Annotated in this window: 92 protein-coding genes and 4 tRNA genes (2 of these 96 running past the window's edge); 44 read left to right on the top strand and 52 right to left on the bottom strand. The window is 62.3% G+C overall.

Going from position 1 to position 115,343, the window contains the following annotated elements; translation table 11 throughout:
- From F3089_RS16030 to F3089_RS04240, 5 genes are all read right to left on the bottom strand, one after another.
- A protein-coding gene (locus tag F3089_RS16030; protein ID WP_225741666.1) for a DUF3987 domain-containing protein crosses the window boundary here: on the bottom strand, nt 1–1,967 show its 5' portion. Its footprint begins 628 nt before the window's first position; the window shows 1,967 of its 2,595 coding nt (coding positions 1–1,967); its start codon is at nt 1,965–1,967; the stop codon falls past the left edge of the window.
- On the bottom strand, nt 1,955–2,149 hold the full coding sequence (locus F3089_RS04255; protein WP_151439595.1) for a MerR family transcriptional regulator: 195 nt from the start codon (nt 2,147–2,149) through the stop codon (nt 1,955–1,957). The genes F3089_RS16030 and F3089_RS04255 overlap by 13 nt, the downstream gene beginning before the upstream one ends.
- Nucleotides 2,146–2,355 carry a helix-turn-helix transcriptional regulator gene (locus F3089_RS04250; RefSeq protein WP_151439594.1) on the bottom strand — a complete coding sequence of 70 codons (210 nt, stop codon included), beginning with the start codon at nt 2,353–2,355 and terminating at the stop codon, nt 2,146–2,148. The genes F3089_RS04255 and F3089_RS04250 overlap by 4 nt, the downstream gene beginning before the upstream one ends.
- A 71-nt stretch (nt 2,356–2,426) precedes the next feature.
- Nucleotides 2,427–2,864: a hypothetical protein gene (locus F3089_RS04245; RefSeq protein ID WP_151439593.1), complete on the bottom strand. Its 438-nt coding sequence runs from the start codon at nt 2,862–2,864 to the stop codon at nt 2,427–2,429.
- Nucleotides 2,861–4,222 (bottom strand): site-specific integrase, encoded by a 1,362-nt coding sequence (locus F3089_RS04240; RefSeq protein ID WP_151439592.1) that lies wholly within the window; start codon nt 4,220–4,222, stop codon nt 2,861–2,863. Before F3089_RS04240 ends, F3089_RS04245 begins: the two co-directional genes overlap by 4 nt.
- A gap of 498 nt (nt 4,223–4,720) precedes the next feature.
- Here F3089_RS04240 and F3089_RS04235 point away from each other — a divergent pair, with 498 nt between their 5' ends.
- Complete coding sequence (locus F3089_RS04235; RefSeq protein WP_151439591.1) at nt 4,721–6,148, top strand: peroxidase family protein; 1,428 nt, start codon at nt 4,721–4,723, stop codon at nt 6,146–6,148.
- Between the two features lie 35 nt (nt 6,149–6,183).
- On the opposite strand, the gene F3089_RS04230 is transcribed toward F3089_RS04235, so the two are convergent.
- Nucleotides 6,184–6,711, bottom strand: a complete 528-nt coding sequence (locus tag F3089_RS04230) for a carboxymuconolactone decarboxylase family protein (RefSeq protein WP_151439590.1) — start codon at nt 6,709–6,711, stop codon at nt 6,184–6,186.
- 105 nt (nt 6,712–6,816) lie between these two features.
- Between F3089_RS04230 and F3089_RS04225 the strand changes: the two genes are divergently transcribed.
- Nucleotides 6,817–8,664, top strand: a complete 1,848-nt coding sequence (locus tag F3089_RS04225; RefSeq protein ID WP_151439589.1) for a putative bifunctional diguanylate cyclase/phosphodiesterase — start codon at nt 6,817–6,819, stop codon at nt 8,662–8,664.
- Here the strand turns inward: F3089_RS04225 and F3089_RS04220 are convergent.
- Nucleotides 8,650–9,426 (bottom strand): CLCA_X family protein, encoded by a 777-nt coding sequence (locus F3089_RS04220; protein WP_151439588.1) that lies wholly within the window; start codon nt 9,424–9,426, stop codon nt 8,650–8,652. The two genes, F3089_RS04225 and F3089_RS04220, sit on opposite strands and share 15 nt — an antisense overlap.
- Nucleotides 9,427–9,720: 294 nt before the next feature.
- Between F3089_RS04220 and F3089_RS04215 the strand changes: the two genes are divergently transcribed.
- The 4 genes from F3089_RS04215 (at nt 9,721) to F3089_RS04200 (ending at nt 22,249) form a co-directional block, all read left to right on the top strand.
- Nucleotides 9,721–11,001 carry a metallophosphoesterase family protein gene (locus F3089_RS04215; protein ID WP_151439587.1) on the top strand — a complete coding sequence of 427 codons (1,281 nt, stop codon included), beginning with the start codon at nt 9,721–9,723 and terminating at the stop codon, nt 10,999–11,001.
- Nucleotides 10,998–14,408, top strand: coding sequence for a hypothetical protein (locus tag F3089_RS04210; RefSeq protein ID WP_151439586.1), 3,411 nt, complete (start codon nt 10,998–11,000; stop codon nt 14,406–14,408). The genes F3089_RS04215 and F3089_RS04210 overlap by 4 nt, the downstream gene beginning before the upstream one ends.
- Before the next feature lie 76 nt (nt 14,409–14,484).
- Nucleotides 14,485–20,040 (top strand): excinuclease ABC subunit UvrA, encoded by a 5,556-nt coding sequence (uvrA, locus tag F3089_RS04205; protein WP_151439585.1) that lies wholly within the window; start codon nt 14,485–14,487, stop codon nt 20,038–20,040.
- Between the two features lie 175 nt (nt 20,041–20,215).
- Nucleotides 20,216–22,249, top strand: a complete 2,034-nt coding sequence (locus F3089_RS04200; protein WP_151439584.1) for a CocE/NonD family hydrolase — start codon at nt 20,216–20,218, stop codon at nt 22,247–22,249.
- 26 nt (nt 22,250–22,275) lie between these two features.
- Here F3089_RS04200 and F3089_RS04195 read toward each other — a convergent pair whose 3' ends face one another.
- Nucleotides 22,276–23,310 (bottom strand): D-alanine--D-alanine ligase family protein, encoded by a 1,035-nt coding sequence (locus F3089_RS04195; protein ID WP_151439583.1) that lies wholly within the window; start codon nt 23,308–23,310, stop codon nt 22,276–22,278.
- Nucleotides 23,311–23,442: 132 nt separating this feature from the next.
- On the opposite strand from F3089_RS04195, the gene F3089_RS04190 reads away from it, so the two are divergent.
- The 5 genes from F3089_RS04190 to F3089_RS04170 all read left to right on the top strand — a co-directional run bounded on the left by F3089_RS04190 (nt 23,443) and on the right by F3089_RS04170 (nt 32,056).
- A complete protein-coding gene (locus tag F3089_RS04190) occupies nt 23,443–24,759 on the top strand; it encodes an ATP-grasp domain-containing protein (RefSeq protein WP_151439582.1) in 1,317 nt (438 codons plus the stop codon).
- Nucleotides 24,760–24,833: 74 nt separating this feature from the next.
- Nucleotides 24,834–26,855 carry a CocE/NonD family hydrolase gene (locus F3089_RS04185; protein WP_151439581.1) on the top strand — a complete coding sequence of 674 codons (2,022 nt, stop codon included), beginning with the start codon at nt 24,834–24,836 and terminating at the stop codon, nt 26,853–26,855.
- Between the two features lie 48 nt (nt 26,856–26,903).
- Nucleotides 26,904–28,217, top strand: a complete 1,314-nt coding sequence (locus F3089_RS04180; RefSeq protein WP_151439580.1) for a M20 family metallopeptidase — start codon at nt 26,904–26,906, stop codon at nt 28,215–28,217.
- 114 nt (nt 28,218–28,331) lie between these two features.
- Nucleotides 28,332–30,353 carry a CocE/NonD family hydrolase gene (locus F3089_RS04175; RefSeq protein ID WP_151439579.1) on the top strand — a complete coding sequence of 674 codons (2,022 nt, stop codon included), beginning with the start codon at nt 28,332–28,334 and terminating at the stop codon, nt 30,351–30,353.
- A 32-nt stretch (nt 30,354–30,385) separates the two neighbouring features.
- Complete coding sequence (locus tag F3089_RS04170) at nt 30,386–32,056, top strand: ectoine synthase (protein WP_151439578.1); 1,671 nt, start codon at nt 30,386–30,388, stop codon at nt 32,054–32,056.
- Nucleotides 32,057–32,099: 43 nt separating this feature from the next.
- Here F3089_RS04170 and F3089_RS04165 read toward each other — a convergent pair whose 3' ends face one another.
- A complete protein-coding gene (locus F3089_RS04165; RefSeq protein WP_151439577.1) occupies nt 32,100–33,170 on the bottom strand; it encodes an MBL fold metallo-hydrolase in 1,071 nt (356 codons plus the stop codon).
- A 20-nt stretch (nt 33,171–33,190) separates the two neighbouring features.
- Nucleotides 33,191–33,553, bottom strand: coding sequence for a thiol-disulfide oxidoreductase DCC family protein (locus F3089_RS04160; RefSeq protein WP_151439576.1), 363 nt, complete (start codon nt 33,551–33,553; stop codon nt 33,191–33,193).
- A gap of 139 nt (nt 33,554–33,692) precedes the next feature.
- Here F3089_RS04160 and F3089_RS04155 point away from each other — a divergent pair, with 139 nt between their 5' ends.
- Nucleotides 33,693–34,508, top strand: a complete 816-nt coding sequence (locus tag F3089_RS04155) for a RibD family protein (RefSeq protein WP_151439575.1) — start codon at nt 33,693–33,695, stop codon at nt 34,506–34,508.
- Here the strand turns inward: F3089_RS04155 and F3089_RS04150 are convergent.
- From F3089_RS04150 to F3089_RS04135, 4 genes are read right to left on the bottom strand one after another with little or no spacing between them, the layout of a single operon-like run.
- The gene (locus tag F3089_RS04150; protein WP_192497269.1) at nt 34,471–35,361 is read right to left on the bottom strand and encodes a lysylphosphatidylglycerol synthase transmembrane domain-containing protein; all 891 of its coding nucleotides are present in this window, start codon (nt 35,359–35,361) and stop codon (nt 34,471–34,473) included. The genes F3089_RS04155 and F3089_RS04150 overlap by 38 nt on opposite strands.
- On the bottom strand, nt 35,358–37,262 hold the full coding sequence (locus tag F3089_RS04145; protein ID WP_151439573.1) for a glycosyltransferase family 4 protein: 1,905 nt from the start codon (nt 37,260–37,262) through the stop codon (nt 35,358–35,360). Before F3089_RS04145 ends, F3089_RS04150 begins: the two co-directional genes overlap by 4 nt.
- A complete protein-coding gene (locus F3089_RS04140; protein ID WP_151439572.1) occupies nt 37,249–37,647 on the bottom strand; it encodes a 6-pyruvoyl trahydropterin synthase family protein in 399 nt (132 codons plus the stop codon). The genes F3089_RS04145 and F3089_RS04140 overlap by 14 nt, the downstream gene beginning before the upstream one ends.
- 13 nt (nt 37,648–37,660) lie before the next feature.
- Nucleotides 37,661–38,662 carry a zinc-dependent alcohol dehydrogenase gene (locus F3089_RS04135; RefSeq protein WP_151439571.1) on the bottom strand — a complete coding sequence of 334 codons (1,002 nt, stop codon included), beginning with the start codon at nt 38,660–38,662 and terminating at the stop codon, nt 37,661–37,663.
- A 68-nt stretch (nt 38,663–38,730) separates the two neighbouring features.
- On the opposite strand from F3089_RS04135, the gene F3089_RS04130 reads away from it, so the two are divergent.
- Together F3089_RS04130 and F3089_RS04125 are read left to right on the top strand one after the other, a co-directional pair.
- On the top strand, nt 38,731–39,477 hold the full coding sequence (locus F3089_RS04130; protein ID WP_151439570.1) for a CDP-alcohol phosphatidyltransferase family protein: 747 nt from the start codon (nt 38,731–38,733) through the stop codon (nt 39,475–39,477).
- On the top strand, nt 39,446–40,072 hold the full coding sequence (locus F3089_RS04125; protein WP_151439569.1) for a YceI family protein: 627 nt from the start codon (nt 39,446–39,448) through the stop codon (nt 40,070–40,072). Before F3089_RS04130 ends, F3089_RS04125 begins: the two co-directional genes overlap by 32 nt.
- Before the next feature lie 29 nt (nt 40,073–40,101).
- Here F3089_RS04125 and F3089_RS04120 read toward each other — a convergent pair whose 3' ends face one another.
- Both F3089_RS04120 and F3089_RS04115 read right to left on the bottom strand, forming a co-directional pair.
- Nucleotides 40,102–40,428 carry a DUF7352 domain-containing protein gene (locus F3089_RS04120; RefSeq protein ID WP_151439568.1) on the bottom strand — a complete coding sequence of 109 codons (327 nt, stop codon included), beginning with the start codon at nt 40,426–40,428 and terminating at the stop codon, nt 40,102–40,104.
- A gap of 97 nt (nt 40,429–40,525) precedes the next feature.
- On the bottom strand, nt 40,526–41,410 hold the full coding sequence (locus F3089_RS04115; RefSeq protein WP_225741665.1) for a LysR family transcriptional regulator: 885 nt from the start codon (nt 41,408–41,410) through the stop codon (nt 40,526–40,528).
- 139 nt (nt 41,411–41,549) lie between these two features.
- Between F3089_RS04115 and F3089_RS04110 the strand changes: the two genes are divergently transcribed.
- Nucleotides 41,550–42,392 (top strand): histone deacetylase family protein, encoded by an 843-nt coding sequence (locus F3089_RS04110; RefSeq protein ID WP_151439566.1) that lies wholly within the window; start codon nt 41,550–41,552, stop codon nt 42,390–42,392.
- Here F3089_RS04110 and F3089_RS04105 read toward each other — a convergent pair.
- A complete protein-coding gene (locus F3089_RS04105; RefSeq protein ID WP_225741664.1) occupies nt 42,380–42,796 on the bottom strand; it encodes a group III truncated hemoglobin in 417 nt (138 codons plus the stop codon). The two genes, F3089_RS04110 and F3089_RS04105, sit on opposite strands and share 13 nt — an antisense overlap.
- 123 nt (nt 42,797–42,919) lie before the next feature.
- Here F3089_RS04105 and F3089_RS04100 point away from each other — a divergent pair, with 123 nt between their 5' ends.
- Together F3089_RS04100 and F3089_RS04095 are read left to right on the top strand one after the other, a co-directional pair.
- Nucleotides 42,920–43,381, top strand: a complete 462-nt coding sequence (locus tag F3089_RS04100; RefSeq protein ID WP_151439565.1) for a YeeE/YedE family protein — start codon at nt 42,920–42,922, stop codon at nt 43,379–43,381.
- A complete protein-coding gene (locus tag F3089_RS04095; protein WP_151439564.1) occupies nt 43,378–43,794 on the top strand; it encodes a DUF6691 family protein in 417 nt (138 codons plus the stop codon). Before F3089_RS04100 ends, F3089_RS04095 begins: the two co-directional genes overlap by 4 nt.
- Before the next feature lie 8 nt (nt 43,795–43,802).
- Here the strand turns inward: F3089_RS04095 and F3089_RS04090 are convergent, their stop codons facing one another.
- Both F3089_RS04090 and F3089_RS04085 read right to left on the bottom strand, forming a co-directional pair.
- Nucleotides 43,803–44,993, bottom strand: a complete 1,191-nt coding sequence (locus tag F3089_RS04090) for an MFS transporter (RefSeq protein ID WP_151439563.1) — start codon at nt 44,991–44,993, stop codon at nt 43,803–43,805.
- Between the two features lie 282 nt (nt 44,994–45,275).
- Nucleotides 45,276–45,365 (bottom strand) — tRNA-Ser (locus tag F3089_RS04085).
- A gap of 155 nt (nt 45,366–45,520) precedes the next feature.
- On the opposite strand from F3089_RS04085, the gene F3089_RS04080 reads away from it, so the two are divergent.
- Together F3089_RS04080 and F3089_RS04075 are read left to right on the top strand one after the other, a co-directional pair.
- The gene (locus F3089_RS04080; protein WP_151439562.1) at nt 45,521–46,651 is read left to right on the top strand and encodes an aminotransferase class V-fold PLP-dependent enzyme; all 1,131 of its coding nucleotides are present in this window, start codon (nt 45,521–45,523) and stop codon (nt 46,649–46,651) included.
- A gap of 9 nt (nt 46,652–46,660) precedes the next feature.
- Nucleotides 46,661–47,413 carry a sulfite exporter TauE/SafE family protein gene (locus F3089_RS04075; RefSeq protein ID WP_095616828.1) on the top strand — a complete coding sequence of 251 codons (753 nt, stop codon included), beginning with the start codon at nt 46,661–46,663 and terminating at the stop codon, nt 47,411–47,413.
- Here F3089_RS04075 and F3089_RS04070 read toward each other — a convergent pair whose 3' ends face one another.
- A complete protein-coding gene (locus tag F3089_RS04070; protein ID WP_151439662.1) occupies nt 47,414–48,826 on the bottom strand; it encodes an alanine/glycine:cation symporter family protein in 1,413 nt (470 codons plus the stop codon).
- Between the two features lie 83 nt (nt 48,827–48,909).
- Here F3089_RS04070 and F3089_RS04065 point away from each other — a divergent pair, with 83 nt between their 5' ends.
- From F3089_RS04065 to pgsA, 5 genes are all read left to right on the top strand, one after another.
- The gene (locus F3089_RS04065; protein WP_151439561.1) at nt 48,910–50,196 is read left to right on the top strand and encodes a lactate 2-monooxygenase; all 1,287 of its coding nucleotides are present in this window, start codon (nt 48,910–48,912) and stop codon (nt 50,194–50,196) included.
- Nucleotides 50,197–50,321: 125 nt separating this feature from the next.
- Nucleotides 50,322–50,903, top strand: coding sequence for a hypothetical protein (locus F3089_RS04060; RefSeq protein ID WP_151439560.1), 582 nt, complete (start codon nt 50,322–50,324; stop codon nt 50,901–50,903).
- A 24-nt stretch (nt 50,904–50,927) separates the two neighbouring features.
- Nucleotides 50,928–51,578: a UvrY/SirA/GacA family response regulator transcription factor gene (gene uvrY, locus F3089_RS04055; protein WP_151439559.1), complete on the top strand. Its 651-nt coding sequence runs from the start codon at nt 50,928–50,930 to the stop codon at nt 51,576–51,578.
- Nucleotides 51,562–53,412: an excinuclease ABC subunit UvrC gene (gene uvrC / locus F3089_RS04050; protein WP_151439558.1), complete on the top strand. Its 1,851-nt coding sequence runs from the start codon at nt 51,562–51,564 to the stop codon at nt 53,410–53,412. Before uvrY ends, uvrC begins: the two co-directional genes overlap by 17 nt.
- A gap of 3 nt (nt 53,413–53,415) precedes the next feature.
- Nucleotides 53,416–53,961, top strand: coding sequence for a CDP-diacylglycerol--glycerol-3-phosphate 3-phosphatidyltransferase (pgsA, locus tag F3089_RS04045; protein ID WP_151439557.1), 546 nt, complete (start codon nt 53,416–53,418; stop codon nt 53,959–53,961).
- Here pgsA and F3089_RS04040 read toward each other — a convergent pair.
- Nucleotides 53,922–55,223 carry a sensor domain-containing diguanylate cyclase gene (locus F3089_RS04040; RefSeq protein WP_151439556.1) on the bottom strand — a complete coding sequence of 434 codons (1,302 nt, stop codon included), beginning with the start codon at nt 55,221–55,223 and terminating at the stop codon, nt 53,922–53,924. The genes pgsA and F3089_RS04040 overlap by 40 nt on opposite strands.
- A gap of 215 nt (nt 55,224–55,438) precedes the next feature.
- Between F3089_RS04040 and recC the strand changes: the two genes are divergently transcribed.
- The 5 genes from recC to F3089_RS04015 all read left to right on the top strand — a co-directional run bounded on the left by recC (nt 55,439) and on the right by F3089_RS04015 (nt 66,543).
- Nucleotides 55,439–58,678, top strand: a complete 3,240-nt coding sequence (recC, locus tag F3089_RS04035) for an exodeoxyribonuclease V subunit gamma (RefSeq protein ID WP_151439555.1) — start codon at nt 55,439–55,441, stop codon at nt 58,676–58,678.
- On the top strand, nt 58,678–62,124 hold the full coding sequence (locus F3089_RS04030) for a UvrD-helicase domain-containing protein (protein ID WP_151439554.1): 3,447 nt from the start codon (nt 58,678–58,680) through the stop codon (nt 62,122–62,124). Before recC ends, F3089_RS04030 begins: the two co-directional genes overlap by 1 nt.
- Nucleotides 62,121–63,947 carry an exodeoxyribonuclease V subunit alpha gene (gene recD, locus F3089_RS04025; RefSeq protein WP_151439553.1) on the top strand — a complete coding sequence of 609 codons (1,827 nt, stop codon included), beginning with the start codon at nt 62,121–62,123 and terminating at the stop codon, nt 63,945–63,947. The genes F3089_RS04030 and recD overlap by 4 nt, the downstream gene beginning before the upstream one ends.
- A gap of 22 nt (nt 63,948–63,969) precedes the next feature.
- Nucleotides 63,970–65,109, top strand: a complete 1,140-nt coding sequence (gene lldD / locus F3089_RS04020) for an FMN-dependent L-lactate dehydrogenase LldD (RefSeq protein WP_151439552.1) — start codon at nt 63,970–63,972, stop codon at nt 65,107–65,109.
- An 81-nt stretch (nt 65,110–65,190) separates the two neighbouring features.
- Complete coding sequence (locus tag F3089_RS04015; protein WP_151439551.1) at nt 65,191–66,543, top strand: TrpB-like pyridoxal phosphate-dependent enzyme; 1,353 nt, start codon at nt 65,191–65,193, stop codon at nt 66,541–66,543.
- A gap of 172 nt (nt 66,544–66,715) precedes the next feature.
- Here F3089_RS04015 and F3089_RS04010 read toward each other — a convergent pair whose 3' ends face one another.
- The 5 genes from F3089_RS04010 to F3089_RS03990 all read right to left on the bottom strand — a co-directional run bounded on the left by F3089_RS04010 (nt 66,716) and on the right by F3089_RS03990 (nt 71,149).
- Nucleotides 66,716–67,189 (bottom strand): Dps family protein, encoded by a 474-nt coding sequence (locus F3089_RS04010; RefSeq protein WP_151439550.1) that lies wholly within the window; start codon nt 67,187–67,189, stop codon nt 66,716–66,718.
- Between the two features lie 105 nt (nt 67,190–67,294).
- Nucleotides 67,295–68,869 carry an HAL/PAL/TAL family ammonia-lyase gene (locus tag F3089_RS04005; protein WP_225741663.1) on the bottom strand — a complete coding sequence of 525 codons (1,575 nt, stop codon included), beginning with the start codon at nt 68,867–68,869 and terminating at the stop codon, nt 67,295–67,297.
- Nucleotides 68,859–70,034 carry an AMP-binding enzyme gene (locus F3089_RS04000; RefSeq protein WP_151439549.1) on the bottom strand — a complete coding sequence of 392 codons (1,176 nt, stop codon included), beginning with the start codon at nt 70,032–70,034 and terminating at the stop codon, nt 68,859–68,861. The genes F3089_RS04005 and F3089_RS04000 overlap by 11 nt, the downstream gene beginning before the upstream one ends.
- Nucleotides 70,034–70,411, bottom strand: a complete 378-nt coding sequence (pyp, locus tag F3089_RS03995) for a photoactive yellow protein (protein WP_151439548.1) — start codon at nt 70,409–70,411, stop codon at nt 70,034–70,036. Before pyp ends, F3089_RS04000 begins: the two co-directional genes overlap by 1 nt.
- 126 nt (nt 70,412–70,537) lie before the next feature.
- Complete coding sequence (locus tag F3089_RS03990) at nt 70,538–71,149, bottom strand: Tll0287-like domain-containing protein (protein ID WP_151439547.1); 612 nt, start codon at nt 71,147–71,149, stop codon at nt 70,538–70,540.
- A gap of 194 nt (nt 71,150–71,343) precedes the next feature.
- Here F3089_RS03990 and F3089_RS03985 point away from each other — a divergent pair, with 194 nt between their 5' ends.
- On the top strand, nt 71,344–72,282 hold the full coding sequence (locus F3089_RS03985; RefSeq protein WP_151439546.1) for a LysR substrate-binding domain-containing protein: 939 nt from the start codon (nt 71,344–71,346) through the stop codon (nt 72,280–72,282).
- Here the strand turns inward: F3089_RS03985 and F3089_RS03980 are convergent.
- The 3 genes from F3089_RS03980 to F3089_RS03970 form a co-directional block, all read right to left on the bottom strand.
- The gene (locus F3089_RS03980) at nt 72,279–73,847 is read right to left on the bottom strand and encodes a BCCT family transporter (RefSeq protein ID WP_151439660.1); all 1,569 of its coding nucleotides are present in this window, start codon (nt 73,845–73,847) and stop codon (nt 72,279–72,281) included. The two genes, F3089_RS03985 and F3089_RS03980, sit on opposite strands and share 4 nt — an antisense overlap.
- Nucleotides 73,848–74,097: 250 nt before the next feature.
- Complete coding sequence (locus F3089_RS03975; RefSeq protein ID WP_151439545.1) at nt 74,098–74,679, bottom strand: HD domain-containing protein; 582 nt, start codon at nt 74,677–74,679, stop codon at nt 74,098–74,100.
- On the bottom strand, nt 74,680–75,810 hold the full coding sequence (locus F3089_RS03970) for a TauD/TfdA family dioxygenase (protein ID WP_151439544.1): 1,131 nt from the start codon (nt 75,808–75,810) through the stop codon (nt 74,680–74,682).
- Nucleotides 75,811–76,065: 255 nt separating this feature from the next.
- Between F3089_RS03970 and F3089_RS03965 the strand changes: the two genes are divergently transcribed.
- Together F3089_RS03965 and F3089_RS03960 are read left to right on the top strand one after the other, a co-directional pair.
- A tRNA-Gly gene (locus F3089_RS03965) sits at nt 76,066–76,141 on the top strand.
- Nucleotides 76,142–76,159: 18 nt separating this feature from the next.
- Nucleotides 76,160–76,233, top strand: a tRNA-Cys gene (locus F3089_RS03960).
- Nucleotides 76,234–76,244: 11 nt separating this feature from the next.
- Here the strand turns inward: F3089_RS03960 and F3089_RS03955 are convergent.
- The gene (locus F3089_RS03955) at nt 76,245–77,663 is read right to left on the bottom strand and encodes an aminotransferase-like domain-containing protein (RefSeq protein WP_151439543.1); all 1,419 of its coding nucleotides are present in this window, start codon (nt 77,661–77,663) and stop codon (nt 76,245–76,247) included.
- 323 nt (nt 77,664–77,986) lie between these two features.
- Between F3089_RS03955 and F3089_RS03950 the strand changes: the two genes are divergently transcribed.
- Both F3089_RS03950 and F3089_RS03945 read left to right on the top strand, forming a co-directional pair.
- Nucleotides 77,987–78,763, top strand: a complete 777-nt coding sequence (locus tag F3089_RS03950) for a class I SAM-dependent methyltransferase (RefSeq protein WP_151439542.1) — start codon at nt 77,987–77,989, stop codon at nt 78,761–78,763.
- 123 nt (nt 78,764–78,886) lie between these two features.
- Nucleotides 78,887–78,971, top strand: a tRNA-Leu gene (locus tag F3089_RS03945).
- Nucleotides 78,972–79,078: 107 nt separating this feature from the next.
- On the opposite strand, the gene F3089_RS03940 is transcribed toward F3089_RS03945, so the two are convergent.
- The 5 genes from F3089_RS03940 to F3089_RS03920 all read right to left on the bottom strand — a co-directional run bounded on the left by F3089_RS03940 (nt 79,079) and on the right by F3089_RS03920 (nt 87,125).
- Nucleotides 79,079–81,754, bottom strand: coding sequence for a tetratricopeptide repeat protein (locus tag F3089_RS03940; protein ID WP_151439541.1), 2,676 nt, complete (start codon nt 81,752–81,754; stop codon nt 79,079–79,081).
- The gene (gene prsR, locus F3089_RS03935; protein ID WP_151439540.1) at nt 81,751–83,139 is read right to left on the bottom strand and encodes a PEP-CTERM-box response regulator transcription factor; all 1,389 of its coding nucleotides are present in this window, start codon (nt 83,137–83,139) and stop codon (nt 81,751–81,753) included. The genes F3089_RS03940 and prsR overlap by 4 nt, the downstream gene beginning before the upstream one ends.
- A 108-nt stretch (nt 83,140–83,247) precedes the next feature.
- Nucleotides 83,248–85,320 (bottom strand): XrtA/PEP-CTERM system histidine kinase PrsK, encoded by a 2,073-nt coding sequence (gene prsK / locus F3089_RS03930; protein ID WP_151439539.1) that lies wholly within the window; start codon nt 85,318–85,320, stop codon nt 83,248–83,250.
- Between the two features lie 36 nt (nt 85,321–85,356).
- A complete protein-coding gene (locus F3089_RS03925; RefSeq protein WP_151439538.1) occupies nt 85,357–86,310 on the bottom strand; it encodes an SDR family oxidoreductase in 954 nt (317 codons plus the stop codon).
- Entirely contained in the window at nt 86,307–87,125 is an 819-nt protein-coding gene (locus F3089_RS03920) for a lysophospholipid acyltransferase family protein (RefSeq protein ID WP_151439537.1), read from the bottom strand. The genes F3089_RS03925 and F3089_RS03920 overlap by 4 nt, the downstream gene beginning before the upstream one ends.
- Before the next feature lie 63 nt (nt 87,126–87,188).
- Here F3089_RS03920 and F3089_RS03915 point away from each other — a divergent pair, with 63 nt between their 5' ends.
- Nucleotides 87,189–87,620 carry a phasin family protein gene (locus F3089_RS03915; protein ID WP_151439536.1) on the top strand — a complete coding sequence of 144 codons (432 nt, stop codon included), beginning with the start codon at nt 87,189–87,191 and terminating at the stop codon, nt 87,618–87,620.
- A 6-nt stretch (nt 87,621–87,626) separates the two neighbouring features.
- Here F3089_RS03915 and F3089_RS03910 read toward each other — a convergent pair whose 3' ends face one another.
- From F3089_RS03910 to F3089_RS03860, 11 genes are all read right to left on the bottom strand, one after another.
- Nucleotides 87,627–88,250, bottom strand: coding sequence for a TetR/AcrR family transcriptional regulator (locus tag F3089_RS03910; RefSeq protein ID WP_151439535.1), 624 nt, complete (start codon nt 88,248–88,250; stop codon nt 87,627–87,629).
- A 26-nt stretch (nt 88,251–88,276) separates the two neighbouring features.
- Nucleotides 88,277–89,089, bottom strand: coding sequence for an exodeoxyribonuclease III (gene xthA / locus F3089_RS03905; RefSeq protein WP_151439659.1), 813 nt, complete (start codon nt 89,087–89,089; stop codon nt 88,277–88,279).
- An 84-nt stretch (nt 89,090–89,173) separates the two neighbouring features.
- Nucleotides 89,174–89,917: a hypothetical protein gene (locus F3089_RS03900; RefSeq protein WP_151439534.1), complete on the bottom strand. Its 744-nt coding sequence runs from the start codon at nt 89,915–89,917 to the stop codon at nt 89,174–89,176.
- The gene (locus F3089_RS03895; RefSeq protein ID WP_151439533.1) at nt 89,901–90,437 is read right to left on the bottom strand and encodes a DUF2878 domain-containing protein; all 537 of its coding nucleotides are present in this window, start codon (nt 90,435–90,437) and stop codon (nt 89,901–89,903) included. Before F3089_RS03895 ends, F3089_RS03900 begins: the two co-directional genes overlap by 17 nt.
- A gap of 2 nt (nt 90,438–90,439) precedes the next feature.
- A complete protein-coding gene (locus F3089_RS03890) occupies nt 90,440–91,720 on the bottom strand; it encodes an SAM-dependent methyltransferase (protein WP_151439532.1) in 1,281 nt (426 codons plus the stop codon).
- A complete protein-coding gene (locus tag F3089_RS03885) occupies nt 91,708–92,589 on the bottom strand; it encodes a DUF1365 domain-containing protein (RefSeq protein WP_151439531.1) in 882 nt (293 codons plus the stop codon). The genes F3089_RS03890 and F3089_RS03885 overlap by 13 nt, the downstream gene beginning before the upstream one ends.
- Entirely contained in the window at nt 92,586–93,851 is a 1,266-nt protein-coding gene (locus F3089_RS03880; RefSeq protein WP_151439530.1) for an NAD(P)/FAD-dependent oxidoreductase, read from the bottom strand. Before F3089_RS03880 ends, F3089_RS03885 begins: the two co-directional genes overlap by 4 nt.
- A gap of 8 nt (nt 93,852–93,859) precedes the next feature.
- Nucleotides 93,860–94,654, bottom strand: coding sequence for an SDR family NAD(P)-dependent oxidoreductase (locus tag F3089_RS03875; protein ID WP_151439529.1), 795 nt, complete (start codon nt 94,652–94,654; stop codon nt 93,860–93,862).
- Nucleotides 94,651–95,082 (bottom strand): nuclear transport factor 2 family protein, encoded by a 432-nt coding sequence (locus tag F3089_RS03870; RefSeq protein ID WP_160898742.1) that lies wholly within the window; start codon nt 95,080–95,082, stop codon nt 94,651–94,653. Before F3089_RS03870 ends, F3089_RS03875 begins: the two co-directional genes overlap by 4 nt.
- Nucleotides 95,066–96,031: an acyl-CoA desaturase gene (locus F3089_RS03865; RefSeq protein WP_151439527.1), complete on the bottom strand. Its 966-nt coding sequence runs from the start codon at nt 96,029–96,031 to the stop codon at nt 95,066–95,068. The genes F3089_RS03870 and F3089_RS03865 overlap by 17 nt, the downstream gene beginning before the upstream one ends.
- 137 nt (nt 96,032–96,168) lie before the next feature.
- A complete protein-coding gene (locus F3089_RS03860) occupies nt 96,169–97,638 on the bottom strand; it encodes an HD domain-containing protein (protein ID WP_151439526.1) in 1,470 nt (489 codons plus the stop codon).
- Between the two features lie 111 nt (nt 97,639–97,749).
- Between F3089_RS03860 and F3089_RS03855 the strand changes: the two genes are divergently transcribed.
- Genes F3089_RS03855 through F3089_RS03845 form a run of 3 tightly spaced genes read left to right on the top strand, consistent with a single transcriptional unit; the run spans nt 97,750 to nt 100,491 of the window.
- Nucleotides 97,750–98,937, top strand: coding sequence for a PP2C family protein-serine/threonine phosphatase (locus F3089_RS03855; protein WP_151439525.1), 1,188 nt, complete (start codon nt 97,750–97,752; stop codon nt 98,935–98,937).
- On the top strand, nt 98,930–99,418 hold the full coding sequence (locus F3089_RS03850; RefSeq protein ID WP_151439524.1) for an STAS domain-containing protein: 489 nt from the start codon (nt 98,930–98,932) through the stop codon (nt 99,416–99,418). The genes F3089_RS03855 and F3089_RS03850 overlap by 8 nt, the downstream gene beginning before the upstream one ends.
- A 32-nt stretch (nt 99,419–99,450) precedes the next feature.
- Nucleotides 99,451–100,491 carry an NAD(P)H-dependent glycerol-3-phosphate dehydrogenase gene (locus tag F3089_RS03845; RefSeq protein WP_151439523.1) on the top strand — a complete coding sequence of 347 codons (1,041 nt, stop codon included), beginning with the start codon at nt 99,451–99,453 and terminating at the stop codon, nt 100,489–100,491.
- On the opposite strand, the gene F3089_RS03840 is transcribed toward F3089_RS03845, so the two are convergent.
- Nucleotides 100,492–101,652 carry an aminotransferase class V-fold PLP-dependent enzyme gene (locus F3089_RS03840; protein ID WP_151439522.1) on the bottom strand — a complete coding sequence of 387 codons (1,161 nt, stop codon included), beginning with the start codon at nt 101,650–101,652 and terminating at the stop codon, nt 100,492–100,494.
- Nucleotides 101,653–101,745: 93 nt separating this feature from the next.
- Here F3089_RS03840 and F3089_RS03835 point away from each other — a divergent pair, with 93 nt between their 5' ends.
- The gene (locus F3089_RS03835; RefSeq protein ID WP_151439521.1) at nt 101,746–102,327 is read left to right on the top strand and encodes a DUF1285 domain-containing protein; all 582 of its coding nucleotides are present in this window, start codon (nt 101,746–101,748) and stop codon (nt 102,325–102,327) included.
- Nucleotides 102,328–102,505: 178 nt separating this feature from the next.
- Nucleotides 102,506–102,961, top strand: a complete 456-nt coding sequence (locus F3089_RS03830) for an FKBP-type peptidyl-prolyl cis-trans isomerase (RefSeq protein ID WP_095616885.1) — start codon at nt 102,506–102,508, stop codon at nt 102,959–102,961.
- Between the two features lie 90 nt (nt 102,962–103,051).
- On the opposite strand, the gene F3089_RS03825 is transcribed toward F3089_RS03830, so the two are convergent.
- Entirely contained in the window at nt 103,052–104,707 is a 1,656-nt protein-coding gene (locus tag F3089_RS03825; RefSeq protein ID WP_151439520.1) for an electron transfer flavoprotein-ubiquinone oxidoreductase, read from the bottom strand.
- 224 nt (nt 104,708–104,931) lie between these two features.
- On the opposite strand from F3089_RS03825, the gene F3089_RS03820 reads away from it, so the two are divergent.
- The 3 genes from F3089_RS03820 to F3089_RS03810 all read left to right on the top strand — a co-directional run bounded on the left by F3089_RS03820 (nt 104,932) and on the right by F3089_RS03810 (nt 107,143).
- On the top strand, nt 104,932–105,681 hold the full coding sequence (locus tag F3089_RS03820; protein ID WP_151439519.1) for an electron transfer flavoprotein subunit beta/FixA family protein: 750 nt from the start codon (nt 104,932–104,934) through the stop codon (nt 105,679–105,681).
- Nucleotides 105,682–106,623 carry an electron transfer flavoprotein subunit alpha/FixB family protein gene (locus F3089_RS03815; protein ID WP_151439518.1) on the top strand — a complete coding sequence of 314 codons (942 nt, stop codon included), beginning with the start codon at nt 105,682–105,684 and terminating at the stop codon, nt 106,621–106,623.
- Between the two features lie 229 nt (nt 106,624–106,852).
- Nucleotides 106,853–107,143, top strand: coding sequence for an ion channel (locus F3089_RS03810; RefSeq protein ID WP_192497267.1), 291 nt, complete (start codon nt 106,853–106,855; stop codon nt 107,141–107,143).
- 13 nt (nt 107,144–107,156) lie between these two features.
- Here the strand turns inward: F3089_RS03810 and F3089_RS03805 are convergent, their stop codons facing one another.
- A complete protein-coding gene (locus F3089_RS03805) occupies nt 107,157–108,770 on the bottom strand; it encodes a cation:proton antiporter (protein WP_151439516.1) in 1,614 nt (537 codons plus the stop codon).
- Nucleotides 108,771–108,872: 102 nt separating this feature from the next.
- Here F3089_RS03805 and F3089_RS03800 point away from each other — a divergent pair, with 102 nt between their 5' ends.
- A complete protein-coding gene (locus F3089_RS03800; protein WP_151439515.1) occupies nt 108,873–110,444 on the top strand; it encodes a cation:proton antiporter domain-containing protein in 1,572 nt (523 codons plus the stop codon).
- Here F3089_RS03800 and F3089_RS03795 read toward each other — a convergent pair.
- The 3 genes in view from F3089_RS03795 to F3089_RS03785 are tightly spaced (at most 44 nt apart) and all read right to left on the bottom strand, a layout consistent with a single transcriptional unit that may run on beyond the window.
- A complete protein-coding gene (locus F3089_RS03795; RefSeq protein WP_151439514.1) occupies nt 110,441–112,414 on the bottom strand; it encodes an acetoacetate--CoA ligase in 1,974 nt (657 codons plus the stop codon). The two genes, F3089_RS03800 and F3089_RS03795, sit on opposite strands and share 4 nt — an antisense overlap.
- Before the next feature lie 44 nt (nt 112,415–112,458).
- Nucleotides 112,459–113,349: a hydroxymethylglutaryl-CoA lyase gene (locus F3089_RS03790; RefSeq protein ID WP_151439513.1), complete on the bottom strand. Its 891-nt coding sequence runs from the start codon at nt 113,347–113,349 to the stop codon at nt 112,459–112,461.
- Nucleotides 113,346–115,343, bottom strand: partial view of an acetyl/propionyl/methylcrotonyl-CoA carboxylase subunit alpha gene (locus F3089_RS03785; RefSeq protein ID WP_151439512.1) — the 3' portion only. The gene runs 12 nt beyond the window's last position; 1,998 of the gene's 2,010 nt are visible here — the last part of the coding sequence; its start codon lies beyond the right edge, outside the window — the gene reads right to left on this strand; it ends in the stop codon at nt 113,346–113,348. The genes F3089_RS03790 and F3089_RS03785 overlap by 4 nt, the downstream gene beginning before the upstream one ends.

The following is a 115,343-nucleotide window of genomic DNA, read 5'->3' as shown; positions in this document are numbered from 1 at the left end:
ACCAGTTGCCGCAACAGGGCTTCATAGCTTTCCTTCGCCTCCATGTTGGGGCGGCGGTCTACGCCTTGTTGTGCGGATGCTGCGTGGATCAGCATAAACCGCTGAAGCATGCCGTCGTGATTGTTGGCGTTGGCGTATTCGTTGATAACCTGGGGCTGAATGCCGCCGATAACGCACGCGCTCCAGTTGGCTACCCATGTGGAGCCACGTCCGATCCGGTCAATCTCCAGCCCTCCGCCGTTGTAGGCTTCCAGCCATGCGGCCTTATCCTTGCCGCCTGATCCGCCTTTATAGGCGTCCATGCTGGCCAGCCAGCCGGTTAGCTCGTCCTTGTCCACGATGATCCCGCGCGGTTCGCACTTGGCGAGAATGTCGCCCAGCTTTTCTACGGTCACGTCACTGGTGGTCAGGCGGCGCAGTTCTGGGGCGGGCGGATCTTCCTCGCCTTTTTCCTTTTGCTTGCAGGCTTCCTCCCATGCCTTCATCTTCTTCGCGTATTCCTCGCGCCATTCGGCGGCGATCTTGCGAACAGGGGAAAGGGCCTTCTTAATGCCGGGGCTTTTCTTCGCGGAAGGGTCGCCAATAATGCCGATCCATAGCCGGGCTGATTCCGTCCAGGTGGGGTCGTACCGCTTCGGCTGGATCTCCACGCGGTCATCCAGACAGCCCGCCACGGCTCCGAGTGCCGCCATGCTGATTATGGCCGGGTCTACGCCAATCAGCTCCGCCTGATCTTCCGCGTAATCACGGATCGGCGCTGGCATCAGCTCCACGGGGAACGCGGGGGTGGTGAACTTGCCGAACAGGTCAGCCGGTGGCGGGCAGTTGGCGCTATCACTGAGCAGCGATTCTGCTTCTACCTTGGCGTTTTTCTGTGCCCATTCGCGTTGTCTTTCCTTCTGGCCTTCCGGGTCTACACGATCAGCCAGATCCGCCACGGCCTTACTCACGTCGCCCCCATAGTCGAGAATGCAGATCACGTCGAACACGTCCAGCGCGTGCCCGTCATTGTTGAGGTTCGACAGGGGATCGCTTGCACCGTGGTGTGAATAAGCACGTTCCTTCCCGTCCTCGCTGGTCAGAATATTGACTCCAGGCGATCCGGTGCTGCTGTAGGGTGACAGCAGACGTTTCCCGACTTCCTGGTATCCCCGCACCTGTAGTTCACCCTCCAGAAGGTGACTGTTCACCACCTTGTCGATGATGCGCCCATCGGCTTCTGACACTTGCGGGCGGGGCTTCGGTGGTGCTTTTCTAGCCTCCGCATCCTGGCGTTCCTGTTCCTTCTGGTACGCCTCCAGGCATGCCGCTATAAACGGGTGAGAATCGTCCAGCGGGTCCAGAAAGGGCACTTCCGGTTCATGCGGGATGAAATCATAGGGCGCGTTATTGGTAAGGACGTTGGGCGCGTAGATGACCTGTTGGGCTCGGGCCTGAACCTTGTCAGTGCCGACCAGCAGGGACGCGCCTTCCGCCAGCATCATGTAACGCTCATAACCGACAGGGCGGCTGAACGGAACAGTGACTTTCCAGCGGTTGGCAGTGACGCCATGCTTGTCCTGTTGGTGACTCGCTGACGTGAACGCATCCCACGCCATGCCCCACGGCTCATACAGCCCGGCTAAAGAATCGCGGTCCCGGTCGTCGTCGTCATGGTCCAGCGCGAGGGCATAGAAGTCAGCTTTTAGGGCGTGATCCTTCGTTTTCCCTTTCGCCTGGAATGGCGTGAACGCGTTGGCTTGATCCTTCGGGCCTTCGGATGGGCTCATCATCATCACGGCCAACTCATCCAGGCTGATTAGCCTTTCCGGGGCTTTTGCCTTCACTGACGTATAGAGCGGGAAAACCGGGGTTCCGCTGGTTACTTCCTGAGCAGTTGGGTTATACTGTTGTTGAGCTTGCCCGCTCTCTTTTGCGCCGCTGCCTGCCTTCCCGGCGGTGGCGGCGCTCTCGTTTACTGGTCGCATTCGTCACACCCCCGTTCCGCCAGGATTCGCGCTTTATACTTTTCCACGTCAGACCGCATAACCACGGCTTGGCCGTCATACTTCCACGCGGGAATATCGCCCTCACGGATAGCGGCCTCGATTAGAAGGCGGGAAACGCCGGTTTCTTCGGATGCAACGGGTACGGTGATATAGGCGCTCATGCCGACACCTCCGCTGTTTTCTTCTCCAGCCACTGATCCAGTTGGCCGCGAGTCCATCCGACACAACGGGCGGAAATGCGGATCTTCCGGGGAAAATCGGGGTCGGTTTCGGTTAAGTCGTGGAGCTTGGTTCTACCAATACCAAGGTAGCGGCAAGCGTCGGCGGGTCTAAAAAATGCTTGGTCTGGTTGGTGTTGCGGCTTCATCGTGGTGTACCTCTACTGTTTTTTAAGGTACACCCCATGATCCGCATATTTTTTCAGCGCTCACCGAACCATTATTCGTTAATTCTGCGAGCGCTCAGAATCTGCTCCAGTTTTCGCACTGACAGGCCGCTTGCCTCGGCCACGTAATCTTTAGCGGCTTCCGTTGCCGTGCGGCTTCCTCGGTTGCCGGACTCAACTTCTTCTTTCAATTCTTCTAACTGGGGGTCTGGATTTTCTGGCAGTGGCTCATTACCAGCCAGCCATTCATAGACGATGCCTGTAAAAGCTTCCATCCATACATCCGCTGTTAGCGAATCCCAATCGGGCTTCTTGCCTCGCGGAAACTTGTAATCACCAGCAACAATGGACTTCACCATAGGCGCGGCTTCTGGTGGCATATCCGGGTCGTTTTCGAGGGCGTCCAGAACTTCGGATTTTTCGATTCTCCGCTCTTGGCGATACTTCCAAAGCAGATCACCCCATTTCCCCCATTTTGTAATATCAGTCATACCGCCGCCCCTTTAGCCGCTCTGGTGATTGTCGCCCCTACAACGTCCACGGCTTCATCCGTCTGCTGTTCGCATATATGGCCGTAGTGTTCCTGGATCATGCTCACGTCCTTATGGCCTGCCATGCGGGCCACGGTGAACATGGGGACGCCTGCCGCTAGTTGAGCGGATATGAAATGGTGGCGGAATGCGTAATAGTCCATCCCTTCCGGTAATCCGCCCAATACCTTTACGCGCTTCCAAGGCTTGCGGGTGGCGTGTTTGTCCAGTTCCCGGCCAGTGCGAGGGGAGGGGAACACAAGGCCGGTATCCGGTCGCCCCTGATCCTGCCACCATTCGGCCATGATCTTCTGAATAGTGCTGTTCAGCTTCATATCCACTATGGCGGGTTGGCGTTCGCGGCGCTGTGCCACCTTGCTTTTCTCGGTCACTTTGCGCAGCCGCCCAAACCGGATTTTCAATTCTTCCCACGTTAGGGTTCTGAGGTCGCCGGGGCGCAGTCCGGTATGAAGGGCCAGATGCGTCATTGGGATGAACCAGTGGGGGTGGTGTACCGCGTCCAGATCGGTAAGGTAGCTTTTCCCGTGGGCTCGGCTACTGCGCCGCTCCGCTCGGATTTCCTCTGCAAAGGACTCCAGACCGGCTAGAACGCTGCGGATCTCGTCATCGGTCAGCATACGGCGCTCGGCCTTTTTAGCCTTTTCTACTTGTTCCGCTCGCTGCTGTTCCGTCATTTTAGGGGAGCGCAGTTTTACGCCTGCCAGCGGGTTCGCCTCCAGTACCTCATCCTCTACGGCCTGATTCAGTAGCGTTTTCAGGTCGCCATAGGTGCGCCGGATGGTGGAGTATGCCCGCCCTAGTTCCTCGGTGCGCGTCTGCCAGTCGCGTATATCCTGCTTGTTCAGGGTCGCCATATCGCGCTCTAGGAACTCGCTGAAATGGTTGCGGATACGCTGCTCGGTATTGCGGGAGTTTTCGGGCTTCCAGGCTTCCATGTGGCGGCGGTAGTCGGATTCGAGGTAACGGCGCAGTGTGCGGCGCTCGGCCTGCTCTTGGGCGCTGAGGGCGTTCTGGCGCTTCTGTTCGCGTTCCTCTAGCGGGTCTGCCTCGTTATCAGACCATTCCAGAACCTTTCGGGCGGCATCCTCTGGCTTTTTCTCGGTCAGCTTGCCGATGGTGGCAGTGCGGCGCTTGCCGGTTGCGTCCCGGTAGCGGTAACGCCAGGTGGAGCCCTTCTTTAGCTTGATGAGGTGAAGGCCGGGGAGGCGGTCACACCAGCGGGTGTCCCGTTCGCTGGCCTTGCGGTCGAACTCTGCGGCCTTGCTCTCGGTTATCGAGGTAAGTCTAGCCTGTCCCATTTTGCCCCCTGGTGGTCACAGAACGGCAAAACCCAATAATCGACTAGGCATGGGTCGCCCGTTCCGAAATCTGTGACCAATATGTTATCAAAATGGTCACACAAACGCGAACAACCAAAAACATTAAAATATAACCGGGCAATAAAAACAGGTATCTACAAAGGTAAGTATCCGGTTTTAGGGGGTCAATTTTGCTTTCGGGAGGAAGGGGTCGCAGGTTCGAATCCTGCCACGCCGACCATTTTTATCCTCCAGAACCAGCCAGTCGCACTGGCATAGTCCAGCCTTTTTAGCCTGCAAAGCTGCTCGCCCTGCGGGACGGTTGTTGCGTTCCCCTGTTCGCGCTACGCTCTCTTAACGGTTGTAGAATGCAATCGGTTGTTCCCATGGGTGTCCCCTTGAGTACGGGGTAGTCCCGGCTGTGGTTGGAAGTGCCGGTATCGGTGAAGGGAGTCGCGGAACTGACTCATTCATGTTCCACATCAGGGAAGGAACGCCATGACCCATCATCACGGCCTGCAGCCTCTGAAGGGGCTGTCAGAGCATTGCCAATCCCCCAATCACCCCATCAGTGAGGATCGTTTCGGGCGACTGTTTCCCGACCTTCCCGGTGCCTATACGGACCCCGGCGTTCTGGAGGGTCTCGGCGCTGCGGGTGGTCCGATGGACTCGGGTGGCAATGCCGCACGTACCCATTCCGTCCCCGCAGGGATGGTGATTTTTGGCCAGTTCATTGACCACGACATCACGCTGGACACGGAATCCAGTTTCGACAGAGTGAATCAGGCTGCGTCGACCGAGAACACGCGCTCGCCCACGCTTGACCTGGACTCCGTTTACGGCGCCGGACCTGAAGTTCAGCCCTACCTGTACCACCAGGGAGCCCAGTCCGATCCATTCCTCAATGCGAAGCTGGTTACCGGTGCCGACAGTGCGGGAGGTGATCCGTTCAGTGCCGATGACCTGGCGCGTGTAGCGTCCGGCGCGGCGACCATCGGGGATCCGAGGAACGACGAAAACCGGATCATCAGCCAGATGCAGCTGGCCTTCATCCGGTTCCATAACCAGCAGTGTGAGGCGTTGCACGCTGAGAACCCGGAGCTTGTTCATGAATCGCTGCTCGAGGCGGCCCGGCAATCTGTCGTCTGGCACTACCAGTGGGCGGTGGTGAATGAGTTTCTTCCGCTTATGTGCGGTGACACCGTGGTGGCGGATATCCTCGCCCACGGTCGCCGGTTCTATCGTTGCGGGATTCCCTATATCCCGGTCGAGTTCGCCGTTGCGGCGTACCGCTTCGGGCATTCCATGGTGCCCATGACGATCCAGACCCAGAAGGGCGGTACGGCGTTCGAGTTCTTCGGCACTGTGCTGGGTGGCGGTTTTTCACCTCTGGCGGATCAGCGGGCCATTGTGGACTGGCATGAACTCTTCGACACGCCCGAAGGCCGCCAGGTCCAGCGCGCCGACCGACTCAACACCAGCATGGCCCCGGAACTGCTGGAACTTCCGTTTGTTCCCGCAGACGGTGTGCGCTCGCTGGCGACCCGTAACCTGCTCCGGGGCAACAGCTTCCGGCTACCCGCGGGCGAGGCCGTCGCACAGGCCATGGAGCGTCCTGAGTCGGAGATCGAGCATGTGATGGACAGGGTCCGCGAGCGCTCGAACGATGCCATAACCGCTGGTGTACCGCTCTGGTTCTACGTGCTGATGGAAGCGGAGGTGATTGGTCGCGGTCGTTACGGTGGGCAGGCCGACGCCGGAGAGGGACTCGGGCCAGTGGGTGCACGGATCGTCGCGGAAGTGCTGATCGGTCTCATTGAACTGGATCCCCGGAGCTATCTTGGCTCGAACCGGAACTGGCGGCCGGACCCTGCCCATGACGCCGTCGGGAAGATGCTTGCCTCGGTCAATTCCAGCGCACTCTGAGTGGTTCAGGGGCAGGTCAGGGCCTGCCCCTGTTCTCAGCTTTCCAGTTCAACGCCAAGGTTTTTGCCCACACGCTGAATGAAGTTGCCGGAGGCCACCACGAAGGTGATTTCCGCAATCGCTGCGTCTGAGAAGTGCGTTTTAAGCTCCTCCACGGCTTCATCGGAAGCTTTCACGTCCCGGGTGGTCTCATAGGCGAAGCGGATCACCGCCCGCTCCGGCTCCGAGAATTCACCGCTGTCGAAACCGTCTTCACCCAGATCCTCAATCTGCATGTCCAGAAGCCCGGCCTGGCGTGCTGCCGGCACGTGATGCCCCTGGCAGTAGTCACACCCATTCAGGCGCGCCACGGTCAGGTAGGCGATCTCGCGCACGCGGTCGGTGATCGAGAGCTGGCCGAAGTAGATGTCGAGCAGGGTGCCGATGCCCTGGGTTGCCGGGCCGGAGTGGCCAAGCAGCTTGACCACATTGGGAACCAGGCCCATACCCTGTTCCAACTGCTGATAGACGTGCGTGGCGCCTTGCGCTTCCTGGCCTTTTTCGGCGTAGGGGATTCGAGCCATTGGTTTTTCCTTCTCGTGAAGTTGATTTTCCTCAAAAGGTGAAGTTGGATTATGGTGGTAGCGTCTCGCTTTGCCCGCCGGGCCCGCCGGAGTCGATGACCTCTCATGCCAACAGGATCCTGCCCACTCTCTCCACTTCGGATATCGCTGATCTACCTGACGGTCAGTGTGCTCTGGGTGCTCTTCTCGGACTGGGTAATCATTCTGCTCATGCCGGAGGCAACGGGCGAGACACTTACCCTTGCCCAGACCCTGAAAGGCTGGTTCTTCATTGCCGGCTCGGCTGTGCTGATAGGTTATCTGATCCGGCAGCTTGTTCGCGACCTGAGCCAGGCGCAGTCTGAGCTGCGGCTGCGCGATGCGATCATCTCGAAGACCCACAACGGTGTCATCATTGCGGACGAGGACCAGACCATTCTCTATGTGAACGAGGCATTCACACGGATTACCGGCTTCAGCGCGGACTATGCGGTGGGGCGGACTCCCCGCATACTCAGTTCGGGATTCCACGACTCGGATTTCTATCGGAAACTCTGGACTGAACTCGAGAATGAAGGGGTCTGGCAGGGTGAAATCGTGAATCGCAAAGCGGACGGCAGTCTGTTTACGGAATGGATCACGATTACCCGGGTGGCGGATTCATCGGTGGATAAGGCGCGTTACCTCAGCATTCTCAGCGACATCAGTGAGCAGAAAGCGGGGCAGGAAAGGCTCCGCTACATGGCCTATTACGACCCGCTTACTGAGCTTCCCAATCGGGCCTTCTCGCATGAGGAGGTGCGGCGTCTTCTGACAAGGTCCTCGGGGACGGATTACCGCCTGTGCCTCATGTTCGTGGATCTGGACAACTTCAAGGTTATTAATGAAAGTCTGGGTCATGAAGCCGGTGACCAGCTGCTGCGTGAGGTTGCGACCAGGCTTCGTGAGGCGCTCGGGGCGGACGGGTTCATAGGGCGCTTTGCCGGTGATGTTTTTGTGGTCTGTTCCTGGGTGAAGCCGGTTGAGCGTGCAGGCGTCCTCGCCCGGACCGTGCTCGCTTGTTTTGATCAGAGTTTTCACCTCGAACCTCATCGGCAACTGTCGGTGCGGGCCAGTATTGGCATTGCACTCACTCACGGGACCGAAACCGGTTCGGATGACGAGATCAGCTTCCTGTTCAGCTGTGCGGATTCGGCTCTCAACGAAGCCAAGCGGCGGGGCAGATACACCTACGCCTTCTACACCCAGGCCCAGACCGAGGGATCCACCCGCAGGCTGGAGCTGGAACAGGCGCTCAAAGAAGGAATTGATCGCGATGAGCTGGTGCTTTTCTACCAACCGGTATTCGATGTGGAGACCGGTCAGTGCGTCGGCGCCGAGGCGTTGGTGCGGTGGGAGCATCCCGACAGGGGTATGATCAGTCCGGGCACCTTTATACCTCTGGCCGAGGATACCGGGCTGATACTGCCTGTTGGTTGCTGGGTGATGACAGAGGTCGCCCGGCAGGTCCGCGCCTGGCTCGATCAGGGACTGGATCCTGGCAGGGTGTCATTCAACGTATCCAGCCAGCAGCTGCATAATGCGCCCTTCGTTGATCTGCTCGAGGAGACGCTGCGGTCATCGGGGGTGCCTGCCGGGTCTTTGGAGGTGGAGCTGACCGAGAGTGGTCTGATGGCAGAGGAGACCATCGGACTTCTTAACCGGATCAGGGGCACGGGTGTTGATATCGCCATTGATGACTTCGGTACGGGGTACTCGTCATTGGCCTACCTTCGCCGGTTTCCCGTGGAGAAGCTCAAAATCGATCGGGGCTTTGTGGAAGGCGTGGAGACCAGGGAACAGCTTACTGTGCTCAGTGCATTGGGCGCGGACCTTTACCAGGGATTCCTGCGGGGTCGTCCGGTGCCCGCGCCAGTCTATGAGCAGCAATGGTTGATCACGGACACCGGGCATTCTGTTTCAGACGGCGTCTGACTGCCGTCCTCGTACTGAGGTGGTTCCGGTTTTCCGGGACTCCCGGAAAAGGGCCCTGCCAAGACTCAGGAAATAGGTTCCGAAAGCCTGGTTGATGGCCTTTCTCTGTGGTTCCTGTGGGTAGAGTCCGGCATGTGCCTCGTCCGACTGGCGGGTGCCCCGGACCAGAAAGGGGCTTTTGACCGGGGCGTCCTGCACGAAGGCCTCAAAGGCCCGCGCGCTCATTTCCTCAGGGCGGCTGTAGTAATAGGTGCCGAGCCTCTCATCCATGCGTGCGGATGCCCGGAACAGGGCACTGGGCTCGCCGCCATCGTCGCTTACCATTATGGCCCTGAAGCACTGGAAGAGCAGCGCGTTCAATGGGTGATCCACAGGGGGGACCTCCTTCAGCCAGGCGGCGCTGGCGAAACAGTCCGGGGGCGCGCTCCTGAAGGCGTGGGTCGCAAGGTAATGGTCGAGGGCATGAAACCATTCGTGAGCCAGACTGCCCGCGCCGGCATTCTTGGCCAGCGAAAGACTGCGTTTGGCGGGGGTGTAGTGCGCGGAGACACCTCTCTGGCCACCAATACCGTACTCCAGCGTCAGGCTGCCACGCAGCGAAACGAGTGATTCCGGCCCGCCCAGAATGGTCTTGAGGTCTTCGAGGGCGGCGGCAAATCGGTGGGCCGCGCGCTGCTGCTCCTCCGCGGTCACCCAGTTGCCAATGCCGATACTGCGGAAATCATACTGGCGCCGGATTGCTGCAAAGCCATTGTTACCCATGCCGGTACTCTAAAGGCGGTGGGCGGGTAACTGAAGAGGTGGTGTGAACCTGCGTCAGTCCTCCAGGCACATCAGGATGGGAAGGCCCATGAGCAGCCAGTTATAAACAGTGCCAGGGCGGTTGGCGAGTAGGCGAAGCGTTCTGTGTTGATGCTCATCCCTGAAAATCATTGATTTGTTGTATCGAGATTAGCAGGATGAAGGCCGCCGGCAAGGCGGATGGCCACGACATCGCGTGTCGCCGGTCACATTCAAGGTGAATGAATCAGAGGACCAGCCCGGAGCCGCCACTGCATGACTTTCTCCCTTCTCGCCGTTGGCGATCTTCACCTCGGTGCCCGCCCGAGCCGCCTGCCGGACGAGCTCACCGGGCGCTCCGCCGAGCTTGGCACCACCGGCGTCTGGCGACGGATCGTGGACCAGGCCCTTGAGCAGGGGGTTAACGCCGTGGTCCTGGCGGGGGACGTGGTCGAGGACGAGGACGATTTCTTCGAAGCCTACCGGGAGCTGGCAACCGGTCTGGAGCGCCTGATTGCGGCGGATATCCGGGTTCTTGGCGTGGTGGGTAACCATGACGTGCGGGTGCTGCCGAGACTGGCGGACCAGCTTGCGGGTTTTGAACTGCTGGGCCGAGGGGGCACCTGGGAATCGGTGACCCTGGAAGCCGCCGGGACGCAACTGACCCTGCACGGCTGGTCCTTCCCCTCACCGCATTTCCGGGAAAGCCCATTGCAGGGTGCAAATCTGGAACGGGGCCCGGGTATCAATCTTGGCGTCCTGCACGCGGACCGGGACCAGCCTGCCAGCCCCTATGCGCCGGTGAGCAGCTCTGAGCTGAGGGATGCCGGCCCGGATGGCTGGCTTCTGGGCCACATCCATAAGCCCGACGCGCTCAGTGTGGCATCACCCAATGGCTACCTGGGGTCCGCAACGGGCCTGGACCCGGGCGAGTCCGGGCCGCGTGGGCCCTGGCTGTTTGATCTGGACACAGGCGGCATACGGAGTGTGACCCAGTGGCGGATTGCCCCAATGCACTGGGCTCGTTTGCCGGTGGATCTTACCGGGATCACCACCCCCGAGGATGCTCGCGAACGCCTTCAGGTCGCCGTTCAGGAACTGGACGAATCCCTTGCCGCTCATCTGGTGCCGCCCGAAGCGGCCGCGCTGCGGGTTGGGTTCACGGGATCCACGGATCTGGGAGCTGAGGTTGCCCGGTTAATGGATCGCGAATCCCTGGGCGCACTTCACGCCGGCAGTGGCCGTATTCACTACTTCGTGGAGACACTGCGCTATGCCACCCGGCCGGTTATTGATCTCGCGGAGCTGGCCCGCCGGGCGGACCCGGCAGGGCTGCTCGCCCAGCGACTCCAGCTGCTTGAAAGAGGGGACGACGATCCCGAACGCCAGGCATTGATCCGGGAGGCCCGTCAGCAACTCAGGGAGCAGGCCGGTCGCTCGCACTGGCAGGCATTGCCCGGCCAGGGCATCTCGGAGGCCGAGGTAGTGGATTGGCTCCAGCGCAGTGGCATGGCCGTTCTGGAACGCCTCCTGGCTCAGGGGAGGGCGGCGTCATGAAACTGCAGGAACTGATCATCACCCAGCTTCCGGGCTTTGGGGAAGGGTTGAGGGTTGAAGGGCTGGCCCCGGGCTTCACCCTGGTTACCGGGCCCAACGCATCCGGCAAGAGCAGCCTGGTGCGCGCCCTGCGTCATCTTGTATCCCCCGGTTCTGAAAGTGCGAACGGGGCGATCACGCTCGAGGCCCGTTTCAGCAGTGGCGATGATGGCCTCACGGTGAGCCGCAGCGGGGAGCAGGTGGTCTGGCAGCGCAACGGCCAGCCCACGGATGCGCCCGAGCTCCCTGCCGGGGACTTCCTGCGTTGCTACTGGCTTTCCATGAACGACCTGCTTCAGGCCGGCGATACCGAAGCCTCGATAGTGGCACGCCTGCAGCGGGAACTGGCTGGCGGGTTTGATCTGGACTCACTGCGCCAGGATCCGCTGTTCCGGGTGAAGCCCCAGCAGGGGCAGCGGGAGGCCAGGGCTCTCCGCGAGAAGGAACAGGTACTGGCGAAATGCCAGCGTGATTACGCGCATCTGGATCAACAGCGGCACAGGCTGGCGGAACTTGATGAGCGCATTGAGGCGGCGCGGGCGGCGCGTACCGGTGTCACGCGTACCGAACAGGCCCTTGAATGGCTGGCGGCCCGGCAGCGGCGACGCGGTGCCGACGAAGAGCTGGCGGCCTTCCCGGCAGCCGTAGCGCGCCTGAACGGTCAGGAGCGGGAACGCCTGGATGAGCTGGAGGCGCAGCGCGACCGACTGGTCCAGCAGATCCGCGACAACGAACGCCAACAGGACGACGAACGCCAGAAGCGGCGCGATTCAGGGCTTGAAGAGACGGCTCCAGAGGCGGCTGATCTGGCAGGCTGCGAACAGCACCTTGCGGAAGCGGATCGCCGGATAGCGGACCGCGCCAGCCTGCGGGAGCGGCTGGATGAGGCCCGGGCGCGCGAAGCGAATGCGGCCGCCGCCCTGCAGCCGCCGGAAGGGCGGACGCCTGAACCAACCCCGGAAGCCGTCAATCAGGCCGGCGAAATGGCCGAGTCACTGCGGCGGGTCCGGCTCCGAATGCAGGAACTGGAAGCCCGGCTGGAGAACACGGAGGGTGACCAGGAGGACCCGGAGTCGATCCGCACCCGCATCAACGCGTTGCGGCGCTGGCTCCGGCAGCTAGAACCGGCCCGCCGTTACGGTCTTCTGGCGGGCAGTGCCGTGGCGCTTGGTGCCTCAATCGCCGGCGTCTACATGGGCCTTTTCTATGGCCTGCAGCTGCACTGGGCACCGGCGCTGGTCGCCGTGGTGGCCGCCGGCTGGTCCACGGTGCAGAGCCTGCAACTGGTCCTGAGAGCCCGTCAGGCGCGGGAGCGTGCCGAAGAGGCGGGTGTCACGCTGTCCGAATGGCAACTGGAAAGCGTGACCAACCACCTGGAGGAGCTGGAAGCTGAGCTGGGTGCGGCGGTGTACCAGCAGGAGCAGGCCCAGCAGGCGCGGGCCCATGCCTCGGAAATCGAATCACTCGAGAAACAGCAGTCCCAGCTGGAAGGTAACCGCCAGGCCCTGGCGGAAGCGGTTGGCTTTGACCCTGCGTTGAGCGGCGAGGGGGCGGCGCGCTTCCTTAAGCTGGCGGCGGACCTGGATCAGGCGCGATCGGATCGCCGCCAGTTGGAAGCGCGGCTGGCGAGCCTGGACTCGCAGATCGAGGGCGAGCTGGAACCGGTGCGCAGCCTGCTTGCGCGTCAGCATCTGGCCCCCGTTGATGACACCGCGACCGGCCTGCGCGCTGCGTTTGAGGACCTGAAGCAACGCTCCGAGACCGTCACCGAAGCGGAGCAGGCGCTTTCCCGACTTCAGGCCCGGCGCGAGGAACTGGAAGCGGATCATCACCAGCAGCAGGAAGCCATCAAGGCGCTCTATCACAGTCTCGACCTGCCGGAGGACGATCGCGTTGCGCTGGCGTCGCTTTGCGATCAGCTGCCGCGCTATCGCGAGCTGGTCACAACCCGGGAGGCGGAACGCCGCGCTGAGAAGGCCAGGGCCGAAGGGCTAGAGGAGGATCCGGACCTGGTCGCCCTGGTTGAGGCCAGTGACCAGGCCGGTCTGGAGGAACGTCTCGCCACGCTTCGGGAAGAAGCGGCGTATTACGACCAATGGCTCGAAGAGCGCAGCCAGCTCGCAACAAAGCTGGATCAGGCGGGTCGTGACCGGGCGCTGGAACAGGCCCGCTTCGAGAGGGACCGTGCCCGTGAAGCGCTGCAGAACGTCTTTGACGACACCATGGTGGCCGAGGCCGGCCAGTTCCTGCTCGGGCAGGTCGACGCTGCCCATCGGACCGAGCGCGAACCGGCCGTCCTGGCTGATGCCCGTGACCGCTTCGCCCGGTTCACCCATCACCGCTATGACCTGTGGATGGATGAGCGCGGCCAGATTCGCGTCCGGGACAGGCTCCAGGAGCGGGACCAGGACCTGATTGAACTGTCCACCGGCACGCACATGCAGCTGCTGATGGCCCTGCGGCTGGCCTGGGTCCGTGCGCTGGAGCAGGGCAGTGAGCCCCTGCCCATTTTTCTGGATGAGGTTCTGACCACCTCCGACCCGGAACGGTTCCGCGCCATTGCGGCCAGCCTGCGCACCCTTGTGCAGGATGAGGGGCGGCAGGTGATCTATCTCTCCGCTGAGCCCTTGGACCGGGCACGCTGGGAAGAAGCGTTCGGCGCTCCCGTCACGCACATCGATCTCGAGGTGCTCCGGCGGGGCGCGGAGGTTCCGGAAACGGGGGATTACAGGCTGCCGGAGCAGGCGGCGCTTCCCTTTCCATCGAACGAGGCGCCTGACGAATGGGCGGCACGGATCGGTGTGCCCCCGGTTCAACCGGGCCGGGGCGCTGGCGCCATCCATCTCTTCCACCTGCTCAGGGATGACCTGTCCCTGGCGCACCATCTGATCCAGGACTGGCGTGTGGACCGGCTCGGCCGCCTGGAAACCCTGCTGCAGCAGCCGGCGGGCGCCAGTGCCGTTCCCGCTCCGGCGTACGCGCAGACACTCAACGCCCGAATTCGCGTTGCCCGCGTCTGGGTGGATGTCTGGCAAAGAGGCCGGGGGCGGCCGGTCGATCGTAATGTTCTGGAAGCGTCAGGGGCGGTGACGCCCAAGTTCATCGATCCGGTTGCGGAACTCGCGGAGCGCCTGGACGGCGATCCCGGTGCCCTCCTGGCATCCCTTGAGAACGGCGGTGTGGCCCGCTTCCAGACGAACAAGCTGCGGGAGCTGGAAGCCTATCTCGAGAATGAGGGCTACCTGGACACCCGCGACCCCCTGGACGCGGCGCAACGGGAGCGAACCGTCCTTCTGGAAGCCGGGCACGAGGCGGATGCCGCCGCCATCCGCCAATGGGTGGCCTGGCTTGAGGCAGGGCTTGCCTGAACTGGCAATCCCCTTGCATTCCGCACGCGTACCGCCCTAGGTTTAATGTCTTTCCAACGTTTGAGCTGTGTCGTCCATGAGTCGAAACCAGAACGTCATCCGCGTCCGCGGTGCCCGCCAGAACAACCTGCGCAACTTTGACGTCGACCTGCGCGTGGGCGAGCTGACCGTTGTCACCGGGCCCAGCGGTTCCGGCAAGTCCTCGCTAGCCTTCGACACCGTCTACGCCGAGGGCCAGCGCCGCTACGTCGAGACCTTCTCCCCCTACGCGCGGCAGTTCCTGGACCGGATGGACAAGCCGGCGGTGGATTCGATTGAGGGCATCCCGCCATCCATCGCCATCGACCAGACCAACCCGGTGCGCAATTCGCGTTCCACGGTTGGCACCATGACCGAGCTCAACGATCACCTGAAGCTGCTGTTCGCCCGGGCCGCGCTGCTCTACTGCGGCGGCTGCGGACGCGAGGTCCGGCGGGACAGCGAGGACAGCATCGTCGCCGACGTGCTGGAACGCGGCGCGGGGCGTCGTGCGGTGATCGCCTTCGATATGGCGCTTTCGGGGGATGTTGGCGAGGACCGGGTGCGCACGGAACTGGAACGCCAGGGTTACACCCGCGTGGAAACGCTCGACGACGGCACACTGCGCGTCACACAGGATCGAGTGCGGCTCTCCGAGGACCGGCGGGATCGCCTCACCGAGGCTATTGAGGGCGCCCTCAGGGCCGGCCAGGGCAGGCTCATCGTGCAGCCGCTGGACGATAATCGTGAAGCCGAGGCGGAATGGCTCTATTCCCGGGGGCTCCACTGCCCGGACTGCGACCGGGACTACACCGATCCCATCCCCAACAGCTTCTCCTTCAACTCGCCCATGGGGGCCTGCGAGGAATGCCGGGGCTTCGGGCGCGTCATGGGTATCGACTACCGCCTGGTGATTCCGGATGATTCGAAATCAATTGAAGAAGGCGCTGTAAAGCCCTGGCAGACGGAGAGTTATTCCGAGTGTCAACAGGATCTGATGACGAAGTGCCGCATGGAAGGCGTGGCCACGGACATTCCCTGGCGGGACCTGCCCGAAGCTGACCGGAAGTGGGTGATCGACGGCGATAAGAACTGGCGCTGGAACGTCAGCCGTGGCGGCTGGTACGGCGTGCGGCGCTTCTTCGACTACCTGGAGAGCAAGTCCTACAAGATGCACATCCGGGTGTTGCTCTCGCGTTACCGCTCCTACGACCGCTGCCCCACCTGTGATGGCGCCCGTCTGAAGACGGAATCGCTGCTCTGGCGCCTGGGCTCGAAAGCGGATGCGGACACGGTTGTCGATCCGGCTGAGCGCTTCCGGCCCGTTGGCGTCACCCTGCCGGAATCCACGCTGGAACAGCAGCCGGGCCTGAACCTGGCGGATCTGATGAACCTGCCGCTGGGGCGGGTCGCGGCGCTGTTTGAGCGTATTCAACTGCCCGCGCCCCTGGACGAGGCCGCGGACCTGCTTCTGGATGCGATCCGGGCGCGCATCGGGTACCTCGTAGCCGTGGGGCTGGATTACCTGACCCTGGACCGCCAGTCGCGCACGCTTTCCGGCGGCGAAGTCCAGCGCATCAACCTGACCACGGCGCTGGGCACCTCGCTGGTGAATACCCTGTTCGTGCTGGACGAGCCCAGCATCGGTCTGCACCCACGGGACATGGATCGGATCATCGGCGTCATGCACCGCTTGCGTGATGCTGGCAACTCCCTGCTGGTGGTCGAGCACGACCCGCAGGTGATGCACGCCGCCGACCGCATCATCGACATGGGGCCGGGGCCGGGCGAGCAGGGCGGGCGGATCGTGTTCGAAGGCTCGCCGGATGCGCTCATGGCGGACAGCCAGTCACTCACGGCGGATTACCTGACCGGTCGCCGCCGGGTGAACGCAGGCGAACAGGCCGCTGGCGCCCACCCTGTCGATCCGGGGAATGCCATCGGCATCCGCGGCGCTCGCGAACACAACCTCAAGAACCTGGACGTTGATCTTCCCCTGAACGCCCTGGTCGTGCTCACGGGCGTCAGCGGCTCCGGTAAGTCCACCCTGACGGAAAGCGTACTCTACCGCGCCGTTGCTGAACTGAAGGGCCGTCCCGGCGAGGTACCCGGCGTTCATGACGCCATTGTGGGGCATGAGCGCATCGATGATGCTGTGCTCATCGACCAGTCGCCCATCGGGCGGACCACGCGCTCGACACCGGCCAGTTACGTGGGCGCCTTCGATGCCATCCGCAAGGTCTTCGTGGGCCTGCCGGAGGCGAAGGAGCGCGGTTACACCCTGGGCACCTTCAGCTTCAATGCCGGTAACGGGCGTTGCCCCACCTGTGGCGGCAACGGTTTCGAGCACGTGGAGATGCAGTTCCTGAGCGACGTCTACCTGCGCTGCCCGGACTGCGATGGCCGGCGCTTCCGCCCCGAAATTCTGGAGATAACGCTGCCGCCGTCCACGGAAAGCCCTGTGCCGCCGCAGTCCATCGCGGATGTTCTGGAGATGTCCGTGAACCAGGCGGTCAGCTTCTTTGCGGACTACCCGAAAGTGCTTCAGGGCCTGGAGCCGTTGCAGGCGGTGGGCCTGGGGTACATGAGCCTGGGGCAGCCGGTGCCGACCCTTTCTGGCGGCGAAGCCCAGCGCCTCAAGCTGGCCGGGCACCTGGCGAAGGCAGCCGGGCGCAAGGGCGCCAGTGATCACCTCCTGTTCCTGTTCGACGAGCCCACCACTGGCCTGCACATGGACGACGTGGCCACGCTTCTCGGAGCTTTCCGCCGGCTGCTGGCCGAAGGGCATTCTCTGGCCGTGATCGAGCACAACCAGGACCTGATGGCGGCGGCGGACTGGCTGATTGATCTTGGGCCCGAGGGTGGTGACCGGGGCGGGGCACTGATCGCCAGCGGCACACCGGAGCAGGTCATGGCGGTGCCCGGCAGTCACACCGGGAAAGCACTCTGGGACTATCTGGGGCAGGGCACGGAAGCCGAACCCCAGCCCGCGGTGGCCGAGGCACCGGCGCCGTACAGCGGTGATCCGGATGCGATCACCATTCACCATGCCCGCGAGCACAACCTCAAGAACGTGGACATCCGCATCCCGCGTAACCAGATGACGGTGCTCACAGGGCTCTCCGGCTCCGGCAAGAGCACCGTGGCCTTCGACATCGTCTTCAACGAGGGCCAGCGGCGTTACCTGGAATCCCTGAACGCGTATGCGCGCCAGTTCGTCCAGCCCGCCTCGCGGCCGGACGTGGATGCAGTCTTCGGCATTCCGCCCACCGTCGCCATTGAACAGCGCACCAGCCGGGGTGGGCGCAAGAGCACGGTGGCCACCATGACCGAGCTCTATCACTTCCTGCGCCTGCTGTTCGTCAAGCTGGGCACCCAGTACTGCCCGGACTGTATGATTCCCATTGACGAACAGACGCCGGAGGCGATCCGGGCCCGCATCCTGCGCGATGCGCGAGGCCAGGAGGCGACGCTGCTGGCGCCCATGGTGGTGGCGCGCAAGGGCTACTACACGGACCTGGCCACCTGGGCCGGCAAGAAAGGCTTCGAGCACCTGCGGGTGGACGGCGAGTACCAGCCCACGGGCAACTGGCCGCGCCTGGCACGCCACCAGGAGCACGACATTGACCTGCCCATGGGCACGGTCACCGTCACGCCGGGCAACGAGGCGACGCTGGACCGGCTTATTGGCGAGGCACTGGCCTACGGCCACGGCACCATGAAGCTCCTGAGCGACGCCGGTGAGACCATCTTCTCCACCGAGCGTGCCTGCCCCGGCTGCGGGCAGAGTTTTCCGGAGCTGGATCCGCGCCTGTTCTCCTACAATTCCAAGCACGGCTGGTGCCCGTCCTGCTACGGCACGGGGCTCGCGCTGAGCGGATTCGACGAGGAGCAGACCGGCGAGGAATCCGTCTGGCTGGAAGCGGACGACGACCATGAGCCTGGCGTCTGCCGCGCCTGTTCCGGGCGCCGGCTCAAGCCGGAGGCGCTGTCGGTCTACTTCCGTGATCGCAACATCGCCGAATACACAGCGCTCTCGGTGGCCGAGGCAGCCGGGCGCTTCGAGGCCCTGGCGCTGACGGGCAGGGATGCGGAGGTAGCCCAGGACATCATGCCCGAGATCCGGGCCCGACTGGACTTTCTCCAGCAGGTGGGGCTGGCCTATCTGAACCTGGATCGGGCCGCGCCCACGCTCTCCGGCGGTGAAGCCCAGCGCATCCGCATTGCCGCCCAGCTGGGCTCCAACCTCCAGGGCGTGTGCTACATCCTGGACGAGCCCACCATCGGCCTGCACCCGCGCGATAACCGCATGCTGCTGGACACCCTTGGCCGGCTGGAAGGCAAGGGCAACACCATCCTGGTGGTCGAGCACGACGAGGACACCATCCGCCGGGCGGAACACGTGATCGACCTGGGCCCAGGGGCTGGGGTTAATGGCGGGCGCGTGGTGGCGGAAGGCACCGTCGCGGAGCTGGAGGCCAACCCGGAATCCACCACGGGCCGCTGCCTGGCCGATCCCATCCGCCACCCGCTGATCGCCGAGGAACGGCGGCCGGCCGAGGCGGAACACTGGCTCTATGTCAGCGAGGCAAGCCTGCACAACCTGCGCGGGGTGGACGTGCGCCTGCCGCTGGAGCGGCTGGTGTGTGTCACCGGCGTTTCCGGCTCCGGCAAGAGCTCACTGGTGCGGGGCATCCTGCACGATAACCTGCGTGTTCTGAACGGGGCAGGACGGGATAGGAAGCCCACAACCCGGGGGTGTCGGCGAATCGAAGGGTGGCAGAACCTGGACCGGGTGTTCGAGGTGGATCAGACACCCATCGGTAAGACCCCGCGTTCCTGCCCGGCCACCTATGTGGGCATCTGGGACAACATCCGCAAGCTGTTCGCCGGCACCGAGGAAGCCCGCCTGCGTGGCTACAACGCGGGTCGTTTCTCGTTCAACACGAAGGAGGGGCGCTGCCCGGGGTGTGACGGCCAGGGCCTGAAGCGGGTGGAGATGAACTTCCTGCCGGACGTGTCCGTGCCCTGCGAGGTCTGCGGGGGCGACCGTTTCACCCCGGAGACCCTCGCGGTCACCTACGGCGGCAAGCATATCGGCGAAGTGCTGCGCATGAGCGTGGACGAAGGCGTCGAGTTCTTCCGGGCGCACTCAAAGATCCACCATGCGCTGGAGCTGATGCAGGCCGTGGGCCTGGGCTACCTGAGCCTGGGGCAGCCCAGCCCGACGCTCTCCGGCGGCGAGGCCCAGCGCCTGAAGCTGGTCACCGAACTGGCCCGCGCAAGACCGGACGTGCGCCGCCAGAACCAGCCCCATACCCTGTACATCCTGGATGAGCCCACGGTTGGGCTGCACATGGCGGATGTCGAGCGGCTGATCCATGTGCTGCACCGGTTGGTGGACGCCGGCAACAGCGTGGTGCTGATTGAGCACAACCTGGATCTTATTGCTGAGGCCGACTGGGTACTGGACATGGGCCCGGACGGCGGTGACGGGGGCGGCCGGGTGGTTGCTGAAGGCCCGCCGGAAGCCCTTGCGGGAGCGGGCAGTGAGAGCGAGACAGGGCGGGTATTGAAGGCGTTTCTGGACCAGCGGCGCCGTCATGGCAGCTGACCTGTACCGGGAGCGTCCAGCGGCGGGGAAGGAACGGAAATTTCGTTGCCCGTGAGCGTTTTACGGCCTCTGGCTCCATGCTGGTTCTGCTATACTCGCAGCGTTCCCCATCGCATTATACGCGACAGCCGCTCCGCCCGAGCCAGGGTCGTCATTTGCCAGTGAGGCATGCTCTATGAAGGTTGTTGATTCGTTCCCCCGCACCGTCCGTGAAATCGAGAACACCTGGATCACCATGCCCGACGGTTGCCGTCTGGCCGCCCGCATCTGGTTGCCGGAAGACGCCGAGGAGCATCCGGTGCCGGCCATCCTGGAATGCATGCCGTATCGCAAGCGCGATTTCACCCGGTTAAGGGATGAGCCCCTGCACCATTATCTGGCCGGGCATGGCTACGCCTCGATTCGACTGGACCTGCGGGGCTCAGGGGATTCGGACGGGCTTATCCTGGATGAGTACCTGCAGCAGGAGCAGGACGACTGCCTCGCGGTTCTGGACTGGATCACCAGCCAACCCTGGTGCTCCGGGCCGGTAGGCATGTTCGGCATCTCCTGGGGTGGCTTCAACGCGCTGCAGGTGGCTGCGCACCAGCCGGAATGCCTGAAGGCGATCATCACGATGTGCTCCACGGACGATCGCTATGCGGATGATGCCCACTACATGGGGGGCTGTCTGCTGAACGAGAACCTCAACTGGGGCTCGGTGTTTTTCGCCACGGCGGCCTTTCCGCCGGATCCGGCGCTCTACGGGGACGACTGGCGCGAACAGTGGCGTTACCGGCTGGAGAACCAGGTCCTGTATCCGGCGGTCTGGATGCGCCACCAGCAGCGTGATGACTACTGGAAACATGGCTCGGTCTGCGAGAACTTCGACGACATCCAGTGTGCCGTCTATGCCGTGGGCGGCTGGGCGGACGGCTATCCCAATGCCATTCCCCGCATGATGGAAGGCCTGAGTGCGCCGCGTAAGGCGCTGATCGGGCCCTGGTCCCACGCATTTCCGCACAACGCGCTGCCGGGACCGGCCATCGGCTTCTTCCAGGAGATGCTGCGCTGGTGGGACTACTGGCTGAAGGATATCGACAACGGCATTATGGACGAACCGCCGATGCGCGTCTGGATGGAAGAGCACGTGCCGCCGGCACCGCTCTACGAATACCGTCCAGGGCGCTGGGTGGCGGAACCGGCCTGGCCCTCTGAGCGCATCCAGAACGAGACCCTGTATCTCAATGTGCTGTCAATGGGGCGCAGGGCGGAGCCGGAGGACCGGATGCGGATTACCTCCCCCGAGACCACGGGGCTGGCCGGTGGTGACTGGTACGGCTTCGGTGGTGAAGGGGAAATGGCCATCGACCAGCGGGAAGATGACGGCAAATCCCTGGTCTTTGACGCCGATACGGTTTTGGAACGCATCGAGATCCTGGGCGCACCCGTGGCGGAACTGGAGGTAACGGTGGACCGGCCGGTTGCGTACGTGATCGTGCGCCTCAATGACGTGGCACCGGACGGGGCGTCGACGCGGGTCACCTGGGGCGTGCTCAACCTCACCCAGCGTGAAAGCCGCGAACACCCGGAGCCGCTGGAGGCCGGCAAGCGCTACCGCGTGCGTGTGCAGATGAAGGATGTTGCCTACGCCTTCGCCCCGGGACACACCATGCGCCTGGCGGTATCCACCAGTTACTGGCCCATGATCTGGCCGTCACCGGAGCCCGTTCGCCTGACGCTCCATACCGGGGTCAGTTCGCTGCAGCTGCCCGTGCGCCCTCCGCGCGAGGAGGATGAGCAGCTGCGCCCCTTCGAACCTCCGGAGCGCGGCCCACAGGCCGAGCCGGAAGCGCTCAGCTCCGGGGATTTCCGTCGCACCGTGGAGCGTAACCTGATCAATAACGAAACCACCTACCGCATCTACAACGAGGGTGGTGATTTCGGCGGTGCCTCCCTGGCCTATATTGAGGATATTGATCTCACTGCCGGGTACAGCCTGGGCAAGTGGTTCCGCATTCATGAATACGACGCCAGCGGGGCCGAGGCCCGGATTGACCAGAGCTGCGTTCTTCAGCGCGATGACTGGTCAGCACGGGTGGAGTGTGTGACCCGGCTGACGGCCGATCCGCAGCATTTCCGGTTACGCGCCACGCTCCATGCCTACGATGGCGATGCGCTGTTTTTCGAGCGCGAGTGGGACGAGCGGATTCCCCGCCATCTGATCTAGCAGGGGGCGGGGCTTCCCCCGCCCGCCTATCGATGGGCGCCGCTGCGCGCGAGGGCGGCTTCCAGGATCATGCGCAGCATGTCCGCATAACTGTGGCCCGCCCAGGAGGCCATCATCGCCATCTTGCCGTCCCAGTACCAGGTGGGGTTGGTATTGGCGTCAATCAGCCGTGGCACGCCGTCGGCGCCGCAGCGGAAGTCAATGCGCGAGTAGTCCCGGAAACCCAGTCGCTTGAACAGCTTGGCGCAGGCGTCGACCATCTGCCCCCGTGTGACGTCGTCCAGCTCCGCCTGTTGGAAACTGAGTTTGTCCCAGTAGGGCGAGTCCGGATCCGCCTTGGAGCCGTGGGTGAGGATGGGCGGAAGGTCGGAGTCCAGCTTGCTGTAGTCGATCACCAGCGGAGGCAGCACGGTAAAGCCGCTGGCCGGGTTGCCGATCATGCCCACGGTGTACTCATCGCCAGTGAGGAAATCCTGGCAGATGGCTTCCGGTGGATACAGGTCCTGCCTCGCGAGCCACTGCAGATAGGCGTGCGCCTCGGCGGCGTCGTGCACAACGCAGTTTTCGGTGATGCCGAAACTGCCGCCGCCGCCATTGGGCTTGATCAGCGACGGAAAGGAGGTGGGCAGGGTCAGCGGGTCGGCGGTGAGATCCACAAAGGTCTCGTTGGGCACGGGGATGTCCAGGCTCACCGCCAGCGCCCGTACGATGGCCTTGTCGGTGCCCAGGCTGATGCCCATGGGGTCAGCGCCGGTGTAGGGAATGCCCAGCATTTCCAGAAATGCGGGAATGTTGCGCTCCAGGTCCCAGTCGTTGCGGAAGCCGGTGTCACAGAGGTTGAATACCAGGTCCGGCCTGTCGCTGCGCAGGTCGTCGATCAGGCGTTCGTGGTCGTCGTAGTAGGTGAAGTGATAGCCCTTCAGCTCTCCCAGTGAGGTCTTCAGCTGGCGAACCGCCTCGATTTCCTCGTAACCGAACCTGTTTTCCACGGCGTAGGGGTAGGGCAGTCGGGGATCACCCAGGACGACACCGATTTCAGGGGGTTTGCTCGATTGGGCCATTGCGGTCTCCGTCCTCTGGTCGGGGGAAAGTGCTTATACAGACCTCTTGATCCAGCGTATCAAAACCCTTGCGTGGCGTCGTGCTTTAACCGATGCTCCTCCTGTACCGCTCTGTCGAAGGTTGAAACCGAGATGAGTTCCGAATCCCCAAGAGATAACGCCGTCAAGCAGGTGTATGTGCTCGGCATGAACGAGTTCAACCGGGCCAAGCTGGAGTCCCTGCCGGGCGCGGACCACTACCGTTTCCATGGTGTCCTGACGCCCGAAGAGATTCTTTACGCGGATGACTTCCCGATTGAATCGATGCTCAGTCGGGCCGAGAAACAGCTCCAGGAGGCGGATCCCGCCCCGGATGCCATCGTTGGCTACATGGACTTTCCGGTGAGCACCATCCTGCCCATTCTGACCGGGCGCCTGGGGCTTCCCGGGCTGGATCTGCGGGCCATGCTCAAGTGTGAGCACAAGTACTGGAGCCGGTTGGAACAGCAAGCGGTTGTGCCGGATTTCATTCCCCGCTTCCAGCTGGTGGATCCCTTTCTCGACTCGCCCGAGACCCAGCTCGAACTTGAGTATCCGTTCTGGTTGAAGCCGGTGAAATCGGCAGGCTCCTATCTCGGGTTCCGTATTGACGACGAAGCCGCCTTCCACCGGGCGGTGGCTGAGATCCGGGAGCACATCAACCGTATTGCAGAGCCTTTCGACAGGATCCTTGAATACATTGAGCTGCCCGACAATATCGCGGCGGTCGGTGGTCATTACTGTCTGGCGGAAGCGTTGCTCACGGGCGATATGTGCACCCTTGAGGGCTATGTCCATCAGGGCGAAGTCCATGTGCACGGGGTGGTGGACTCGGTGCGGGAAGCCAACAGCTCTTCCTTCGCCCGCTACCAGTACCCGTCCCAGATGCCGCAGTCGGTCACCGAGCGGATGGAGGAGGTGGCGCGCAAAACACTGCAGCGCATTGGCTTCGATGGCTCCGCGTTCAACATCGAGTTCTTCTGGGACAGCAGCACGGATAAAGTCAGCCTGCTGGAGATCAACACCCGGATCGCCCAGCACCACAGCGACCTGTTCGACAAGGTGCACGGGGTCTCCAATCATCAGGTCGCGGTCGAGCTGGCGCTCGGTCACAACCCCAAATTCCCTGCTGCCCGGGGCAGGTTCAATTGTGCCGCCGCCTTCTGGCTGCGCCGGCATGAGGACGCCTGGGTGGCCGATGTGCCCTCCGGGCAGACACTGGCGGCGATTGCCGAGGAGTACCCCGGTACCTACGTGGAGCTGGATGTGCATCCGGGCATGTGGCTGTCCGAGTTGCACGATCAGGACAGCTACAGCTACGTGCTGGCGCTGATCTATGTGGGCGCTGATACCCATGAGCAGTTGATGGCCAACCATAGTGCCATTGTTGAGCGGCTCAGCTTTGACCTCAGAGACGGTCCTGACCGCTGATGCCGCCGTGTTCGCTGACCCGGGCGGTTGCCCGGTTCGGCTCTACTATTGCCTTGTCGTTCGAGGAGATGTGAATGCACACAAGGAGCGATTGGCCCAGGGCGGTTCGGGAACTGGAAAACGTATGGATTCCCATGCCGGACGGCTGCCATCTTGCCGCGCGGATATGGCTGCCCGAGGATGCCGAGGCGCATCCGGTGCCGGCCATCCTGGAATACATTCCCTACCGCAAGGCCGACCTGCGCACCAAGGAAGATTCCATCAATCACCCTTATTACGCGGGCCATGGCTATGCCGGTGTGCGGGTGGACATCCGTGGCAGCGGCGAGTCCGAGGGTGTGCTCACGGATGAATACACGCAACAGGAGCTCGACGACGGACTGGCGATTCTGAGCTGGATCGCCGCGCAGCCCTGGTGTACCGGCCGTGTCGGCATCATGGGGATCTCCTGGGGTGGTTTTAACGGCCTCCAGATCGCCGCGCTCCAGCCACCCGAGCTGTATGCGGTGCTGACAGTGTGCTCCACGGATGATCGCTATGCCGACGATGTGCATTACATGGGCGGCTGCATGCTGATCGACAATGTCTCCTGGGCCGGAGTTATGTTCGCCCACAACAGCTGCCCACCGGATCCGCGCCTCTTCGGGGATGGCTGGCGCGACGACTGGTTCCAGCGCCTGCGGGGCAGCGGGCTCTGGCTGGAGACCTGGAGCAGTCACCAGGCGCGCGATGAATTCTGGCGCCACGGGTCCGTGTGTGAGGATTTCAGTGCCATCCGTTGCCCGGTCTATGCGGTGAGCGGCTGGGCCGACGGCTATTCCAACAGCGTCTTCCGCCTGATGCAGCATCTGGATGTCCCCCGCAAGGGCCTTGTGGGTCCCTGGAGCCATAAGTACCCGCACCTGGGTCAGCCCGGTCCCGCCATTGGCTTCCTTCAGGACACGCTGCGCTGGTGGGATCACTGGCTCAAGGATGAGGCGACCGGCATCATGGATGAGCCCCAGGTCAGAGTGTGGTTGCAGGACAGTATCCGGCCCGCGACCCGTTATGCGGAGCGTCCCGGGCGCTGGATCGGGGAGAATGAGTGGCCCAGCCCGCGCATTGAGGACCGGCAGCTTCGGCTGACCCGCAACGGTCTGGAGGACGGCGGCACGGCAGGCACCAGTGAGCCACTTCTGTGCCAGTCGCCGCTGCGCACCGGCCTGAGTGCTGGCAAGTGGTGTTCCTATTCCGCCGGGCCGGACATGCCGGGGGACCAGCGCGAGGCGGATGGGGATTCCCTGTGCTTTGATACGGAGCCGCTGTCGGAAGCGGTTGAGATCTTCGGCCCGCCCGTGGTGGAGCTGGTTCTGGCCAGCGACCAGCCTGAGGCCCAGGTCGCGGTTCGGCTGTGTGACGTGGCCCCGGACGGTGCCTCAACCCGGGTAACCTACGGGGTTCTGAACCTCAGCCACCGGGACAGCCACGCCGAGCCGGCGTCCCTGGTGCCCGGTGAGGCCTATCGCGTGCGCGTCCAGCTCAATGAAATCGCCCAGAATTTCCCGGCCGGCCATCGTATTCGCGTCAGTGTAAGCTCAAATTACTGGCCCCTGATCTGGCCTTCCCCGGACGCCACAGCACTGACCCTCTGGTCGGAGGTCAGCACCCTGGCACTGCCGGTACGCCCGCCCAGTGAGGTTGATCGGCAACTCCCCGGGTTTGCGCCGCCCGAGGGCGCACCCCACGTGTCGATGACCGAAATCGAGGCCGAGGCAACCAACTGGTCACTGCATTACGATTTTGATGCCAACGCCCATACGCTGGAAGTCGATGATTCCGAGGGGATATTCCACATCGATGCCACCGGTACGGATGTCCAGAAGAGTGGTTACGAGCGCTACCGGATCGAGGGTGACGATGTTAACTCGGCCCAGGCTGAAACGTTCTGGCGCATGGGCTTTTTCCGCGATGACTGGCGAGTGAACACTGAAACCTGGACGCGGATGAGTTGCACCTCCGAGGCGTTCCGGATTGAGGCCACGCTCAGGGCGTATGAGCACGGAGAACTGGTCTATGAGCATGACTGGGATCGGTTGATTCCACGCCGGAACCTCTAGGAGCGGGCGTCCGGGACGCCCCCTGTAAGCAGCAGGAGATGACCTATTATGACGGACCATTGCGGCTACATTGATGCCACCCGGGTTCGGCGGCGGCTGGTGGACCTGATCCGGATCCCGTCGGTGACCGGGCAGGAGGATGCGGTGATCGCCCGGCTTGCCGAGTGGCTCAATGAGCTGGGTGTGGAGGTTGACCACTGGAACGAGGGTATTGCGGATGTCCTTACGGATCCCAATTACCCGGGCCATGAGGTGGAGCGTGCCTGGCTGCCGGTTGTGGTCGGCGTGGTGCGGGGGCGCAAGCCGGGCCCCACGGTGGTGCTGACCGGGCACCTGGACGTTGTTCCACCGGGCGATATCAACCAGTGGACGATGGATCCGTATTCCGGGTATATGGACGGCGATACCGTCTATGGGCGTGGCGCCAGTGATATGAAATCCGGCGTAGTGTCGGCTCTGGAAGCCTTCGAGGCCTTTGCCCTGGGCCCACGGGACTTTGCCGGCCGGGTTGTATTCGTGGGCGTGCCGGCGGAAGAGGACAGCGGCCTCGGCACGCTCGCAGCCATCCGCAGGGGCTGGCAACCGGATGCCGTGGTGGTGCCGGAACCCACTCTGGACGACGAGGGTTCGCCCAAGCTGGTGGTTGCCCATGCGGGCGCCATGTCGTTCTTCCTGGAAGTGATGGGACTGGCGGCCCACGCCAGCCGTCGGCACCTGGGGGAGAGCGCTCTGGATCATTACCTGGCGATCCACAAGGCCCTGCGCGAGGACGAAAAGCGCATCAATGACGCGGAGGACCACCCGCTGATGCGGGCCCTGCACCTGCCGTACGCCACCAACGTGGGTCTGATCAATGGGGGTAACTGGTCGTCCAGCGTGATGGACCGGCTCACGGCGGAGATCCGCGTCGGGGTGACGCTCGACGAAACCGTGGAGCAGGCGAAGGCGCGGATTCAGCGGGTGATCGCTGAGGCCTGCGCGGGCGATCCCTGGCTGGAACAGAACCCGCCCCAGGCGCGGCTCATGGCGTCTGGCTTCGGGTCGGCGCATACTCCCATGGAGCATCCACTGGTCACCACAATGGCGGATGCGGCGGCCTCGGTTTTCGGGCGTCCGGCGCGCATCACGGGAGCGCCCTATGGTTGCGACATGTCGGCCTGGGTACGGCTCACCGGGGCTTCCACCGTCGTCTATGGTCCCGGCGATATCGACTGGGCCCATTCCGCGGACGAACGGGTGTCCCTGGAGGCCACGGAGAAGGTGGCGCACGTGCTCGTCCAGGCGACGGAGAAGCTGCTGACCTTCAGGCCCGAGGAACTGCGCCTGCAGGATTATGGAGAAGGCGTGACTGGAGGAGGGTGATGGCTTTACCCCTTATCGATGGCGCTGGCGCGAGCCACGCCCTATTATGCAGATAGTTGCAACAATCATGTGCAACATGACCCCGAAACCCGGGCTATAAGGAAAACAACCTAATTGAAAACCGTTACGTCCTTTCCCCACGCGACCAAGCACCTTGAACATGTATGGATCCCGATCTCCGATGGTACCCGTCTGGCGGCGCGCATCTGGATGCCGGAGGATGCCGAGAACAATCCGGTGCCGGCAATCCTCGAATACATCCCCTATCGCAAGCGGGACAATACCCGTTCCAGGGACGCGCTGAACCATCCCTATTTTGCCGGGCACGGCTATGCCAGCATCCGGGTGGATATACGCGGCAGCGGCGATTCCGAAGGTGTCCTGCAGGATGAATACCTGCAGCGGGAACTGGATGACGGGGTGGAAATCATCCGCTGGATCGCGCAGCAGGACTGGTGCAGCGGTTCAGTAGGCATGATCGGCATTTCCTGGGGTGGTTTCAACGGCCTGCAGATCGCCGCCCTTAGACCGCCCGAACTCAAGGCCGTCATCAGTGTCTGCTCCACCGATGACCGTTACGCGGACGACGTCCACTACATGGGCGGCTGCATGCTGACGGATAACCTTTCCTGGGCGTCAACAATGTTCGCCTACACCAGCCTTCCGCCGGATCCCGAACTGGTGGGGGAGAAGTGGCGCGATATGTGGCTGGACCGGCTGGAGCACAGTGGCCTCTGGCTGGAAAACTGGCTCGAGCACCAGCGCCGGGACGACTTCTGGCGTCACGGCTCCATCTGCGAGGACTTCTCGGCGGTGCAGTGCCCGGTGATGGCGGTCAGCGGCTGGGCCGATGGTTACTCCAACAGCGTATTCCGACTGCTGAGCAATCTCGATGTGCCCACCAAAGGGCTGATCGGACCCTGGAGCCACATGTACCCGCACATGGGTAAGCCAGGGCCCGCCATCGGGTTCCTGCAGGAATCCGTGCGCTGGTGGGATCACTGGCTCAAGGGAAAGGACACGGGCATCATGGATGAGCCGGATTTCCGCGTCTGGATGCAGGACAGCGTGCCCCCTGCGACGGAGTACACGCGGCGGCCGGGGCGCTGGATTGCCGAGCCGGGCTGGCCATCGTCCAATGTCCATGAAACCGTCTATGGTCTGAGTGAGGGCCACCTCGTCGATCCCGGTACGCCGGTCAGTGACACGCCCTTATGGATCCAGTCGCCGCTGAGCCTAGGCCTGTTCGCCGGCAAGTGGTGCTCCTACAGCGCGACACCGGACCTGCCCCATGACCAGCGCGAGGAAGATGGCGGTGCGCTGGTGTTCGACACCGAGCCCCTGAGTGAACCCCTGGAGATCATGGGCGCGCCGGTCATCGAGCTGGAGCTGGAGGCGAACAAGCCCCAGGCAATGATCTGTGTCCGCCTCTCGGATCTGGCCCCGGACAACAAGGCCACCCGCAGCACCTATGGCATGCTCAATCTCAGCCATCGGGACAGCCACGCCGAGCCCAGCCCGATGGTGCCCGGCGAACGCTACCGGGTGGCGGTGCAACTGAACGACATCGCCCAGCGTTTCCCTGCGGGTCATCGCCTGCGGATCTCGATCTCCACGTCTTACTGGCCGCTTGCCTGGCCGGCCCCGGAGCTCGCCTGCCTGACCGTCCATCCCACGGGGAGTCGGCTGCGTCTTCCGGTGCGGCCATCACGTGATTCGGACGCGGCGTTGCCCGAGTTTGGCGAGCCGGAATCAGCGGCCGCCATTGCTACGCCCTACACGCAGGCACCCGAGCAGAACTGGCGGGTGATCCGCGATCTGTCCAGGGACGAGTCCATACTGGAAGTGATCAAGAACGACGGAACATTCACCATCGAGGAGATCGGTCTCACCATGTGGAGCGATACCCGTGAGTGGTATACCCATGTGGGCGAGGATTTTGAATCCATGCGTGGGGAAACCCATTGCGTCAGTGGAATGGCCCGTGGCGACTGGTCCATAGAAGTAACAACGCGCACGGTGCTTACCGCCAGCCGGAGCCATTTCCACGTCTATGCGGAACTCGATGCCTACGAGGGCGACGAACGCGTCGTTGCCAGGAACTGGAACACCCATGTGCCACGGGATCATCTTTGAGCCACGAGGCCTGCATCTGAAGGAAGGAACCCATGATCTATCGTCACGTTAATGAGCTTGCTGATACCAACCGGGTTGTATCAGGACCCAACTATTCAAGCCGGCGCCTGATCCGCCGCGATGACCGTATGGGTTATTCGTTGCATGACACCATCATGCAGGCCGGAACCGAGAACCGTTTCTGGCACAGGCATCACATGGAAACCGTCTACTGCATCCGCGGTGAGGGGGAGGTGGAAACCATCCGGGATGGTACCCGCCACTCCCTCAACCCCGGAGCGGTTTACGCACTCAGTCAGAACGAGGAGTACGTTGTAAGGGCGCATACCGAGCTACAGCTCCTTTGCGTCTATTATCCGGCACTGGCCGGTGATGAGGTTGAGGACGAGAATGGCTCATTCAGCCAGTTCGGCGAGGAGACGGTTTTCGTTATCGGGCTGAACGACTTCAACCGGGAAATGCTGGCCACCATCGACATGGCGGACCACTACAACTTCGTGCCACTGCTCAACTCGCGGCAGATTCTGGAGCAGCAGAAATACGAGATCCAGGACATCATCCAGCAGGCCAAGAAACAGATCCGGGAGCACAAAGGGGCGGTGGACGGCGTTATCCACTACATTGATTTCCCCGTCAGCACCATTGTACCCATCATCTGTGACGCCTTTGATCTGGCTTCCGCAAGCCTGGAGTCCGTGCTGAAATGCGAGCACAAATACTGGAGCCGGATTGAACAGCGCGCCGTTGTTCCGGATAACATCCCGACGTTCACCGCCTTCAATCCGTTTGACGAGCAGGCACTGGACAGGGTGCTTGAAGTCATGGACTTCCCTTTCTGGATCAAGCCGGTGAAATCCTTCTCCTCGTACCTCGGGTTCCGGATTGACGAGGCCAGCCAGTTCCACGAGGCCATGAAGGAAGTGCGGGACAACATCGGCCGTTTCTCGGGCCCCTTCAACTACCTGCTCGACATGGTCACCATGCCGCCGGAATTCGATGAGATCGGCGGTGAGTACTGCATCGCCGAGAGCATCATCGGCGGCATGCAGTGCACCCAGGAAGGCTTCTCCTGCAAGGGCGAAGTGGAGGTGTACGGCACCGTGGATTCCTTCCGTGAGGCCAACCTCACCACGTTCTCCAGTTACCAGTACCCGACCATTCTCCCGGACGAGGTGCAGGACCGGATGACAGAGATCACCCAGAAGGTGGTCAGGCGTATCGGTTACGACAACGCGCCGTTCAACATCGAATATTTCTGGGACCGGGAAAAGGACCAGATCTGGCTGCTGGAAATCAATACCCGCATCTCAGAGTCCCACTGTCGGCTTTTCCAGAAGGTGGATGGCCGTTCCCACCATCAGGTGGCCGTGGAGCTGGCGGCCGGGCGTCGACCGACCTTCCCGCATCGTCAGGGCAAGTTCGAGGTCTCGGGTAAATTCTTCCTGCGTGAGTGGGAGGATGCCTATGTGGCGCAGGTTCCCAGCGAGGAAACAGTCCGCCGGATCGAACAGGAAATCATCCCCGACTCCACCATCCAGATCGTTGCCGAGCCCGGCCAACGCCTGTCAGACCTGATGGACCAGGACAGTTACAGTTACCGGGTGGCGTTATTGTTCCTTGGGGGCTCCTCCAAGCAGGACCTTGAGAAGAAGCGTCGCCAGTGCGAGGAATTGCTGTACCAGGAGTTCGTGTTCGAGCGCTAGCCCCTCCAGGGCTTCCCGTGGAGGTTCATGGGCGCCGGGCAACTCACTCATTCTTTCCGGGGCGGACGGTTTCCCCATGGCTGAGGACACGGAACTCCGCTTCCGGGATGCCAGCCCGTTCCCGCGCTTCGACGAGCTTCTTCGGGGGCTCGTCGAGGGGTTCATCGGTCAGCCCCTCAAAGGTGCCCCAGTGGATGGCGATGGCCCGGCGGGCGCCAACGTCCTGCATGGCCTGTACGGATTCCTCCGGGTTCACGTGGTTGCTCTTCATGAACCAGCGTGGCTCGTAGGCGCCGATGGGCAGGGCGGCCAGGTCATACCCGTTCGTGCGCTCGCCAATGTCTCGCAGGTCCTTCGAATAGCCGAAGTCCCCGCCGAACAGGAAATCGAAATCCGGGTGTTCCACCGCCCAGGCCCCCCACAGCATCTCGTTCTCGTCCCAGGGCGTGCGCGAGCTCCAGTGCTGGACCGGCAGGAAGCGCAGGGTGACACCCCGGAAGTCGTGGGTCTGCCACCAATCCATAGGGGTCAGGTGGGACTCGTCACCGTCCGTGACGTTGTCGAGGAACCATTGGTCCATGCCCAGCGGGAGAAAGAACCGCGGCGGTCCGCCCTCCTGCTGATAGAGCGCCGTTACGGAGGCCAGGTCCAGATGGTCGTAATGGGCGTGGGAGATCACCACAGCGTCAATGTGCGGCAGGTTTTCAAGTGCCACCCCGGGTGGTTGGTGCCGGGGTGGGCCGGCGAAGGAAAGCGGGGATGCACGGTCGGAGAACTGGGGATCGGTGAGAATGTTCAACCCACCCACCTGCAGAAGGACGGTCGCGTGGCCGATCCAGGTGACGGCCACCTCATCGTCGTTGTTCTGGATGAATGACAGATCCGGATCAATGCCCCTGATGGGCTCGGTCGGCGGTTTGGGGAGGTCGTTCCACCAGCGATTCCACTGCCAGCGCAGGAAATCGCCACCCCCGGGTTTGTCCGGGTTGTAGTTGTTGGTGAAGCCCGACTGGGTGTGGTGCGGTTTGTCCGGGTCGTAGTATGGGTTCACGTTGCTGCATCCCATGCTCAGGGCCATCAGCCCAACCAGTGCCAGCGTGAGTTGTCGCAGCATGGCGCCAGCGTCCTTTGGATTCAATGGCTGCCCGGTATGATCGCACACCCGTAACGCTGGCAATAGCGCCGCTCCGCCCAGCGGTTGTAGGCGGCTTCGGCGAGTGGCCGGAGGCCAGGGATCAGCATCAGCCGGAAAAGGAATCCGAAAGGCGTATGACGCCAGGTCTGGACCGTTGCGCGGAGTCCCGTCCAGTAGATGCCTTCATCATCGAGCAGGTGCAGCCGCTGGAGCAGATGTTCACGGGGGATACCGGGCCAGACCTCCGAATCCTCGAGGCCGTGAACATCAATAAGTCTCAGGTGATCATCGCCAATGCGGCGCAGCAGACGGATTTCCTTCATGCAGAGCGGGCACTGGCCATCGTAGAACAGTGTATCCATGCGGTTTCCCCATGCAGACAGTGGACGTGCGGTGTTATACGGTCAGGGGCACCGTACGGACCAGCAGGGGTCCACAAAGAGGTTTCAAGCGTAATCAGGACAGATTCGCTAAAGCGTAGATGGGCTGGCCGGGATTTTTATGCAGAGCATTGAAACAGTCTGGGGCAAGATTCTGGAGGCGAGAGCCAGGGGGCAGAGTCTGCCCGAGCTCTCAACCGATTCGGAACCATCGCCGGGAGAGCAGCTGCTGCGCGTGTTCCGGCCCCTGTGTCCCGGAGAAAACGGCTGGGTTATCGGGCAGCTGGGGCAGAGCCTGGATGGCCGCATTGCCACGGCTTCGGGCGCATCCCGTTACATTAATGGAGATGATGGGCTGACCCATCTGCACCGGCTGCGGGCGGTCGCCGATGCCGTGGTGGTGGGTGCTGGCACTGCACTTGAGGATAATCCCCGTCTTACTGTGAGGCGTGTGGCCGGATACCAGCCAGTGCGCGTGGTGGTGGACCGCAGGGACCGCCTGCCCGGGGACCACCACCTGCTCACGGATGGAGATGCACCCACCCTCCACCTGGTGGCCGGGGATGCCATTCCGGAGTGTGATCGGCCCTGCCCGGAAGCCGGCGTCACCCGCGTGCCCTGCCTGGATCCGGAACGCGAGACCATTGATCCGGACCGGGTTCTGGCAGTGCTCGCGTGTTTCGGTCTTGGGCGTGTCTTCGTGGAAGGCGGTGGTCGTACGGTTTCAGCGTTCCTGGCCGCCGGCCGGCTTGACCGGCTTCATGTGATGGTCGCCCCCATGATTATAGGCAGCGGCTATCCAGCCTTTACGCTGCCTGAAGTAGACCGTCTGTCTGATGCCATCTGGCCTGAGGCTCAGGTGGTGAATCTGGGCAGTGACGTGCTCTTTGACCTGGATCTCAGGCGCTCCGGGGCTTCCCACCGGGCACAGGAATAAGGCCCGGCAGGCCGCCCAGAAGGATGACCACCCCGTAGGCAATGCTGAGTGCCACCCCCTCGTTGGCGGGCAAGCCGGCCAGAGGCCACAGGGCTGCGGCAACGCCCTCGCGAACCCCCCATCCGGCGATGCTCACAGGCAGTACCATACTGAGCAACAGGCAGGCGTGAAGAGCGAGTTTTTCCGGTGTGAGCGGTTGCGTGGCGATACTGGCATCCAGCAGTGCCAGGGTCGCGAAATAGGTGGCCACTACCGCCAGCGAGAGAGCCAGCTGGATGACCGGTGCTGGCCAGCGAAAGAGGGCGGTATGAACATCCGCACGGAGCAGGGCGCTGTAATCCCGGACCCTGGGCAGACGACCTGCGGCGATCGCCAGCAACAGCACCAGGGCAGCGCCCCAGAGCCATTGCCCGCTGAGTTGCGGGCCAGGGAGGGCGAAAGGTGGGGCAATGACCAGGAGCGCTGTAATGGTGAGCACAAGGGCCAGCTGACCGGAGAGGCGCTCAATCATCACACTGTGGGCAGCCGCGCTGGTACGTGCTTCCGGATGCCGGGCACGCCAGGCGCGTTCCACATCCCCGACCACTCCGCCCGGCATGATCTGGTTGACCAGCGTTGCCCGGTAATAGGCGGCAACGCTCTCTCCGGCGCCCAGCGGAAGGTCCAGGCGATAGGCTGTGTAACGCCAGCGCAGGGCGGAAAGCACCACCTGGGGTATGGAAAGGGCAAGGGCGGCAACCAGGCTCCAGGGGGGCAGGCGCTGCAGAACCGTAACCACCTCCGCGGGTTTGATGGTCATCGCCACCACCCCCAGCAATGCCAGGCTTACCACCAGTCGACCGTAACGCTTCACGGTTGCCGCGCTTCTGAGGGTGGAAGCGCAAGGAGGTCCAGGTGATCCACCCGAATCCGCAGCTGTCCGCTCCGCGCCTGGGCATTGCGCTGGCCCTGCCATCGGTCAATGGCGGATTGGTCCCCGGGCGCCTGTTCACGGGCAGCCTGGCACCATCCCGCCATGAGAACCTGCTGGAGGTGGGGGTCACGGTGATCCAGCTCCCAGGGGCTGGGATCGGTTAGGACCTCAAAGCCATGTGCTGTCAGGGCTTGGGACAGGATCCTGGTGGCGTCAGGGCCGGCAGCGCTGCCGGTGCCCTTGTCACGGTGCTGGTGCTCATTGACGGTCTTTCGAAGCAATTGATCGTATGAATCAGAAGGTTGAAGCTCAAAGTTGCCGCAGTAGTTGAGGGCCATTAGGAGGGGCGCATGGCGGTGGGCGGCAGTCGCCGCCAGGGCCTCAAGCCACTCGCGGCTCATCAGGTCGAGCAGGGCTGAGGCGGTGATCAGGTCCACTTCCCCCGGAATGACCTCATTCAGGTTCGTCGCAGTGATCTGCTTCTGCCACCAATGGGTGGTTGTGCCTTTGCCCACTTGGGGCTGGTGGATCGTGGGGGCCAGCGCGGGATCCGGTTCCACCATCAACCACTGCTGGGGATCAGGGAGTCGGGGAGCCAGGTAGCGCTGGTTGGATCCGGTACCCGCGCCGAGATCGCAGATTGCGAGGGGCGTATGGCGTGTCGCGATCCGATCCCGGAGTCTGGTGGTTAACCGCTCACTGCGGGCTTTGTGGTCGGCCTGCTCACGCAGCCCAAGCCAGTCGGCCTCGAAGACGGCGTTGCCTTGTTCCGGACGGCTGGTTTTCAGGGCGCCCTCGAATTCCCGGGCAGTCATGGACCAGCTCCGGAGACTGCGGGCTGACCCACAGGCTGCACGGGCCTGGCTGTGAAGCTGGTCAGGGTGGTTAAGCCACGCGTGGATATGGTCCCTTAGTGCCATATGATCGCCGGCTGGATGCAGGCGTATGCCGGGGCGATTGGCGGTTTCGGCAAGGGCGCCGCCATCAGAACTCAACACTGGAAGCCCGGCCGCGAGCGCTTCATCGATCACCATGCCATAACCTTCGTAACGCGCGGGCAGTATGAAACCGTGGGCGTGTTGCCATAGGCGGGTCAGGGGCTCGCCCTCCAGCTCCCCGGTGAGTGTGACCTGATCCGTGAGCCCGTACTGGGCCAGCATCCCATGAAGGCGGGCAGTGAAGTCGGGGTTCCGTGTGGTGCTTCCCGCCAGGGTCAGGTGCCAGTTTTCGCCTGCAAATGGGGCAAGGGCGGCAGCAAGAATGTCCTGCCCCTTGCGCGGTGCCAGGTGGGCAACGCAGAGCAGTTCAAGCGTGGTCCCCCGGTTGCGGGGCTTGCAGGGCTCCGGCAACTGCGCCATGGCAACGCCTGGGGGCGCGACCGTCACGCTGGTTTCCTGGACACCGTAGGCTGCCAGTTCGCGGGCCGTGCTCTGGCTCGTGGTGACGACGGAGGCCATGCTTGCAAGTGCGCGCCGCTCGCTGTCGAACAGGTGGGCCCGGCTCTCATCCGGCAGCCCTGTCTCCAGGGCCAGGGGGTGATGGATGAGCGCCGTAAGGCGGAGCCGCTGCGCGTGGCGGGCTATCGTTTCCGGCAGACCACCGAGCGCGAGTCCGTCAATCACCACGCTACCCCCTTCGGGCAGGCGCTGAAGGCACTGCTCCATGGCCTTGCGGGCTCTGTCGTCGGCTATCGGGAACCGGCCGGAGAGGCCCTCGATCCGCACGGACCAGCCGCGGGCCTCCAGTGCACCCGCTAGTTCCCGCACATAGCCGTAGCCGCCGGTACGCAGGCCGGGATCCCCCGGCACGATGAAAGTCAGTGCGTGCTCAGAGTTCGCCACGGTAGCTGGCCCAGGCGATGTGGGATTCGCTGAGGGTGATCGCCAGGCCACTGATGCCGTGGGCGGACTCACCCAGGCGGCCGGCCTTTATGGCGTCGGCCATTCGCTGGAACACCATGCCCGCCATGAATTCGGTGGTGGTGTTGCGGCCCTTGAGATCCGGGTGGTCGTCCAGATTGCACATATTGAACTCACCCAGCACCTCGCCGAGCACCTGGGTTGCCAGGCCAATGTCCACAACCAGATCATTGTCATCGAGCCGCGGCCGCTCAAAGGTGGCATCCACCACGTAGGTTGCCCCGTGCAGGGCCTGGGCAGGGCCGAAGGCTTCACCAGTGAAACTGTGGGCGATCATCATGTGCTGTCGGACGGTCAGTCGGTACATGGCATCCTCGGGGTCAGTGGTTTTCCGGGTAGCGCACCCGGTGGCACAGGGCGGTGCTGTCGTCGCGGCAGAGCGCCGTCATGGTCTCGGGCAGCGCCTCGAAGTCGCTTTCACCATCAATGAGTACGTCCAGCTCCGGACTTGCGAGCAGCGACAGCGCCAGTTCCAGGCGGTCCCGGTGGGTCCACACGGGGCGGCGTTCCGGGCTGACGCGGCCAACCTGGCTGGCCCTGAGAGTCAGGCGGCGGGAATGGAAGGCGCCCCCCAGCGGGACACTGACCGGCTGGTCGCCGTACCAGCTCATCTCGACGATCCGGCCCTCGGTGCCCGCAAGGGCGATGGCGTGGTCGAGGCCTGCCGGATTGCCGCTGGCATGGATCACCAGGTCATGGTCATCACTCTGGAGATCCGGATCAAAGCGTACGCCCAGTTCCGAGAGGATGCCGTGGCGGGCAGGTTCTGTATCCACGGCTGTTACCCGTGCACCCGGCAGGCGCTGGCAGAGCCAGGCCATGAGGGCCCCCACAACACCACAGCCAACCACCGCGATGCGCTCCCCAACCGCGGCCTGTGCGTCCCAGACACCGTTGATGGCTGTTTCCATGTTGGCAGCAAGGATGGCGCGCTCTGCCGGCACATTGTCGGGTACCGGTACAACCGCGGAAGCGGGTACCCGGAACCGCGTCTGGTGGGGGAACAGGCTGAAGACAGTACGGCCCTGCAGTTCGGCGGGCCCCTGAACCACACGGCCAACGTTGCTGTAGCCATGGCGTACGGGCCAAGGGAAATCACCCGCCTGGAAGGGGGCCCGCATGCGTCCATGCTCGGAGCGGGGAATGCGGCCATTGAATACCAGCGACTCCGTGCCACGGCTGATGCCGGTGTACAGAGTGGCGATCTCCACCGTTGGTTCGCTGTCAGGGGCGTCCAGGTCCGGGTTGGTGGGCTGGATCTCCCCATGGGCTGGGCCAGTGATCCAGAATGCGCGTACTCTTGGGGTGTAATCAGCGGTCATGATGGGCGCCTTGGGATTGGTTCGGGACCATTATTGACCCTGCCGGGGGTCACGACAAAGGGGAAGAAATGGTCAGTGAGAAAATTCCGGATCGAACCGGTGCCAGTCGGGAACTGCTGTTGACGGCGTTGCCATTCACTGTGGTTACGGGCGGGATCTGGTGGTGGATAGGCATTTCGCTGGTTTCTCTCGCCCTGCCATTGTCGGGGTATGCCCTGCTTGCCTGGGTGGTCGTGACGGGCGTCCCAGGGCAGCAGGGGATCGGTCCCGCCAACAGGGTGACTTTCTACCGTGCGCTGGGTGTGGTCATTCTCGCCGGCATTCTGCTTGAACCGCAGCTGCCGGCCCACGCCCAGTGGGCCTGGGTTATGCTGGCGCTGGCAGTCCTCATTCTGGATGGCCTCGACGGCTACCTGGCGCGCCGTTTCAAGGTGAGTACGGATTTCGGGGCACGTTTTGACATGGAAGTGGACGCAGCGCTGATACTGACGCTCAGCCTGGCGGTCTGGGGGGGCGGCATCACCGGGCCCTGGGTTCTGCTGCTGGGGCTGATGCGCTACCTCTTTGTGGCCGCCGGCTGGATCTGGCCCTGGGTCAATTGCCCCTTGCCCGAAAGCTTCCGGCGTAAGACCATCTGTGTATGGCAGATTGCCAGCCTGGTGATCGTCCTGGTGCCGATCACGCCGTCCTGGCTTGCGGTCTGGATACTGGCGCCAGCACTGATGCTGCTGGCGTACTCATTCACCGTGGATCTGGCCTGGCTCTACCGGGCGGGAGGACAGCATGAAACGCAAAGGCATGGCGCTGAAACGTAACGCACTTGTTGCGGGCATCCTTACAGTGGGACTTGTGACCGGTGGCAATGCGGTTGCGGAACCTCAACAATACACCATCGATGATGAACACTTCACCATGACCTTCAAGGTCATGCACATCGGCTATGCCCGGGTGATCGGGATGTTCCGCGATGTGGAGGGGCAGTTTGTCTATGACCCGGAGACACAGACTGTCAGCGATGGCGAAGTCGTCTTCCAGGCGAACAGCGTGTTTACCAATCATGAGGAACGGGACGAGCACCTGCGGGGCGAAGACTTCCTGAATGTTTCCGAGTACCCGGAGATCCGCTTTGAGGTTACGGATTTTGAGATGACCGGGGAATCCACCGGGAAACTGACCGGGGATCTGTCGATGCTGGGCGAGACCAACCCGGTCACGCTGGATGTGGTGCTGAACAAGGCCGCAGAGTACCCCATCGGACACGGTGACTATACGCTGGGGCTGTCAGCACACGCTGTGATTGAGCGCAGTGACTGGGGGATGACCTATGGGGTTGCGGATGACCTGGTAGGGGATGAAGTTCGGCTGCAGTTTGAGTTCGAGGCCAACCGCGACGATGGCGGCTGGTTCTGAGGGCCGCGCCGGGCGGCCCGCAGATCCTTTCAGGCAACTCTCACCAGACGCTCACCCCCGGAAGACTGGGCGACCTGTTCCGCGACACGGTTGAACACGTGGTAGGCCTCAGGGGCATGGGTGTCCAGTGCGGTGCCGACGTATCCGAAGTCATCCCCGATGGGGTGCCCCGAGGCGATGACCCGGAAGTCCACCCTCGTCTCGGGTGTTCCCGCCTTCAATGGGACCTCCACCCACAGGTGAACCCGCTTCTCGGCGGGGATGTACTCGGTACGCACAACCCGGAAGCCATCGGTCAGTGTCAGAGAGGTATCGTTGCCTGAGGCGTCGAGGCGGTACTTGAGGATGGTTTTCATGGCCGGTCTCCTCTGTTGATGACAGCCACAGTATCCGTGCCTCAACGAATCGAATAAATAAGGTTTTATGAGTTTCGGAGACGAAAAAATCTGATAGTCAGCTTTCGGAGCAGATTGCCTGTATCCCGGGATGACGCATTCCCTCCACGCCATAGAGGGCGTAGATCTGATCGCGGACTGCTTCAATGCTGGCAATCTCCTCGACCTGGTACTGGCGACAGACTTCCTCACGGATCACCGTTGGTGCCGCGAACACCCCAAGCCCCGCACGGCCGAACACCTTGATCAGCGCGCTGTCATCAATCTCAGCGGCCTCATGGACACGGATTCCCTGGTCCCGGAACCACTGCATCAGCTGCTGGTAATAGGGCGCTTCCAGGGCACTGGCAAGGAAGGGAAAACCCTCCAGGCTGTTGGGGAATCCGGGGGCCAGACTCTGCGCCAGCGCCGGTTCCGCAAACAGGCTGATGGCGGACTGGCTCAGGGGGTTCAGGTACCACCGGAAATCCTCGTCGCCCGCCGGCGGTCTGTCGGTGATCACCACGTCCAACTCGTGGCGTGCGAGAGCGCTGGTGAGGTCCTCCGGGGTTCCGGTGCGGCACCTGAGCGTGACGGGTGTGGTGGTTTCCAGCGCTGGTGCGATAACCCGGTATGCAAACAGCTTGTGGATTGAGGCCACAATGCCAACCCGCAGCTTACGGGCCGGTGCCGCCTGCGCGTCGTCCAGCCATGCCTCCAGTTCCTCCGCAGTGCGGAACATCGGGTCAGCATACTGGAAGACCCTGTGCCCGGTGTCCGTCATGACCAGACGGCGGCCCCGGCGTTCAAACAGGCGGGTTCCAAGGTCCGCCTCGAACGTGCTGATCTGACTGCTGAGTGTCTGGGGTGCGAGATCCAGCGCTTCGGCGGCGCGTGCGACCGAGCCCTCCCGGGCCACGACCCAGAAATGGTGCAGATGCCGGTAATTCAGCCGTCGGCTCACGTCCGATCCTCTTTCAGGTTGGCAGGATACCGGTCCCCTTATACAGTTAGACGGTCCCGATTTGAAAGGTCGTCCTTTGATTCCGATCATCCACCACCCATGCTACAGCTTCCCCTTCCCGGGCTCGCATCGGTTTCCCATGAGCAAGTTCGGCCTGCTCATGGACCACCTCAATGAAGCCGGGATCGCCTGCTCCGGGAACCGTTTCCGGCCGGGGCGGTGCCGGCAGGAGTGGCTGCATGCGGTGCACAGTCCGGATTACATCGAACGGTTCCGTAACAATGGCCTGACTCCCCGGGAACTCAAGCGTGTGAACCTGCCCTGGAGCGAAGGGCTGGTGCGGCGAACCGTTACCTCACCGGCGGGCACGGTCCTGGCAGCGCAGCTGGCACTGCATTACGGCGTCGCCTGCCATCAGGCAGGGGGGACCCATCATGCCCAGTACGACGTCGCAGCTGGGTTCTGCATTATCAATGACCTGGCTGTAACATCCCATGTACTGCTTGAACGGAATCGGCTGGAACGGATCCTGATCTTTGATTGCGATGTGCATCAGGGCGATGGCACTGCCCGCCTGTTGGCGGATGAGCCCCGAGCCATCACCTGTTCCATCCACTGTGGCCGCAACTTCCCCTTCACCAAGGCCCTGAGCGACGTGGATGTAGCTTTGCCGGACGGACTGGAGGACGATGACTACCTGAACGAGGTATCCAACTGCCTTCACGCGCAGCTGGATCGGTGGCAGCCCGACCTGGTGCTGTACGCCGCAGGGGTGGATATCTATGCCGGCGACCCGTTGGGGCGCCTGGGTGTCAGCCTTGAAGGCATCCGCCAGCGGGAGGCGTTGGTACTGGAAACCCTGAAACAGCGCGGGATCCCAGTGGCGACCGTGATCGCTGGCGGCTATGACGACGATCGTCAAGCGCTCGCACGGCGCCACGCCATGGTCACGGAGGAGGCGGCCCGGCTCTACGCTTCCTGAGGTTCCAGAAGCCAGGCCCTGAGGTTGGAGAGGATCCGGTCGGCAATCCGGTGTGCCCGATCCGCATAGGGTCCGTCGAAGCGCTCATTCAGGGTTGCATGGAAGTGAGCGCCCCAGCACTCGAAGTGTTCGGGTTCCAGCGGCTGCTTCGCGTGAACAGCCTCATGTTTGGCAACCATGTTCCGCGTGTACGCCCGGCGCTCGCCCAGCAGCATCTTGCGCCAGTAGGCTTCGATGGTCGGCAGGTGATGATCCAGATCGATGCCCGCGGTTTCCAGGAAGACGGGTGCCATGACGGGGTCCTTAAGCAGGCGCCCATAGAACGCGTGAACAAACTGGTGGATGGCTTCCGGGGTGTCGAGATCCATGTAACCGGGGTTTGTGATGGAATATGCCTGAATCATCCACACCAGCTGGTCTCCCTGCAATGGCGAGAGGCTATCCAGGCAAGAGCCTTCCCGTATCGGGCTCTTTTATATTATTATAATCTAATATAAAAAGTCATAGAAACCGACGGGGTACTCTTGATGGACACAGCAAGTCTTCTCAATGGTGTCGCCGGAGGCGTTCTCATCGGCGCCTCCGCCGTTTTTCTCATGGGGATGATGGGCCGGATCGCCGGGATCAGTGGCATCGTTTCCGGAATGCTCTACGAGCCCGTAAACAGTGAACGCATCTGGAAGGGTGCCTTTGTGCTGGGGCTGGTTCTTGGGCCGTTCATGCTTACCCAGCTCGCTCCCCAGTGGGGCAACGTGGCGGGCGTAGCTGAAGGGGCGATCGGTGCGCCGATGGCCAGCGTGCCCGTTATGGTCGTGGCCGGGCTGCTTGTGGGCCTGGGCACGGGGCTTGGTGCGGGCTGTACCAGTGGTCATGGTGTCTGTGGCATGGCACGCCTTTCCACCCGCTCGATCATGGCGACCCTGGTGTTCCTGGCCTGCGGCATGGCAACAGTGTTCGTTGTAAGGCACCTGCTTGGAGGTGGCGCATGAAGGTACTGGCGGGTCTTGTCGCGGGGCTTCTGTTCGGTCTCGGGCTTGCTGTTGGTGGTATGACCGATCCCCAGCGCGTTCTCGGCTTTCTGGATGTTGCCGGTGCCTGGGATCCGACGCTGATCGGTGTCATGGGGGGTGCCGTGGTGACCAGCTTCATTGGCTATCGCCTGGTCTGGCGGATGGGCGCACCCAGACTGGAACCGCACTTCTTCATTCCGACCCGTCAGGACCTGGACGCGCGGCTGCTGGGCGGCGCTGCCCTCTTTGGTATTGGGTGGGGGCTCTCCGGCTACTGCCCCGGGCCAGCGGTTGCGTCGATCAGCGGCCTGACCGGGCCTTTGGCGGCGTTCGTGGCTGCCATGGCGGCTGGCTGGTGGATGGCACGGCGACTGAGTAATCGTCAGGGGTAGGGCAGAATCTAGATTTCGTGGAGTTCCCTACGGTTCATGCGATGCAGGGTCAGCAGTCCGAGTACCGGCCCGGGCAGCAGCCACCACAGTACATGCAGGGACTGGCTTGCCCAGAGGCTGGTGGTGAGCGCGATGGCGGGGATCGTGACCGCGAAACCAACGGCGTTCATGATCGCCAGCGCTGCGCCGACGTTTTCCCTGGGCGCGGTTGCCGAGGCCAGCGCTGAGAACTGCGGTGAGTCAGCGATCACCGTGGTGCCCCAGACGGCCAGCAGCGCCAGAAGAAGCAGTGGGGGCGCGGCGCCGAGAAGCGGATAGACCAGGCAGAGGGCGCCGGATACCGCTAACGCCCCCCGCGCTACGTTGAAACTTTCCAGCCATCGGCTCATGCGGCCACCCTGGACGCAGCCCGGTAATCCGAGCCCGATGATCAGGAACGCGACCCAGGGCGTGAGCGCCGGGTCGGAACCGAGGCGCTCGAGTTCCCTGCTTACGAGGAACGGCGTCAGGGTCCAGAAGGCGTAGAGTTCCCAGCAGTGACCGAAGTAACCGAAAGCCGAGGCCCGGAAATTGCGCTGGACGAAGGCTTTTACGCCAGCACCAGGGCGGATGCCAGGGGACGCGGCGGGCAGATGCGGGCCATCTCCAAGACTGTGGATCAGGGCTGCGGCCACCATGGCCAGCGCGGAAGCCAGAAGCAGGGGCCATTGCCAGGGGAGTTCAAAGGTCGCACCCCGGAGCAGATGGGGAAGGGCGGTACCCAGTGTCAGCATGCCCACAAGCCACCCCAGGGCCGCACCGGCATAGCGGGGTGTCCAACTGACCACCAGCTTCATGCCCATGGGATAGATACCGGCGAGGCACAGCCCCGTGATGAAACGTGCCGCCGTCGCCAGGTAGAGGTCTGCGGCAACCAGGATAAAGGCGGCGTTGATAAGGGCCCCCGTAACCCCGGCGATGGCAAAGAGCCGGCTGGCCCGGATGCGGTCCGCGAGGCCGCTGATTGCGATGATCAGGGTGCCCGTCACAAAACCGGCCTGAACGGCCATGGTCAGGATTCCGAGTTCGCTTTCACTGAGGCCCACGGCCCCCGCCAGTGCGGGCGCGACGCTGTTGACGCTGAACCAGAGGGAAGTGCCGAACAGTTGGGCGATGACGATGACCGCGAGTGGGGTGCGGGTGAGCAGGGAGTGGAGCATGAGTGTCAGGGCCTTTGGCGGGTAACGGACTACATGCTCCAAAGGGTAGCTGGTGTTGGGGGTTGGTTCACGAAAGGAACCGATAGAACCTGGGGAGCTGGCGTGGTTGGGGCTGACCGAGGGAGGGATTATGGGCCCTGCGGGCCTCACCCCTTCGGGGCCACCTTCGCGGTGCGAAGGTGTTCCTCAGCCTGCCGGGAGGCAGGCTTCGGTCGAACCCATGAGGGGTCTCGTCCGCCCGCTAAGCCATTACCAGAGCCCACCCAAGGTGGGCTCTGGTAATGGCGGAGAGGGAGGGATTCGAACCCTCGGACCGCTTACACGGTCGCCGGTTTTCGAGACCGGTGCAATCGTCCACTCTGCCACCTCTCCGCAGCGGACAGCGCGCATTCTAACGGCTCCGACCCTTTCGTAAAAGCCGGAGTCTGTCCCTGTGGGAGCGGCCATTGGCCGCGATTGGTGGAGGCCGATGCCGGAAGATGTTAGAAATAGGCCCTTTCCAAACTGGACTGAGGAGTGTCTGAACCATGTCAAAGCAGATCCCGATCGTTGATCCCGAAGGGCTTCTGGAATATTCCGTTGTGTTCAACGACCGTTCCCTGAATCATATGAGTAAGGAATTTCAGGGGGTTATGAATGACATTTCAGGTACTCTGAAAAGCGTCTACAACGCCAGTGCCACCATCGTGGTGCCCGGTGGCGGGAGCTACGGCATGGAGGCGGTGGCACGCCAGTTCGCCAACGATGCGCGCTGCCTGGTCGTGCGCAACGGCTGGTTCAGCTACCGTTGGAGCCAGATTCTGGACGCGGGGCGTATTGCCTCGGAAACGACCGTCCACAAGGCCCGTCAGCTGGAGCCGGGCAGTCAGGTTCCGTTCCGTCCGGCGCCCCTGGAGGAAGTGGTTGCCTCCATCCGTGAAAAGAAACCCGAGGTGGTGTTCGCTCCTCACGTGGAGACAGCCGCCGGCATGCGCCTGCCCGAGGATTACCTGAAGCAGGTTGCGGGCGCGGCGCATGAGGTTGGCGCAATCTTCGTGCTGGACTGCGTGGCCTCCGGTGCGCTCTGGGTGGATATGCAGGCCATCGGCGTGGATGTGCTCATCAGTGCGCCCCAGAAGGGGTGGAGTGCCTCGCCCTGTGCGGCCCTGGTCATGCTCAGTGATAAAGGCCTGGAGCGCCTTGAGGCGACCACCAGCAGCAGCTTCGCCTGTGACCTGAAGAAATGGCACCAGATCATGCAGGCGTATGAGGGCGGTGGCCACGCCTATCACGCCACCATGCCCACGGATGCGCTCAAGGATTTCCGGGACGCTATGAACGAAACCGTCAACGACGGTCTGGATGTCACGCGCGAACGCCAGGAAGAACTGGGACGCCGCGTCCGGGCACTTTTCGCCGAGCGCGGGTTCGTGAGTGTTGCCGCCGAGGGGTTCGAGGCGCCGGGTGTTGTGGTGCTCTATACGCAGCGTGATGACCTGCATAAAGGCAGCGGTTTTATCGAGCAGGGCCTGCAGACAGCAGCCGGTGTGCCGCTGGCCTGTGATGAGCCCGAGGATTACAAGACCTTCCGGATCGGCCTGTTCGGGCTGGATAAGCTGCGTAACATCGATCGCACGGTTGACTGGCTCGCCGAAGCACTGGACGGTCTTGGCGCCTGACGGACGGGCATGATCGACGTTTTTCTGCCGGCAGCGCTGGATCCGCTGACCGCGGGTCTGCTGCTGGCCGCCTCCCTGGTGACCTCGATGATCACAGCGGCCCTGGGGGCCGGCGGTGGTGTGCTGCTGCTTGCCCTGATGGCCCTGTGGTTGCCACCGGTGGCAATCATACCGGTGCATGGACTGGTTCAGCTCGGCTCCAATACCGGGCGCTTCGCCATGACATGGCGCCGGGCGGATTGGGGGGCTCTGGCCGCCTTCGCCCCCGGTGTCATCCTCGGCATGCTCGCTGGCGCCCTGGTGCTGGTGCGCCTGCCGGAGCAGCTATGGCAGGTAACCATCGCAGGGTTCATCCTGTTCCTGTGCTGGGGGCCGTCACTGCCCGCTGCCGCCCTCGGGCGCACGGGCATACTGCTGGCATCCACGGTCACCAGTTTCATCACGCTGTTCGTTGGTGCCACAGGTCCGCTTGTGGCTGCGTTCATCAAGCAGCTCCATGAGGACCGTTTCCGCACCATTGCGACCTTCTCCGGCGCCATGACGATGCAGCACCTCCCCAAGGCGCTGGTGTTCGGTTTGGCCGGTTTCCACTTTCCCGAATGGTTACCCTGGGTGGGCGGAATGATCGCCTGCGGCCTCGTGGGTACCCGGCTGGGGCTGCACCTGGTTCACCGCATGGGCGATCATACGTTCCAGCGACTGTTCAGCATCATCCTGACGCTGCTGGCACTGCGCCTGCTGTGGCAGGCGCTGGCCTCCTGATTACTTCCAGATTTCCCCGTCCACACGATCCTGGAGTTCCGGATAGTCACTGAGCTGGAAGTGGGGTATCCGCCCCTGCTTCCGCTGGGCGAGATAGTCCCTGGTCAGCTTCACCACGGTGCCCGAGAGGAAGACGATGGCGATGAGGTTCACCGTGGCCATCAGGCCCATGGAGGCGTCCGCTGTGTTGAATACAGTGATCACCGCCTGGTAGCCACCCCAGATCACCATCGCCAGTGCTGCACCGCGCAGGGCGTAGAGCCAGGCGCGTGACTGGGCGCCCAGGTACACCAGCGCGTTCTCGGCGTAGGAGTAGTTGGCGACAATCGAGGTGAATGCGAAGAACATGATGGCGATGGCGATGAATTCACCGCCCAGATCACCGAGATGACTCTCCATGGCAACCTGGGTGAGCTCCGCCCCGGTGACATCAGCACCGCCTTCCATAACCCCCGAAAGCAGGATCATGACCGCGGTGGCGGTGCAGATCACGATTGTGTCCACAAAGACCGCAAAACCCTGGATCAGCCCCTGGGACGAGGGGTGGTGAGGAACCGGTGTGGCGGTGGCGGCAATGTTCGGCGCTGAGCCCATGCCGGCTTCATTGGAGAACAGGCCACGCTTGATGCCGTTGAGCATGGCGGCGGTGATGGAGCCGGCCGCGCCGCCGGCAGCTTCGCCGAAGCCGAAGGCGTTCTGGACGATGCCCGCCAGGATGCCGGGCACCTCGGAGATGTTCATGATCATGATCCCTATGGCCAGGAGAACGTAGAGGCCGGCCATAATGGGCACGATCAGCTCGGCGAAGCGGGCGATTGAGCGCAGCCCGCCGAAGATCACCAGGCCGGCGACTGCAGCGACAATGATGCCGACCAGACCCTGGTTGATCCCGAAGGCACCCTCAACCGCCGTGGCGATGGCATTGGACTGCACGGCATTGAACACCAGCCCGAAGGACAGGATCAGGCAGAGCGCGAAGATCACTCCGGCCCAGGGGGCGTTCAGACCACGGGCCATGTAGAACGCTGGGCCACCGCGGTACTGGCCCTGCTCATCCCGAACCTTGTAAAGCTGGGCGAGGGTGCTCTCGGCGTAGCCTGTGGCCATGCCGACCAGCGCCACCATCCACATCCAGAAAATAGCGCCGGCACCGCCCAGGTAGAGCGCCACCGCGACACCGGCCAGGTTGCCTGTGCCCACGCGCGAGGCAAGACTCGTACAGACGGCCTGGAAGGGCGATATGCCGGACTTGTCGCTCTGGCGGGAGCCGCGGATGGCGCGGATCATCTCACCGAAGTTGACGAACTGCAGGAAGCCAAGGCGGATCGTGAAAAACACGCCCACGCCCAGCAGCCCGTATACGAGGATGTAGTTCCAGAAGATGGTATTCAGAAAGCCGACAGTGGATTCCAGCAAAACGGGGCCTCTTGCAGGTGGCTGGTCAGGTGGTATTTTGAAGGTTTACCGCGAAACCATACCAGCTGAGCAGCCCTTATATGAATGACAAGAACAAGGAAACGGTCAGTCCGACCCTGGATCGCCAGCGTGAGATCTATCTCAATGGACTCAGTGGTGACCGCCCGACGGTCCCCGTGGATTACGATGAGCTTGAGGTGCGCGCCGAGCGGGCGCTTGCGCCGGAGGCGTTTGCCTACATCGCGGGTGGCGCCGGGCATGAGCACACCATGGACAGCAACCGTGAAGCATTCGGCCAGCGTCGCATCCTGCCGCGCATGCTCAACGATGTCTCCGAGCGTGATACCAGCGTAACGCTCTTTGGAAGGCGCCTGCCCAGTCCCTTCCTCCTGAGCCCCATCGGTGTGATGGAAATGGTTGATCCGAAGGGGGATGAGCTTGTGGGCCGGGCCGCGGCCTCGGAAGGCGTGCCCATGATCTTCTCGAACCAGGCTTCCCAGCCCATGGAGCATGTTGCCGGCGCCATGGGCGACGGCCCGCGCTGGTTCCAGCTCTACTGGAGCAAGTCCGACGACCTTGTGAAAAGTCTGGTGAGCCGGGCCGAGGAAGCAGGGTGTGAGGCCATTGTGGTGACCCTGGACACCACCATGCTGGGCTGGCGCACCCGTGACCTGGACCTGGCCTACCTGCCATTTCTGCGCGGCAAGGGCATTGCCCAGTACACCAGTGACCCGGTCTTCCTGAGGCGCCTCGAACAGGCGATCCAGGAGGGTGGTGACGCTGCGCCCAAGCCCAGAGTGACCATGGAAACGCTGAAAGTCCTCCGGGACGTGGCCCAGTCCTGGCCCGGAAGTACTCTGGAGGGACTTCGCTCCGGCAAGGCGAGGGCGGCGGTCCAGGAGTTCATCAACACCTACTCAAGGCCCTCGCTGACCTGGGAGGATCTCGCCATGCTGCGCGAGCATACCCGTCTTCCCATCCTGCTCAAGGGCATCCTGCACCCTGAAGATGCCCGTATGGCAGTGGATTACGGCATGGATGGGGTCATCGTATCGAACCACGGGGGGCGTCAGGTGGACGGCGCCGTCTCAAGCTTCGAAATGCTGCCGCGCGTGGTGGAGGCGGTGCAGGGCCGTGTGCCGGTCATCCTGGACAGCGGCATCCGTGGCGGGGCGGACGTATTCAAGGCACTGGCGCTGGGCGCTACGGCCGTGGGGCTGGGGCGCCCCTGGGTCTACGGGCTGGCGCTCAATGGCGAAGAGGGTGTGCGTGAGGTCCTGCGCAACCTGAAAACGGATTTTGAGTTGACCATGGGGCTTGCGGGCTGTTCCTCCACAGCGGAGATATCGCCGGAACGGTTGGCCTGACACGCGGCGGCTGCCCGTGATGCGCTATGGCCGGCGGGTGTGACCAACAATCCTGCCAGGTGCTGTTGCCGTCTTCCGGTTTAGGTTTCACAATTCAGCACCACGGATCCTTTTGGGAGAAACGGATGATGATCAGGGCTCTGAACACTTTCTGCGCAGCACTTGTGCTGCTTCTGGTGGCTCTGCCGGCAATGGCGCAGCCACTTTCTGATGATCGGATTGAGCGCTTTCTTGCAAGCCTCGAGGATCTGGAAAGCCTGGGCGAGCAGGTTGAGAACACGGACATGTTCGGGGACATGGGCCAGGAGATCCAGGAACAGGCCATGCGCGAGGGCGAATTCCGGCCCATGCGCATGATGGTGGAGAAGATGCGTGACCATGAGATGCACGATGAGTTCGCGGCCGCGGTCTCCGATCATGGGTTCCAGCGTCCCGAGGACTGGGCGGATACAGGCGACCGCATTATGCGCGCCATGGCGGCAATGGAGCTGAAAAAGCACAATCGTGGCGACATGCAGGCGGAAATGGGCGCCATGATGGAGCAGATGGAGAACAACCCCAATATCTCCGAGCAGCAGCGCAAGCGCATGCGCCAGCAGATGGAGCAGGCCATGGCAGGGATGAAGGCGATGGCCGATGCGCCCGAGGAGGACATTGAGGCCGTCCGGCCCTATCGTGACCGGATCCGTGGCGCGATGAACGACTGAATCCAGTCAGCGGGAGGAAACAGCGTGATCCGGATTCTGGTTGTGGATGATCATGAGCTCGTGCGTACCGGCATAACACGGATGCTGGCGGACGATGAAGAAATCGAGATCATGGGTGAGGCCGACTCCGGTGAAGCAGCCGTGGACCAGGTCCGGCAGGACCCACCGGACGTGGTTCTGATGGACCTTCGGATGCCCGGCATTGGTGGACTGGAAGCCATGCGGCAGATTCACCGGATCAATGACGACGTGCGGGTGATTGCCGTGACCGCCTGTGCCGACGATCCCTACCCGACGCGGGTGATGCAGGGCGGCGCCCATGCCTATATCACCAAGGGCGCGGATCTTCAGGAGATGCTGCAGGCGGTGCGCCGTGCCTCGCTTGGTCAGCGTTACATCAGCCCGGAGATCGCCCAGAAGATGGCGCTGGGCCGGGTCAACGGGGGCTCGGAGGAGTTCAGCGCCTTCGACGAACTCTCGGAGCGTGAGCTCCAGATCGCCACCATGATCGTGCAGGGCCAGAAGGTACAGGTCATCTCGGACAAACTCTGTGTGAGCCCCAAGACTGTGAACACCTACCGCTACCGGATCTTCGAGAAGCTCGGTATCGACAGTGACGTGGAGCTGACCCTGAAGGCGGTGAAATACGGCCTGCTGGATGCCGATGAAGTCTGAAACCGCTGAAGCTTTTGATTCCGCTGCTTTTCTCAAGCAGGTAACCGAAAAGCCCGGCGTCTACCAGATGTACGACGCCAATGGCGACATTCTCTACGTGGGCAAGGCCTCCAACCTGCGCAAGCGCCTGGCCAGCTACTTCCGCAAGCAGGGGCAGGCGATCAAGACCCAGTCACTGGTCAGCCGGATCGCTGACATCCAGGTCACGGTCACCGCCAGTGAAACCGAGGCGCTGCTGCTGGAGCAGAACCTCATCAAATCGCAGCGCCCGCCGTACAATATCCTGCTGCGCGACGACAAGTCCTATCCCTACATCTACCTCTCGAATCACAGCGACTATCCGTCGCTCACCTTCCGGCGTGGCAAGAGCAAGCGGGATAAAGGGACCTTTTTCGGTCCCTTTCCGTCCGGCGGGGCGGTCCGGGAGAGCCTGAACATCCTCCAGAAGGTGTTTCGCATCCGCAACTGCAGCGAAAGCTACTTCCGTAACCGCACACGCCCCTGCCTGCAGTACCAGATCAACCGCTGTACCGCGCCCTGTGTGGGCATGATTTCCCCAGAGGACTACCAGCAGGATGTCCGCCGTGCCCGGCTCTTCCTGCAGGGTAAGAACCCGGAGATCATCCAGGAGCTGATGGACGCCATGGAGCAGGCGTCGACCAGCCTCGATTTTGAAAGGGCGGCCCAGTTCCGGGACCAGATCAATTACCTGCGCCACGTGCAGGAGCAGCAGGCCATCGAGGGCGGCAGCGCGGAGCTGGACGTGATCGGCCTCAGCCAGGAGGCGGGCGTGGTCTGTGTGGTGGTGCTGTCCGTGCGCGGTGGCCGGATCGTTGGCACCCAGCATTTCTTCCCCCGGCTGTCCATGGACCAGGAGGAGAGCGAGCTCATCACCGCTTTCATTGGCCAGTTCTATCTGGGGGAAGACAACCCAAGGGAGATTCCCCGCGAGATCATCGTGGCGGAGGAGATTCCGGACCGGGAAGTGCTGGATCAGGCGCTGTCCAACCAGGCCGGCCGGGATACCCGTGTGCGCCATCGGGTGCGCGATGAGCGCCGGCGATGGCTGCAGATGGCCCGCACCAACGCCGAGGAGACCCTGCGCAGCCATCTATCGAACAAGGAGACCGTCTACCGGCGGCTGCTGGCGCTGCGGGAGCTGCTGGAAATGGACGAGATCCCGGCCCGCATGGAATGCTTCGACATCAGCCACAGCCAGGGCGAGAACACGGTCGCATCCTGCGTGGTTTTTGACGAGAATGGACCCCTGAAGAGTGACTACCGGCTCTATAATATTGAAGGCGAAACGGCCGGGGATGACTATGCGGCCATGGGGCAGGTTCTGCGCCGCCGCTATCGCCGCATCAAGGCGGGCGACGGCAAGCGCCCGGACCTGGTGTTCATCGACGGGGGTCTCGGCCAGCTCAATGTGGCGCGCACGGTCTTTGATGAACTGGGAATTGACGACATTACCCTGATCGGCGTGGCCAAGGGCGAGGCGCGCCGCGCCGGTATGGAAGAGTTGATCGAGGCGTTGACCGAGAACCGTTTCCGGGTACCACCGGACTCGCCGGCGCTGCACCTGATCCAGCACATTCGGGACGAGGCTCACCGGTTCGCGATTACCGGCCACCGGCAGCGACGTGACAAGAAGCGCAGCAGCTCCACCCTGGAGGGAATCCCAGGCGTGGGGCCGCGCCGGCGCCGGGACCTGATAAACTACTTCGGTGGCCTGCAGGAGCTGCGTAAGGCCAGCGTTGGTGAGATTGCCAAGGTTCGGGGGATCAGTGAGACCCTGGCCGAATCCATTCACTCAGCACTGCACAACGAGTAGCGCATGAATCTACCCAACATCCTCACCTTTTCGCGGATCGCCATGATCCCGCTGTTCCTGCTGGTCTTCTTCATGCCGTTCCAGTGGGCCTACATGGCGAGCGCCGTCATTTTCGCGGTGGCGGCGGTAACCGACTGGCTGGATGGTTTCCTGGCCCGGCGCTGGGACCAGTCAACACCGCTGGGTGCCTTTCTGGACCCGGTGGCGGACAAGCTCATGGTGGCCGGGGCGCTGGCGGTGCTGATCCACGATTACGGCTCCCTGTTCCTGACCATCCCCGGCATTGTGATCATAGGCCGTGAGATCGTCATCTCGGCATTGCGCGAATGGATGGCGGAAATGGGCAAGCGCGCCAGTGTGGCCGTCTCGCTCGTCGGCAAGGTCAAGACGGGCTTTCAGATGGTTGCCATTGTGATGCTGCTGGCCTATCCGCCCGGTGAGCCTGTTGCCATGGCCGGGCTTGCGATGCTGGCGATAGCAGCAGCGCTCACGCTCTGGTCAATGTGCGTCTACCTGAAAGCCGCCTGGGAGGAGATCAGCGCTACCTGATTACGGCCGGAGTGTTTGGCGCGGTACAACAGCCCGTCCGCATGCTGGATAAAGGCTCTGAGAGTCTGGCTGTGGTCGTACTGGGTAACGCCGATGCTCACTGTTACCGGGGTATCACCGGCATGGATGCTGGTCTCGGTGGTCTGGCGCAGGGTTTCCGCCACCTGTTGTGCACCCTCCAGATCGGTATCCGGCAGGATCACAAAGAATTCCTCACCGCCCCAGCGGCCCAGGGTGTCGGTTGAACGCAGGCGTTCGTCCAGGATGACACCCAACTGAACCAGAACCTGGTCACCCATCTCATGCCCGTAGTGATCATTGACGGACTTGAAATGATCAAGGTCCAGCGCGAGCAGTGACAGCGGCTGACCGCTGCGGTGGGCCCGGTTGAGCTCCTCCTCCAGCACCTGCTCTGTCCGGCGCCGGTTGGGGAGGCCGGTAAGCTGGTCTTCGTGGGCCATGCGCTCAAGCCGCTGCTGGAGCTGGCGCGTTTCGGTCATGTCCCGGGAGAAGCCAATAAAGCCGGTGAAGGTGCCGTCCTCACTGAGCAGAGGCACTTTCTCGGTCTCATAGACGCGTATGCGACCATCCGCTGCTGTAAAGGTCTCCTCGCCCTGCTGCGGGGCGTACGTGGCGAGCACCCGGTCGTCCAGCCCCCGGCAGTTTTCCGCTGTCTCATGGGAAAGTAAGTCCTCGTCCCGTGCGCCGACGATGGCATCGGGATCATGGCCGTAGAGGGCCGCTGTCCTGTGATTCAGGTAGACGTAGCGCCGGTCGGTATCCTTCAGGTAGATACAGGCGGGGGCATGGTCGAGGACGGTTTCAAGAAGGGCCTGTTTCTCCCGCAGCGCCCGTTCCAGCTGTACCTTCTCGGTTATATCGGTGCAGGCGCCGCTCATGCCGTGGATACTGCCGTCGGCGCTGACAAGAGGCCGCTTCACGGTCCAGAACCAGCGTTCCTCACCGGTGGCGGCGATGACGTTGCGCTCCTGGGTCTCAATCGCACGCCCCTGGCGCAGGACCTGTTCGTCGTTCTCGCGCAGATCCCGGGACTGATCCAGCGAGAAGAAGGTGCTGTCGTCGCGCCCCAGTATGGCTTCTTCCGGAAGGCCGAACAGGTTGCGGACGCGCTCGTTGACATAAGTATAGCGCCCCTGAAGGTCCTTCATGAAAATGAACGAGCCAAGGCTGTCCACCGCCGCCCTCAGGTCATCCAGTTGCTGGCGGGTATCCGTGGTCGCCTGCGGTTTTCCGGTTTCCATGCCACCGCTTCCCGTATTGGATACTGGTTGATCGCATAAATTACTTCAGTGATTCCTATGATGCAAAAAATCCTTTACCGGGTACTGCCTGGTGACTGGTTATGGGGAAGAGCGACAGTGCCTGTCGCACGACGCCGCGACTATGGTCCCGGCAGCGCATGGGCTATCCTGCCCATCGCACCCGACGTTGATGGACGGCCGCCAGGAGCAACCGGATGATCCACACCTTCCCCGGCAACCAGCTGGAACACCTTGTTGGCCCGCTCGCCAGGCTCCTCGCGATGCCGGTGAGCAACCCGCTGCAGCCGGATGTGATCATGGTCCAGCATCCCGGCATGGCGCACTGGCTCAACATGGAACTGGCTGCGGAACCCACCCGGCGGGTGGCGATGAACCTGGAATACCCGCTGCCGGTGCGCTACTTCTGGACCCTCATCCGCCGGATCCTGGGCTCCGACCGCATGCCGGAGGTATCGCCCTATCAGCGTGAGATCCTGGTCTGGCGACTGTATGCGCTGCTGGCTTCAGAGGCGGTGACCAGGGACCCTGCCTTTACCGAACCGACACGCTACTGGCAGCAGCAGAGCCCACGCCAGCAGCCTTTGCGCCGCTTCCAGCTGGCCGGAGAACTCGCGGATCTTTACGAGCAGTACCTGATGTACCGCCCGGATTGGATCCGGGATTGGGACGCAGGGCAGGCGGATCACTGGCAGGCCCGGCTCTGGCAGGCGCTGGTCGCGGAGATTCCGGATCACCCGCTACGACTCATGGATGAGGCCCGGGAGCACCTGACCGAACCAGCGGAAGCGTTACCAGAACGTCTGTTCATCTTTGGCATTAACAGCCTGGCGCCCCTGTGGCTGGAATTCATCAGTGAGATGTCCCGGAAGGCGGGGGTGGATTTCCACATCCTTTACCTCAACCCCTCGGATGAGTACTGGGGGGATGCCATCAGCGATCGGCAGGCCGCCCGCCAGCGGGCACGCTGGCTGGATGAGCACGACGATGACAGCGGCCTGGTTCTGGATATCGGCAATCCGCTCCTGACCGGCCTCGGCCACCAGGGGCAGCAGTTCGTGCGCCTGCTCAGCGAGGTGGCGGACGAGGAAATGCCGCTGTTCACTGAGCCGGACAATGATGACCTTCTGGCCCGACTCCAGAGTGACGTGCTGCATCTCCGGGATGGCCGTGAAGCCCCCGGCGACCACTGTGACAGCAGCATCAGTATTGTCAGTGCCCACAGCGCGCTGCGTGAGGTCCAGGCGCTGCATGACTGGCTCCTGCATCGTTTCAATAACGATCCGGAACTTGCGCCACGGGACGTGGTGGTGATGTGCCCCAACGTGGAGCAGTATGCGCCCTTCGTGGAGGCGGTGTTCGCCGGTCGCGGCGAGGCGTTGTCCGAAAGGGTGCCGCCGTTGCCCAGTTCCATTGCCGACCGCAATCCGGGGGATGCGGACCCGGCAGTGGCTGCATTCATTGAACTGCTGTCACTGCCGGATGCGCGCTTCGAGGTCAGCCGTGTCATCAGTTGGCTCCAGGTGCCGGCCATACAGCAGCGGTTCGGGTTCGATACCGAGCAGGTAACCCAGCTCAGCCAGTGGCTCAATGCTGCCGCCATTCACTGGGGGCTGGACGCCGAGCACAAGCAGCAGTGGCTGGGCGAGGGCGCCAGTGAACGCTACAGCTGGGATCAGGGGCTGGAGCGCCTCCTGATCGGTTTTGCCTGGGGCGATGAGGAGGTGGTGCTGCATGACCGCCTGCTGCTGCCCCAGGTGGAGGGCGGCGATGCGGTGGTGCTGGGGCGCCTGATCGCCTTCCTGAGGGCACTCAAGGCATTGCGGCAGGATATGACCCGGACGCGCACGGTCAGTGACTGGCAGACGTTCCTGCATGAGCGGCTGCGCCAGGCGCTGTTCAGCACGGAAGGCAGTCATGAGTGGATCCATGAACAGCTCCGGGAAGTGATCCGGGAACTGGGGCAGTACGCCAGCCATGCAGGCTTCAATGACCCGGTGCCGCTCACGGTGATCCGTCATGCCCTTGAACAGAACCTGCAGAGCCCGGCGCGTACCGGCCGCCAATTCATGACAGGGCAGATCACGGTCTGTTCCATGGTGCCCATGCGCTCCATTCCATTCCGGGTCGTGGCGATCCTGGGACTGAACGACGGCGAATTCCCGCGCCAGCGCCCACCTCTGGGTTTTGATCTGATGGCCAATGATCGCCCGCGCCCGGGGGACCGCTCGCGCCGCGGGGATGACCGTTACCTGTTCCTGGAAGCCATACTCTCGGCCAGGGACCATCTCTATCTGAGCTACCAGGGGCGGGATCTCAATACGAATGCGGAGCGTCAGCCATCCCTGGTGCTCACGGAACTGATGAACTATCTGGAAGGCGCTACCGGCTGGCGCCGCGACGCCATCAGGGCATTGCCGCTGCAGCCGTTCAGCCCGGCCAACTACCAGGGCCCGGAGCCGAGCTTTGACCCGGGGTGGCTCCGCCTTACCGAGTCCGGGGAGGAGCGGGAGCAGGCACAGCGCCTGCCGCCGCCTGATCCTGAACCCGACCAGCTGACCCTGGAGCAGCTGGTCCGGGCCCTGGAGAACCCTGCCCGTCACCATGCCCGGCAACGCCTTGGCCTCTATCTGGAGGAATCCGAGCTGCCTGAACTCGAGGATGTGGAGCCCTTTGCGGCCAATCATCTCAGCCGTTATCTGATCCAGGAGGCACTGATCCACTGCGAGCTTCAGGGTGTCGATGACACCCCGGTGCTGGAACGCGCACGTCTTTCCGGGGAGCTTCCGGACCATGTGCCGATGGCCTCGGAACTGGCGGACTGGCGGGAACAGGCCAGTGGTTTCGCGCAGGCTCTGATGGATTCAGGAGCCGCAGACGTCCAGACCGCCGCAGTGGAATACAGCATTGATGGCCTGACGTTGGCCGCAGAGCTGACAATGGCAGCGGATGGCCGTCTGGTTCTGTGGCGCATGGCGAATCCGAAAGGCAAGGATCTGCTGCGGCTCTGGTGCCATCACCTGATGGCCAACCTTGGGGCGGAGCGGTCCTCGGTCGGTATTCACCGGGGCAGGGACGGCGCTCTCCGCGTCATGCAGCTGGAAGCCATGGGGCGAGGGGAGGCGGAATCCCAGCTGACGGCGCTGGTGGAAGCCTGGCGGGAGAGCCTGTGTGAGCCCTCGCGCCTGCACGCCGACCTGATGCGTGAGCTGGCCACCATGGACGCTGATGCGGATGGGACGAAACGGCTCCGGGCGCTGCGCAAGGCCTGGCTGGGCGACAGCTGGAACGGCTTCCCCGGGGTCAAGGATGATGCCTATGTCGGATGGTTCTTTGATGAAGACACTGATACAGAATCCCTTCTGGCTGCTATCGACCGCCGGTACGGTCCGTTGATGGCCGCCGTGACGATCACCGACACCACGGAGGCGGTGTAATGCAGGAGCTGGACGTTACCCATCTGCCGCTGGAAGGCATACACCTGATCGAGGCCAGTGCGGGCACTGGCAAGACCTACAACATCACACGCCTCTATCTGCGCCTGCTGCTGGAGCGCGAACTGGAGGTGCAGCAGCTGTTGGTGATGACTTTCACACGTGCCGCCACCGCCGAGCTGAAGGGACGTCTGGCGGGCGAAATCCAGCGTGCCCATGATTACTGGGAGGAGCTGGAGGAGCCCTTCTATGCGGCGCTGCGGGCGCGTTTCCCGGACACAGACCGGGTGAAGGCCCGCCTGCGCAACGCTGCCCTGCACATGGACGAGGCGGCCATCTACACCATTCACAGTTTCTGTCGGCGAGCCCTGACGCAGGAAGCCTTTACCAGTGGCATAAGCTTTGAGGCGGCCATGGAAGTGGACAGCAGCGCACTGGTGCGTGAAGCGCTGGAGGACTGGTACCGCCAGGAGGCACAGGGGCCGTATTTCCAGCAGCTTTACGCCTATCAGCCCACGCCCGACGCCTTCGCAAAGGTCTGGGAAGCCACCATCAAGGGCACCGAGACGCTTCCGGAACCGGAGGTGCCGGATCTGGCGACAGCCTGGCAGGGATTCCGCCGCCAGTGGCCGGAGGAACGGGAGGCCTTCGCGGCGCTGAATGTTGCCGCCCGGAAAACGGCGGATACCAAGGCCCACTGGCAGGCCGTTCAGGAGGAGCTTGAGCGCCTCAGCGGTTGTGAGTGGGATGGCAGTATCCCGGACGTTTTCCAGGGCAGGTTCCTGAAGGAGGCGTTCAGCAGCGCGAAGAAACAACAGAGCATGCCCGCGCTGCATGAGCTCGCCAGCGGCATGGTCGGCCTCCAGCGGGCGCGTGAGGCCTGGTGGGCCTGGAAGGGCGTGACCTTCGCGCGGGCGCACCTGGCCGCCAGCAAGGATCGGCTGGACCAGCTGGATTTCAGTGATCTGATCCGCCGCCTGAGTGAACAGCTGGCCTCGGAGGAGCGCGGACCGGCCCTGGCCCGGAGCCTGGGAGAACAGTTCCCGGTGGCACTGGTGGATGAATTCCAGGATACGGACCCGGACCAGTACGCCATCCTCCAGGGGATCTACGGTGAGGCCAGGCAACACGGCCGGATGCTGTGCATGATCGGCGACCCCAAACAGGCCATCTACGGTTTCCGTGGCGGGGATGTCTTTGCCTATCTCACCGCCCGCAATGACGCGGATCACCAGTGGGTCATGGGCGCCAATTACCGCTCGGCGCCGGAAGTGATCCGGGGCTATAACCGGCTCTTCCATGGCGGGGCCGTCCCCGGGGATCCACGCGATGCCATCCCCCATGACCGGATCTTCGGTTATGGCATCCAGTACCCGCCAGTCAGTGCCGGCAAGCCCGACCGGGAGCCGGTTCACGGACCGGCGGGACGGGCGGCTTTCCAGTGGGGGCTGCTGCCGGTTGCGGATGACATGGAAGGGCTCAGCAGCAAGGGCACCGGCTATACCAAGGAGGGGCGTCAACCCCTTGCGCAATGGACGGCCCGTGAAATCCTGAGGCTGTTGTCTGACGCAGAGGTTGATGGTGAAACCGTGGCCCCCGGGGATATCGCTGTCCTGGTCCGGGACCGCACGGAAGCCGCCCTCATGCAGGAAGCGCTGACCGCCCGGGGGCTGGATTCCGTGTACCTGAGTGCCCGGGACAATGTGCTGGAAAGCCCGGAATCCCTCGATCTGCTTCGGGCCCTGCGGGGCATTCTGAACCTCGAGGATGACCGCCAGCTGATGGCGGCGCTGGCGACCATGCTGTTCGGTTACAGCACCCGGGAGCTGTTTGATCTGCGCAACAGCGAACGGGACTGGGCCCGGCTTCTGGACGACGTTACGGCCCTGCGCGAGCGCTGGCACCGCAAGGGTTTCATGAGCATGGCGCTGCAGCTTCTTCAGTGGCGGGCACGGCCGGAACCGCATCGGCATGAGCGCAGCCTCACCAACCTCATGCACCTGATGGAGCTGCTGCAGGAGGCCAGCCAGCAGCACCGCCAGCCCGAGGCGCTGCTGCACTGGTTTGAGCAGGCGCGCACGGACAGCACCGTCCAGAACACCGAACTCCGGCTGGAAAGCGACGGCCACCTGGTGCGGGTGGTGACCATGCACGGAGCCAAGGGGCTGGAGTATCCCATCGTGTTCCTGCCGTTCGTCAGCTATGGCAAACAGGGCGGCCGCGGTCGGGATATGCTGGTGCGTTACCACGATCCCCGTGACCACAGCACGCACCTGGCGCTGAATCCATCGGACGAACAGCTTGATCTTGCAGCGGAGGAGGAAGCAGCGGAGAGCATCCGTCTCCTTTACGTGGCCGCCACGCGGGGCGAACGGCGGGTCTACATGCTGGCCGCGGCATTTGATCAGCTGGCGTCTTCGTCGCTGGCGCGCTGCCTTGGGGTCAGCAGTTTTGAGGCGCTGGAAGGTGCAGTACGGCAACAGTATGGCGAAGGAGCCTGTGGCGTACTGACAATCACCAGCACCGATGAGCCGGTGAGCAGTGCTCCGGCGCCGGCTTCCCATGACGGGCTGGCCGCGGCTGAGTTCCATGGACGTATTGAAAGGGACTGGTGGCTTTCCTCCTTCTCCGCGCTCACGCGCAATGCCCGCCACGGCGGCACCAGCGCCCGGGACCGCGATCAGGACGAACAGGAAGAGACCCAGCCCCATGCGGAAGCGGACAACATCCGCTTTTGCCTCCAGAAAGGTGCCGAAGCTGGCAACCTTCTGCACGACGTGCTGGAGTGGCTGGATTTCAGTAACCCGGACCTGGATGGGGTTCTGGACCAGGCCGAAAGGCGCTACCCGGGCCTGATGGCCCCTGTTGAAACCACACGTGAGCCGATCAAAGCCTGGCTGCGGGAGCTGCTGGCCGTAAAGCTGCCCAGCGGTGCAACCCTGGGAGCGTTGGCGCCGGAGAAGACCCTGCGGGAAAGCGAATTCTACTTTCCCATGAACGCGGATCAGCACCCACCCCTGGGCCGCATCCTGGCACGCCACAGGGGCGTTGATGCTGCGGTCACGCTGCCACCACCGGCCAGCCTCAACGGCATGCTCCAGGGCTTCATCGACCTGGTCTACGAGTGGCAGGGGCGCTATTACATCGTGGACTACAAGTCCAATCACCTGGGCAACGGCTTTGGCCATTACAACCCGGAGGCACTGACCGCCAATATGCGCGAGAGCTTCTACGACCTCCAGTACCTGCTCTATATGCTGGCACTCCACCGTTTCCTGCGGATCCGCATCCCGGATTACGATCCTGAGCAGCATCTCGGGGGCGTGCACTACCTTTACCTGCGTGGAATGGCGCCGGGCCGTGATACCGGTGTCCACGCACGGGAGCCGGATCTGAGCGCACTGCTCGCCCTGGATGCCCTTTTTGAGGGCCGGGAGGTGGCGGTATGAGCGCGGTTCTCAACCCGGTGCGGGAAGGCGAGGCCCCGGAAGCCATCGACCAGGCGCTGGCGGATGCGCTGTGCGAGTGGATTGGCTGCCGGGAGGACTGGTTCCGACATACCCTGATGGCCGTCAGCGAGGCACTGCAGGAGGGCCATACCTGCCTGCACCTGCCGTACTGGGCGGGTCAGACCCGCTGGCAGAGTGACACCTTTCCGGGCATCCGGTTCCCGGAGCTGGCAGAGTGGCGTCAGGGCCTCTCGGCATTGGCGATCAGCCCGGATGATGATGCCCCCGTGGTGTTTGAGCGGGATCGTTTCTACCTGCGTCGTTACTGGCGTTTCGAGACCGAAGTGGCAGCGTCCATCCGCGAACGACTGGCGGTCACTGGCAGTGTGGATGCGCCCAGCGCCCGGGCGGCCCTTAAGCGGCTTTTCCCCGGTGAGGCAGGGCAGGCCGCGCCTGACTGGCAGAAGGTGGCCGCGGCTAACGCACTGTTCCAGTGTTTCAGTGTGATTGCCGGTGGGCCCGGCACCGGAAAAACGCATACGGTCACCCGGCTTCTGGCACTTCTGATCGAGATGTCCGCCTCCGGTGGGGAAATGCCCCGGGTGCACCTTGCGGCGCCCACCGGCAAGGCGGCCCAGCGCCTGGCCGAGTCCGTGGTGAAGGCACGCTCCGGACTGGCGTCGGATGTGGAACCCCGGGTAATGGAGGCCATCCCCCAGGAGGCCACCACGCTGCACCGGTTGCTGGGCGTGATCCCGAACAGCCACCGATTCCGCCATAATGACGATAACCCGCTCAATGTGGACATACTGGTGGTGGATGAGATCTCCATGGTGGACCTGCCCCTGATGGCGCGGCTGTTCCGTGCACTGCCCCCGGAGTGCCGGGTGATCCTGCTGGGCGACGCCGACCAGCTGCCCTCGGTCGCCGCGGGGTCGGTGCTGGCGGACCTGGCACCCCGGGATGTATCGGCCTACAGCCCCGAACGCTGCCAACAGCTCGCTGCCCTCGGCATTGAGCTTGACGCCGCCGACGACGGTTCGGGTGGTGTGGACTACCTGAGTTTCCTGAGGGAGAGCCGGCGATTCGGTGGCAGCAGTGGTATCGGCCAGCTTGCCGCTGCTGCCATCAGCGGCCATGAGGAGGGTACTCTCAATGTTCTCCGGGGCGCTCATGAGGACGTGGTCTGGCAGGGCGGCGGTGCGCTGTCCGAACAGCTTGCTGCCTGGACGGAGCAGAACTACCGGCCCATCACGGAAGCGACCGACCTGAAGGAGGCCTTCGCGCGGCTGCAGGCCTTCCGGATCCTCTGTCCCGCCCGCGTTGGTCCCAATGGTGTCCAGTCAATCAATGAGCGTATTACCGCTGCGCTCAACCCGGAGCGGCAACGTTTCTTCCGCGGCCAGCCCATCATGATCACGCGCAACCATTACGGGCTTGGCCTCTACAATGGCGATATCGGCCTGATCTGGCCGGACGAGGCGGAGCGGGAAGGCGAGGCGCCCCCGCTGCTGGCCTGGTTCCCGGCTGAGGAGGGATTTATTCCCATGGCGCCGGGGCGACTGCCCGACCATGAAACGGTCTACGCCATGACCATCCACAAGACACAGGGGTCGGAGTTTGATTCCGTGGCCCTGGTGCTGCCGGAGCGGCCGTCCGCGATTCTCAGCCGGGAGCTGATCTACACTGGGATTACCCGGGCCCGTTCCCGATTGATGGTCATCGGGGGTGAGGCCGTCTGGCGTGCCGGCATCAGCCAGGCCGTGGAGCGCCATTCCGGCCTCGGCGTGCGGCTCAGGGGTGACCCGTCCGAACACCGGTAAGCATGACAAGGACTGTATTCCCATGATCATTTCCTCGACCCAGGATTACCGTGAGGCGGCACGCCGGCGGCTGCCGCCCTTCCTGTTCCACTACATCGATGGCGCCAGCTACGACGAATACACCCTGCAGCGCAATACCCAGGACCTGCGTGAGCTGTCACTGCGCCAGCGGGTGCTGCAGGAAGTCGGTGACGTCGACCTCTCAACCCGTCTTTTTGGTGAGGATCTGAGTCTGCCAGTGGCTCTGGCGCCAGTGGGGCTGACGGGCATGTATGCCCGGCGCGGCGAGGCCCAGGCCGCCCGGGCCTCGGCCGCAAAGGGGGTTCCCTTTACGCTGTCCACCGTGTCGGTGTGCCCGATCGAGGAGGTGCAGCAGGCCTCGGATCGGGCACTCTGGTTCCAGCTTTACGTGCTCCGGGACCGCGGCTTCATGAAGAACGTGCTGGAACGGGCCTGGGAGGCCGGTGTGCGGACCCTGGTGTTCACCGTGGACATGCCTGTGCCCGGCGCCCGTTACCGCGATGCCCATTCCGGCATGTCCGGCCCGTACTCAGGGGCCCGCCGTATGCTGCAGGCCGCCACCCATCCCGCCTGGGCCTGGCATGTGGGGGTTCGTGGGCGCCCCCATGATCTGGGCAATGTCTCCGCCTATCTCGGTGAGACGATCAGCCTCGAGGACTATGTGGGCTGGCTCGGCAGGAACTTTGATCCGTCCATCGGCTGGAAGGATCTTGAGTGGATCCGCGAGTTCTGGAAGGGCTCCATGGTGATCAAGGGCATCCTGGATCCCGAGGACGCCCGGGATGCGGTGCGGTTCGGCGCCGACGGCATTGTCGTCTCCAACCATGGCGGCCGCCAGCTCGACGGTGCCCTGTCCAGCGCCCGTGCCATGCCGATGATCGCGGATGCGGTCGGGGATGAGCTCACGCTGCTGGCGGATTCCGGTATCCGATCCGGACTGGATGTGGTGCGCATGCTTGCCCAGGGGGCTGACGGTGTTCTGCTCGGCCGAGCCTATATCTATGCGCTGGCGGCGGCGGGAGAGCAGGGCGTTGCCCACCTTCTGGGGCTCATAGAGAGTGAGATGCGTGTGGCGATGACGCTGACCGGTGCCAGGTCCATCGGGGATATTTCCCGGGACAGTCTGGTGTCGTCACCCTGATCGATTGCGGCTTAAGCCCATGACGCCCGCAAACCAGACGGGGTATCATAGCGCCGTTTTTCCATTGACTCGGGACCTGCAATGACCACCAAGTTCCTGCTCGACGAAAGCCGTATTCCCACCCATTGGTACAACCTCCAGGCGGATCTGCCGGAGCCGTTGCCGCCCGTGCTCAATCCGGCAACCCATGAGCCGGTGACGCCAGCGGATCTGGAACCGCTGTTTCCTGCGTCGCTGATTGAGCAGGAGGTAACCACAGAGCGGGAGGTGCCGATCCCTGAGCCGGTCAGGGACGTTTACCGTCAATGGCGGCCCGCGCCCCTGTATCGTGCCCATGCTCTGGAAAAGGCGCTGGGAACCCCGGCGAAGATCTACTACAAGTACGAGGGCGTGAGCCCTGCCGGCAGCCACAAGCCCAACAGCGCCATACCCCAGGCCTTTTTCAACCGCGAGGCGGGTATCCGCCGTCTCACCACGGAGACCGGGGCGGGGCAGTGGGGCACCTCGCTGGCCTACGCCGGTGCGCTCATGGATATGGACGTGCAGGTCTTCCAGGTACGGGTTTCCTACGATCAGAAACCCTATCGGCGGGCAGTCATGGAAACCTACGGGGCGCGCTGTATTGCCTCTCCGTCGAATGAGACCGAGTTCGGCCGCAGCGTACTCGCGGACAATCCGGACCATACCGGCAGCCTGGGTATCGCCATCTCCGAGGCGGTGGAGCTGGCAGCACAGGATCCAGGCACCAAGTACGCGCTGGGCTCGGTGCTGAACCATGTCCTGCTGCACCAGACGGTGATCGGCCAGGAAACCATGGAGCAGATGGCCATGGCCGGGGATTCGCCCGATGTGATTGTGGGCTGCACCGGTGGCGGCTCCAACTTTGCCGGTTTTGCCTTCCCGTTCATCGGCCAGTCACTGCGTGGCGGTGAAAGCCCGCGTGTGGTCGCCGTGGAACCCTCATCATGCCCGACACTGACCCGTGGCCAGTACGCCTATGATTATGGTGATACGGCGAAGATGACCCCGCTGACGCGCATGCACACCCTGGGGTCAGGCTTTACGCCGCCCGGTTTCCACGCCGGCGGGCTGCGCTATCACGGCATGGCGCCGCTGGTTTCGCACGCTAAACAGCTGGGCCTGTTCGAGGCGGTTGCCTATCCCCAGAAGGCCTGTTTCGAGGCAGGGATTCTGTTCGCGCGTAATGAGGGGATTGTGCCGGCGCCGGAAGCGAACCACGCGGTGCGGGGTGCTATCGACGAGGCTATCCGCTGTCGGGAAGAGGGCAGAGCCGAGACCATCCTGTTCAACCTGTGCGGCCACGGGCACTTTGATATGGCGGCCTACACGTCCTATTTCGCAGGCGAGCTCAGCGACCATGAGTACAGCGATGGGGAACTCGCCATGGCCCTTTCGGGTCTGCCGTCCGTCTGAACGGCAGTTCCGGGGCAGCTCAGCGGTTGTTGCTCGGTCCGCAGGTTTTGATGCCAATGGGGCGATGAGCCCAACCAGCCCTCAGAGTGTCTGAGGGCCTGGAAATAACAGGGCTACCAGAACAAGGAACAATCTCCCTGTTCATGGGATGTGCGATTCGGTGGCAGCGTGGCTATTCCCCCAGGAAGCTGCTGTACATCCAGGCGGTTTTCTCCTGTTCAGTGATGTAGTCACTCATCAGTGAGTTGGTACCCTCATCGCTGGCCTCTCCGGAGGCTTCCAGGATGTCCCGTTCCAGCTTGATGAGCACAGAAAGCCCGTCGAGGATCTCCTTCACGCACTGGTGCCCGTCGGTTACGTTCGTCCGTTCTGGAATCCGGGACAGGTTCATGTACTCCGAGTAGGCGTGAATCGGGCGGTAGCCGAGAGTCAGGATGCGCTCAGCGATCTCATCCACCTTGAGGAGCAAATCCGTGTAGAGTTCCTCGAACTTGGTGTGCAGTTCGAAGAATTTATCGCCTTTGATGTTCCAGTGATAGCCGCGGACGTTCATGTAGAAGATCTGGTAGTGGGCCAGCAGTTCGTTCAGCTGGTCAGCCAGGCCCTGAGCCTTGCTTTCTTCAATGCCTATGCGGTTGGTCGACATGGGTGCTCCTTGGTTTGCCTGTTCATAACATTACGCCTTATTGAAATAATGGTGTCTGGACATCTCGTGTTCAACCACCAGGAAGCATTAAATGGATAGGCGTTTTCAATCCACCTGATGGCTCAACGCCAGGTGGGAGGGCATTGTCCATGGGCACCGCATGGCGTCGGCTGTTTTTTCAATGTCTTCAGACAGCGCCCGGTCGGAGGTGAGCAAGGGGGAATGGGCACGGACCCATACCATCATCTGCGCTGTTGCCTCGGAACGCAGATCAGGCTCCGCACGCAGCTCAAGGGCCTGGACCGCCATCAGGGCATCGATCGCCAGAAGCCGGTAGAGCAGAGCCAGCAGGTGATGCGTTCTGCGCGCCCCGATGGTTCCCATGGTCACCACATCCTGGTTGTCGCCGTTGGTCGGGATGGACTGGATCGAAGCGGGTGCCGCCTGGGTGCGCATCTCCGCTAGCAGGGCGCTTGCCGTAACCTGTGCTCCCATGAATCCGCTGTTCAGTCCCGTTTCCGAGCCCGTCAGGAAAGCGGGCAGGTCCTGGTTCAGACGGGGGTTGGCCAGGCGGGCAATGCGCCGCTCCGCGTGGACCGCCAGCGTGATGACGGCGTTGGCCAACGCATCCGAGGCCAGGGCTACGTGCTGGCCGTAGAAGTTGCCGCCATGAAGAGCCTGATCGAAAGTGTCCGGGAGGACAGGGTTGTCGGTCACACTATTGAGTTCCGTGGTCACGGTCTGCGTATGCCAATCAATCTGGTCCGCAACAGCCCCAAGAAGCTGGGGCGCACAACGGAGACTGTAGGGATCCTGAATGGGCGCACTGAGCTGGTGCAGGGCGTCTGTTGAGACCTGGCCCTCATCGGTCATTGCATCAGGTGGGGCATCATCCAGAATGGCCAGCCAACGATGCAACTTCTTTTGGCCCGGATGTGGCCGCAGTTCGCCAAAGGCACTGTGCCAGGCCTCACGGCGTCCACGCAGAGCCTGGGCGTGAGCCACGGTGATCAGGGTGCTCCAGCGCAGGGCTCGTTCCGCCAGACGGTCATTGAGTGCGGCAATACCCGTCATGGCGGAGGTGCCATTGACCAGGGCAATGGCATCTTTACCGGCGGGTTCCAGCGGTTCCAGTCCCAGGCGTTCAAGAACTTCCGCCGCAGGTTCAGCCCCGCCGTTAGCATGCCGGATCCACCCCTTGCCCATGAGAGCTCCGGCGATGTGGGCCAATGGGGTCAGATCACCGCTTGCGCCAACAGTACCCATGGCGGGAACGACCGGAAGCGCGCCCGCGTTAAGGCAGCGCAGAAGCTGATTGAGGGCGGATGGAGAAATGCCGGAGGCGCCCAGGCCGAGGGCACTGATGCGCGCCGCCATGGTGGCACGCGTCTGCTCCTGAGAGAGGGGCTCTCCCACGCCAGCACTGAGGTGGGCAACAAGATTCCGTTGAAGGGCCTCGCTGTAGTCACCGCCTACAAGGGTATCCGCCAGGGGCCCGTAGCCTGTGGTTACACCATAGATGAGGCGTTGTTCTTCCAGGTAACGGCTGAGCCGTTCGTGGCTCTTGCCGATCCGGTGCCAGGCGTTTTCACCGAGAGACAGCGCTTCCCCAAGCGCGATGCGCTCCACGTCCTCGGTGGTTGTGCCATGCCCCGGCCAATGAATTCCGTCACCAGTCACTCAGTTTCCCCATTTCATTGCGCGGTAGCGCTGTTCCGAAATCAAACCGCACTGGCCGCTCCGGTGTTGCGAGGTTGGCATTCACCCATTGGCGCAGGGTCTCTTCAAGTGTCTCCCGGTCAGCACCTTCCACCGGCACCACGAACGCCTTGAGCCGGATCCCGCTACCTGTGTCGAAGGGCCGGATTGAGCACTCCACAACACCGGGGTGATCTGCGAGCGTTCGTCCGATGGAGGCGGGGTCAACATTGGTCCCGGCAACCTGTACCGCTCCGTCCTGTCTTCCCGTGGGTACCAGCGTCCGCTGGTCGTACCAGTGGAGTTCGTCAGGAGCGGCGACCGTGGCTGCCAGGGGCCGGAGAAACAGGCTGCGGGTATTGCCGTCAGCGGCGCGTTCCCAGTGTTCCAGGAGGGTGAAGGGCGAATCCGGGTCTGATCGCCACCCAATACCTCCTGTCTCGGATGAGCCATACACTTCGGTCATGGAACCAAGCTTCTGGTTTTGGAGCGTTCGGATCACCTCCGGCGGGCAGGGCGCGGTAGAGGTTACTCCAGCAACGTCAGTGTTGAACTCAGTATGGCGACCACTGCGATAACGCCACCACTCCGGGTATGCCACGACAAGATCGCCGGGCTCCGGGTCCAGTGCAAATTGCTGTGCCGTGTCACCATGGCAATAGGGCACCTGCAGCACGTCAGCGAGCAGTGGTCCCCAGATGAAGCCATAGATATGATGCGGGGGAGCGACCCCGACTATACGGCACCGGTCTGAAAACGCGCTGGCAAGCAGTGAGACCTCGCTTTCAAGATGGGCTAGCGGCAGGCGATTAAGCCTTGGCTCTCCCGTCGTGCCCCCGGAGCGGAATCCAATATGGGTAGTGCCATCAGCGAGGCCTTCCCGGATCAGAGCCACCCAATCCTCAACGGCGTCTTTTCGCAGCAGCCATTCATCAAGGCCACTGGCTTCCAGGTCAAAAAACTCGTTGACCACTCGAGCCAGCGCCAGTTGTTCTATTGAGTCAACCGCCAGTGGGCCGTCTCTGAGAGAGTTCCCGGCGGTGGCTTTGCTCACCAGATCGGCACTGCTGGCGCCTCGCTGGCTGGCCAGTTCGCTGCCGATCAGGTGGCTCAGTACCGCCAGGGTGGGGTGGGTTCCGAGCTGCATCAGACGCGCTTGACGAAAACCCAGTAGCTATTCCCATCGAGGGACTTTTTCATGTGCACCTTCACCTTCGTCGGCTTCATCTGATAGTCAAAGGTGTACTCGAACATGGTGCTCAGGTTGCCGCTCTTCACGCCTTCCTGAAATTTCCCGAAAAAGTCGTCCGTCTTGGTGCAGGGAGCGACTTCCGTGAAGAAGTTCTTGCCGATCACCTCTTCCGGCTTACGTCCGGTGATCTCGCCTTCTGCTTTGTTATAGCTGAGAATTTTGCCATTGGCATCAAGGTTGATGGCGCCAAAGGCCAGCTGGTCGATGTCACGATCACTCATCTCAGCAAGCTTGTTGCCGATATCTTCCGAACCAAAGTTAACGCGTTCCATTACTGCTCCTGAATTATTGAAGTGTGCACTGTTAACTACGCACATCGATCAGGCAGCGGACACTGGAGTTTGTAACGGAATGTATCGCCGCGCCCGGTCACGGTTACTCCGGGCGCCGGTACCGACTCAGGGCTCCTCGTAGGGTCTGTCAAGATCCTGAATGACGGAAAACGCTCCTCTCAGATCACCAGGCTCGTAGCCTGTCGCCTGGTCAGCCGGATACTGTTTTTCAAGCGCGGCCCTGATGGCTTCGGACTGGTTCTCTTCCGGTCCATGACAGCCCATGCACTGGGGTTTGACGCCGATCGGTTTCATGTAGCGCAGATAGCGGGAGTCGCCCACTTTCTGAATACTGCTATGCTCAAGGTTTTTCATTGTCGCTCCCTGATCCAGTTGCTCCTGGAACCGGGTGAGTACCCGCGACTCATGGGCATCTGGCATACCCAGAAGCGGATTCCGTACCCGGGTCCCGACCCGGGTTATCCGCCAGCCGGTTTTGCGGGAAAGCCGGGATTTAATGGCCGGTGCGCGATCTCTGCACACCCGGATTGCCGCCTCTGGACCTTCTTCCTTCATCGCGGACCTGAGCTCAGAAGCAAGTTCGGTTGCCAGCTGATTGACGACTGACCGGGCGCCCTCTATGCGTTGATCTCGCTCGTGAACCTGAACCGGCTCGGATGGGATGGCAACTGCGGGGAGCAGCAGCAGGAATGCGAGTATGCGGATACAGTGAGTCATTGGACGGCCTGGTTTCAATGTGCATTAGAATATTCTCATATTATTGCGATTAGGTTCTCTGTGGCAAATCGGAGTGTCCGGTTTTTGATGATTTCGGGTATGCGCGTCTATCCGTCTGATCGCGTTGGGTAGGATTTAGCTTTTGCGTTGATTATTATCATGTTCTTTGTCTGCATTACGGGGCGTGATCCACCATGAAGCGAACTCAAAACAGCCAATCGCTGCCATCGCTGCAGTCACTGGTGGCTTTTGAGGCAACTGCGCGTCTGGGCTCCATGACGGCTGCTGCTGATGAGGAGCGCACGACTCAACCTGCGATCTCGCAGCGCATTCGCGCACTGGAGGAGTGGGCGGGCATGCCTCTGTTTGACCGTAAGGGTGGAAAGCTTCAGCTCACGGCCAAGGGAGAGCGTTTCCGTCGGGAGGTTTCATCTGGCCTGAGCGGGATTCGGGGCGCTTGCGACCGGCTGTTGCGTGAGGGAGAAGGGCCGGCGCCCTCGGTTGTGATTGCGGCCGGCTCGGGATTTCTGCACCTGTGGTTGCTGCCACATCTTCCGGCGATGAAGCAGGCGTTCCCCGAGGTCACATTCACACTCAAGCCTATTGACCGGGCGGACGACCCTGAGCTGCAGGCAGCAGATATTGCCATTCGTTTCGGCCCCTATCTGCCCCAGGAAGAAAGCCAGCTCCTCGCCAGGGAAGAGGTCTTCCCTGTAACCAGCCCTGACTACGCCCGCAGTAACGCCTTGGGCAGTGAGCTAAAGGCATCCGATCTGGACCACGTCACACTGCTGCACCAGGATATCCACGAACCGCGCTGGCTCGACTGGCTGCAGTGGTGTGATCAGGTCGGGATTGAACTAGCGCCAAGGGAAGATTATTTCGCCTATCACAACTATGCGCTGCTATTGCACGCGACGCTGGCGCGCCAGGGGGTGGCGCTGGGGTGGTCTATCCTGGTGGAGGAGTACCTGAAAACCGGGCAGCTGATTGCGTTGGGGCCGCGAATAAAGCGCACGGAGTATGGCTACTGGCTGAGCGCGAAACACCACCGCAGCGCGGTGGTGCAGCCTATCTGCGACTGGCTGATGGCTGCCATGCAGCCGTATCAGCCAGTCGATGCCAGGTATTAGGCGTGCTCACCTGTCTGCGCAAGCGGCTGCCGCGGTTCCTGCACCAGCGATAGCAACACGCCAAGGGTCATCAGGATGATAACGAAGCTGACGGGGAGTGCGGCGGCAATCAATGCCGTCTGCAGAGCGGAAAGTCCACCCAGCACCAGCAGTACGGCAGCCACCAGCCCAATCATTGCACCCCAGTAAACGCGGAAAACGTGTGGTGGCTCCTCGTCACCCAACGAGAGGATGGTCGTTACCACCAGGGTGCCCGAATCCGACGATGTGATGAACCAACTCATCAACAGGAACACCATCATTGCCGAAAGCAGCCAGCCAAACAAACCGGTACCGGCGATGCCATCAGCCGTGGCGAACAGCGCTGCGGGAAGCTTCCAGCCATTGACCAGTTCAATAATGCCTGCCGTGCCAGCTCCGCCGGAAGCAGACAGCTCCTGGTGAATGGCGGTACCTCCAAAGATCACCAGCCATGCAAAAGCGATCAGAGTTGGCACGAACAGAACGCCCAGAACGAATTCACGAAGCGTTCGGCCTTTGGAGATCCGGGCAATGAAAAGACCCACGAAAGGTGCCCAGGCCAGCCACCAGCCCCAATAGAAGATGGTCCAGGCCCGCTGCCATTCTCCGGTCTCCGGGGAGTCCGCTTTCCACAGACCCATGGGAACCACGTTGACGGCATAGTCGAAGAGGGTCTGAAAAAAGGTGGTTAGCAACCAAAGCGTAGGGCCCCCAACCAGGAAAACACCGACCACCATTACCGAGACCCAGATATTCATCTCGGAAATGATCCGGATGCCTTTTTTGACGCCCAACGCCGCCGACAGAATCGACAGGGTGGAAATCACCAGGATCAGTATGAGCTGGGTAGTCAAACCGTCGCTGATTCCAAACAGTCGCTCCAGTCCGACACTCATCTGGCTGACGCCAAGACCCAGTGAGGTTGCAACGCCGAATACGCAGCCGAGCACCCCGAAAATGTCGAAAACATGGCCTACAGGTCCGAAGATCCGTTCACCAATAAACGGATAGAGTGCTGAGCGCAGTGCCAGTGGAAGACCTTTACGGAATGCAAAGTACGCCAGGGACATACCGACGATCACGTAGATGGCCCAGCCATGGAGACCCCAGTGGAATACGGTGACCCGAAGGGCATCAATGGCGCGCTCCTGATTGAGTGACGTGGCGCCGGCCATATCGGCATGAGGATTATTCGGGTAATCGAAAGCACCGGTATTATCAAAATAGAAAATCGGCTCTGCCACTCCGAAAAACAGAATCCCGATCCCAATACCCGCTGAGAACAGCATGGAAAACCAGGAAAAGTTCCCGAACTCCGGACGGCTGTCATCCGTTCCCAGGCGGATACTGCCGTAACGGGTGAAGATCAGAACAGCGCAGACCGCAAGCAGCGCCATGACTGTCACCAGGTAATAGCCGCTGAAAGTTGTTTCAATCCAGGTTCGGGCTGCGCCAAATACGGTGTCGGCGCTACCTGACAAGCCGGTGAACAGAACGAAGAGCAGGATGAGCAGGGTTGCGCCAATGGTCATGCGTTTGTGCATGCCACGGAACAGACCGCCCTGGGTAAGTTCGGTTACCTTGTAGTCTGTGGTGATAACCGCGTGGGGGTTGTCTTCCTGCAGATTAGGCGTTGGAGCGTCGTTTGAGGTAGCGATAATTGTGTCCTCTTTAAAGTCGGTCATCGGGCCGACGATCCCGCTGCATGCCCGGTTTGGGGGGGATGTAGTGGCAGCTGCCCGCAAATACAGGGCGCCTGCCACTCATGCAGTGCGTGACAACAGGGGCTTACCTTTAAGCCGGTTCCTCTTGACCGATCACGGCCGGATCAAAAGGCGCGCGCGAGAAAACCCGCCGCAACAGCGGTTCAAAATGGTCCAGCGTGGGTGTTGGGTAATCCGGGTCGAAAGAGGCCTGATCGTAGCGCTCGCAGAAATCGATGCAACTCTGGTACCACGGGTGGTCCCTGTAGCGATCGCGCTCATAGGGGTCCTCGCCGAAATGATGCGCATAATAGACTTTCTGGAAGAGGCCATGGTGCCGCACCACCCAGGTCACCTCCGCGCGCACGTAGGGTCGGATGATCGAGGCCGCGAGCTGAGAATGGTTGTAGGGTGCGAGCTCATCGCCCAGATCGTGGAGGAGAGCGCCTGCAATCATGTCGTCGTCCGCGCCATCGGCTTCGGCGCGCGCGGCCGTTTGCAGCGAATGCTCGAGGCGTGAGACCTGGTAACCGCTGAGGGTGTTTTCCAGATTGCGTAGCGCCTGCATCAAGCGATCCACCAGTCCCTGATTGAACGCCTCTTCCAGCTCATCCAGCAGCACGTAATCCTCGCGGGTGCCGTCTTTCATCTGACGAAAGGAAACCTGTTGCATTTATGCGACCTCTTCTGTGGTTTGATCCAGTTTCTGGAGACTTGCATAGCGCTCTCGCGGCCCGTCAGCGTCCAGGTAGCAGCCCTGGAGGTGGCGGTGCCCCTCACTGGGGTCATAGCTGGTGCGCCCGTGCAGTACCCGGCTGTTGTCGAACATCATCAGCTCGCCGGCATTGAGCGTGAAGCGTGCTTCGTAAGCGGGGTCGGAAAACAGCTGACCCAGGCGCTGGCGTGCCTGGTGGAACAGGCGTGTGTCCGCATCCGAAAGAAGCGGCAGGGCATCCAGGCGCGGACTGTAATGCACGCCCGTCGGGTTGCCGTGATCATCCGTCTGGATCATGGTGCGTTGGGTGGTCAGCTCGGTGCCTGCATCCACAAAACGAAAGCGAACCGGCGTGCGCTTGAGCAGCTCATAGCCTTCCGGGGTTTCGGCGCGCAGCTGCTCCAGCACTTTGAGGCTGTCCGCAAGCGTGGAAAGGCCGCCGCTGGTTTCGTTTACCAGGCAGTGCAGCAGCTGGATACCGGGGACCGGATTACGGTAGGGATTATCAGTGTGCGGTCCCAGAGCCACGCTACGGTAGGCCAGGTCATTACCAGTGGGCCGTGAATAGACTTCGAAATAGCGCCCGAAGTTGGTTTCCTTGACGTAGCCGAAATGGCTCCCCACCTCCAGGATGCGCTCTGGGTCCGTCGGCACGTTGTACAGGATCAGGTAGCCATACTGCAGGTAGGCTGACAGAGATGCCTTGAAGTAGGCGTTATCCTGCTGGACACGCACCCAATCAAAGCGCACGCGCTGCTGGTCCAGGCTGGAATCCCAGGGCTCCGCGGCTGGGAAAGGCGCTGTATTGCCCAGCTCCTGGGCCAGGGCGGTCAGGTCATACACTTCTTCATGACCATCGCTGAACGACAGTGAAACGCGGTCGGTGCCCACAGGTTCAGCCTTTTTCAGGGTCAGCGCGTCGTCGATGGCGTGGGAATCGAACAGACGCTGCTGTGTCATTGGTTCCAACTGGTCAGGCGCCTGCGTCCGTTCCCGCAGCCATAGCGGGCTGACCTCCATCGTTGAACGGCCGTCGTCGATGTGCACGGCTGCGGGCTGCTGGTGAATGATGAACGGATGCTGTGGCATAAGAACTCCCTCGGCTTGTTTGAATGCGGGCTGACGCTAGCGACGCGGCGTTATGATGGTTACTGCTGGGGCGAGGGAGTAGGGCCGGAGGCTTATCCTGCTCTATGCAATTTTCTTATGGGAAGCCTTTGCCTGTCTTCCGGATTTTGGCCGGCTGGTGTTAAATCAGTCACCTGAAAACAGCTATTGACGACAGATGCGGCGTCAGTAAAATACACACCCGTTGTCGAGGGCAGCACACAGCCCCATCAGAGAGCGGGAATAGCTCAGCTGGTAGAGCACCACCTTGCCAAGGTGGATGTCGCGAGTTCGAATCTCGTTTCCCGCTCCAGTTTCCTTCCCTGTTTCAGGCGCGGTGGCAGAGTGGTCATGCGACGGACTGCAACTCCGTTTACGCCGGTTCGATTCCGACCCGCGCCTCCATTAACCCGATGTCACCCCCTTTTCCGTGTAAGTCGCCCCAGTCGTGCGATGGCTGCGTCCACGCGGTCCGCATCCGCAACGCCACAGTTCACCCTGAGATAGCGCTGGAACCGTTCCGTTGAGGAGAACAGCGGACCCGGGGCGATGCTGATGCCTTCTTCCAGTGCGTGCTGTTGCAGGTTAAGGGTGTTGGCGTGCTCCGGCAGTTCCACCCAGAGCACGAATCCGCCCCGTGGTCGGCTGACCCGGGTGCCCCGGGGGAAGTGCTCCTGTATGCCGCGCGCAACACGGTTGACCTGGCGCTGATAGATCCGCCGGATACGCCGCAGGTAACGGTCGTAGCCGCCCTGGTCCAGGAACCGGGCGAGCGCGAGCGTCTGCAGGGTTGGGGCGGCCTGGTTGGTCGCGTACTTGAGGTAGGTGAGCTGGTCGCGGAAGCGCCCGGGTACAGCCCAGCCGATCCTCATTCCGGTTCCCAGTGTCTTGGAAAAGGAACTGCAGTACAGAACACCCCCGTCCGTGTCCCAGGCCTTGGCCGCCCAGGGCCGATCACCGGAGAACCCCAGCTCGCCGTAGATGTCGTCCTCGATCAGGGGAATGCCATTGTCCGCAAGCAGCCGGACAGTCGCTTCCTTGCGTTCATTGGAGGCGAGGTGGCCCAGCGGATTGCCGTAGTTGGGCATGGCCACACAGGCCTGTATCGGCCATCGCTCGATGGCGCTTTCCAGGGTCTCCGGGTGGATGCCGCCACCGGGCTCGGTCGGTAACTCCAGAGCCCGCATGCCCTGGGATTCTATGGCCTGAAGGATGCCGTAGAAGGTGGGTGACTCAATAGCGATCACGTCTCCGGGATTGGCCACGGCGCGCAGGCTCAGGGAGATTGCTTCCTGGCAGCCACTGGTGATGACCACGTCATCCGGGCTGATGTGGCAGCCGGCATCCGCCATCCGGCGGGCGATCTGCACACGCAGGGATTCATCTCCGGGAGGGAAGTCATAGCCGGCCACACGGTTCCTGTGGACCCGCCGCGCATGCCCGATACAGCGGTCCAGGGCCGTAAGTGGCAGCAGCTCGGGATCGGGCACGGCGGTTCCCAGGGGAAGCAGGGCAGGGTCACCATACTGGCGGATCAGCTCCAGTACGCGGGCCTGGCCTGTGACCAGCGTGGGCCCATCCTCAGTACTCTCAGGCTTGCGCCACTCCACAGGGGCGGCATCCGGTTCCTGAACGTAGAATCCGGAACGCGGCCGCGCACGGATGATGCCGCGATCCTCCAGGAGCTGGCACGCTTCCACGGCGGTGGCCAGGCTGACCCCGAACTGCTGTGACAGTTTGCGTATACCCGGCAGCCGGTCCCCCGGGCTGTAGACACTGTCCTCAATCTGCTGGGCGATCTGTCCCGCCACATCCTCGTAGAGCCACTTGCCCATCTGTACTCCTTAACTACATCGCCCCCTGATGCTGCCATAGGGGAAAACCGAAAACTGTAATGGTTTCTTTTTTACGTTTCTGAATCTGTACCGTCAACGGAAATCTGCGTACAGTTCTTCTTGGTCGTGGTCGGACGCCGGCATCAAACCCGCCCGGCGTTCCCGTTCCCATCGCTGGCCAGCCTGGTCCTTCAGGCGGTGGTGCCAACCACCTACCGATGGGGAAGCGGTATGCAATACCTGCGTACGGTTAACCACGGCAGGACTCCCTATCTGATTCAAGCGGATGTTCCTGCGGACCAATTTTCAAGGAGAAACGAATCATGACAGCTGTAGAAAACGCGAATGCCGGCGAACAGTACGAGCAGTATACCCCCAGTTTCGCCGAATACTGGGATGACCTGGTCGGCTGGGACGATCGCCTGGAACGCGATGGACCCTTCTACGGACGGCTGCTCAACGCTCACGGCGCAAAAGACGTCGCCGACGTTGCCTGCGGTACCGGCGTCAACGCCGTAGCCCTGGCTCTGGGGGGCTTCAAGGTCACCGCCACTGACGGCTCAGAGAACATGCTCGAAAAAGCGCGGGAGAACGCCAAGGCACGCGGTGCGACTTTCAATAAATCCTGCGTAGCTGACTGGCTGACCCTGGACGATACCCTGGGCAAGGAACAATATGACGCCATCGTGTGCCTGGGTAACTCCTTTACCCACCTGTTCGACCACGAGCAGCGTCGCGATGCCCTGCACGCCATGTTCCGGACACTGCGCCCGGGTGGCATGCTGATCATCGATCACCGCAACTACGACACCATGCTGGACGAGGGCTACAGCTCCAAGCATGCGTACAACTATTGCGGTGACGGTGTGGATGTGGGCCCCGCCCAGCTGCATCGCGGTCTGGCGCAGTTCCACTACACGTTCAAGGACGGCAGCACTTTCCAGCTCAACATGTATCCGCTGCGTCAGAACTACGTAACGCACCTGCTCGAGGACGCGGGCTTCGTTAACGTTGAACGCTACGGCGACATGCAGCGTCCGTTCATCCTCAATCAGGTGGACTTCATTCAGCAGGTGGCTTTCCGTCCGCCGGAAGCATAAACACCGCTGCGTGATTGTTTTGAAAACCCCGCGGTTACGGCCGCGGGGTTTTCTGTTTCTGAACCTCTGATTGCGTTCCCTTCCAGGGGTTTATACAATCCTCCCGCCTTTCCTGATCCTTCTGCGGCTGTGGTGGAATGGGTAGACACTGGGGACTTAAAATCCCCTGCCTTCGGGCGTGCCGGTTCAAGTCCGGCCAGCCGCACCATTTCCAGTCTGAACATTGAGCCGCTGCCCAAAGGGGTAGGGAACCGTTCCCGGTCTCTCCGGTTCCGCTTTGTCCGAAGTGTGCATTCCCGGGGGCTGCCCAGGGCGTCAGCGGGTGAGTTCCTCGGCCCGGGCATTATTTCCGGCTTCCCGGTGCACGGCGGCAAGATGCTCCCGGATCTCCGCGGCCTCGGGCGCCAGCTCATGGGCGGATTCCAGAATCTCGATACTCCGCTCAAGATCCCCGTTGCGGAAGAGTATCCAGCCGTAGGTATCCACAATGGAGGCGGCTTCCGGATTGGCATTATAGGCTTTTTCCGCCAGTTCCAGTGCCCGCTCCGGTTCGTCCTCATGAAGGAGCCAGGCAAGGTTGTTCAGGGCAACGGCGTTCTCGGGCGCCAGCTGCAGGGTCCGTTCGTAGGCGCTACGCGCCGCTTCCCGGTTGCCGGTACTCTGCTCCAGCATTGCCAGTTCGAGGTACAGCCTTGAGGACTGGGGGAACTTTTCGGTGGCTGCCGCAAGCACCTCAATGGCACGGCGACCGCGCTCCGCCTCACGCAGCACGCGCACCTGGCGTGCGACAGTCTGAGGCGAATCGGATTTGTCCCGGGCGAGCTGGTACAGGTCCGCTGCCTGGGAGTAGTTGCCCTCGCTGGCCATATAGTCCGCCTCCAGCAGGAAGGGCCGGGGAGAGCCGGGGTGCTGGGTCTTTATCGAGCGGAGAATGTCCCGGGCATCCGAGGCACGCTCCGCCTCAAACTGAAGCCGTGCCTCAAACAGCGCAAGTCCTTCATGTTCCGTATAGCGCTGGCGCCCCTGGCGCACGAGTTCCCGGGTGCGGCCGTCATTGCCACGGTCGGCGGTAGTGCGGGCAGCAGCGAGATAGGCGCCTGCAATCACAGAGACCTTCTGGCCGCTGTCATCGAGCCGGTTCTCGATGGCGGCAACCAGCTCGGAGGCCCGTTCATCATCACCACTTTCAAGTGCCACTTGCAGCAGATAGCGATGGGGGGCTGTTGCTGAATCACTTTCGTCGGCCACGCGGGCAAGAAAATCCCGCGTGGCGTCTTCAGCATCGTGATTCGCGGCAACGGACACAAGATCCCGAAGGTAGCGTGGGCTGTCCGGGGCGAGCTCAACAGCCCGACGCAGGTGCTCCAGGGCAGGCTTCGCGTTGCCATCCCGGGCATGGAGTGCACCCAGGGCATGGTGGCTGGCGGGAGACTCATCCATTCCGATGGCCTCCTGATAATGTTGCCGCGCCGCGTCCGAATCCCCGCGGAGCTGTGCTATGTCGCCAGCCAGGTTTTGGGCAAGGACACTGTCAGGCTGATCACTGCGCCACTGGTCCACTACCTTCCGGGCGGCTTCGTGCTCGCCTTGCTCAGCCAGGAAGCGGGCAAGAAACGCCCGTGGCTGTTCCGCGTCCGGTGCGCGCTCAATGGCGGTTTCAAGCTGTGTCCGCGCCTCCTGATTGTTGCCCTCGGAGGCGAGGTAGCGGGCAAACCGTACCCGCAGGTCGGTGTTGTCCGGCGCCATCGCCAGGGATTGCTCAATCATGGCACGACCGAGCTGGTCCTCACCGCTGCTGAGCGCGGCGACGCCGATCAGTGCGACCACTCCGGGGTCGTTGCCTTCGGGATCCAGCTCCTCCAGCATCCGGCGCGCTTCTTCAGGACGCTGGAGCTGGATCCGGGCCGCGGCCAGCATCTTGGTAAGCTCACCGGAGTCCACCTTATCCTGGTATTCCGACAGAAGTGACTCGGCATCATCCATACGACCCTGCTGGAACCGGATGATGCCCAGCAGGATGCCGGCGTCGTCATGACCTGGTGCCTGAGCAAGTACCTCCTCAAGATGGCCGGCAGCAATGGAAAGGTTACCCTCACCATAGGCCTCGCGGGCAGCCCGCATACCAGACCGGATGGTTCCCGGAGCGGAATTCGCCAGCATTTCCTCGTAGACGAATGCCTGGGAGGCATTGCCGTTCTCACGCAGCACGTCGATCAGCAGGGAAATGGTTTCGTATTTGCGACGGGTCATCACATCGTAACGTCCGATGCCCTCAAGGGCCTGGGTGTAGGCTTCCGCAGCCTCCTCGAACCGGCCTTCCTGATGGGCGATGCGGGCGCGCCAGAGCCACACCTCGGAGTCATCGGCGTCCTGCTCCCTGGCGGCTGCCAGATGTTCCCGGGCGGCCTCTTTATCACCCTGCTGCCAGGCGAGCCGGGAAAACCCCAGATGGGCCATGATGGCGCCCGGGTTGGTATCCAGGGCCCGCTTGTACGCTTGGCGGGCGGCGTCGGCATCACCCGCCTGACGGTGGGCATCGCCAGCGAGCCGGTGCGCGGTAATCTGCTGGTTGCGCTCAGGCTCCCGGAGGGAATCGAGAGCCTCAATAGCACCGTCCCAGTCCTCGCGGATCAATCGTGCCTGGGCGCGGGCGAGCGCCATGCGGTTGAGGTGATCCCGGTTCTCTGGGTCTTCCGTATCAATCCTTTCAGCGAGCTCATCAAGCTGGCGTTCCGCGGTGTCTCCATCCCCCGCAGTAATCAGGTTTCTGATGACCAGGAACCAGGGCTCGAACTGGTCCGGCTTCAGCTCCATAGCATTGCGGGCCTCCTGGGTGCTGGCCTGGAGCTCACCCTGTTCGCGGAAGAACTGCGCCTGATCCATATGACTCAGAAACTCGACTTCCTCCTGGCTCATCTGGTCGTCGTTGCTGCAACCGGCCAGAAGAGCCAGAAGCAGGGCCAGCGGAAGCCATGGCTGGATAGATTTCATTGGACCCCCTGAGCGACCGAAGTCGCGATGCTGTACTTGTCGGTGAGGTTATAGAGTGTTGGTCGCGTAACGCCCAGAAGCCGTGCTGCCTGCGCCATGTTGTAGTCGGCGCACAGCAGTGCCTGGGTAATGGCGCGCCGCTCCGCCTCCTCACGGACCTGGCGCAGGTTCAGGGCGGAACCGGTGCTGTCGTCCGCGGCGTCGAGCTCCAGATCAGCGGCTGTGATGCGCTTACCTTCGGCCATGATGGTGGCGCGCTTGACCTTGTTGATCATCTCACGGACGTTGCCTGGCCAGTTATAGGCCCGCACTGCGCGCAGCGCATCTTCCGAGAAGGTCAGGGTGGTCCGGTTCATCTGGCCAGCAAACTCCCTGAGAAGGGACTGGGCGATCAGAACAGCATCGCCTTCACGTGCCCTCAAGGGGGGAACTGGTACGGTGATCTCGCTCAGGCGGTAATAGAGATCCTCACGGAACTGCTGATTGCGGATCAGGGTCTCAAGATCCTGATGAGTGGCGGCCACCACCCGCACATCCACCGGGATGGAACGCACGCCACCAACACGCTCGATGACCCGCTCCTGCAGGAAGCGCAGCATCTTGACCTGCAGCGACAGCGGCATATCGCCAATCTCGTCCAGGAAGAGCGTGCCACCGTGTGCCATCTCCACCTTTCCCTGTTTACTCTGGCTGGCACCTGTGAAGGCGCCTTTCTCATGGCCGAACAGCTCGCTTTCGAGCAGGTTTTCCGGGATGGCCGCGCAGTTGATGGCCGCAAAGGGCTTGTTGAGCCGGGGGCTGAGATCGTGCAGTGCACGTGCCAGCACCTCTTTGCCGGTTCCGGTTTCACCGGTGATGAGAGTGGTCACGTCCGCAGGTGCGATCTTCTCGATCGTTCGGCAGGTGGCGATCATCTGAGGGCTTGAAGCAATAATGCCCTTGAGGCGGGCGCCATTATGACCAACAGCCAGCCGTTCGTTCTCCCGCTCAAGTTCGTGGAGGCGGAAAGCGCGGCTGACGACAAAGTTGAGGATATCGCTGTCCAGCGGCTTCTGATAGAAGTCCGCGGCGCCCATGCCCACGGCTCTCACCGCGTTCTCACGGTCTTCGCGCCCGGTTACGACAATAACCTTGGTGGCAGGTGCCAGGCCAAGGATATCCTCTAGAAGACGGAAGCCTTCGCTGGCGCCACCGGGATCCGGTGGCAGTCCCAGATCCAGAGTCACAACCTGCGGTTCACATCGGCGAAGGGCGGCCATGGCCTCCTCGCGGTCCTCTGCGACGGTGACCTCGGTACTTCCGTCAAAACACCACCGCATCTGGCTCTGCAGGCCAGGGTCATCTTCTATGATGAGCAGACGACGTGCTTCGGCATTTCCCTGCATGGATTTTCCTTACTGCGGTCAGCGCGATCAGCGCCCCTCAGGCTGAGCGTATGCTTTCTGCCTGCTGATGCCAATAGTGAATGATCATTAACGTGATTTCTGCAGCATTTAGGGCTCTGAATGGGCATCAGGCGAGGCCAGGGGCAGCCGGATGGTGAAGCAGGAGCCCACTCCGGGTTCACTGGTGACGTCCATGGCGCCCCCGATCTGTTTGACGTATTCCTGGGCCTGGTAGGCCCCGATACCCATTCCGGTCAGGCCCTTGGTGCTCTGGAAAGGACGGAAGAGCGAGTCCCTGATAAAGGTTTCACTCATGCCGTCGCCGGTATCCTGGACAAACAGCACCGCGGCCCCGCTGCCCGCCTTGAGGGTGAGGCTCACTTCGCCGTCCCGGCGCGTCGCATCCTGGGCGTTCTGCACCAGATGGGAGAGTACGTTCTGCAGCTGCTGTGGATCGGCCCGGACAATCACATTGGATAAGGGACCCTCATAGACCGGCGCGGGTTCCTGGTTACCGCGCTGATCCACCACCTGCTGAGCGAGGGCGGCAACATCCAGTTCGGTTTCCCGTTCCGCGGTTTCCGGTTGACGGATGTGTTCGACAAGTCGCGACATCTTATTTACGGCGTGATCGGTGGTGGCGATCATGTCATCGATGAACTGGGGGTTGTCGCGGTGTTTGGGGGCGTTGCTGACCAGCAGGGAAAGCTGGGCGATCAGTGTCTTGAGGTCGTGCACCATGAACGCGGAAGCCTTGTTGACGGCCTCGAACTGCAGCGCTCTGGAAAGGCGGCTCTGGGCGTCCGCCTGGGCGAGGAAGTTGCTCAGCTGGCGGCCCACCACGCGGATCAGGTCGAAATTCTCCCAGTTGAGCTCAACCCGGGTATAGGGAGAGCCAACGAGGGCGATGCCATAGAGCTCCCGCCCGAGGTAGAGAGGAATGATGAGCCACTGGTCGTTGAAACCGAGAATGGCATCGGGAATCTCGAGCAGGTTGTAGCGCACGGGATCGACGGAGTATTCGTCCATGTCCAGGATCCATTCACGCTCGCGAAAGAATGCCGTCAGTTCCGCATCCCCGTCGATCTGTGTGTGTTTGGGCGGCACCAGCCCCACGGATGCCTGGAATGAGAAATGGCCTTCATCGTCCCGCAGCCACAGGGCTCCGGTGCGACTTTCGACAAGTCCGGCAAGGGTGCGGATGGCCCGTTCCGGCAAGGGGGGGTCCTCGTTGAGGTTGCTGAAGGTCTCGGTCATCTTCAGCCACTCGTCGCGGTAATCGTACTTGTAGTCAAAGAAATTCTGGCTGACGAACATCATGACCCGTGCCCGGAACCAGCTGGAGGCCATCAGCAGCACAAACAGGAGCACGAAGGCAGCGATGAACACCACCTGCAGGCCTTCCCCCCACTCCCCCCCGGCAAGCCGGACATAGTAGCCCCCGATCGCGACGATCAGCAGATAGATGCCCGCGAAGACCAGCGTGCCGGCGTGAAAGACAAAGGTGCGTGACAGCTGCAGCTGGACGGGCTGACGCCGGGCGTTGATCAGGTTGACGGCGAAAAGGGGCGTCAGCAGGGCGTTGACCGCACCACGGGCGTCCCAGAGTCCGCTGGCCATACGGTTGAAGAGCAGTGCATCCGCATAGAGAAGGAATTCATAGAGGAAAACGCCAGTGATGCCGAAGCACAGATAGCGGATACTGGAACGCCCATAGGCCGAGGCATTGCGCCAGATCTGTTCCAGCACGCTGATTCCCAGCAGCGAAATGGCAAGCTGTGCGAACAGCATCGCCCGCGCTGACAGCAGGTTTATATCCAGTGCCCATCCTGTCAGGGCGGAAACGATGAGGACGGCCAGAATCGTGAGCAGAGCACCACTGGCAAACAGCAACAGCCGGCGGGAGAATAGGCTGTGATCCCGGGCATCGCGGATCAGCGCGAAGAGCACCAGGATCCAGGCGCTGTTACGGGCGAGTTCGATAACATAGCGCAGGGCGAATTCGGGCCAGCCCCAAAGGGTCTGCGCCACGATAGCAATGGCCCAGAGCGCGGTTAGGCTGGCGGCCAGAAACAGGGCCCTGTCGGTACCCCGACGCAGGTAGCGGCAGGCGGTAAAGCCTGCGAGGACACTATAGACCACCGCCGCCGCAAGGTGGCTGACAACACCGAACTCCAGCAACTGTTACTCCCTTTGCTCATTCGGAGTCGCGGGCGTTCAGGACTGGTACCGAAGCTCGCGATAGTAACGGAAAATCGTCTCCAGGCGGCGTTCCGGCTCGAACTGGAAACGCTGGGCGAACTGGCGACCATCAATAATGACAGGATACTTGAAAAAATCCATCAGATAGGGTGGGAAACGTCTCATATTGAGAGCCCGAAGCAGGGTGCGGGGCAGCATCGGGGGGATGGAGGGAACGGGAATCGGCCGACAGCCGCAGGCCTCCAGTGCATCGCGGTAGTCCACCCAGTCCTGGGGTGCGACATTGAAGATGCCCGTGTGCGGCTGGCGGTAGGCCGTTTCGATCGCGCGAGCCATGTCCTCGCTGTGGATGAACTGCATCATGGGCGAGAAACCGGCCATGACCGGCGCATTGTGCGAGGCCAGGAGATTGCTGATGGTGTTGCGCACACCTGGGCCCACGATGTTGCACGGCCGCAGGATGGTGATGTTGAGATCCGGGTTCCGCCAGAGATAGATGGTGGCCAGGTTCTCAAGCTCCACGGAATCCACCAGATCCATGCTCAGCCCGGCGCTCTTGAGTGGGTAGGATTCGTCGATCAGTGCGGGATTGAACGCATTGGCACCGTAGACATGATAGGTGGACAGGACGATGACCCGGCGCACGCCATAGCGGTCACTGAGCGACAGCAGCCGGTCGGTGCCCAGCACATTGGCGTTGTAGCGGCTCATCCGGGTCCCCTGGCTGGACATGATGCGACCGAGGTGGACAACGCCGTCAAAGCGGTAGCGCCGGAATAGATCCTCGAAACCACGTTTCTGGAAGTCCACCCGGTAACTGGCGACGTCGGGGCCGAGCCAGACCTCCTCGCGGAAGTCCACAGCAACGATCCGGTAATCCGCCCGCAGGCGCTGTATGACCTGCTGGGCCAGGGCACCGCCGGCACCGGTAACCAGCAGGGTGGGCCTGTTCTCCGCTGAACCGCTCAAAACACCCGCTCCCGTTCGCTCAGGCCCTGGTCGATCAGATCACTGATGGCACTGCGGACCCTGTCCACATGCCGCGCCATGGTCTCTTCGGTCATTTCCGGGTCCGGCTGGAAGTGCATGGGTTCGCCGAAGCGCAGCAGCACCCGGCTCGGGAGAACCACAGGTGCGGCGACCGGCACATAGGGGACACCGAGCCAGCGTGCCAGAGGACGGACGTTACCGAACGCCGGCATGGTTTCCTCACAGCCAACAACCCCGACCGGCACAACGGTGGCGTTGTGTTCCATGGCCAGACGCATGAAGCCGCTGCCAAAGCGCTTGAGCTGGTAGCGCTCGCGGTAGGGCTTGCCGGAGCCCCGGATGCCCTCCGGGAAGATGATCACCGCTTCGCCGTTTTCCAGCATGCGGGCGCAATTGGCAGGGTCACCGAGAACGGCCCCGACCTGGTTCAGCAGGTTGCCCAGCCAGGGCACGGTGGGGAAGAAGCGTTCGATCATGGCGCGGGGCAGGCGGGGGTTCCTCGCCCGGTTGGCGAGGGTGTACCCGATCATGAGGCCATCCAGGGGCAGCTGGCCGCTGTGGTTGGCCACCAGCAGTACTGGCCCTTCGTCCGGTACGCGCTCTTCACCCCGGCTGTCCACCCGGAACCAGTAATCGTGGATGGGCCGGACCAGTGTCATACCGATCTTGGCGGCGTCCTCCTGAAAGCCCCAGGGATCATGGCCAAGGCTGCCGGTGACCTTGCGCATGCGATCCACCTGACGGTCGACCGCCTCGGGCACAATCCGTTTCTTCAGATACTGTCTCAGTTTCATGCCGGGCCCCGGGTTCAGGTATAATGGGATTCTCACAGAAAGCATGCGCCGGAGTCCAAGCCCATGGCGGAAAATAAAGACGAAGACCCCAGCACTGAAACCAGCCATGAACAGCAGCAGATGGCCGAGCGGATCAAGGATTCCGCCCGCCAGATCTGGCTGGCGGGGCTGGGAGCCTATACCAAGGCGGAGGAGGACGCAGGCCGGTTCTTCGAGCGTCTGGTCAAGGAGGGCGAGGACATTGAGGAACGCACCCGTGGGGTCGTCAACCGGCAGGTGAAAGCCGTTGAGGACAGTGTGGACGGAGTCCGTGAGCGCGCTTCCGGTACCTGGAACCGGCTGGAATCCGTGTTTGACGAACGTGTTTCAAAGGCACTGGATCGGCTGGGTATTCCTGCGCCTGGGCGGGTCCGTGACCTGGAGCATCAGGTACAGCACCTGCAGGACGAGGTGGAAAAGCTGCGCAGAGAGCTGGAACAGCAGCGCGGTGACTGAGCCCGCCTAGAGATAGTCCTCGCTCATCGCCTCCAGTGCCTCGCGCTCCTCGGCGCGCAGGTAGGGGGCGACCAGAACCATGACCTGGTAGACACCCCGCCCCAGATCCACCGAATCCTTCTGGTTCAGGTGTGACAGCATCTCGAAGCTCAGCCAGTAGGTCAGGGTCAGCACGATCTGGTGGCACAGCGCCTCCACTTCCCGGTCGCTTGCCGAGAGGATGCCCTGTTCACGGAAACTGGCGCAGATACGGCGCGTGGCCTGGTACTTCTGTTTCACAATGCGCTGGAAGCGCGGCTGCAGGACCGGGTAGCGGGAGAGGACATTGACCAGGTCCTGGTAGAGAAAGCGGTAGCGGGCGATGGTTTCGAACAGCAGATGCAGGAACAGCCACTGGTCGTCCACCGAGATTTCGACCTCCGGTACCGCAAGCAGCTCCTGGATCTCGTGTTCATAGCGGTCGTAGAGCTCGGTGACGATCTCACTCTTGCTCTTGAAGTGGTAATACAGGTTGCCCGGGCTGATGTCGATCTCGTCAGCGATCTGCAGCGTGGTCACGTTGGACTCCCCGTCCGCGTTGAACAGCTCAAGGCTGGCGTCGAGGATCCGATCACGGGTCTTGCGCTTCATGCGGCCGCACCATCCCAGTGCTCGGTTTACCGGCGAAAGTCAGCCCATACCGGACAGTGGTCGGAGGGCTTGGTCATACTCCGGATACTGTAGGAAATACCACCGTCTGTCACGCGCTGGGCCAGGGCATCCGTCGCCAGGATCAGGTCGATCCGCAGGCCACGCTTGGGATCCCGCTCAAACCCACGGCTGCGGTAGTCAAACCAGCTGAAGTCGTCATCGGTCTCGGGGTAGAGATGGCGGTAGACATCGTTCAGCCCCCAGCTCTTGACCTGCTGCAGCCATTCCCGTTCTTCCGGCAGGAAGGAGCACTTGCCTTCGCGCAGCCAGCGCTTGCGGTTGTCCTCACCAATGCCCACATCAAGATCGGTGGAGGAGATATTGAGATCCCCCATCACCATCAGCGGGTGTTCGGGTGAATACTGCTCCCGCAGCAGGCGCTGGAGATCCTGGTAGAACCGCTCCTTGGCGGGGAACTTGGTGGGGTGATCCCGGCTTTCCCCCTGTGGGAAATAGCCATTGATGACCGTCACTGTTTCATCCCCCACCGGAATGTCCGCCGTGATCAGCCGGCGCTGGGCATCGTCGTCGTCCCACGGGTAGCCACGCTGGACACGTACCGGCTCGTTCCGGCTCATCAGCGCCACACCGTAGTGGCCTTTCTGGCCGAACCAGTTCACGTGATACCCCAGCTGTTCCACCTCCGCGGCGGGAAACTGGTCATCCGCAACCTTTGTTTCCTGAAGCCCGATCACATCGGGCTGGTAATCGTTCACGAGCTGCTCGAGCTGGTGCATCCGTGCGCGGATGCCATTCACGTTAAAGGTAACGAAGCGCATGAGGTCCGGGTCTTTCTGCATGTGTGCGAAGTCGGTGTACAACGGCGCCATACCCTACCACAGCTCGACCACGGGTGCAGGGGCTCAGTGGCAGCCGGGCGCGTTTTCATGCTCATAGCGGATGTGCGCCCTGTGATTGTCCTCGGGATTGCGAAGAATGTTGGTGAGCCCATGGAAATCAGTGAGCTGGCGCTTATCGTTGAAGGCAAGGTGAAGGGGGTCCACGAACCAGCTGGAGACCCAGCCCGCCACGCTGATGCGGAACACATGCTCCCCATCCAGGGCCTGCATTTGTGCGGGTTCGGCATCGAAAGCGTAGAACTTGCCCCTGGTGGGAACCAGGAACTGGATGCGGACATCCTCACCGTCCTCGACCAGGGTTTCCCAGTTCTGGCGCACCATAACCTCAAATCCGGCGTCGATCACGCCATTATCCGGGGCCTTGATGCGATAGCTGGACTCGTCTCCGCTGCTGGCACGGTAGCGGATCCGCACCCGTCCATTTTCCGGGTTGCGAACCTGCATGCGCTCACCGAAGCGCTGATCTTCCAGCGTGAAGCTCGGACGCGAGGGGGTATCACCATAATCCAGGGTTTTCTGGGCGATGATGTCACCCTCCGGGTCGCGGTAGGTCACTTGGTGTTCACGGGGCGCCCAGAACCCATTACGGCATTCGCCGGTCTGACGGTGCTGTTCGGTATAGACGATTTTCCCGGAATCAAGGGATTCGGCGCTACCGCTGAAGCGGATTTCCTTCTCCGCCGATGCCGTGATCGTGATCCCGGCCAGCAGCAATCCGGCCAGAAAGCGGTTACCAGCGTTGTTCATAGAGAGGCACTTCCTCAATGGATTCCAGCCACTGGCTGATACGCACCAGCACAGGGTATATCAGCCCCCAGCCAACGCCGATGGCCACGATGCCCCAGAGGCCGTAACCGATCTCGATGGTGCCGACGCTTTCAGCCGCAGCGTAAGCGAGAGCGCCCGCGAACGGTGGCAGACCAAAGAGTACCAGCCGGTAATGACGCATCCAGTAGAGGCAGTGGTTCACGGCGGTGGCAAAAACCGCCCAAAGCATGACCAGCCATACCGGAATCATGCCGCTGGCATAGGCGCCTTCGTGGCCGGGGAAGCTGAGAATGCCGAGGTTCTGGTGGAGAACATCCAATACGCTGCCGAGCACGGTGGCCATGAGGATGAAGCGGAATTCGCGCTGCGGAAAGGCGCTGATGAACATCAGGTGGGCAGCGACCACGGCCACGCCGGCGAGAGCCGCCAGCTGGCCGGGATACAGCACGGCCACGAACCACCCGAGCTGGAAGAGGATGAAGTTCGCGAGACTCCGCATGCTCAGGTTCTCCCATCGGTGAGGTCGCCGGCGGCTACGATGCAGGAGCGGCGGTTGTCTGGCTTGCCCATCAGAAGCTGGATGTTGCCGATGCGCCGCTCCGCGAATCCAGCCTCGCAATAGGCGAAGTAGTACCGCCACAGGCGGATGAACGCGTCAGAGTACCCGAGGCTGCGGATGGCGTCACGGTTGGCCTCAAAGCGCTCCCGCCAGCAGGCGAGGGTGCGTGCGTAATGCAGGCCAATGTCCTCTGCATGGCTGAAGACCAGGTCCGAGTGGTCCCGTACTGCGCCCAGTATGGCGCCCAGCGATGGGATGAAGCTGCCCGGGAAAATGTAGCGCTGGATGAAGTCCACGTTCTTCAGGGCACGCTCGTATCGCTGCTCAGGGAGTGTGATTGCCTGGATCAGGGCGAGGCCGTCCGGTTTGAGCAGCGCGCTGAGCTGTTCCATGTATTCGCCAAGAAACTGCGGCCCCACCGCCTCGATCATTTCGATGGAGACGAGTTTATCGTAGGTCCCTTCAAGGTTGCGGTAATCCTCGTAGAGCAGCGTTATGCGGTCATCCAGACCCTGAGCCGCAATCTGTTCCCGGGCCCATTCGTACTGCTGGGCGGAGATCGTTGTGGTGGTCACATGGCAGCCATAGTGCTGTGCCGCGTGGAGGGCGAAACCGCCCCAGCCGGTGCCGATTTCCACCACCTGGTCCCCTGGGCGCAGATCCAGCTTCTGGCAGATCCGGTCCAGCTTGTAGCGGGAGGCCTCTTCCAGAGTACTTTCCGCAGAGGGGAAGATGGCGGCGGAGTACATCATGGTTGGGTCGAGGAAGCGCTCGAAGAGGTCATTGCCGAGGTCGTAGTGTGCCTCGATGTTCTTGCGCGCGCCGGTGCGTGTGTTGCGGTTGAGCCAGTGGAGGGAGCGCCGGGCCGGCCGGGTTACCCAGGAGACCCGGTCCTCGAACCCGTTCATGCGGTCGTTGTTACGGGCAAAGAAGCGCAGAAGACCCGTCAGGTCGGGGGAATCCCAGTCTCCGGCCACATAGGCCTCGGCGGCGCCGATGCTGCCACCGGAGACCATGTCCCGCCAGGCGGAGGCGTCATGTACGGTCAACTGCACCGGATGGTGTAGACCGTCGTCGCTGCCGAACCAGCTCTCACGGTCGCCTTCAACCACGCGCAGCTGACCCTGTTCGAGATTGCGCAGCGTTGCCGTAACCAGGACGCGAGCCCAGTGATCGACGGGCGCCAGTGATGAGCGCGGTGCTGTTATTTTCAGGTTTTCCATGATGTTACCGTTCCAAACTGATCCGATGATGCATTGGCTGGCACGCCCAGTGCCGGTTCCAGGTTGCTGGCGGAGGCACCCTCCCACTGGGGGTGATCGTGGAAGACCGCCCCCTTACGCCAGAGCCGGAAGGCGTTGAGGTGAATGCCAAGGCTGGCTTTCAGGGTCTCCGCCGGGAAGCGCCGCAGCGCACGTCCCGCCACTTCCGGGGTGAGGGGCTGACGGTCGGTGGCCAGTGTGGCATCGAAGACCCGGCCCTCATGGCCACGTACCGTCATGTGCACACGCAGCGCTTCGGGATGGAACCCGAACAGCCATTCGTAATCCTGTTCCATGGGGTTGAAGGGTGAGACATGGAACTGCTTGGCGAAACGGTAGCGACGGCTCTGCCACCCGTTACCTGTTTCCGTGATACTGCCGCCCGAAAGCACGTAGCTGTGGCGCTGCTCCCAGGGCGTATTGGTGATCTGGGCCAGTATGGCCTCGGGCACCGGGTTCCTCTGGGCGTCCGCGTCCCGGGCGTAGCAGAAGTAGAAGCTCACCGGATTGAAGATCCAGCCCCAGTAACGCGGATGGGTGATGAGCTCGATCGGCCCGGTGGGGCGGTTGCCGGTGGCAATCTCAACATGACGGCGTACAGCCCCGTCCAGTGATCCGTTACCGGGCTGGAAATAGTCGCGGCGCCGGAACCAGACCCGGTTCGGGCGCCTTGTTGAAATGCCGGGGTTAAGACCCTCCAGCCTGTCCCATTCGTCCAGGCGCACGGCGTACATCCCCATGGGATACTCAAAGTCATGCCGTACCGGCATCATCCGCCGGTGGCGGATGCTGCCTTCGAGAAATCCGCTCTTGAGAGGCTCAGCACTCATTCCAGTGTTTCTCCCAGTGCTTCACAAACGCGCAGGGCGCTGCGCACGCCATCCTCGTGGAACCCGTTGAACCAATAGGCACCACAGTAATGAGTACGATGGTGGCCCCCGATCCGTTCATAGCGGCTTTGGGCATTGATGCCCTCCAGGGTGAAGCGCGGGTGCGAATAGCTGAACCGCTTGATGATGCGGGAGGGATCAATGGCATGCGTGCGGTTCAGCGTCACGCAGAAAGTCTCTGGGGCGTCGCGGAAATTCTGCAGGATGTTCATGTTGTAGGTGACGGAAACCGGCTCATCCGCCGACTCTGGCAGATGGTAGTTCCAGGCGGCCCAGGCACGGCGGCTGCGGGGCAGTACCGAGGGGTCTGTATGCAGGACCACGTCATTGGGCTGGTAGGGCAGTGCGCCCAGGATAGTGTTTTCCGCTTCCGTGGCGTCCGACAGCATGGCCAGTGCCTGATCGGCATGGCTGGCGATGATGACCTGGTCAAAGCGTTCATTGCCGCGCCTCGAGGTCAGTGTGACCCCTTCCGCGTCCCGGGAGACGGTATTAACCGGCGTATTGGTGTAAACGCGTTGCCCCAGGGGCGCGGTCAACGCCGGGATATAGGCCTCGGAGCCGCCCTGGATGACCCGCCATTCAGGCCTGTCGGAGACGGACAGCATGCCGTGGTTGTTAAAGAACCGCAGGAAGAAACGCACCGGGAAACGGTCCATATCGCTCTCCGAAGCGGACCAGATCGCGGCTCCCATGGGAATGATGTAATGCTGCCGGAAATACCGCGAAAACCCATGGCGCTGCAGGTAATAACCCAGTGTTTCCGTCTCTGCGATCCGGTCGTTGACCAGGTCGTCCCGGGTGAGACGGTTGAAGCGCAGGATTTCGCCGACCATTCCCAGGAACCATGGATTGACCAGATTGCGGCGCTGGGCAAACAGCGCGTTCAGGCTGGTGCCGTTGTACTCGAGACCCGTGGCGCCTCCGTGCACGCTGAAGCTCATGGTCGAGGTTTCCGAGGCAATGCCCAGCTGATCCATGATCCGGATGAACCCCGGGTAAGTCCAGTCGTTGTAGACGATGAAGCCGGTATTCACCGGCCAGCTCCGGCCGCCGGCTTCAACGTGTTCGGTGTTGGTGTGGCCACCCAGTTGATGCTCGGCCTCGTAGAGATGAACCTCGTGCCGGCGGCTCAACAGCCAGGCGCAGACAAGTCCCGAGATGCCACTGCCGATGACGGCAATTCGCTGTGGTTCAGTCATGGAAGTGATCAGTCGTTTGATTCCTTGGCGTTACGGGACATGGCCGCCGCCATACGGTCCCGCAGTGACCGTGGCAGACAGGCGAACAGCTTGAGCATCAGCGTGAACCGTCTGGGGAAGTGGATATCCGGCCTGTGTCGCGTCAGGTCCCGAACCATGATGCGCGCGGCATCCTCCGCCTCCATCAGGAAGGGCATCGAGAAATCATTCTGGTCGGTAAGCGGTGTGCGCACGAATCCGGGGGAGATCAGTGACACGTCGATCCCTTCTCCCGCCAGGTCAGCGCGCAGCGATTCCGCAAGGTAGGCCAGGCCCGCCTTGGAGGCGCCATAGGCTTCCGCACGGGTGAACGGGAACCACCAGGCGGAGGAGCCGACCACTGCCAGCAGGGGGTGGCGCTCCCGGTTCCGGCTGGTCCGGAGTACCGGCAGAACGGCCTCAATCGCCCGGGCTGTGCCGACAATGTTGGTGTTGACCACCCGGGAGACCAGCTCCGCGTCGAAATCCGACACATCCATGTATTCACAGGTGCCCGCGTTGAGAATGGCCCAGTCAATGGGCGCCATGGCGTGCAGCTGTTCGCGGAAGTAGCGGCAGTCCTGGGGGCTGGTCACGTCTCCCGCCAGGGGGGTGACCGCGTTACCGTATTCAGCCACGATCTCATTGAGCCTGTCGCGGTTGCGCCCGGTTGCAATGACCCGGTGCCCCTGGCGGACAAGTTCGGCGAGAACCGCCAGCCCGATGCCCGAAGTAGCGCCGGTGAGCCACACCGTCAGATTGGTGGTGTTGTGCTCGTTGCTCATACCGCTCTACTCCTGATCCACTGAATGATCCGGCCGAGCACCGGAATGTTCTCGTAGAGAAGCTCGCCCGCGTCGTAGTAGTCGCGGTGGAAGACGATCAGATCATCCTGCCCCTTCAGGAGGCTCACCCCTTCGACGATGAAAGACCGGCCATGGGCCAGTTTGGGGTGCTCCAGCGTCATACTCCAGGGCAGCATGACGCTGTGGGCATTGCTTGCCGGCTCACCGAAATCGAACTCACAGCTGGTGACATTGACATAGGCCGAGCGCAGATACTGCGCCAGTGATTCCGTACCCCGGCGCTCCACCAGTGGGTCCCGAAACAGGACTCGGTCGTGGTAGCACTCCTCCATCAGGGCCTCAATGTCCGGAGGTGCACGATTGAACAGCGACTGGAAGCGCGCGACCTGTTTACTGCTCAGCGTCATGGCCATGTCTCTGTCGATCCCTTTCCAGGGTCTCCTGATAAACCGCTTTGGGAATGGGTTTCAGGTTATGGATGATGCCGGCCTTTTCCATCAGCCAGAGCAGGTAGAAGGTGATGTCGATCTCCCACCAGCGAAAGCCCTGGCGTGCGGATGTCGGGCAGCGGTGGTGATTGTTGTGCCAGCCCTCGCCGAGGGTGAGCAGGGCCAGCCAGAAATTGTTGCGGCTGTCGTCAGAGGTCTCGAAGCGCCTCCGGCCCCATACGTGGGCCAGGGAATTGATGGAGACAGTGCCGTGGAAGACCGCCACGGTTGAGATGAAGAAGCCCCAGATCGTCAGCTGGGGGCCATTGGTGCCAAGGGCCGGAGCCCAGGCGGCCAGAGCCTCACCCAGCGCGTAGATGCCAACCACGCAGACCAGCGGAACAATGGCGTCAAAACGGTTCAGGAACCGGAGCTCCGGATAGCGGGCCCAATCCCCAACCCGGCGGTAATCAGTCAGGAAAGCCGCGTCACAGGTAAACCAGCCCACGTGGGACCACCAGAACCCCTGCTGCTCTGGGGAGTGGAGATCCTTGTCGGTATCCGAGTGCTGGTGATGATGGCGGTGATGGGCGGCCCACCAGAGTGGTCCACGCTGCACGGCGCTACTGCCGATCACCGCGAAGATGAACTGCCAGAAGCGGTTGGTACTGAAAGTCTTATGGGCAAAGTACCGGTGATAGAAGCCGGTTATCGCGAACATGCGCAGCACGAAGAAACCGATGGCGAACCAGACGGCAAAGGGACTCACGCCGACCCAGATCACCCCCAGGCATGCCAGGTGCAGGCCAATGAAGGGGATGATCCGGATCCAGTTGAGCCGGGTGCTGCTGGCATCAATGTGTTCAGCGCCCGCTTCGGAGTCGAACCACCTGAGGAAGCTGTAAAGGAGATTGCGTGCCTGTGCCATGATATTCCGACCTTGGGATTCTGTAACCGCTATTGCGCTGATGCGACCATCATACAACGACCTATACGCCGGTGTAGTAGGGGCGGATCAAAAACGCGGCTGGGGGGTGGGGCAATAGGGGAGATTGGGAGAATCAATCATGCCCGTAGAGGCTCGGGCAGTCTGTAGAAATGGACGATGGTGCTGTCAGCGAACTTCTGGAAGAAGGTGGACATGTCCGTAATGCGCTCCAGATGGCGCTTACCGGTCACCGCGTCGCGCGCAAGGACCTGAATGCCGTCGAAGTGGTCGCGAATGTGGGAGAAACGGGCATGCATGGTGCAGGTCACAATCTCCTGAACCGGGGCCTCAAGGGCACTGGAGAGGTAGTGACGGTGGGCCTCAATGGCCTCGGGATCCAGCCCCTCCCGGGTGTCGACGTGCTTCAGACGGACCCGGTCCACCACACAGCGCGAACAGCTGGCCGGGTTGGCGCGGGCCTTGCGCCGGAAAGCTTCCCAGAAAAAAGTGTCCGTAATGTCCGCGAAGTTACGGATGTCGCCAAGGCAGTTGTCCACCCAATCAAGTACGTCCCTGTCCTCAAGCACTTCGTTGATTGCTTCCCGCAGCAGCCAGTCAAAGCCCAGCGCCGTCTTGTGGGCATAGACCTTGCGGTACATCTGGTAGCGGGAATAGACGAAGTCCTCAAGTGCCCCCAGCCCTTTCTGGGTGACAGCCAGTCCCAGCCAGGGGGAGTCCAGGCTCCAGCCGAAGCGCAGGTTGTTCAGCAGGTGATCCAGGTTGAAACCACCAATGGTCACCGAGGAATGGAAGCCGTCCCGCAGCATGTAGTCGGCGCGGTCGGCATCGATCTCGCCAGAGACCACCGAGGACAGCAGATCCATCACCAGGCGTGGGACCGCGCTCGTCTCAAGGGCGCCGGCGTGAGCGTCCGGGCCGGCGATAAAGGCCCAGAAGGTGTGGGCGTGCTGCTGGAAGCGTTCGCTGGGCGCGGGCTCGGTGGTCTCCATGACGCCGAGCACATCCTGGATCTCAATGCCGGAACGTCCCGGCAGGTCCATATCCGAGAGCACTTCCCAGGCAATGCGCACCGAGTAGTGCTCGTGCTCCAGTACATCTGGCAGTTCAGGATAGAAGGTGCTGGCATCGATGCCCGCCCAGAGCTGATCAAAGCGCCCCGGAGCCTGCATCAGCTGCTGGATGCGGTCGGCCTGGTTGAACTGGTGCGAGAAACTGGAATGACCACTGTCGTGGAGCAGGCAGGCCAGACGGATGACCTTGGCCATGTAGTCGATCGCATCCAGCTGCTCAAATGTCAGTTCGGGATGGCGGCTGAGCTGGCGTTCTCGCAGGTAGGCGTCCATCATGGCGCGGAACATCCGGTCACCCACGTGCATCACGCCAATACTGTGCAGGAAGCGTGAGTGGGTGGCGCCGGGAAACACCAGACTCAGAATGTCATTCTGGCAGATGTTGCGCAGGCGCTGGAAAAGACGGTGGTCAATGACATCCACCTCATGGCGGTGGAGCCGTATGCCACCATGGACAGGGTCCATGATCAGCTTGTCGTAGGCACCGAGCAGGTCATCCAGGGCACTTCGCGTCATCGGGCTTTCCGCTTGCCTAAGTTGCGCAACAGGGCCAGACTCTAGCACATCAGCCGCGCCCGCGTACCGCCGCGCCGGGCGGGATATTCGCTGTCTTTGGGAGCGGTGCCCATGGCCACCCGCACGGAACACATTCTCATCATTGATCCGGAGGCTGACAGCCGCAATGAGCTGTGCCGCCACCTTCAGGTCCGTGGGTATTACGTGACCGCATGTGAAAGCCTGATGGAGGGGGTTGCCAGTCTGAGTGCGACACCACCGGATCTGATCTTTGCCGATCTGCCGGCTGCCCATATCAGCGATCTTGCGCGCGAGGCCACGAGCGGCGGCGTGGAGGCGCCCGTGATCGCACTGAGTGGTGCCAGCACAGCGGATGAAGTGGTTGCAGTCATGCGGGCAGGCGCCTCGGAAGTGGTGCTTAAGCCCCTGGATGACAAGAATGCCGTGGACGACGCGCTGGCCAAGCTTTTTGAACGGATACGGGTGGCCCGACTCAACGAGGTCTACCGTGAGGAACTGGAACGCAAGAATCTGAACCTGCGCGAGGGGATCTCCGAGCTGCGTGCGGACCAGAGTGCCGGGCGCAAGGTACAGATGAAGATGCTCCCCGACCCGGACCAGTCAATGGCCGGGGTACACATGACGCACTGCATCCAGCCATCGTTGTACCTCAGCGGTGATTTCCTGGATTACATGAAGCTTGATGAGCACCTGAGCCTGGTCTACATCGCCGATGTGTCCGGGCACGGGGCCAGCAGCGCCTTCGTAACGGTACTGCTCAAAAACCTCACCAACCGCCTCCAGCGCAATCTGCGGCGCGGCTCCAGTGAGGACATCCTGGATCCGGAGCGGTTCCTTCAGAGGGTCAACCATGAACTGCTGGAAACCGGTCTGGGTAAACACGTGACCCTCTTTGTGGGCCTGGTGGACACCCAGGCCCGTGAACTGCGTTACTCCGTGGGCGGCCACTTCCCCATGCCGATCCTCCTGGATGGGAATGGCGCACGCTTCCTTGAGGGCAGCGGCCTCCCTGTAGGGCTGTTCAACAAGCCCGACTGGGCCCATTACAGTGAGCGGCTGAACCCCGGCTTCCGGTTGATCCTGTTCTCGGACGGCATTCTTGAAGTGATCGATGCCCCCAGTCTGGACGAGAAGGAAAAACGGTTACTTGAACTCGTGCAATCTGGACGTCACACTGTCGAAAGACTCAGTGAGTCGTTACAGATCGAGGCAATGGACGAACTTCCCGATGACATTGCCATAGTGACGGTGACCGACGGACGTGCTGCTGATGAGTGATTGCAAGATTCTGCAGGCTCAGGAGCGGGGTATTTACGTACTCAAGTTCATCGGAGAAGTACGTCTCAATCTTTGCTCAACGCTGGACCAGATCATTGATGACATGTTCGGAAACCCAGAGTTCCGGACTGTGGTGGTGGATCTCACCGAGACGGAAGTGATCGACAGCACCACACTCGGGCTGCTGGCCAAAATCGCCATGGCCTCCGAGGAACGCAGCCACTTCCTGCCCACGCTGATCACCACCAACCCTGACGTCACCCGCATCATCCATTCCATGGGTTTCGACCGCATCTTCCTGATCGTGCGCGAACCGGCACGGGATCCCCAGGAACTCGAGGAGATTCCGCTCATGCGCGCCAGTGAGCAGGAAGTGCGGGACAAGGTCCTGGATGCGCACCGGACCCTGATGAGCATGAACCATCACAATCAGGAACAGTTCCAGAATCTGGTGCGTGCCCTGGAATGCGAAGCCCCCTGAACCCATCTGAACAAACCGAATAAGCCCGCTTCATGGAGAACGCGATTCAGACCACTGTGTTGGGTGGTGGCAGTTTCGGCACCGCCATGGCCCAGGTACTGGCCGAGAACGGGCATCCCGTCCGACTCTGGATGCGCAGTGCCGAGCAGGCAGAGGCCATCCGCCACACCCGCATCAACCACCAGTATTTCCCGGAACTCGAGCTGGACTCGCTGGTTGAACCCACCACCGACATGGGTGGTGCCATCGAGCAGGCAGAGCTGGTGTTCGTGGCACTGCCCAGCAAGGTCTTCCGTGATGTGATCCGAAACGCTGCCGGCCATTTCCGCGACCAGCAGATGGTGGTCAGCCTCACCAAGGGGATTGAGCGCGACGGTTTCCGGCTCATGAGCCAGGTACTGAAGGAAGAGCTGCCCGGCACCCGGGTGGGGGTCCTGAGCGGGCCCAACCTGGCCGGCGAGCTCGTCCAGCATGAGATTACCGCTTCCGTGATCGCTTCCGAGGACCGGGAACTGCGGGAGCGTGTCCAGCAGGCCCTGGGGAACGCCTATTTCCGTATCTATGCCAACCTGGATGTGTACGGTGTTGAGCTTGGCGGCGCACTCAAGAACATCTATGCGGTGGTTTCCGGCCTGGCCGATGCCAGGGGTATGGGCGAGAACACCAAGTCCATGCTGATTACCCGCAGCCTGGCGGAAATGAGCCGCTTTGCCGTGAGCATGGGGGCCAACCCCATGACGTTCCTGGGGCTGGCCGGCGTCGGGGACCTGATCGTGACGTGCAGCTCCAGTCTGAGCCGCAATTACCGGGTCGGCTATGCCGTCGGGCAGGGCAGCACTCTGGATGAGGCCGTGACGGAGCTCGGGCAGGTGGCAGAGGGGGTCCGGACCCTGGAGCTGGTCCACGAGAAAGCCATCGAGCTGGACGTCTACATGCCCCTGGTACGGGGGCTCTACCAGATCCTTTACCGGGGAGCTTCCATCACCGATGTGGTGGGAGCGCTCATGAATGCCACCCAGAACAGCGACGTGGAGTTCATTCTGCCCCGTCAGGGCGAGGGTTCCGCCATCTGATCAGCCCTGGCGCACGAGGCGTTCCAGGGTGTCCAGTGCCTGCTCCAGTGCGGCATAAGGGGTATAGAAGTGGGGCGAGAACCGTACCCCGCCGCCGCGGCTGGCGCTGATAACCCGCTGCTGGGCCAGCCGGTCACAGAGATGGCGGTTGTCCAGCCCATCGACCTGTACGGTGTAGATGCCCAGCCGGCGCTGTGGCTCCGGGGGCGTCACGGGGGTAATACCCTTAATGCGATCCAGACCGCTCGCCAGGCGGCTCACGCGCTGGTCAATCAGGCTCCTGACCTGATCCAGTCCCACTTCAAGCAGCAGACCGGTGCTCGCCTCAAGGGCATGGGCTGCGAGCAGATTGGGGCTGCCGCACTCAAAGCGCCGTGCGTCCGGAGCCGGGGCCCAGTCCTTACGGTCGAAGTTACCGGGGTCGGCAACCATGTGCCAACCGTATTCATAGAGTTTCAGTGACTCCCGCCATTCCGGTGCTACATAGAAAAAGGCCAGGCCTTCGGGTCCCAGCATCCATTTGTGGCCATCCGCCATGGCGAAATGGGCGCCCGCGGCCTGGACATCCAGCGGCTCGGCACCGGCACTCTGGATGGCGTCCAGACAGAACAGGATGCCATGGCTGTCACAGAGCGCGCCCAGATGGGCGGCGTCGAGACGCAGGCCGGTGCCGTACTGGACTGAACTGACCGACATCAGGCGGGTTCTGTCAGTGATCAGGTCCTCAATCGCGCCTTCCGGTGTGACGTCCTGGCGGTCGATATCCGCCACCCGTATGCGGACGCCACGGCTCACAAGGGACTCCCACACAATCCGGTTGGAGGGGAATTCCTGGCTCGTGATGATGATTTCATCCCCTTCATGCCAGTCCAGGCCAGCCGCAACCATGGAAAGCGCTTCGGAGGTGTTCTTGCACAGGGCGATGTCCTGCGCGGACGGTGCATTGATCAGCCGGGCCAGGTTGTGCCTGAGCTGGTCCTCAACCGTGAGCCACTGGGGATAGTGAGTGGCCCCCAGGTGGCTGTTCTCATGGGCGAAGCGGGCAACGGCATCACTGGCACGCCGCGGCCAGGGTGCCACGGCCGCGTGGTTGAGATAGGCAAGCCCCGCCTCAAGCGGGAATTCACTCAGCAGCTGCGTGGCTGAAAAACGCTCCGTCATGCTCCGTCTCCGTCATGTCCGTCATTGAAGGGGAGGGCTCGCACCGCTAGTATCGGACCTGTTCCATGCACTGATTGCGCCGGAGGGCTGCAGATGGGGGAACCCGATTCCCAGGCGGAACTGGCCCGACAATTCGAACACGTCGCCCAATACGATACAACCGGAAAGGGCCCGCCGGTGGATCAGTGGGATCCGCCGTTCACGGACGACCTGGAACTGTTCATCAACCGCAATGGCCGCTGGTTCTACCAGGGCCGTGAAATTGAACGGCTGGCGCTGCGCCGACTCTTCGCCTCCATCATGCGGCGTGAATCAGATGGTTACTACTATCTTCTAACACCGCACGAAAAGTACCGCATCCAGGTGGAAGATGTTCCCTTCCTCGCACACAGCGTTGAGCAGGAAGGTGAGGGGGGTGGGCGCGTTCTCTGGCTGCATACGGATGTGGAGGACCGCTTCCCGATCGGTGACTCGCACCCGCTGATCGTTCGAACGGATGATAAAAGCGGCGAACCCCAGCCCTATGTGATGGTACGGCGCGGGCTCCAGGCCCGGATCGAGCGCAGTGCCTTCTACCACCTCACGGAACTGGCTGAGGAGCGGGCCATCAACGGCGCAACCCACGTCGGGGTGGTCAGTCAGGGCAGTTTCTTTTCCCTGGGCCGGATCGGCTGATCACGGTTTTCAAAGCCGCCATTATTTTCTATCATGGAGTATGGGTGCCTGTATTGAGCAGCACCCTTGCGTCCCGGATCGTCGTAAGTCCCTCTGTACAGGCCGCTGTTCAGCAACACTTTCGATCCACCGCACTATTGTTATTACGACGTTTCTGTCCTATACGCAAGGAGTCAACATGACCGAATCCCGTGTCGTCAGCATCCACTACACCCTCAAGAACGACGAGGGTGAGGTTCTGGATTCTTCCCGCGAGCGTGAGCCGCTCAGCTATCTGGAAGGGGCCCAGAACATCATCAGTGGCCTGGAAGAAGCACTGACCGACAAGGCCCAGGGTGACGAAGCCCAGGTATCCCTGGATCCGGAGAACGCTTACGGCGAAGTCCGCGAAGAACTGGTCCAGCCCGTCCCGAGCTCCGCTTTTGAGGGCGTTGAGAAGGTCGAGCCCGGCATGCAGTTCCAGGCGGAAACGCCCGGCGGCCCGCAGATCGTACGCGTGGTATCCGTTGAGGATGAGACCGTGACCATCGATGCCAACCATCCGCTCGCCGGCCAGCGTCTGCACTTCGATGTTGAGGTGGTTGATACGCGTGAGCCGTCCGACGAAGAGAAAGAGCACGGCCACGTGCACTGAGTCTTTCTCCAAGCACTGAATCAGCAGCGTTTTCAGTGCAACGGACATAAAAAAGGCGACCCGCGGGTCGCCTTTTTTTGTACCTACCCCTTACATATTGGGATAGTTGGGGCCACCGCCCCCTTCGGGGACCACCCACTGGATGTTCTGGGCCGGGTCCTTGATGTCGCAGGTCTTGCAGTGGATGCAGTTCTGCGCGTTGATCTGGAACTTCTTGCCGCTGCCGTCCTCGGCATCCACCACCTCGTACACGCCCACCGGGCAGTAACGCTGTGCCGGCTCGTCGTAGGTCGGCAGGTTATCCCGGATGGGAATCTCCGGATCCTTGAGCTGCAGGTGGCAGGGCTGGTCTTCCTCGTGATTGGTGTTCGACATGAACGCCGAGGACAGCCGGTCGAAGGTCAGCTTGTTGTCCGGCTTCGGGTAGTCGATCTTCGAACACTCAGAGGCCGGCTTAAGCGCCGCGTGATCCGGCGTGGTGTCGTGGAAGGTGATCGGCAGCGGCCGGCGCAGGATGTTCTGCTCCAGGTAGGCGATGCCGCCACCGATCACGGTGCCGAACTTGTGCATGGCCGGGCTGAAGTTGCGCTCGGCGAACAGTTCCCGGAAGAGCCAGCTGTTCTCGAACTTCTCCGCAAAGGCGGTCAGGTCCTCGCCGCCTTCAGAGCCCTTCTGGATCGCCTCGAACACCGCTTCAGCGCCCAGCATCCCGGACTTCATGGCGGTGTGCGAGCCCTTGATCTTGGACGAGTTCAGCGTGCCCGCGTCACAGCCCAGCAGCAGCCCGCCGGGGAAATGCATCCGGGGCAGACTGTTGTAGCCGCCCTTGGTGATGGCCCGCGCCCCGTAGGATACCCGCTTGCCGCCTTCCAGGTGCTGTTTGATGGTCGGGTGCGTCTTCATCCGCTGGAATTCCTCGAACGGCGAGACGTAGGGGTTGGAATAGGACAGGTCGGTGATCAGCCCGACATAGACCTGGCCGTTTTCCAGGTGATACAGGAACCCACCCCCTGTGGAGCCGCTCTCGGACAGCGGCCAGCCGGCGGTGTGCACCACCAGCCCGGGTTCGTGGTTGGCCGGGTCGATGTCCCACAGCTCCTTGATGCCAAGGCCGTAGTGCTGCGGGTCCTTGCCCTCGTCCAGGTTGAACTGCTGCAGCAGGTCCTTGCCCAGGTGCCCCCGGCAGCCTTCGCTGAACAGGGTGTATTTCGCCCGCAGCTCCATGGGTGGCATGTAGCCGTCCTTGTGGTTGCCCTCGGCGTCGACGCCGAACTCGCCGGTGAGGATGCCCTTGACCACGCCATCCTCGTACAGGACTTCGGCGGCCGGGAAACCCGGATAGATCTCGACGCCCAGCTGTTCGGCCTGCTCGCCGAGCCAGCGGCACAGGTTGGCCAGGCTGATGATGTAGTTGCCATGGTTGTGCATGTTCTTTGGCACAAAGGCGTTGGGCGCCTTGCGGGCACTGTCGGCGCCGCGCAGGAAGTAGATGTCATCCCGGGTGACCGGCGTGTTCAGCGGGGCACCGCGCTCCTTCCAGTCGGGGAAGAGCTCATTGAGGCTGGTCGGCTCGAAAACGGTGCCGGCGATGATGTGGGCACCGACCTCGGATCCCTTCTCGACAACACAGACGGTCAGTTCCTGCTCCGCCTCGTTGGCCAGCTGCTGGATACGGCAGGCAGCCGAGAGTCCAGCAGGGCCCGCCCCCACGATCAGGACGTCAAACTCCATCGATTCGCGTTCCACGATAGTCTCCTCAGGATTTCCAATGGGCAATCTGTGGCTTTACGTTGCCACAGGATATATCATCATGGAAATCAAACAAACGTTTGTTTGAATGACATTGAGCAATGGCATCCCGTCCCTGGAGCTATTGACCCCCTGTGGTTTTGTCGTCAGTATTAGGGCGCTTTTGCCGGGGACGCCCGCCGCATGAACATTCTAAACCCATGGCAGGAAACGAGGAATCTATGAAGGTTCTGGTCGCTGTAAAACGAGTGATTGACTACAACGTCAAGGTTCGCGTCAAGCCGGATAACACCGGCGTGGACCTGTCCAACGTCAAGATGGCAATGAACCCATTCTGCGAGATCGCCGTTGAGGAAGCGGTCCGTCTCAAGGAGAAGGGCGTTGCCACCGAGATTGTCGCCGTGACCATCGGTCCCAAGGTCAGCCAGGAGCAGCTGCGCACCGCGCTGGCACTGGGCGCTGACCGCGCCATCCAGGTCGAGACGGACGAAGATGTCCAGTCCCTGGATGCGGCCAAGATGCTCAAGGCCGTCGTGGACAAGGAAGAGCCGAACCTGGTGATCATGGGCAAACAGTCCATCGACACCGATAACAACCAGACCGGCCAGATGCTGGCCCAGCTGGCCGGGATGCCCCAGGGCACCTTTGCCTCCGAGGTCGAGGTGGAAGGTGAAAAGGTCAAGGTGACCCGTGAGATCGACGGCGGCCTGATGACCGTTTCCCTGAACCTGCCGGCCGTGGTTACCACGGATCTGCGCCTGAACGAACCGCGCTACGCTTCGCTCCCCAACATCATGAAGGCCAAGAAGAAGCCGCTCGAGACCATCAGCCCGGCCGACTTGGGCGTCGATGTTGCGCCGCGGCTCAAGACACTCAAGGTTGAAGAGCCGCAGCCGCGTCAGCCCGGTGTCAAGGTCGAGAGCGTTGAGGAGCTGGTCGACAAACTGAAGAACGAAGCGAAGGTGATTTAAATGAGTACACTGGTTATTGCAGATCACAACAAGGGTGAGCTGGCCGGGTCGACACTCAGTGTTATCGCCGCTGCCAAGTCTGCTGGTGGTGACATCGACGTCCTGGTCGCCGGCAAGGACATCGGCGGTGTTGCCGAACAGGCCGCCAAAGCGGACGGCGTCAACAAGGTGCTCGCTGCCGACAATGACGCTTACGGGCATGATCTCGCCGAGAATCTCAGTCTGCTGATCGCGGAAGTGGGCAAGGGCTACAGCCATCTGTTCGCCTCCGCCGGCACCGTTGGCAAGGACACCATGCCGCGTGTTGCCGCCATGCTCGACGTGGCGCAGGTTTCCGACATCATCGGTGTGCAGTCCGAGGACACCTTCGTTCGCCCGATCTACGCCGGTAACGCGATTGCGACTGTGCAGTCCAGCGACAGCGTGAAGGTGATCACCGTTCGGACCACCAGCTTTGACCCGGTTGCGGCTGAGGGCGGTTCAGCTTCGGTTGAATCCGTGGAATCAGCGCACGACGCCGGCCTTTCCGAGTTCGTCAGCGAAGAGCTGGCCGAATCCGATCGTCCGGATCTGGCAGCTGCCGACGTGGTCATCTCCGGTGGTCGCGGCATGCAGAATGGCGACAACTTCAAGATGCTGGAGTCTGTCGCCGACGTTCTGGGCGCCGCCATCGGCGCGTCCCGTGCCGCCGTCGACGCTGGGTTCGTACCAAACGACATGCAGGTCGGCCAGACCGGCAAGATCGTGGCCCCGAACCTCTACATCGCCGTCGGCATTTCCGGTGCCATCCAGCACCTGGCCGGCATGGGCGATTCCAAGTTCATTGTGGCCATCAACAAGGACGAGGACGCGCCCATTTTCCAGGTGGCGGACTACGGCCTTGTAGCGGACCTGTTTGATGCGGTACCGCAGCTTGAGGAAGAACTCAAGAAGGTGGTCTGACGGAACGCCCGTATCAGGCTATGATGAAAGCCGTACCCTCCGGGGTGCGGCTTTTCTGTTTACAACGATCCGAAAAGTGGACTCATGCTGACGCAGACGCACGCAATCGCTGGCGCTGCAACACTCGTTGCGCTGATTGCCTCAGTCGTTCTCCACTGTATGGCCGCTACGGCGCTCATGCGGCGCTTTGATGGCACCAGCCTGCACCAGTCCCTAATGTATGGTCCTGATGGTTCTGGGGCTTTTTGTAGCCCACGTCATTGAGATCTGGCTGTTCGGTTTGGTCTCTTGGACGCTGGCCCAGATTGAGGGTGCGGGTTCTGTAACCGGAGGCCATGTGTCCGGCGTGATGGACTACATCTACTTTTCCGCCGTGACCTATACCACTTTGGGGTATGGAGAGGTTTATCCTGTTGGCCCCATCCGTTTCATTTTTGGCGTGGAGGCGCTGATCGGCTTCATGCTGATCACCTGGTCCGCCTCCGTTACCTTTCTTCAGATGCAGCGTTTCTGGCGCTGACTGGCTGGAACGGTCAGGGCGTAATTTGTGCGACCGCCTGCTCCGCGGCTTCACGATACGGGTGAAGAATCAAGTCCACGTTCCTGTGTTTCCAGTGAATTTCGTCATCCTCCCGGAAGCTGGCAATGGCGATGCGCCCGGATCTCGCAAAAAGGGCGAGCCCCTGCATCAGAATTTCGTTCACTTCGCGCCGGGGCAGTGTGCTGACAACCCACTTCGCGGTGTGGACCGGCAGATGGGACAGGAACTCAATGTCCTCCGCGTCACCAAAGACGGCATGTATCCCCTCGGTCTGGGCCCGTTCGACCCGTCCCGGATCAATATCAACACCAATGACGTCTTCCCCGCGTTCGATGAGTTGACCGGCAATGCGTCGCCCCAGACGTCCCAGTCCAATGATGATGATCGGAGCCGCCTGCCCCTGTGTATAGTCGTCGAGTTCACGGTAGGTCAGAGTACGCTCGAACGGCGAGAGCCACCCCCGAACCCGCTCAAAAAGCTGTTCCGAGTAGAGAATCATGTAGGTTGAGGTCGTGATGGTCACGATACCGACCAGCGTCACCACACCGAGCACGTTATCGCCGATGTGGCCGAGGCCCAGCCCCATGGTTATGAAGATGATCGAGAACTCGCTGATCTGAGCCACGGTCAGCCCCGCCTTGAACCCAGTACGACGCCGATACCCCATGCCTCCCATAATGGCCATGACGATCAGGGGATTGCCGATCAGAACGAACAGGGAGAGAACCAGGGCAGGAAAGAGGTTGTCTCCAATAAGGCTCAGGTTGAGCTGTTCACCCATGTAGATGAAAAAGAACAGGAGCAGGAAGTCCCGCAGGCTCGTCAGCCGGCTTGTGATCACGTCCTTGACGGCCGTGTTGGCCAGGGAGAAGCCGGCAATGAACGCCCCGACTTCCTTTGAAAGCCCCAGGATGTCCGCTCCCGCCGCAAGCATGGTCCCCCACGCGATGGCGAACAGCATCAGCATCTCGACGGAGCGGGCCAGGCTGCGCATCAGCCCCGGAATCACATACCGCATCAGCAATGGCAGGACGACCACCATGAACACCACGCTGATGCCAAGGCCCTGAAGCGGCGGGATAAGCTGGTCATCCGCGGTGGGGATGGTGAGGTTCAGGCCCAGCATGGCGAGAACAACTGCGATGTCCTGGACGATCAGGAAGCCCATGGCGATGCGGCCATGCAGGGATTCCAGCTCGCCTTTGTCGGAAAGGAGCTTGACGATGATGATGGTGCTGGAAAAGGTCAGGGCGATGGCGATATAGAGCGCATCGATTGGGGAAAAGCCGAGCAGAAGCGTCAGACCGAAACCGATCAGGATGGTGAATGCAAGCTGACCCAGTCCCGTCGCCAGGGCCACAGGCCCCAGGGAACGCACAATCCTCAGATCCAGTTTGAGACCAACGACGAACAGCAGAATGGTGATGCCCCAGTGAGCAAGGAGGTCAATCTGTGTGTGGGCGGAGACAATGCCCAGTATGCTGGGGCCTACAATGATGCCGACCGCCAGGTACGCAATAAGCAGTGGCTGGCGCAGGAGCATGGAAAAATAACCCACAACCACGGCGATCAACAGCAGTAACGTGAACTCCTGATAGATTTCCATGCGAGATGCCTCCGTTATGATCCAGCCATCAATGCTACAATCGGGCTTTTGAGTGCGGTACCCGAAGCCCGCGTCCGTGATAATCAGGACACAGCCTAGTCAATGTTAATCGAAGTTGTCTCTCTTTCATTCGCGTTTGTTTTCGGTCTCATGGTGCGCCAGGTCGGTCTGCCGCCTCTGATTGGATTTCTCGCCGCCGGGTTTGCGCTCAACCTTTGGGGGCAGGCATTTGGGCTCCCGCCCCAGGCAGGGCCGTTCCTGGATCATGTGGCGCATCTCGGTGTCCTCATGCTGCTGTTCTCGGTCGGTTTGAAGCTCAAGCTCCGGCATCTGGTAGAGCCGGCCGTGGTGGGTGGCGCCATCCTGCATTTCATGATCAGTATCGGCATCCTGGGAACAGGAATCCTCTATCTTCTGGAGATCAGCACGGCGAATGCGCTGCTGCTGGCAACCGCCCTGGCATTCTCCAGTACCGTGCTGGCGGCCAAGGTTCTGGAGGCCAAGGGGGAGCTTCGCTCCTTCCACGGGCGGGTGGCCATCGGCATTCTCATCCTGCAGGACCTCATCGCCCTTGTGGTGCTGAGCGTGGCCGGTGGGCAGACACCCTCGCCCTGGGCCCTGGTGGTGCTGGCACTGCCGCTTCTGCGCCCGGTCATGCACTGGCTGATGGACGTGGCCGGGCACGAGGAGCTGCTGGTTCTGATGGGCGTGGTCCTGGCGGTTGCTGTCGGGGGATATGGCTTTGAGGTGGTGGGACTCAGTCCGGAGGTGGGCGCCCTGGCAATGGGCGTCCTTCTGGCGAATCATCCCCGGGCCCAGGAGCTGTCCCATTCCCTGTGGGGGCTGAAGGAAATCCTTCTGGTCGGTTTTTTCCTGCAGATCGGCATGTCGGGTCTTCCGGACCAGCAGGCGCTGCTGTTCGCGCTCGGCATGGCGCTGTTGCTGCCCTTGAAGGGCATCCTGTTCTTCTTCCTGCTCATTCTTTTCCGCCTGCGCAGCCGCAATGCCTTTCTGGGGGCGCTCAGCCTGATGAGCTACAGTGAGTTCGGGCTGATTGTGGCTGCCAGTGTGCTTGAGGCCTGGCTGGTGCCCCTCGCGATTACAGTCGCGGTCTCCTTCCTGGTGGCGGCACCGCTCAACCGCATCGCGCATCCGCTGTTTGACCGGATGGAGCCCTGGCTGAGGCGGTTCGAGCGGTCCAGTGATCACCCGGACCAGCAGCCGCTGTCACTGGGCCAGGCGGACATCCTGATTGTTGGGATGGGGCGCACCGGGCAGGCGGCGTACACGGCTGTTGGTGCAGGTGGACTAACCGTTGTGGGCATGGACGCGGATCCGGACAAGGTGACAAACCAGTGCACCCGGGGCCACAACGTGGTCTACGCGGACGCCGAGGATATCGAACTGTGGCAGGGGCTGGACCTGGAGGGCCTGCAGGCGGTCATCCTTGCCATGCCACACCTGGAGGGGAAACTGATCGCAGCCCGCAACCTCCGGAAGATGGGGTTCACCGGTCCGATTGTTGCCAATACCTTCCATGACGACGAGGCGGCACCGCTGCAGCGAGCCGGCGTTTCCGAAACCTACCAGGCCATGGCCGGCGCCGGCATCGGTATCGCGGACAAGACCCGCGAGGCGCTCAGCACAACTCACGCGCCGCCTGCGGGCGCCTAGTCCCGCAGTTGCGCCAGATTCCGGAAATGGTCCAACGCGTTCGGGTTGGCCAGCGCCTCACGGTTCTTCACGGATTCACCGTGGATCACGTTGCGCACCGCCAGCTCCACGATCTTGCCGCTGAGCGTGCGTGGAATGTCCGGTACCTGGATGATTTTCGCCGGCACATGGCGTGGTGTGGTGTTCTCCCGGATAACGTGTCGTAGGCGCTCGCAGAGCTCATCGTTGAGCGCCACGTCCTCGCGGAGTCGCACGAAGAGCACGACGCGCTGATCGTCACCCCATTGCTGGCCCACGGCGATGGATTCCAGGACGTCATCCAGTTTTTCGACCTGACGGTAGATCTCGGCGGTTCCGATGCGTACCCCACCCGGGTTCAGTACCGCATCCGCCCGGCCGTGGATGATCATGCCGCGCTGGGCGGGGGTGTCCTCTGTCGCCGGGTGTTCGCGGATTTCACCAAAGTCTCCGTGGGCCCAGGTGTTGGGGAAGCGGTTGAAGTAGGCGCTGTGGAAGCGCTCGCCCTCAGGGTCGTTCCAGAAGCCGACCGGCATGCAGGGAAAAGGCGCGCGGCACACCAGTTCGCCTTTCTGCCCGGCCACCGGCTGCCCCTCGTCGTTATAGATGGCTACGTCCATGCCAAGGCCGAGGCACTGGAGTTCGCCCCGGTAGACCGGCAGGGTCGGGTTGCCGAGGGCGAAGCAGGAGACAATATCGGTGCCGCCGGAGATGGAGGACAGGCAGACGTCCGGTTTCACGTCCCGGTAGATGTAGTCAAAGCTTTCATGGGCCAGAGGGCTGCCGGTGGAAAGAATCGCCTTCAGCGGATCCAGGCCGTGGGTCTCCGCGGGTTTCAGGCCCTGTTTCCCGCAGGCGGCGTAGTATTTGGCGCTGGCGCCGAAGACGGTAATGCCGTGTTCCTCGGCCAGGTTCCAGAGGACCTCCGGCGTGGGGGCCATCGGCGAGCCGTCGTAGAGGACGGCGGTGGCGCCCAGGGCCAGGGTGCTGGCGAGCCAATTCCACATCATCCAGCCGGTGGTGGTGTAGTAGAAGACCACGTCGTCCGGGCCTACATCGGTGTGCAGACCCAGCTCCTTGAGATGCTGGAGAAGGGTGCCGCCGATGCCGTGGACGATGCACTTGGGCGCGCCGGTGGTGCCGGAGGAGTAGAGGATGTAGAGCGGGTCGTCAAAGGCCATGGGGGTAAACCCGGCGGCGGGTTCGGCCATCAGGGCGTCCTTCCATCCGACGGTGTTGGCGGCCTCGTCCCAGGGGCAGTCGGGCTGGTTGTCGATCCGGATCTGAACGGAGAGGCTGGGGAGTGCGCCTGCGAGCTGTTCGACGCGCTCGCGGGTATCAATCGCCTTACCGTTGTACTGGTAGCCATTGACGGCGATCAGGGCCCTGGGTTCGATCTGGCCAAAGCGTTCCAGCACACCCTGGAAGCCGAAGTCCGGAGAGCAGGAGGACCATACGGCGCCCAGGCGGGCGGTGGCCAGCATGCCGATGATGGCTTCGATGCCGTTGGTGATGAAGGCGGCAACACGATCGCCCTTGCTGACGCCGTGTTCCTGGAGGGTGCCGGCGAGGCGGGCGCTGTGTTCACGCAGTTCGCCGTAGGTCATCTGGCGGCCGCGGCCGTCTTCGCGTTGCTCGATAAGGGCGACACGGTCGGGTTCGCCGCGCAGAAGGTTTTCGGCAAAGTTGAGGCGGGCGCCGCCGAACCAGGTGGCGCCGGGCATCTGGTCGCCGTTCTCGAAGATGCGGCGGGCCTGGTACTGGCCGCGGACGTCGAAGTATTGCCAGATGGTTTCCCAGAATGCCGCGGGGTTGTCGATGCTCCATTGGTGGAGGCTCTGCCAGCTGTTGCCCGGTTGATGGCCCTGGGTCTGGAGCCAGTTGTGGTAGTGGGTGATGCGGGCGTTCTGGATTCGTTCCTGTGACGGTTGCCAGATTGGGGCTTCAGTCATGGGTTGGGTTCCTGGGTTGTTTTGGCGCTTGTCTGCCGCTCAGCTTAACATTGCATCGCCTGCGCGACTTTCGAGGGTGTACGTCGATCAAGTCTGTGGCAGATGTCGTTGCCGATGCGGCATACCGCCTCGAGGTCGACGCCGGTGTGCAGGCCCTGACCTTCAAGGAGGTACAACAGGTCCTCGGTGGCGAGGTTGCCGGAGGCGCCTTTGGCGTAGGGGCAGCCGCCGAGGCCGGCGGCGGCGCTGTCGAAGGTCCTGATGCCGCGTTCGAGGCCCTGGAGGACGTTGGCAAGGGCCTGGCCGTAGGTGTCGTGGCAGTGCAGGGCGAGTCGCTCTGCCGGCACGAGAGGGAGGACAGCATCCAGGATGGCATCGATTTCCCTGGGCCGGGCGACGCCGGTGGTGTCACCCAGGGAGATGTCGTTGCAGCCGAGTCCCAGCAGGCGTTCGGTGACGTCGGCGACGGCCCCGGGTTGGATTCGGCCGGCGTAGGGGCAGGCGGCGATGGTGGAGATGTAGCCGCGTACGCGGAGGCCGGCGTTATTGGCCGCTTCAATCAAGGGGGCGAAGCGCTCGAGGCTTTCGGTGATGCTGCAGTTGATGTTTTTCTGCGTGAACGCATCGGAGGCGGCGGTGAAGACGGCGATGCGGTCCACCCGGGAAGCCAGGGCAGCGTCGAGGCCTTTCTGGTTGGGGATCAGGGTTTCGACGGAAAGGCCGGGGCGCCGCTGGATGCCGGCGATGACCTGGTCAGTGCTGGCCATCTGGGGAACCCATTTTGGCGAGACGAAACTGCCGGCCTCGATACGGTTCAGGCCGGCGTCGGCGAGGGCGTTGAACCAGCGGGCGCGGGTTGTGGCGTCGACGGGGGTACGTTCGTTCTGGAGGCCGTCGCGCAGGCCGACTTCGACGATTTCGGCATGGTCGCTCATGGGGTGTCTCCGTCCGGTTCGAAGGCGAGCAGAGTCTGGCCGGAGCTGAGGCTGTCGCCTTCACTGCAGTAGAGTTCCGTGACCGTGCCGTCGGCCGGGGCGGTGATGGTGTGTTCCATTTTCATGGCTTCCATGACCACCAGCGGCTGCCCCTTGTTGGCCCGCTCGCCAGCGGCGCAGTGCAGCGCGACCACGCGCCCGTGCATGGGGGCGGTCAGGTTGCCGGTGTCCGCTTCGGCCAGATCCATTTCCGGGTGGTTAACCCGCACGGTCCAGGCTTCGCCCTCGGCAAAGAGCGTCACCCCTGCCGGTGGGCGGCTGATGGCGGTGAGGGACAGTTCCCGGCGGCACCGTCCGGGGGATTCCATCAACACCGTGCCCTGATGGCCCCGGCGGTGCCAGCGCAGGGTCAGGGGGTGATCGGAGAGGCCCCGGACCCGGACCTGATGCCAATCGCCGGTCCTGGGCTGGAGGGCGTATTCCAGGGTATGGCGTTCGCCGTGGTGGACTTCCGCCCGCTGCCACGGCTCGCCAACGAGGCGCCATCCGGTGAGGGCGTCCCAGGGGGCGGCTGAGGCGGTTTCCGGCTGCTGGAGCCAGAGCCAGCCCAGCAGGCCCAGTGCCAGGGCGGTGTCCCCGGTGATAGCTGGCTTTACCAGATCCGCTTCATGTTTTTCCACAAAATGTGTCTGTAGATCGCTGTTAATGAAAGAGTCATGGTCCAGTATCCGGCACAGGTAGCCGATATTGGTGGGGAATCCGCCCAGATGGTAACGCATCAGGGCCCCGCGCAGGCGGCTAATGGCGGCGTGGCGGTCCGTGCCATGGGTGATGACCTTGGCGAGCATGGGGTCGTAATGGTTTGAGACCGTCAACTCCTGGGCAATACCGGAGTCAATGCGTATGCCGGCCATGTTTTCGGGCTCATCCAGATACTGGATGCGGCCGCTGGTCGGGAGGAACCCCTGGTCCGGGTCTTCGGCATAGACGCGCGCTTCCATGGCGTGGCCGTTGATCGCCAGCGCCTCCTGGGGCCAGGGGAGGGGGTCGCCCAGGGCGATGCGGATCTGCCACTCCACCAGGTCCAGGCCGGTAATGGCCTCGGTGACGGGGTGTTCCACCTGAAGGCGGGTGTTCATCTCCATGAAGTAGAAGCGGCCGTCGGGCCCGAGCAGGAACTCCACGGTGCCGGCGTTGCGATAGCCGATGGCGTGGGCGCAGCGCAACGCGGCGTCCGCCATGGCGTCACGCGTGGCCTGGGTGAGACCCGGGGCCGGTGCTTCCTCCAGGATTTTCTGGTGGCGGCGCTGGATGGAGCAGTCACGGTCAAACAGGTGTCGGCCGTTGCCGTGGTGGTCAAACAGGACCTGGACTTCCACGTGCCGGGGCTGGTCCACAAAGCGTTCCAGCAGAACCTGGTCATTACCGAAGGCGGCGCTGGCCTCGCGCTTGACGCCATCCAGGGCGTTGCGAAGCTCACTGAATTCACGCACCACGCGCATGCCCTTGCCGCCCCCGCCGGCGCTGGCCTTGATCAGCACCGGAAGGCCAATCCGGCGGGCTTCGGATTCCAGGTGGTCCAGGGACTGATCGTCGCCGTGGTAGCCGGGCACCAGTGGTACGCCGGCATCTTCCATCAGTCGCTTGGCGGCGGTTTTGTCGCCCATGGCGGCAATGGCGTCGGTGCCCGGACCCACGAACCGGATGCCAGCGTCCTCGCAGCGCCTGACCAGCTCCGTGCTCTCGGATAGGAAGCCATAGCCCGGGTGGATCAGGTCGGCGCCGGTCTCCCGCGCAGCCCGCAGGATGCGTTCCGGGTCCAGGTAGGATTCCCGGGCCGGCGCCGGGCCGATGGCGACAGCCTGGTCCGCGGCGGCCACGAATGGGGCATCACGGTCCGCCTGGGAATACACGGCCACGGTACGCAGGCCCATGCGGCGGGCGGTGCGGATGATGCGTGCAGCGATCTCGCCCCGGTTGGCGATCAGCAGGGT

The sequence above is a fragment of the Halospina sp. K52047b genome, assembly GCF_008709855.1.
GTDB classification, from domain to species: domain Bacteria; phylum Pseudomonadota; class Gammaproteobacteria; order Pseudomonadales; family Oleiphilaceae; genus Halospina; species Halospina utahensis_B.
The sequence above is the reverse complement of the archived record's forward strand: the minus strand, read 5'-3'. Positions and strand labels throughout refer to the sequence as shown.

What these genes read in the sequence shown, in the direction of transcription:
- F3089_RS04255 (WP_151439595.1), bottom strand. Translation starts at nt 2,149, where the DNA reads ATGAGCGCCTATATCACCGTACCCGTTGCATCCGAAGAAACCGGCGTT.
- F3089_RS04250 (WP_151439594.1), bottom strand. Translation starts at nt 2,355, where the DNA reads ATGAAGCCGCAACACCAACCAGACCAAGCATTTTTTAGACCCGCCGAC.
- F3089_RS04245 (WP_151439593.1), bottom strand. Translation starts at nt 2,864, where the DNA reads ATGACTGATATTACAAAATGGGGGAAATGGGGTGATCTGCTTTGGAAG.
- F3089_RS04240 (WP_151439592.1), bottom strand. Translation starts at nt 4,222, where the DNA reads ATGGGACAGGCTAGACTTACCTCGATAACCGAGAGCAAGGCCGCAGAG.
- F3089_RS04235 (WP_151439591.1), top strand. Translation starts at nt 4,721, where the DNA reads ATGACCCATCATCACGGCCTGCAGCCTCTGAAGGGGCTGTCAGAGCAT.
- F3089_RS04230 (WP_151439590.1), bottom strand. Translation starts at nt 6,711, where the DNA reads ATGGCTCGAATCCCCTACGCCGAAAAAGGCCAGGAAGCGCAAGGCGCC.
- F3089_RS04225 (WP_151439589.1), top strand. Translation starts at nt 6,817, where the DNA reads ATGCCAACAGGATCCTGCCCACTCTCTCCACTTCGGATATCGCTGATC.
- F3089_RS04220 (WP_151439588.1), bottom strand. Translation starts at nt 9,426, where the DNA reads ATGGGTAACAATGGCTTTGCAGCAATCCGGCGCCAGTATGATTTCCGC.
- F3089_RS04215 (WP_151439587.1), top strand. Translation starts at nt 9,721, where the DNA reads ATGACTTTCTCCCTTCTCGCCGTTGGCGATCTTCACCTCGGTGCCCGC.
- F3089_RS04210 (WP_151439586.1), top strand. Translation starts at nt 10,998, where the DNA reads ATGAAACTGCAGGAACTGATCATCACCCAGCTTCCGGGCTTTGGGGAA.
- uvrA (WP_151439585.1), top strand. Translation starts at nt 14,485, where the DNA reads ATGAGTCGAAACCAGAACGTCATCCGCGTCCGCGGTGCCCGCCAGAAC.
- F3089_RS04200 (WP_151439584.1), top strand. Translation starts at nt 20,216, where the DNA reads ATGAAGGTTGTTGATTCGTTCCCCCGCACCGTCCGTGAAATCGAGAAC.
- F3089_RS04195 (WP_151439583.1), bottom strand. Translation starts at nt 23,310, where the DNA reads ATGGCCCAATCGAGCAAACCCCCTGAAATCGGTGTCGTCCTGGGTGAT.
- F3089_RS04190 (WP_151439582.1), top strand. Translation starts at nt 23,443, where the DNA reads ATGAGTTCCGAATCCCCAAGAGATAACGCCGTCAAGCAGGTGTATGTG.
- F3089_RS04185 (WP_151439581.1), top strand. Translation starts at nt 24,834, where the DNA reads ATGCACACAAGGAGCGATTGGCCCAGGGCGGTTCGGGAACTGGAAAAC.
- F3089_RS04180 (WP_151439580.1), top strand. Translation starts at nt 26,904, where the DNA reads ATGACGGACCATTGCGGCTACATTGATGCCACCCGGGTTCGGCGGCGG.
- F3089_RS04170 (WP_151439578.1), top strand. Translation starts at nt 30,386, where the DNA reads ATGATCTATCGTCACGTTAATGAGCTTGCTGATACCAACCGGGTTGTA.
- F3089_RS04165 (WP_151439577.1), bottom strand. Translation starts at nt 33,170, where the DNA reads ATGCTGCGACAACTCACGCTGGCACTGGTTGGGCTGATGGCCCTGAGC.
- F3089_RS04160 (WP_151439576.1), bottom strand. Translation starts at nt 33,553, where the DNA reads ATGGATACACTGTTCTACGATGGCCAGTGCCCGCTCTGCATGAAGGAA.
- F3089_RS04155 (WP_151439575.1), top strand. Translation starts at nt 33,693, where the DNA reads ATGCAGAGCATTGAAACAGTCTGGGGCAAGATTCTGGAGGCGAGAGCC.
- F3089_RS04140 (WP_151439572.1), bottom strand. Translation starts at nt 37,647, where the DNA reads ATGTACCGACTGACCGTCCGACAGCACATGATGATCGCCCACAGTTTC.
- F3089_RS04135 (WP_151439571.1), bottom strand. Translation starts at nt 38,662, where the DNA reads ATGACCGCTGATTACACCCCAAGAGTACGCGCATTCTGGATCACTGGC.
- F3089_RS04130 (WP_151439570.1), top strand. Translation starts at nt 38,731, where the DNA reads ATGGTCAGTGAGAAAATTCCGGATCGAACCGGTGCCAGTCGGGAACTG.
- F3089_RS04125 (WP_151439569.1), top strand. Translation starts at nt 39,446, where the DNA reads ATGAAACGCAAAGGCATGGCGCTGAAACGTAACGCACTTGTTGCGGGC.
- F3089_RS04120 (WP_151439568.1), bottom strand. Translation starts at nt 40,428, where the DNA reads ATGAAAACCATCCTCAAGTACCGCCTCGACGCCTCAGGCAACGATACC.
- F3089_RS04110 (WP_151439566.1), top strand. Translation starts at nt 41,550, where the DNA reads ATGAGCAAGTTCGGCCTGCTCATGGACCACCTCAATGAAGCCGGGATC.
- F3089_RS04105 (WP_225741664.1), bottom strand. Translation starts at nt 42,796, where the DNA reads ATGATTCAGGCATATTCCATCACAAACCCCGGTTACATGGATCTCGAC.
- F3089_RS04100 (WP_151439565.1), top strand. Translation starts at nt 42,920, where the DNA reads ATGGACACAGCAAGTCTTCTCAATGGTGTCGCCGGAGGCGTTCTCATC.
- F3089_RS04095 (WP_151439564.1), top strand. Translation starts at nt 43,378, where the DNA reads ATGAAGGTACTGGCGGGTCTTGTCGCGGGGCTTCTGTTCGGTCTCGGG.
- F3089_RS04090 (WP_151439563.1), bottom strand. Translation starts at nt 44,993, where the DNA reads ATGCTCCACTCCCTGCTCACCCGCACCCCACTCGCGGTCATCGTCATC.
- F3089_RS04080 (WP_151439562.1), top strand. Translation starts at nt 45,521, where the DNA reads ATGTCAAAGCAGATCCCGATCGTTGATCCCGAAGGGCTTCTGGAATAT.
- F3089_RS04075 (WP_095616828.1), top strand. Translation starts at nt 46,661, where the DNA reads ATGATCGACGTTTTTCTGCCGGCAGCGCTGGATCCGCTGACCGCGGGT.
- F3089_RS04065 (WP_151439561.1), top strand. Translation starts at nt 48,910, where the DNA reads ATGAATGACAAGAACAAGGAAACGGTCAGTCCGACCCTGGATCGCCAG.
- F3089_RS04060 (WP_151439560.1), top strand. Translation starts at nt 50,322, where the DNA reads ATGATGATCAGGGCTCTGAACACTTTCTGCGCAGCACTTGTGCTGCTT.
- uvrC (WP_151439558.1), top strand. Translation starts at nt 51,562, where the DNA reads ATGCCGATGAAGTCTGAAACCGCTGAAGCTTTTGATTCCGCTGCTTTT.
- pgsA (WP_151439557.1), top strand. Translation starts at nt 53,416, where the DNA reads ATGAATCTACCCAACATCCTCACCTTTTCGCGGATCGCCATGATCCCG.
- F3089_RS04040 (WP_151439556.1), bottom strand. Translation starts at nt 55,223, where the DNA reads ATGGAAACCGGAAAACCGCAGGCGACCACGGATACCCGCCAGCAACTG.
- recC (WP_151439555.1), top strand. Translation starts at nt 55,439, where the DNA reads ATGATCCACACCTTCCCCGGCAACCAGCTGGAACACCTTGTTGGCCCG.
- F3089_RS04030 (WP_151439554.1), top strand. Translation starts at nt 58,678, where the DNA reads ATGCAGGAGCTGGACGTTACCCATCTGCCGCTGGAAGGCATACACCTG.
- recD (WP_151439553.1), top strand. Translation starts at nt 62,121, where the DNA reads ATGAGCGCGGTTCTCAACCCGGTGCGGGAAGGCGAGGCCCCGGAAGCC.
- lldD (WP_151439552.1), top strand. Translation starts at nt 63,970, where the DNA reads ATGATCATTTCCTCGACCCAGGATTACCGTGAGGCGGCACGCCGGCGG.
- F3089_RS04015 (WP_151439551.1), top strand. Translation starts at nt 65,191, where the DNA reads ATGACCACCAAGTTCCTGCTCGACGAAAGCCGTATTCCCACCCATTGG.
- F3089_RS04010 (WP_151439550.1), bottom strand. Translation starts at nt 67,189, where the DNA reads ATGTCGACCAACCGCATAGGCATTGAAGAAAGCAAGGCTCAGGGCCTG.
- F3089_RS04000 (WP_151439549.1), bottom strand. Translation starts at nt 70,034, where the DNA reads ATGCAGCTCGGAACCCACCCCACCCTGGCGGTACTGAGCCACCTGATC.
- pyp (WP_151439548.1), bottom strand. Translation starts at nt 70,411, where the DNA reads ATGGAACGCGTTAACTTTGGTTCGGAAGATATCGGCAACAAGCTTGCT.
- F3089_RS03990 (WP_151439547.1), bottom strand. Translation starts at nt 71,149, where the DNA reads ATGACTCACTGTATCCGCATACTCGCATTCCTGCTGCTGCTCCCCGCA.
- F3089_RS03985 (WP_151439546.1), top strand. Translation starts at nt 71,344, where the DNA reads ATGAAGCGAACTCAAAACAGCCAATCGCTGCCATCGCTGCAGTCACTG.
- F3089_RS03980 (WP_151439660.1), bottom strand. Translation starts at nt 73,847, where the DNA reads ATGCACAAACGCATGACCATTGGCGCAACCCTGCTCATCCTGCTCTTC.
- F3089_RS03975 (WP_151439545.1), bottom strand. Translation starts at nt 74,679, where the DNA reads ATGCAACAGGTTTCCTTTCGTCAGATGAAAGACGGCACCCGCGAGGAT.
- F3089_RS03970 (WP_151439544.1), bottom strand. Translation starts at nt 75,810, where the DNA reads ATGCCACAGCATCCGTTCATCATTCACCAGCAGCCCGCAGCCGTGCAC.
- F3089_RS03955 (WP_151439543.1), bottom strand. Translation starts at nt 77,663, where the DNA reads ATGGGCAAGTGGCTCTACGAGGATGTGGCGGGACAGATCGCCCAGCAG.
- F3089_RS03950 (WP_151439542.1), top strand. Translation starts at nt 77,987, where the DNA reads ATGACAGCTGTAGAAAACGCGAATGCCGGCGAACAGTACGAGCAGTAT.
- F3089_RS03940 (WP_151439541.1), bottom strand. Translation starts at nt 81,754, where the DNA reads ATGAAATCTATCCAGCCATGGCTTCCGCTGGCCCTGCTTCTGGCTCTT.
- prsR (WP_151439540.1), bottom strand. Translation starts at nt 83,139, where the DNA reads ATGCAGGGAAATGCCGAAGCACGTCGTCTGCTCATCATAGAAGATGAC.
- F3089_RS03920 (WP_151439537.1), bottom strand. Translation starts at nt 87,125, where the DNA reads ATGAAACTGAGACAGTATCTGAAGAAACGGATTGTGCCCGAGGCGGTC.
- F3089_RS03915 (WP_151439536.1), top strand. Translation starts at nt 87,189, where the DNA reads ATGGCGGAAAATAAAGACGAAGACCCCAGCACTGAAACCAGCCATGAA.
- F3089_RS03910 (WP_151439535.1), bottom strand. Translation starts at nt 88,250, where the DNA reads ATGAAGCGCAAGACCCGTGATCGGATCCTCGACGCCAGCCTTGAGCTG.
- xthA (WP_151439659.1), bottom strand. Translation starts at nt 89,089, where the DNA reads ATGCGCTTCGTTACCTTTAACGTGAATGGCATCCGCGCACGGATGCAC.
- F3089_RS03900 (WP_151439534.1), bottom strand. Translation starts at nt 89,917, where the DNA reads ATGAACAACGCTGGTAACCGCTTTCTGGCCGGATTGCTGCTGGCCGGG.
- F3089_RS03895 (WP_151439533.1), bottom strand. Translation starts at nt 90,437, where the DNA reads ATGCGGAGTCTCGCGAACTTCATCCTCTTCCAGCTCGGGTGGTTCGTG.
- F3089_RS03890 (WP_151439532.1), bottom strand. Translation starts at nt 91,720, where the DNA reads ATGGAAAACCTGAAAATAACAGCACCGCGCTCATCACTGGCGCCCGTC.
- F3089_RS03885 (WP_151439531.1), bottom strand. Translation starts at nt 92,589, where the DNA reads ATGAGTGCTGAGCCTCTCAAGAGCGGATTTCTCGAAGGCAGCATCCGC.
- F3089_RS03880 (WP_151439530.1), bottom strand. Translation starts at nt 93,851, where the DNA reads ATGACTGAACCACAGCGAATTGCCGTCATCGGCAGTGGCATCTCGGGA.
- F3089_RS03875 (WP_151439529.1), bottom strand. Translation starts at nt 94,654, where the DNA reads ATGAGCAACGAGCACAACACCACCAATCTGACGGTGTGGCTCACCGGC.
- F3089_RS03870 (WP_160898742.1), bottom strand. Translation starts at nt 95,082, where the DNA reads ATGACGCTGAGCAGTAAACAGGTCGCGCGCTTCCAGTCGCTGTTCAAT.
- F3089_RS03865 (WP_151439527.1), bottom strand. Translation starts at nt 96,031, where the DNA reads ATGGCACAGGCACGCAATCTCCTTTACAGCTTCCTCAGGTGGTTCGAC.
- F3089_RS03860 (WP_151439526.1), bottom strand. Translation starts at nt 97,638, where the DNA reads ATGACGCGAAGTGCCCTGGATGACCTGCTCGGTGCCTACGACAAGCTG.
- F3089_RS03855 (WP_151439525.1), top strand. Translation starts at nt 97,750, where the DNA reads ATGGCCACCCGCACGGAACACATTCTCATCATTGATCCGGAGGCTGAC.
- F3089_RS03850 (WP_151439524.1), top strand. Translation starts at nt 98,930, where the DNA reads ATGAGTGATTGCAAGATTCTGCAGGCTCAGGAGCGGGGTATTTACGTA.
- F3089_RS03845 (WP_151439523.1), top strand. Translation starts at nt 99,451, where the DNA reads ATGGAGAACGCGATTCAGACCACTGTGTTGGGTGGTGGCAGTTTCGGC.
- F3089_RS03840 (WP_151439522.1), bottom strand. Translation starts at nt 101,652, where the DNA reads ATGACGGAGCGTTTTTCAGCCACGCAGCTGCTGAGTGAATTCCCGCTT.
- F3089_RS03835 (WP_151439521.1), top strand. Translation starts at nt 101,746, where the DNA reads ATGGGGGAACCCGATTCCCAGGCGGAACTGGCCCGACAATTCGAACAC.
- F3089_RS03830 (WP_095616885.1), top strand. Translation starts at nt 102,506, where the DNA reads ATGACCGAATCCCGTGTCGTCAGCATCCACTACACCCTCAAGAACGAC.
- F3089_RS03820 (WP_151439519.1), top strand. Translation starts at nt 104,932, where the DNA reads ATGAAGGTTCTGGTCGCTGTAAAACGAGTGATTGACTACAACGTCAAG.
- F3089_RS03815 (WP_151439518.1), top strand. Translation starts at nt 105,682, where the DNA reads ATGAGTACACTGGTTATTGCAGATCACAACAAGGGTGAGCTGGCCGGG.
- F3089_RS03810 (WP_192497267.1), top strand. Translation starts at nt 106,853, where the DNA reads ATGGTTCTGGGGCTTTTTGTAGCCCACGTCATTGAGATCTGGCTGTTC.
- F3089_RS03805 (WP_151439516.1), bottom strand. Translation starts at nt 108,770, where the DNA reads ATGGAAATCTATCAGGAGTTCACGTTACTGCTGTTGATCGCCGTGGTT.
- F3089_RS03800 (WP_151439515.1), top strand. Translation starts at nt 108,873, where the DNA reads ATGTTAATCGAAGTTGTCTCTCTTTCATTCGCGTTTGTTTTCGGTCTC.
- F3089_RS03795 (WP_151439514.1), bottom strand. Translation starts at nt 112,414, where the DNA reads ATGACTGAAGCCCCAATCTGGCAACCGTCACAGGAACGAATCCAGAAC.
- F3089_RS03790 (WP_151439513.1), bottom strand. Translation starts at nt 113,349, where the DNA reads ATGAGCGACCATGCCGAAATCGTCGAAGTCGGCCTGCGCGACGGCCTC.